The 84,158-nt window shown below is 70.7% G+C and carries 75 protein-coding genes (1 of these 75 cut by a window edge); 54 read left to right on the plus strand and 21 right to left on the minus strand.

Translation table 11 applies throughout. The features are described from left to right. Together KUF83_RS41350 and KUF83_RS41355 are read right to left on the minus strand one after the other, a co-directional pair. Positions 1-150, minus strand: the 5' portion of a protein-coding gene (locus KUF83_RS41350) for a hypothetical protein (protein ID WP_217460361.1). 6 nt of this gene lie to the left of the window's left edge; only the first 150 of its 156 coding nucleotides appear in the window; it begins with the start codon at positions 148-150; its stop codon lies off the left edge, out of view. Positions 151-358: 208 nt separating this feature from the next. Beyond that, positions 359-610 (minus strand): hypothetical protein, encoded by a 252-nt coding sequence (locus tag KUF83_RS41355; RefSeq protein WP_217460362.1) that lies wholly within the window; start codon positions 608-610, stop codon positions 359-361. 538 nt (positions 611-1,148) lie between these two features. Between KUF83_RS41355 and uvrC the strand changes: the two genes are divergently transcribed. The 13 genes from uvrC (at position 1,149) to KUF83_RS41420 (ending at position 17,976) form a co-directional block, all read left to right on the plus strand. Then, a complete protein-coding gene (uvrC, locus tag KUF83_RS41360; protein ID WP_217460273.1) occupies positions 1,149-3,200 on the plus strand; it encodes an excinuclease ABC subunit UvrC in 2,052 nt (683 codons plus the stop codon). Further along, positions 3,197-4,294, plus strand: a complete 1,098-nt coding sequence (gene rapZ / locus KUF83_RS41365; protein ID WP_217460274.1) for an RNase adapter RapZ — start codon at positions 3,197-3,199, stop codon at positions 4,292-4,294. Before uvrC ends, rapZ begins: the two co-directional genes overlap by 4 nt. Further along, entirely contained in the window at positions 4,291-5,358 is a 1,068-nt protein-coding gene (gene yvcK / locus KUF83_RS41370) for a uridine diphosphate-N-acetylglucosamine-binding protein YvcK (RefSeq protein WP_217460275.1), read from the plus strand. Before rapZ ends, yvcK begins: the two co-directional genes overlap by 4 nt. Next, the gene (gene whiA, locus KUF83_RS41375) at positions 5,349-6,338 is read left to right on the plus strand and encodes a DNA-binding protein WhiA (protein ID WP_217460276.1); all 990 of its coding nucleotides are present in this window, start codon (positions 5,349-5,351) and stop codon (positions 6,336-6,338) included. Before yvcK ends, whiA begins: the two co-directional genes overlap by 10 nt. 198 nt (positions 6,339-6,536) lie before the next feature. Then, entirely contained in the window at positions 6,537-9,488 is a 2,952-nt protein-coding gene (locus tag KUF83_RS41380) for a M14 family metallopeptidase (RefSeq protein ID WP_217460277.1), read from the plus strand. 190 nt (positions 9,489-9,678) lie between these two features. Continuing rightward, on the plus strand, positions 9,679-10,689 hold the full coding sequence (gene gap / locus KUF83_RS41385) for a type I glyceraldehyde-3-phosphate dehydrogenase (RefSeq protein ID WP_217460278.1): 1,011 nt from the start codon (positions 9,679-9,681) through the stop codon (positions 10,687-10,689). Positions 10,690-10,818: 129 nt separating this feature from the next. Beyond that, positions 10,819-12,030, plus strand: coding sequence for a phosphoglycerate kinase (pgk, locus tag KUF83_RS41390; RefSeq protein ID WP_217460279.1), 1,212 nt, complete (start codon positions 10,819-10,821; stop codon positions 12,028-12,030). A 6-nt stretch (positions 12,031-12,036) separates the two neighbouring features. Then, the gene (gene tpiA / locus KUF83_RS41395; RefSeq protein WP_217460280.1) at positions 12,037-12,813 is read left to right on the plus strand and encodes a triose-phosphate isomerase; all 777 of its coding nucleotides are present in this window, start codon (positions 12,037-12,039) and stop codon (positions 12,811-12,813) included. A 145-nt stretch (positions 12,814-12,958) separates the two neighbouring features. Then, positions 12,959-13,189 carry a preprotein translocase subunit SecG gene (gene secG, locus KUF83_RS41400; RefSeq protein WP_217460281.1) on the plus strand — a complete coding sequence of 77 codons (231 nt, stop codon included), beginning with the start codon at positions 12,959-12,961 and terminating at the stop codon, positions 13,187-13,189. Positions 13,190-13,424: 235 nt separating this feature from the next. Next, the gene (locus tag KUF83_RS41405; RefSeq protein WP_003957010.1) at positions 13,425-13,760 is read left to right on the plus strand and encodes an RNA polymerase-binding protein RbpA; all 336 of its coding nucleotides are present in this window, start codon (positions 13,425-13,427) and stop codon (positions 13,758-13,760) included. A 172-nt stretch (positions 13,761-13,932) separates the two neighbouring features. Continuing rightward, complete coding sequence (locus KUF83_RS41410) at positions 13,933-15,201, plus strand: MFS transporter (RefSeq protein ID WP_217460282.1); 1,269 nt, start codon at positions 13,933-13,935, stop codon at positions 15,199-15,201. 68 nt (positions 15,202-15,269) lie between these two features. After that, positions 15,270-16,925: a glucose-6-phosphate isomerase gene (gene pgi, locus KUF83_RS41415; protein WP_217460283.1), complete on the plus strand. Its 1,656-nt coding sequence runs from the start codon at positions 15,270-15,272 to the stop codon at positions 16,923-16,925. Positions 16,926-17,028: 103 nt separating this feature from the next. Next, a complete protein-coding gene (locus tag KUF83_RS41420) occupies positions 17,029-17,976 on the plus strand; it encodes a DUF3824 domain-containing protein (protein WP_217460284.1) in 948 nt (315 codons plus the stop codon). Between the two features lie 42 nt (positions 17,977-18,018). Here the strand turns inward: KUF83_RS41420 and KUF83_RS41425 are convergent, their stop codons facing one another. The 3 genes from KUF83_RS41425 to KUF83_RS41435 form a co-directional block, all read right to left on the minus strand. After that, positions 18,019-20,310, minus strand: coding sequence for an ABC transporter permease (locus tag KUF83_RS41425; RefSeq protein WP_217460285.1), 2,292 nt, complete (start codon positions 20,308-20,310; stop codon positions 18,019-18,021). A gap of 88 nt (positions 20,311-20,398) precedes the next feature. Continuing rightward, entirely contained in the window at positions 20,399-21,169 is a 771-nt protein-coding gene (locus tag KUF83_RS41430; RefSeq protein ID WP_217460286.1) for an ABC transporter ATP-binding protein, read from the minus strand. Continuing rightward, positions 21,166-21,681 carry a PadR family transcriptional regulator gene (locus tag KUF83_RS41435; protein WP_217460287.1) on the minus strand — a complete coding sequence of 172 codons (516 nt, stop codon included), beginning with the start codon at positions 21,679-21,681 and terminating at the stop codon, positions 21,166-21,168. The genes KUF83_RS41430 and KUF83_RS41435 overlap by 4 nt, the downstream gene beginning before the upstream one ends. 163 nt (positions 21,682-21,844) lie before the next feature. Here KUF83_RS41435 and KUF83_RS41440 point away from each other — a divergent pair, with 163 nt between their 5' ends. From KUF83_RS41440 to KUF83_RS41460, 5 genes are all read left to right on the plus strand, one after another. Further along, on the plus strand, positions 21,845-23,119 hold the full coding sequence (locus KUF83_RS41440; RefSeq protein ID WP_217460288.1) for an ABC transporter substrate-binding protein: 1,275 nt from the start codon (positions 21,845-21,847) through the stop codon (positions 23,117-23,119). 163 nt (positions 23,120-23,282) lie between these two features. Beyond that, entirely contained in the window at positions 23,283-24,956 is a 1,674-nt protein-coding gene (locus KUF83_RS41445; RefSeq protein WP_217460289.1) for a glycoside hydrolase family 13 protein, read from the plus strand. 87 nt (positions 24,957-25,043) lie between these two features. Next, the gene (locus tag KUF83_RS41450) at positions 25,044-26,369 is read left to right on the plus strand and encodes an ABC transporter substrate-binding protein (RefSeq protein ID WP_217460290.1); all 1,326 of its coding nucleotides are present in this window, start codon (positions 25,044-25,046) and stop codon (positions 26,367-26,369) included. 5 nt (positions 26,370-26,374) lie between these two features. Next, entirely contained in the window at positions 26,375-27,739 is a 1,365-nt protein-coding gene (locus tag KUF83_RS41455; protein ID WP_217460291.1) for an ABC transporter permease subunit, read from the plus strand. Beyond that, positions 27,736-28,575 carry a carbohydrate ABC transporter permease gene (locus KUF83_RS41460; protein WP_217460292.1) on the plus strand — a complete coding sequence of 280 codons (840 nt, stop codon included), beginning with the start codon at positions 27,736-27,738 and terminating at the stop codon, positions 28,573-28,575. Before KUF83_RS41455 ends, KUF83_RS41460 begins: the two co-directional genes overlap by 4 nt. Before the next feature lie 171 nt (positions 28,576-28,746). On the opposite strand, the gene pgl is transcribed toward KUF83_RS41460, so the two are convergent. From pgl to tkt, 5 genes are read right to left on the minus strand one after another with little or no spacing between them, the layout of a single operon-like run. Continuing rightward, on the minus strand, positions 28,747-29,529 hold the full coding sequence (pgl, locus tag KUF83_RS41465) for a 6-phosphogluconolactonase (protein ID WP_217460293.1): 783 nt from the start codon (positions 29,527-29,529) through the stop codon (positions 28,747-28,749). Next, positions 29,526-30,647 carry a glucose-6-phosphate dehydrogenase assembly protein OpcA gene (gene opcA, locus KUF83_RS41470; protein ID WP_217460294.1) on the minus strand — a complete coding sequence of 374 codons (1,122 nt, stop codon included), beginning with the start codon at positions 30,645-30,647 and terminating at the stop codon, positions 29,526-29,528. Before opcA ends, pgl begins: the two co-directional genes overlap by 4 nt. Continuing rightward, positions 30,644-32,170, minus strand: a complete 1,527-nt coding sequence (gene zwf, locus KUF83_RS41475; protein ID WP_308403407.1) for a glucose-6-phosphate dehydrogenase — start codon at positions 32,168-32,170, stop codon at positions 30,644-30,646. Before zwf ends, opcA begins: the two co-directional genes overlap by 4 nt. A gap of 1 nt (position 32,171) precedes the next feature. Next, the gene (gene tal / locus KUF83_RS41480) at positions 32,172-33,290 is read right to left on the minus strand and encodes a transaldolase (RefSeq protein WP_217460296.1); all 1,119 of its coding nucleotides are present in this window, start codon (positions 33,288-33,290) and stop codon (positions 32,172-32,174) included. A gap of 34 nt (positions 33,291-33,324) precedes the next feature. Next, on the minus strand, positions 33,325-35,412 hold the full coding sequence (gene tkt / locus KUF83_RS41485; RefSeq protein ID WP_217460297.1) for a transketolase: 2,088 nt from the start codon (positions 35,410-35,412) through the stop codon (positions 33,325-33,327). Between the two features lie 355 nt (positions 35,413-35,767). Between tkt and KUF83_RS41490 the strand changes: the two genes are divergently transcribed. The 4 genes from KUF83_RS41490 (at position 35,768) to KUF83_RS41505 (ending at position 39,213) form a co-directional block, all read left to right on the plus strand. Then, entirely contained in the window at positions 35,768-36,724 is a 957-nt protein-coding gene (locus tag KUF83_RS41490; RefSeq protein WP_217460355.1) for a heme o synthase, read from the plus strand. An 85-nt stretch (positions 36,725-36,809) separates the two neighbouring features. After that, positions 36,810-37,166, plus strand: coding sequence for a hypothetical protein (locus tag KUF83_RS41495; protein ID WP_217460298.1), 357 nt, complete (start codon positions 36,810-36,812; stop codon positions 37,164-37,166). A gap of 172 nt (positions 37,167-37,338) precedes the next feature. After that, positions 37,339-38,445 (plus strand): amidohydrolase family protein, encoded by a 1,107-nt coding sequence (locus tag KUF83_RS41500; protein WP_217460299.1) that lies wholly within the window; start codon positions 37,339-37,341, stop codon positions 38,443-38,445. A gap of 18 nt (positions 38,446-38,463) precedes the next feature. Continuing rightward, on the plus strand, positions 38,464-39,213 hold the full coding sequence (locus tag KUF83_RS41505) for a nucleotidyltransferase domain-containing protein (protein WP_217460300.1): 750 nt from the start codon (positions 38,464-38,466) through the stop codon (positions 39,211-39,213). A 47-nt stretch (positions 39,214-39,260) separates the two neighbouring features. Here the strand turns inward: KUF83_RS41505 and KUF83_RS41510 are convergent, their stop codons facing one another. The 4 genes from KUF83_RS41510 to KUF83_RS41525 form a co-directional block, all read right to left on the minus strand. Beyond that, the gene (locus KUF83_RS41510) at positions 39,261-40,268 is read right to left on the minus strand and encodes a heme A synthase (protein WP_217460301.1); all 1,008 of its coding nucleotides are present in this window, start codon (positions 40,266-40,268) and stop codon (positions 39,261-39,263) included. Positions 40,269-40,332: 64 nt separating this feature from the next. Beyond that, positions 40,333-41,127, minus strand: a complete 795-nt coding sequence (locus tag KUF83_RS41515) for an ABC transporter permease (RefSeq protein ID WP_217460302.1) — start codon at positions 41,125-41,127, stop codon at positions 40,333-40,335. After that, positions 41,124-42,047: an ABC transporter ATP-binding protein gene (locus tag KUF83_RS41520; RefSeq protein ID WP_217460303.1), complete on the minus strand. Its 924-nt coding sequence runs from the start codon at positions 42,045-42,047 to the stop codon at positions 41,124-41,126. Before KUF83_RS41520 ends, KUF83_RS41515 begins: the two co-directional genes overlap by 4 nt. A 68-nt stretch (positions 42,048-42,115) precedes the next feature. After that, positions 42,116-42,955, minus strand: coding sequence for an aminoglycoside N(3)-acetyltransferase (locus KUF83_RS41525; protein WP_217460304.1), 840 nt, complete (start codon positions 42,953-42,955; stop codon positions 42,116-42,118). Between the two features lie 160 nt (positions 42,956-43,115). Here KUF83_RS41525 and KUF83_RS41530 point away from each other — a divergent pair, with 160 nt between their 5' ends. Genes KUF83_RS41530 through KUF83_RS41565 form a run of 8 tightly spaced genes read left to right on the plus strand, consistent with a single transcriptional unit; the run spans position 43,116 to position 49,709 of the window. Further along, the gene (locus tag KUF83_RS41530; RefSeq protein ID WP_217460305.1) at positions 43,116-43,868 is read left to right on the plus strand and encodes a metalloregulator ArsR/SmtB family transcription factor; all 753 of its coding nucleotides are present in this window, start codon (positions 43,116-43,118) and stop codon (positions 43,866-43,868) included. Then, positions 43,865-45,289: a Fe-S cluster assembly protein SufB gene (sufB, locus tag KUF83_RS41535; protein ID WP_217460306.1), complete on the plus strand. Its 1,425-nt coding sequence runs from the start codon at positions 43,865-43,867 to the stop codon at positions 45,287-45,289. Before KUF83_RS41530 ends, sufB begins: the two co-directional genes overlap by 4 nt. Before the next feature lie 56 nt (positions 45,290-45,345). Continuing rightward, on the plus strand, positions 45,346-46,524 hold the full coding sequence (gene sufD, locus KUF83_RS41540) for a Fe-S cluster assembly protein SufD (protein WP_217460307.1): 1,179 nt from the start codon (positions 45,346-45,348) through the stop codon (positions 46,522-46,524). Beyond that, on the plus strand, positions 46,524-46,871 hold the full coding sequence (locus KUF83_RS41545; protein WP_217460308.1) for a non-heme iron oxygenase ferredoxin subunit: 348 nt from the start codon (positions 46,524-46,526) through the stop codon (positions 46,869-46,871). The genes sufD and KUF83_RS41545 overlap by 1 nt, the downstream gene beginning before the upstream one ends. A 7-nt stretch (positions 46,872-46,878) precedes the next feature. Next, entirely contained in the window at positions 46,879-47,643 is a 765-nt protein-coding gene (gene sufC / locus KUF83_RS41550) for a Fe-S cluster assembly ATPase SufC (protein WP_217460309.1), read from the plus strand. Beyond that, positions 47,640-48,896 carry a cysteine desulfurase gene (locus KUF83_RS41555; RefSeq protein ID WP_217460310.1) on the plus strand — a complete coding sequence of 419 codons (1,257 nt, stop codon included), beginning with the start codon at positions 47,640-47,642 and terminating at the stop codon, positions 48,894-48,896. Before sufC ends, KUF83_RS41555 begins: the two co-directional genes overlap by 4 nt. A gap of 16 nt (positions 48,897-48,912) precedes the next feature. Beyond that, a complete protein-coding gene (sufU, locus tag KUF83_RS41560; protein ID WP_217460311.1) occupies positions 48,913-49,380 on the plus strand; it encodes a Fe-S cluster assembly sulfur transfer protein SufU in 468 nt (155 codons plus the stop codon). After that, entirely contained in the window at positions 49,377-49,709 is a 333-nt protein-coding gene (locus KUF83_RS41565; RefSeq protein WP_217460312.1) for a metal-sulfur cluster assembly factor, read from the plus strand. Before sufU ends, KUF83_RS41565 begins: the two co-directional genes overlap by 4 nt. A gap of 117 nt (positions 49,710-49,826) precedes the next feature. Here KUF83_RS41565 and KUF83_RS41570 read toward each other — a convergent pair whose 3' ends face one another. Both KUF83_RS41570 and KUF83_RS41575 read right to left on the minus strand, forming a co-directional pair. Next, positions 49,827-50,672: an AbfB domain-containing protein gene (locus KUF83_RS41570; protein WP_217460313.1), complete on the minus strand. Its 846-nt coding sequence runs from the start codon at positions 50,670-50,672 to the stop codon at positions 49,827-49,829. Between the two features lie 374 nt (positions 50,673-51,046). Next, a complete protein-coding gene (locus KUF83_RS41575; protein WP_254645128.1) occupies positions 51,047-52,798 on the minus strand; it encodes a hypothetical protein in 1,752 nt (583 codons plus the stop codon). 236 nt (positions 52,799-53,034) lie between these two features. Between KUF83_RS41575 and KUF83_RS41580 the strand changes: the two genes are divergently transcribed. From KUF83_RS41580 to KUF83_RS41610, 7 genes are all read left to right on the plus strand, one after another. Then, a complete protein-coding gene (locus tag KUF83_RS41580) occupies positions 53,035-53,355 on the plus strand; it encodes a multidrug efflux SMR transporter (RefSeq protein ID WP_217460314.1) in 321 nt (106 codons plus the stop codon). 22 nt (positions 53,356-53,377) lie between these two features. Continuing rightward, a complete protein-coding gene (locus KUF83_RS41585) occupies positions 53,378-53,914 on the plus strand; it encodes a TetR/AcrR family transcriptional regulator (protein ID WP_217460357.1) in 537 nt (178 codons plus the stop codon). A 133-nt stretch (positions 53,915-54,047) separates the two neighbouring features. Continuing rightward, on the plus strand, positions 54,048-54,641 hold the full coding sequence (locus KUF83_RS41590) for an RNA polymerase sigma factor (protein WP_217460315.1): 594 nt from the start codon (positions 54,048-54,050) through the stop codon (positions 54,639-54,641). A gap of 1 nt (position 54,642) precedes the next feature. Next, positions 54,643-55,623, plus strand: a complete 981-nt coding sequence (locus tag KUF83_RS41595; protein WP_217460316.1) for a CU044_5270 family protein — start codon at positions 54,643-54,645, stop codon at positions 55,621-55,623. Positions 55,624-55,786: 163 nt separating this feature from the next. Continuing rightward, the gene (gene dapD, locus KUF83_RS41600; RefSeq protein WP_217460317.1) at positions 55,787-56,776 is read left to right on the plus strand and encodes a 2,3,4,5-tetrahydropyridine-2,6-dicarboxylate N-succinyltransferase; all 990 of its coding nucleotides are present in this window, start codon (positions 55,787-55,789) and stop codon (positions 56,774-56,776) included. Positions 56,777-56,983: 207 nt separating this feature from the next. Continuing rightward, complete coding sequence (locus KUF83_RS41605; RefSeq protein ID WP_217460358.1) at positions 56,984-57,541, plus strand: SigE family RNA polymerase sigma factor; 558 nt, start codon at positions 56,984-56,986, stop codon at positions 57,539-57,541. Further along, positions 57,538-58,776, plus strand: a complete 1,239-nt coding sequence (locus tag KUF83_RS41610; protein WP_217460318.1) for a WD40 repeat domain-containing protein — start codon at positions 57,538-57,540, stop codon at positions 58,774-58,776. The genes KUF83_RS41605 and KUF83_RS41610 overlap by 4 nt, the downstream gene beginning before the upstream one ends. 33 nt (positions 58,777-58,809) lie before the next feature. Here the strand turns inward: KUF83_RS41610 and dapA are convergent, their stop codons facing one another. Next, positions 58,810-59,715 (minus strand): 4-hydroxy-tetrahydrodipicolinate synthase, encoded by a 906-nt coding sequence (dapA, locus tag KUF83_RS41615; protein WP_217460319.1) that lies wholly within the window; start codon positions 59,713-59,715, stop codon positions 58,810-58,812. A gap of 264 nt (positions 59,716-59,979) precedes the next feature. Between dapA and KUF83_RS41620 the strand changes: the two genes are divergently transcribed. Together KUF83_RS41620 and KUF83_RS41625 are read left to right on the plus strand one after the other, a co-directional pair. Then, positions 59,980-60,393 (plus strand): phage holin family protein, encoded by a 414-nt coding sequence (locus KUF83_RS41620; protein ID WP_217460320.1) that lies wholly within the window; start codon positions 59,980-59,982, stop codon positions 60,391-60,393. After that, a complete protein-coding gene (locus KUF83_RS41625; RefSeq protein ID WP_217460321.1) occupies positions 60,390-60,818 on the plus strand; it encodes a DUF3618 domain-containing protein in 429 nt (142 codons plus the stop codon). Before KUF83_RS41620 ends, KUF83_RS41625 begins: the two co-directional genes overlap by 4 nt. A 156-nt stretch (positions 60,819-60,974) precedes the next feature. Here KUF83_RS41625 and KUF83_RS41630 read toward each other — a convergent pair whose 3' ends face one another. Further along, the gene (locus KUF83_RS41630; protein WP_217460322.1) at positions 60,975-61,973 is read right to left on the minus strand and encodes a YihY/virulence factor BrkB family protein; all 999 of its coding nucleotides are present in this window, start codon (positions 61,971-61,973) and stop codon (positions 60,975-60,977) included. 126 nt (positions 61,974-62,099) lie between these two features. Here KUF83_RS41630 and KUF83_RS41635 point away from each other — a divergent pair, with 126 nt between their 5' ends. From KUF83_RS41635 to KUF83_RS41655, 5 genes are all read left to right on the plus strand, one after another. After that, positions 62,100-62,801: an antibiotic biosynthesis monooxygenase gene (locus tag KUF83_RS41635; protein WP_217460323.1), complete on the plus strand. Its 702-nt coding sequence runs from the start codon at positions 62,100-62,102 to the stop codon at positions 62,799-62,801. 193 nt (positions 62,802-62,994) lie between these two features. Further along, the gene (locus tag KUF83_RS41640) at positions 62,995-64,659 is read left to right on the plus strand and encodes an MFS transporter (RefSeq protein WP_308403405.1); all 1,665 of its coding nucleotides are present in this window, start codon (positions 62,995-62,997) and stop codon (positions 64,657-64,659) included. Between the two features lie 311 nt (positions 64,660-64,970). After that, positions 64,971-65,945, plus strand: a complete 975-nt coding sequence (locus KUF83_RS41645) for an Lrp/AsnC family transcriptional regulator (RefSeq protein WP_308403406.1) — start codon at positions 64,971-64,973, stop codon at positions 65,943-65,945. 173 nt (positions 65,946-66,118) lie between these two features. Beyond that, positions 66,119-66,790, plus strand: coding sequence for a helix-turn-helix domain-containing protein (locus KUF83_RS41650; RefSeq protein ID WP_217460325.1), 672 nt, complete (start codon positions 66,119-66,121; stop codon positions 66,788-66,790). 20 nt (positions 66,791-66,810) lie between these two features. Continuing rightward, positions 66,811-67,548, plus strand: coding sequence for an SRPBCC domain-containing protein (locus KUF83_RS41655; RefSeq protein ID WP_217460326.1), 738 nt, complete (start codon positions 66,811-66,813; stop codon positions 67,546-67,548). A 139-nt stretch (positions 67,549-67,687) separates the two neighbouring features. On the opposite strand, the gene KUF83_RS41660 is transcribed toward KUF83_RS41655, so the two are convergent. Continuing rightward, positions 67,688-69,520 carry an endonuclease/exonuclease/phosphatase family protein gene (locus tag KUF83_RS41660; protein WP_217460327.1) on the minus strand — a complete coding sequence of 611 codons (1,833 nt, stop codon included), beginning with the start codon at positions 69,518-69,520 and terminating at the stop codon, positions 67,688-67,690. Positions 69,521-69,975: 455 nt separating this feature from the next. Here KUF83_RS41660 and KUF83_RS41665 point away from each other — a divergent pair, with 455 nt between their 5' ends. Next, positions 69,976-71,403 carry a hypothetical protein gene (locus KUF83_RS41665; RefSeq protein ID WP_217460328.1) on the plus strand — a complete coding sequence of 476 codons (1,428 nt, stop codon included), beginning with the start codon at positions 69,976-69,978 and terminating at the stop codon, positions 71,401-71,403. Between the two features lie 57 nt (positions 71,404-71,460). On the opposite strand, the gene KUF83_RS41670 is transcribed toward KUF83_RS41665, so the two are convergent. Further along, the gene (locus KUF83_RS41670; protein WP_217460329.1) at positions 71,461-71,655 is read right to left on the minus strand and encodes a hypothetical protein; all 195 of its coding nucleotides are present in this window, start codon (positions 71,653-71,655) and stop codon (positions 71,461-71,463) included. A 310-nt stretch (positions 71,656-71,965) separates the two neighbouring features. On the opposite strand from KUF83_RS41670, the gene KUF83_RS41675 reads away from it, so the two are divergent. From KUF83_RS41675 to KUF83_RS41715, 9 genes are all read left to right on the plus strand, one after another. Then, the gene (locus KUF83_RS41675) at positions 71,966-73,414 is read left to right on the plus strand and encodes an alkaline phosphatase PhoX (protein WP_217460330.1); all 1,449 of its coding nucleotides are present in this window, start codon (positions 71,966-71,968) and stop codon (positions 73,412-73,414) included. 501 nt (positions 73,415-73,915) lie between these two features. Continuing rightward, a complete protein-coding gene (locus tag KUF83_RS41680; RefSeq protein WP_217460331.1) occupies positions 73,916-75,499 on the plus strand; it encodes a TROVE domain-containing protein in 1,584 nt (527 codons plus the stop codon). A 52-nt stretch (positions 75,500-75,551) separates the two neighbouring features. Beyond that, positions 75,552-76,910 carry a hypothetical protein gene (locus KUF83_RS41685; RefSeq protein WP_217460332.1) on the plus strand — a complete coding sequence of 453 codons (1,359 nt, stop codon included), beginning with the start codon at positions 75,552-75,554 and terminating at the stop codon, positions 76,908-76,910. Positions 76,911-77,022: 112 nt separating this feature from the next. Further along, positions 77,023-77,667, plus strand: a complete 645-nt coding sequence (locus tag KUF83_RS41690; RefSeq protein ID WP_217460333.1) for a GntR family transcriptional regulator — start codon at positions 77,023-77,025, stop codon at positions 77,665-77,667. Between the two features lie 21 nt (positions 77,668-77,688). Then, positions 77,689-78,705, plus strand: a complete 1,017-nt coding sequence (locus KUF83_RS41695; RefSeq protein WP_217460334.1) for a 1-aminocyclopropane-1-carboxylate deaminase — start codon at positions 77,689-77,691, stop codon at positions 78,703-78,705. A 284-nt stretch (positions 78,706-78,989) separates the two neighbouring features. Continuing rightward, positions 78,990-80,030 carry a LacI family DNA-binding transcriptional regulator gene (locus KUF83_RS41700; RefSeq protein WP_217460335.1) on the plus strand — a complete coding sequence of 347 codons (1,041 nt, stop codon included), beginning with the start codon at positions 78,990-78,992 and terminating at the stop codon, positions 80,028-80,030. A gap of 258 nt (positions 80,031-80,288) precedes the next feature. Further along, positions 80,289-81,575, plus strand: a complete 1,287-nt coding sequence (locus KUF83_RS41705; RefSeq protein ID WP_217460336.1) for an ABC transporter substrate-binding protein — start codon at positions 80,289-80,291, stop codon at positions 81,573-81,575. Position 81,576: 1 nt separating this feature from the next. Further along, positions 81,577-82,599 (plus strand): carbohydrate ABC transporter permease, encoded by a 1,023-nt coding sequence (locus KUF83_RS41710; protein WP_217460337.1) that lies wholly within the window; start codon positions 81,577-81,579, stop codon positions 82,597-82,599. Beyond that, entirely contained in the window at positions 82,589-83,488 is a 900-nt protein-coding gene (locus tag KUF83_RS41715) for a carbohydrate ABC transporter permease (protein ID WP_217460338.1), read from the plus strand. Before KUF83_RS41710 ends, KUF83_RS41715 begins: the two co-directional genes overlap by 11 nt. Positions 83,489-83,562: 74 nt before the next feature. Here the strand turns inward: KUF83_RS41715 and KUF83_RS41720 are convergent. Further along, positions 83,563-84,158, minus strand: a 596-nt coding sequence (locus KUF83_RS41720; protein WP_217460339.1) for a TerD family protein, incomplete at its 5' end; no start/stop codon positions are given.

Consider the following 84,158-nt stretch of genomic DNA (forward strand, 5'->3'; position numbering starts at 1 on the left):
CGCCAGAAGGTCCCGGACCGCCCGCGCGGACAGCGCCGACCTGTGCAGGAAGCCGCGGGCCGGGCCGGCCGCCACCAGTTCCTGGAGATCCTTCAGGGAGCGGGTCGGGACGAGGCTCACCGCGGGCACGGACGCGGTGAGCGTTCCCATCACGCGTGCGGAGACGGCCGGGCAGGGGCGCGACGCTCGTCGTGAGGCTGCCTCTGCCGCAGGACGCCCAGGAGGCGGGCGGCGAGGTGTTCCCCGACCGAGGACGGCCCGGAGCGTGAGTGGCGAAGATCCAGCGAGGGGGAGTCCCGTCCTCGTGACACGCGTACGCTCCGGGCTGCCTGCACGGAAGGGGGAAGAACCGTCCGGTTCAGGGGCGGGGGTCCCCGCCGTGCCGTGCCGACCGCAGGCGCTTGGCACGGACGATGTCGGGGTCGCGGGGGTCGAGGCCGGACAGCAGACCGTCGCCGTACAGCTCCTCGTCCTCGTACGGGCGGACCCGGACCGACCGTCGTGGTTTCTCGATCCGTGTCTGTCGCATCTTCCGCAGCCCTTCGGTCATCGACCCGACGCCCTTTGTCCGGGGCGCCCGGTCCACCTGCATCTGCACTGGTACGAGCATTGCCCCGAACTGTTTCCGTGTCGTCACGGCCAGCCCCCGAAACGGGTTCCGGTCCACCTCCATTGCCCGCCACCGGCAGGCCGTAACCGTCCACGCCCGGCAGGCTGTTGCACGCGTACCGCGGACAAGTACCGCAGACGTGTGCGATACCGGTCGGCCGAGCGGACGGTAGGCACCATGGACGGAGCACAGCCTCCCGCGCGGGAGGGCCGTCCTGGCCGGTGACGACGTCACGCTCAGCGAGGGGCAGGCGAACCTCTGTGAGCGGCTCGGCCACGAGGCGGCGGGCAGGCGGGCGACGTCGGTGAGTGAGCCAGGCGTCCTCGGCGACCCCGAGTCGCACCGGGACGAGGGCACCGCGACAAGCACGTGCGGAGCGTCCTCGGGAAACTCGGCCTCCCCGAGGCCGCCGACGGCCACCGCCGGGTGCCGGCCGTCCTGACCCTGCTGGAGTCGCGGTCGTGCCTGGCCGGACCGGGTCCCGGCCGGGTGCCGACAGGCCGTCGCGCTGTCACACCCCGCCAGTAGGGTGTGAGACATGGCCGACCCCTCCAGCTACCGCCCCAAGCCGGGACAGATCCCCGACTCGCCGGGGGTCTACAAATTCCGCGACGAGCACCGCCGGGTGATCTACGTCGGGAAGGCGAAGAGCCTGCGCCAGCGCCTGGCGAGCTACTTCCAGGACCTCTCCGGCCTCCACCCGCGTACGCGCACGATGGTCACCACCGCGGCGTCGGTCGAGTGGACGGTGGTGTCCACGGAGGTCGAGGCGCTCCAGCTGGAGTACTCCTGGATCAAGGAGTTCGACCCCCGGTTCAACGTCAAGTACCGCGACGACAAGAGCTATCCGTACCTCGCGGTCACCCTGAACGAGCAGTTCCCGCGGGTGCAGGTGATGCGCGGTCACAAGAAGAAGGGCGTGCGCTACTTCGGCCCGTACGGGCACGCGTGGGCGATCCGCGACACCGTGGACCTCCTGCTGCGCGCCTTCCCGGTGCGGACCTGTTCCGCGGGCGTGTTCCGGAACGCCGAGCGGACGGGCCGCCCCTGTCTGCTCGGCTACATCGGAAAGTGCTCCGCCCCCTGCGTCGGACGCGTCTCGGCCGAGGAGCACCGCGAACTCTCCGAGGAGTTCTGCGACTTCATGGCCGGCCGCACGGGCACGTACATCCGCCGCCTGGAGCGGCGGATGGCGGACGCCGCCGAGGACATGGAGTACGAGCGCGCCGCCCGCCTGCGCGACGACATCGGGGCGCTCAAGAAGGCCATGGAGAAGAGCGCCGTCGTGCTCGCCGACGCGACGGACGCCGACCTGATCGCGCTCGCCGAGGACGAGCTGGAAGCCGCCGTGCAGATCTTCCACGTCCGCGGCGGCCGGGTGCGGGGCCAGCGCGGCTGGGTCACCGACAAGGTCGAGGCGGTCACCACCGGCGACCTGGTCGAGCACGCGCTCCAGCAGCTGTACGGGGAGGAGACCGGCGACTCCGTACCCAAGGAGGTGCTCGTCCCGGCGCTGCCCGACCCCGTGGAGCCCGTCCAGGAGTGGCTCACCGAGCGCCGCGGGTCGAACGTGTCACTGCGGATCCCGCAGCGCGGTGACAAGAAGGCCCTCATGGAGACGGTCCAGCGCAACGCGCTCCAGGCGCTCGGTCTGCACAAGACGAAGCGCGCCTCCGACCTGACGACCCGCTCCCGGGCCCTGGAGGAGATCGCCGAGGCACTCGGCCTGGACAGCGCGCCCCTGCGCGTCGAGTGCTACGACATCTCGCACCTCCAGGGCGACGACGTCGTGGCGTCGATGGTCGTCTTCGAGGACGGGCTGCAGCGCAAGAGTGAGTACCGGCGCTTCCAGATCAAGGGCTTCGAGGGCCAGGACGACGTCCGGTCCATGCACGAGGTGATCACCCGCCGTTTCAGGCGCTATCTCGGCGAGAAGGAGAAGACCGGCGAGTGGGCCGACGGCGAGTCCGGTCCCACCGAGGAGGACGGGCGGCCCAAGCGCTTCGCCTACCCGCCGCAGCTGGTCGTCGTCGACGGCGGCAAGCCGCAGGTCGCGGCCGCCCAGAGGGCCCTGGACGAGCTGGGTATCGACGACATCGCCGTCTGCGGCCTCGCCAAGCGCCTGGAAGAGGTGTGGCTGCCCGGCGAGGACGACCCGGTGGTGCTGCCACGTACCAGCGAAGGGCTCTATCTTCTTCAGCGTGTGCGCGACGAGGCGCACCGCTTCGCGATCACCTATCAGCGCGCCAAGCGGGCCCGGCGTTTCAGGGCGAGCCCGCTCGACGACGTGCCGGGACTCGGCGAGACGCGCAAGCAGGCGCTGATCAAGCATTTCGGTTCGGTGAAAAACCTGCGATCCGCGACAATCGACCAGATCTGCGAGGTTCCCGGCATAGGCCGCAAGACGGCCGAGGCCGTCGCCGTGGCCTTCGCCCGGGCGGCCCCGGCGGCCCCCGCCGTGAACACCGCGACCGGAGAGATCATGGAAGACGAGGACCACGTGGAAGAGGCGCCCGAAACGACGGCGGGTGCCGCAGGGGAGCCCGTGTCCGCGGGCGCCCCGGACGAACGACGGGGGCAGGAGAGATGACCGAGCACCAGCAGGAAGAACCCTCGGCAGGACGTACGGCGGAGACCGAGGAGCCGCGCACGGCCGCAGCCGGGGCACCGCACACAGCTGACACCGAGGCATCGCACAAGCAGGCACACGAGGATCACCCGCAGGAGCCGGCGGCGGACGACGCGGCCGGCGAAGCGGCGAAGGAAGACGGAGCGGAAGTGAACACGGGCACCATCATCGAGACGCCCGGCGTCCCCGAGGCGGCCATCCCGGAGCTGGTGATCATCTCCGGGATGTCGGGCGCGGGCCGGTCGACCGCCGCCAAGTGTCTGGAGGACCTCGGCTGGTTCGTCGTCGACAACCTGCCGCCGGCGCTGATCCCCACCATGGTGGAGCTCGGCGCCCGCTCGCAGGGGAACGTGGCGAGGATCGCGGTCGTCGTCGACGTCCGCGGCCGCCGCTTCTTCGACAACCTCCGGGAGTCCCTCGCGGACCTGGCGACCAAGCACGTCACCCGGCGGATCGTTTTCCTGGAGTCCTCCGACGAGGCCCTGGTGCGCCGCTTCGAGTCGGTGCGCCGGCCGCATCCCCTCCAGGGCGACGGCCGCATCGTCGACGGCATCGCCGCCGAGCGAGAGCTGCTGCGCGAGCTGCGCGGCGACGCCGACCTGGTGATCGACACCTCCAGCCTGAACGTGCACGAGCTGCGCGCCAAGATGGACGCCCAGTTCGCGGGCGAGGAGGAGCCCGAGCTGCGGGCCACCGTCATGTCCTTCGGCTTCAAGTACGGCCTCCCGGTCGACGCCGACCTCGTCGTGGACATGCGGTTCCTGCCCAACCCGCACTGGGTCCCGGAGCTGCGCCAGTACACCGGCCTCAACGAGGAGGTGGCCGCGTACGTCTTCAACCAGCCCGGCGCCAAGGAGTTCCTCGACCGGTACGCCGAGCTGCTGCGCCTGATCCAGACCGGCTACCGTCGTGAGGGCAAGCGCTATGTGACCATCGCGGTCGGCTGCACCGGCGGCAAGCACCGCTCCGTCGCCACGTCGGAGAAGCTCGCCGCCCGCCTGGTGGCCGAGGGAGTGGAGACGGTCGTCGTCCACCGGGACATGGGCCGCGAATGAATGGACGTTCTCTGCGGCTGAGCCGGCTGCGGCGGGTCGGCGCCGAGGGCCGCGGCGGCAAGCCCGCCGAGGCCCGCGGTGCCAAGCCGCGCCGCCGCGGCGCCCAGCCCAAGGTCGTCGCGCTCGGCGGGGGCATGGGGCTGTCCGCCTCACTCGCCGCCCTGCGCCGCATCACCGGCGACCTCACCGCGGTCGTCACGGTCGCCGACGACGGCGGCTCCAGCGGCCGCCTGCGCGACGAGCTGGGCGTGCTCCCGCCCGGTGACCTGCGCAAGGCCCTGGCCGCGCTGTGCGGTGACGACGACTGGGGCCAGACCTGGGCCCGCGTCATCCAGCACCGCTTCCAGTCCCAGGGCGAGCTGCACGAGCACGCGGTCGGCAATCTGCTGATCGTCGCCCTGTGGGAGCAGCTCGGCGACCACGTGCAGGCGCTCGACCTGGTCGGCAGGCTCCTGGGCGCGCACGGCAGGGTGCTGCCCATGTCCGCCGTACCGCTGGAGCTGCAGGCGCTGGTCAGGGGACACGACCCGGAGCGGCCCGAGGACGTCGACACCGTCCGGGGCCAGGCCACCGTGGCGCTCACCCCCGGCGAGGTGCAGTCCGTGCACCTGGTGCCGCACGACCCGCCGGCCGTGCCCGAGGCCGTCGCCGCGGTCCTCGACGCGGACTGGGTGGTCCTCGGCCCCGGCTCCTGGTTCTCCTCGGTGATCCCGCACCTGCTCGTGCCCGAGCTGCTCGACGCCCTCACCGAGACGAAGGCGCGCCGGGTCCTCCCGCTGAACCTCGCTCCGCAACCCGGAGAAACAGAAGGCTTCTCACCGCAGCGTCATTTGGAGGTTTTGGGACGACACGCCCCTAAACTCGCCCTGGACGTGGTGTTGGCCGACGAGGCCGCCGTGCCCGACCGCGAGTCACTCGCCGAAGCCGCCGAGCGGTTCGGCGCGGCGGTCGAGCTGGCGCCGGTGGCCAGGACCGACGGCACTCCGAGGCACGATCCGGAGCTGTTGGCCGCCGCGTACGACCGTATTTTTCGGATGCATGGAAGGATCGGCCCATGGCGATGACGGCAGCGGTGAAGGACGAGATCTCCCGGCTTCCCGTCACCCGGACCTGCTGCAGAAAGGCGGAGGTCTCCTCCATTCTGCGGTTCGCGGGCGGCCTTCACCTGGTGAGCGGCCGCATCGTGATCGAGGCGGAGCTGGACACCGCGATGGCGGCACGACGGCTGAAGCGGGACATCCTGGAGATCTTCGGCCACAGTTCCGAACTGATCGTGATGGCACCCGGCGGTCTGCGCCGCGGCTCCCGTTACGTCGTACGGGTCGTCGCCGGCGGTGACCAGCTGGCCCGCCAGACCGGCCTCGTGGACGGCCGTGGACGCCCGATCCGGGGTCTGCCGCCGCAGGTGGTCTCGGGGGCCACCTGCGACGCCGAGGCGGCCTGGCGCGGGGCGTTCCTGGCCCACGGCTCGCTCACGGAGCCCGGCCGCTCGTCCTCGCTGGAGGTGACCTGCCCGGGCCCGGAGGCCGCGCTCGCGCTGGTCGGCGCCGCCCGCCGCCTGTCGATCGCCGCGAAGGCCCGCGAGGTGCGCGGCGTGGACCGGGTCGTCGTACGCGACGGGGACGCCATCGGGGCGCTCCTCACCCGCCTCGGCGCCCACGAGTCCGTGCTGGCCTGGGAGGAGCGGCGGATGCGCCGCGAAGTCCGCGCCACCGCGAACCGCCTCGCCAACTTCGACGACGCCAACCTGCGCCGCTCGGCCCGTGCCGCGGTCGCCGCCGGAGCCCGCGTGCAGCGTGCCCTGGAGATCCTCGCGGACGAGGTCCCGGAGCACCTCGCGGCCGCCGGACGGCTGCGCATGGATCACAAGCAGGCCTCCCTGGAGGAGCTGGGCGCGCTCGCCGACCCGCCGCTGACCAAGGACGCCGTCGCGGGCCGTATCCGCCGCCTGCTCGCCATGGCCGACAAGCGGGCCCAGGACCTGGGCATCCCGGGCACGGAGTCCACGCTCACCGAGGAGATGGCCGACAACCTCGTGGGCTGATGCGAGGACCGGACCGCGCCGCTCCCCGCCTCGCGTGGCTGCGGCAGGCCCCGAAAACGCCAACCCGCCGGTGCGCGCGCCCATTTGAGGTAACCGCACCGGCGTTTCGCTGTCCTTGAGGCGCTCTTGACTTGACCATGAAGTGTCATGAGCCTGGCATCTGTTCGCCGCTGTGGCGGACTACTGCAAGGGGGGCTCATGAGACGAAGAGCGAGATCGATCCTCGCTGCCGGCGCACTCCTGCTCGGCGGAGTGGCCATCGCACCCATGGCACAGGCCGAACCCGGTGCCGCGGCCGACCCGGGCGCGGACGAGGTCAAGGTGTTCCGCGCGGACGTCACGAAGGAACAGGTACCCCTGCTCCTCGCGGCGGGCCAGGACAGTCACGAACTGGGTGAACGAGTACCCCGCAAGGGCACGGCCACGGTCGAGGTCTACCTCACCGACAAGGAGGCCGACCGCCTGGAGGACAAGGGCGTCGACCTCACCGAGCACAAACTTTCGGCCAAGGCACGCGCGCGCGTGGCGGCCGCGGGGGACGGCGTCTACCGGCCGTACAGCGGCAAGGGCAACCTGAAGGAGGAGATCCTCAGAACGGGGCAGCAGAACCCGTCCCTGACGAAGGTCGTCTCCATCGGCAAGACCCTCCAGGGGCAGGACATCCTGGCCGTCAAGCTCACCAAGAACGCCAAGAAGACCAAGGACGGCGCCAAGCCCTCCACGCTGTACATGTCCAACCAGCACGCCCGTGAGTGGATCACGCCCGAGATGACCCGGCGCCTGATGCACCACTACCTGGACAACTACGGCAAGGACCAGCGGATCACCAAGCTCGTGAACTCCACCGAGCTGTGGTTCGTCCTCTCCGCCAACCCCGACGGCTACGACTTCACGTTCGACGCCGACGGTGACCGCCAGTGGCGCAAGAACATGCGTGACGTCAACGGCGACGGCGCCTGGACGGTCGGCGACGGCGTCGACCTCAACCGCAACTTCGCCTACAAGTGGGGCTACGACGACGAGGGCTCGTCCCCGTACCCGACCAGTCAGACCTACCGCGGCGCCGGCCCCGGCTCCGAGCCCGAGACCAAGGCGATCGACGCCTTCCAGAAGCGCATCGGCTTCGAGTACGGCATCAACTACCACTCCGCCGCCGAACTGATCCTCTACGGGGTCGGCTGGCAGGTGGCGACCCCGAGCCCCGACGACGTGCTCTACAAGTCCCTGGCGGGCACGCCCGAGAACCCGGCGGTCCCCGGCTATCACCCGCAGGTCTCCTCCGAGCTCTACACGACCAACGGCGAGGCCGACGGACACGCGTCCAACGTCAACGGCACGGCGATGTTCACCCCCGAGATGTCGACCTGCCAGACCGTCTCGAACCAGGACCCGAACGACGCCTGGAACGCCGCGGACTGCGCCTCGGTCTTCACCTTCCCGGACGACGAGAAGCTGATCCAGCAGGAGTTCGCGAAGAACGTCCCGTTCGCGCTGTCCGTCGCCGAGTCGGCGGCCAAGCCCGACCAGCCGAAGTCCTCGGTCGGCGTCGACGCCCCCGACTTCACTCCGGCCCCCTTCGCGACGTCGTACTCCCGGGGCGCCGACCAGGAGATCTCGGTGGTCGCCCGCAAGTCCGTACGCGACAAGGAACTCAAGTACCGCGTCAACAACGGGCGTACGTGGGACCAGGCGCTCAAGCCCTGGAAGGGCGGCGAGACCTTCGGCGGCGAGGACAACCTCTACTTCGACGAGTACCGCGCCCCGGTCCAGGACGGTGAGCCCGGCGACAAGGTCGAGATCTGGTTCACCGGCGAGACCCGCAGCGGAAAGCCCACCTCCAGCGAGCGCTTCACGTACACGATCGCCGAACGGCCGCGCGCCGACACGCTGGTGGTCGCCGAGGAAGGTGTCGCGGCGACGAAGGCACAGCTGTACGTCGACGCCCTGAAGGCCAACGGCCGCAAGGCCCTCGTCTGGGACGTCACCACCCAGGGCACGCCCGACGCCCTCGGCGTCCTCGGCCACTTCAAGACGGTCGTCCACTACACGGGCGCCGACCGCCCCGGATACGCCACCCAGCTGCAGCTGCGCGCCTACCTCAACGAGGGCGGCAAGCTGATCGAGGCGGGCGAGCAGGCGGGCGGCCAGGTCGCACTGCCGGGCGCCCTGACCAACGACTTCAGCCAGTACTACCTGGGTGCCTACTCCCGCACGACCACTCCGGGCGTCACGGCCTTCACCGGTTCGGGGAAGCTCGGGGGGGCCGCGGGTCCGCTCGGCGACACGCCCGGGAACCCGCTGAACGCGGCAGGCGCCTACAGCGTCACCTCGGACACCCTGCCCGTCTCCACGTTCCCGCAGTTCGCGAGCGCGGGAGCCGGAGCGTACCCGGGCACCGTCAACCCGTACGGCCCGTACGCGGGCACGTCCATGGCGGCCGTCACCCACTCCGACTACGCCTGGAACCGTCTCACCCGCACCATCGACCTCACCTCGGTGAGCGCGGCCGACGCGCCCACCCTGCGCACCAGGCTCCTGTGGGACACCGAGGAGGGCTACGACCACGCGGCCCTGGAGGCGCACACGGCCGGGGCCGACGACTGGACCACGCTCCCGGAGAAGGGCGGCGCCACCGGCACCGCGGTGCCCGTCGAGTGCGAGGCCGGCTACTTCATCCAGGCGCACCCCGCCCTCAAGCGCTACCTGACCCTGGGCGAGGGCGGCTGCACCCCGACCGGCACGAGCGGCTCCTGGAACAGCTTCACCGGGGCCTCGGACGGCTGGCAGCAGGTCGAGTTCGATCTGTCCGCGTACGCCGGGAAGACGGTGGAGGTGTCGCTGAGCTACATCAGCGACCCGGGTTCCGGCGGACACGGAGTCCTCGCCGACAACGCCTCCGTCGTCCTCGGCGGCACGGCCGGCGAGACCGAGGGCTTCGAGACGTCGCTCGGCGCCTGGAAGGTCCCCGGACCGCCCGCGGGCAGCCCCGCGGTCGTCAACGACTGGGGCCTGTCCGGCGAGCTCTTCAAGACGTACGGAGCGGTCACCACGCGTGACACCGTGCTGTTCGGCTTCGGCCTGGAGCACGTCACCGCGGCGGCCGACCGCACGGCCCTGCTGGGCAAGGCACTGGCCGCCCTGCGCGGCTGACACGGTCGACACCGGGGCTTCGAGCCCGGGCGGTCCGTACCCCTACTGGCGGGTACGGACCGCCCTGCCGTGTATGGGGTATCTCGATGTCACCACGGGAGCCTCAGGGAGGTAGGGTCGTAGGCGGTCGGGGACATCCCATACAGCTCGCCGGTGTCGAACCCGGCGTACCAACGAGGAGATCGGTTTCGTGACGATCCGCGTAGGCATCAACGGCTTTGGCCGCATCGGTCGTAACTACTTCCGCGCGCTGCTGGAGCAGGGTGCTGACATCGAGATCGTGGCTGTCAACGACCTGGGTGACACCGCGACCACCGCACATCTGCTCAAGTACGACACCATTCTGGGCCGCCTCAAGGCCGAGGTGTCCCACACCGCCGACACGATCACCGTCGACGGCCGGACCATCAAGGTGCTGTCCGAGCGCAACCCCGCCGACATCCCGTGGGGCGACCTCGGCGTCGACATCGTGATCGAGTCGACCGGCATCTTCACCAAGAAGGCCGACGCCGAGAAGCACATCACCGGCGGCGCCAAGAAGGTCCTCATCTCGGCTCCGGCCAAGGACGAGGACATCACTATCGTGATGGGCGTCAACCAGGACAAGTACGACGCGGCCAACCACCACGTCATCTCGAACGCCTCGTGCACCACCAACTGTGTGGCGCCGATGGCCAAGGTTCTCGACGAGAACTTCGGCATCGTCAAGGGCCTGATGACCACGGTCCACGCGTACACGAACGACCAGCGGATCCTGGACTTCCCGCACTCGGACCTGCGCCGCGCCCGCGCCGCCGCCGAGAACATCATCCCGACCACCACGGGCGCGGCCAAGGCCACCGCCCTGGTCCTCCCGCAGCTCAAGGGCAAGCTCGACGGCATCGCGATGCGCGTCCCGGTCCCGACCGGCTCGGCCACCGACCTGGTCGTCACGCTGCAGCGCGAGGTCACCAAGGACGAGGTCAACGCCGCGTTCAAGAAGGCCGCCGACGACGGCGACCTCAAGGGCTTCCTTACCTACACCGAGGACCCGATCGTCTCCTCGGACATCGTCGGCGACCCGGCCTCCTGCACCTTCGACTCCTCCCTGACCATGGTCCAGGAGGGCAACTCGGTGAAGATCCTCGGCTGGTACGACAACGAGTGGGGCTACTCCAACCGCCTCGTCGACCTCACGGTCTTCGTCGGCGACCAGCTCTAGGTCCAAGAAGCAAGGCACCTCGATGTGAGCACAGGGCCCGGGCAGCGCACCGCCGCGCACCCCGGGCCCTGTGGCACGTGCTGAGCGATCAGCCCTCTCGGACACAAGAGCCACCCTAGGAGTCCACTTATGAAGACGATCGACGAACTTCTCGCCGAAGGGGTCGACGGCAAGCGGGTCTTCGTGCGCGCCGACCTGAACGTGCCGCTCGCCGAAGGCCGGATCACCGACGACGGCCGCATCCGTGCCGTCCTGCCGACCGTCAAGGCCCTCGCCGAGGCCGGCGCCAAGGTGGTCGTCGCCTCCCACCTGGGACGCCCCAAGGGCGCCCCGGACCCCGCCTTCTCGCTGCGGCCCGCCGCCGAACGGCTCGCCGAGCTCCTCGACGCGCCCGTGGCGTTCGCCCAGGACACCGTCGGCCCCGCCGCCCACGAAGCCGTGAACGGCCTGGAGCCCGGCCGGGTCGCGGTGGTCGAGAACCTGCGTTTCAACGCCGGTGAGACGTCCAAGGACGACGCCGAGCGCGGTGAGTTCGCCGATCAGCTGGCCGCCCTGGCCGACGTGTACGTGGGCGACGGCTTCGGCGCCGTGCACCGCAAGCACGCATCGGTCTTCGACCTCCCGGCGCGGCTGCCGCACGCCGCCGGTTTCCTCATCGCCACCGAGGTCGGTGTCCTGAAGAAGCTCACCGAGGACGTCAAGCGGCCCTACGTCGTCGCCCTCGGCGGCTCGAAGGTCTCCGACAAGCTCGCCGTCATCGACCAGCTGCTCGGCAAGGCGGACCGCCTCCTCATCGGCGGCGGCATGGTGTTCACCTTCCTCAAGGCCAAGGGGTACGAGGTCGGCGCCTCCCTCCTCCAGGAGGACCAGATCCCGGTCGTCCAGGAGTACATCGAGCGGGCGCAGAAGAACGGCGTCGAGCTGGTCCTCCCCGTCGACGTGCTGACCTCCACCGGGTTCCCGGACCTGAAGACCAAGGCGCCGTCCAACCCCGAGACCGTCGCCGCGGACGCCATCCCCGCCGACCAGCTGGGCCTGGACATCGGCCCTGAGACCCGCAAGCTGTACGCCTCGAAGCTCGCCGACGCCGCCACCGTCTTCTGGAACGGCCCCATGGGCGTCTTCGAGCACCCCGACTACGCCGAGGGCACCAAGGCGGTCGCCCAGGCCCTTCTCGACTCCCCGGCCTTCACGGTCGTCGGCGGCGGCGACTCCGCCGCGGCCGTCCGCATCCTGGGCTTCGACGAGACGGCATTCGGCCACATCTCGACCGGCGGTGGCGCCTCCCTCGAATACCTCGAGGGCAAGACGCTCCCCGGCCTCGCCGCACTGGAGGACTGACCCCGTATGACCACTCGTACGCCGCTGATGGCGGGCAACTGGAAGATGAACCTCAACCACCTCGAGGCCATCGCGCACGTCCAGAAGCTCGCCTTCGCCCTCGCCGACAAGGACTACGACGCCTGTGAGGTCGCGGTCCTGCCGCCCTTCACGGACCTGCGTTCGGTACAGACCCTGGTCGACGGCGACAAGCTCAAGATCAAGTACGGCGCCCAGGACCTCTCGGCGCACGACTCCGGTGCCTACACCGGCGAGATCTCCGGCTCGATGCTGGCCAAGCTCAAGTGCACGTACGTGGCGATCGGCCACTCCGAGCGACGCCAGTACCACGCCGAGACCGACGAGATCGTCAACGCCAAGGTGAAGGCCGCCCACAAGCACGGCCTCACCCCGATCCTGTGCGTGGGCGAGGAGCTGGAGGTCCGCGAGGCGGGCAACCACGTCGCGCACACGCTCACCCAGGTCGAGGGCGGTCTCAAGGACGTCCCCGCCGAGCAGGCCGAGTCGATCGTGATCGCGTACGAGCCGGTCTGGGCCATCGGTACCGGCAAGGTCTGCGGCGCCGACGACGCCCAGGAGGTCTGCGCGGCGATCCGCGGCAAGCTCGCCGAGCTGTACTCGCAGGAAGTGGCCGACGCCGTCCGCATCCAGTACGGCGGTTCGGTGAAGTCCGGGAACGTCGCCGAGATCATGGCGAAGCCCGACATCGACGGCGCCCTGGTCGGTGGCGCGTCGCTGGACACCGACGAGTTCGTCAAGATCGTCCGGTTCCGCGACCAGTAAGTCGTACTCCGGACGTGAACCGCCAGGCTGCGAGTATGCGGTAGCGGTGTTACGTCGTACCCTTGCGGGGGCCGGGAGGCTTCGACCCTGAAGCACCGGCCCCCGTCGTCCGTCTAAGTCCGAGGAAGTTGGTCCAGCCGTGGTTATGGGGTTCTCGATCGCCCTGATCGTCTTCAGCCTGTTGCTGATGCTGCTGGTGCTGATGCACAAGGGAAAGGGCGGCGGCCTCTCCGACATGTTCGGTGGCGGCATGCAGTCGTCCGTCGGTGGATCCTCGGTCGCCGAGCGCAACCTCGACCGCATCACCGTGGTGGTCGGTTTGATGTGGTTCGCGTGCATTGTGGTGCTGGGCATTCTGATGAAGGTCAACAACTGATCAACGGCCGACATCGGCACAGCAGCACAAACGCACATTACGCAAGCACATTCCGCACGTAAGGCCCCATGTCCGGTACGCGCCCGCAGGCGCGGCCTATCATGGGGCTTGCGTCTGTGTGCAGGGTGTAACTCGAATCACTGGACGCGCGTTGGGCCTTACGTAGACTGAGGCGCTCGCAGCGAAGCGTCACGCCGACTCGTTTCGCGGCACCATCACGCAGGGAGTTACGACCGTGGCAAGTGGCAACGCGATCCGAGGAAGCCGGGTCGGGGCGGGGCCGATGGGCGAGGCCGAGCGTGGCGAGTCCGCGCCCCGGCTGCGCATCTCCTTCTGGTGCTCCAACGGGCACGAGACGCAGCCCAGCTTCGCCAGCGACGCGCAGGTCCCCGACACCTGGGACTGCCCGCGCTGCGGCTTTCCCGCCGGACAGGACCGGGACAACCCGCCGGACCCGCCGCGCACCGAGCCGTACAAGACGCACCTCGCGTACGTACGGGAACGGCGCAGCGACGCGGACGGCGAGGCGATCCTCGCCGAGGCGCTCGCCAAACTGCGGGGCGAAATCTAGGAATTGAGATCCGGCCGGACACCGAGAGGTGCCCGGCCGGAGGTGTCTTTCGACAAACCCATTGTCCGACCGGACGTATTTCTCCTACGCCCTTGGCCGCACAGCTCCGCGGCCCATTGTCAGTGGTGCCCTCTACGGTTTCTGGATCAACGGAATCCGGGGGAGGAGCACGGTGACGACGGTCGGTACGAAAGACATCGGCGCGCCCGCGTGGCGCGGGGGATTCGGACGGCTGTGGAGCGCCGCCGTGCTCTCCAGCTTCGGCGACGCACTGCGCACGGCCGCGCTGCCGCTGCTGGCCGTCACGCTCACCGACGAGCCGTTGCTCGTCGCGTCCGTCACCGCCTGCGGCTATCTGCCCTGGATCGTCTTCGGGCTGCTGGGCGGGGCCGTCGCCGACCGGGTGGACCAGCGGCGTGCCATGTGGGCCGTGGACCTGGCCCGAGGTCTGCTGATGGGGGCCTTCGCGGTGGCCGTCTGGTTCGGGCACGCCTCCATCGCCCTGCTCATCGGGCTGGCCGTCACCCTGACCACCCTGCAGACACTCTTCGACAACGCCTCCACGGCCCTGCTGCCCGCGCTGGTGGGCAAGGAGACGCTGGGCAGCGCCAATTCCCGGCTGATGACCGGACAACAGATGGCGGGCGGCCTCCTGGCCGGGCCCCTCGTACCGCTGCTGCTCGTCGCGGGAGCGGCCGTCCCCTTCGCGGCCGACGCGGTGACCTTCCTGATGGCGGCCGCGCTGGTGGCCTCCCTCCGGATCGCCGCGCCCGGGCAGGCGCCGAGACCCGCGGGCGGCACCCTGCGCCGGGAGATCGCCGAGGGGTTGCGCGCGCTGTGGGGCGACAGGGCGCTGCGCGGACTCTGCGCGGCCACCGCACTGTGCAACGTGGGCATGGGCGCTCTCATCGCCACGATGGTGCTGCTCGTGACCGGCTGGCTGGACGCGGGAGAGCCGGGGTACGCGGCGGCGATGACCGCGTACACGGTCGGCAGCCTGGCCGGGGGAGTGCTGAACCGGCGGCTCGTGGACCGCGTCGGGCGGATCCGCGGTGTGCTGCTGGCCGGCGCGGTACAGATCGGCGCCCTCGTCGTGATGGGATCCGTGCGCAACCTAACCGCGCTCGTCGCGAGCCTCGCCGTCTTCGGGTTCATGGGGATGGTGTGGAACGTCAACACGCGGACGCTGATGCAGCAGCGCAGTCCCGCCGGCATGCTCGGCCGCGTCAGTTCGGCCTTCCGCACCCTGGCCGTCGCGGGAGCACCGCTGGGCGCACTGCTGGGCGGGCTCGTGGCCACCGCCTGGGGGCTGAACACCCCGGCACTGCTCGCGGCCGCCTTCTTCGTTCTGTCCGTCGTCGCGCTGATACCCGCGCTCCAGCCGGACGTATCTGTTGTTGAGCCGGACGACGACGGGACGACAGCTCACGTCACACCCTGATCAATTAGGTTGGGACCGGCAGCGGGGCAAGGTACGCAGCACAGGCAGGAAAGAGGCGGAAGTCCGAGATGAACGCAGAAAGCCGTACCAGGCTCAACCAGACGCCCGAGTGGACCGCTCTGGCCAGGCACCGGGAGGAACTCGCCGAGACGCACCTGCGCGAGCTGTTCGAGGAGAACCCGGGACGCGGCGCCGCATACACGCTTCAGGTCGGCGATCTGCACGTCGACTACTCCAAGCACCTGGTCACCGACCGGACGCTGCGGCTGCTGCGCGAGCTGGCCGCGGCGACGGACGTGGCCGGCCTGCGGGACGCGCTGTTCCGCGGCGAGAAGATCAACACGACCGAGAACCGGGCCGTCCTGCACACCGCGCTGCGCACCCCGCGTGACGCGGTCGTCGAGGTCGACGGCGAGAACGTCGTACCGGCGGTGCACGCGGTCCTCGACAAGATGGCCGGCTTCGCCGAGCGCGTCCGCTCGGGCGAGTGGACCGGGCACACCGGCAAGCGCATCAAGAACGTGGTGAACATCGGCATCGGCGGCTCCGACCTGGGCCCGGCGATGGCCTACGAGGTGCTGCGGTCCTTCACCGACCGCGACCTGACGGTCCGCTTCGTGTCGAACGTCGACGGGGCCGACCTGCACGAGGCGGTCCGGGACCTGGATCCCGCCGAGACGCTGTTCGTCATCGCCTCGAAGACCTTCACCACCATCGAGACGATCACCAACGCGACCTCGGCGCGCGACTGGCTGCTGACCGAGCTGAAGGCCGGTCAGGAAGCCGTCGCCAAGCACTTCGTGGCACTGTCGACGAACGCCGGGAAGGTCGCGGACTTCGGCATCGACACGGCCAACATGTTCGAGTTCTGGGACTGGGTCGGCGGCCGCTACTCGTACGACTCCGCGATCGGCCTGTCCCTGATGATCGCGATCGGCCCGGACCGCTTCCGGGAGATGCTCGACGGTTTCCATCTGGTCGACGAGCACTTCAGGACCGCGCCCGCCGAGTCCAACGTGCCTCTGCTGCTCGGCCTGCTGGGTGTCTGGTACGGCAACTTCCACGACGCGCAGGCGCACGCGGTGCTGCCGTACTCGCACTACCTGTCGAAGTTCACCGCGTACCTCCAGCAGCTCGACATGGAGTCCAACGGCAAGTCCGTGGACCGCGACGGGAATCCGGTGGAGTGGGAGACGGGCCCCGTCGTGTGGGGCACGCCGGGCACCAACGGGCAGCACGCCTACTACCAGCTCATCCACCAGGGCACGAAGCTGATCCCCGCGGACTTCATCGGCTTCGCCGAGCCGGTGGCGGAGCTCAGCGACGGGCTGAAGGCGCAGCACGACCTGCTGATGGCCAACTTCTTCGCCCAGACGCAGGCGCTGGCGTTCGGCAAGACCCCGGACGAGGTGCGGGCGGAGGGCGTGCCCGAGGAGCTGGTGCCGCACAAGACGTTCCGGGGCAACCACCCGACGACGACGATCCTCGCGCGCGAGCTCACCCCGTCGGTCCTCGGCCAGCTCGTCGCCCTCTACGAGCACAAGGTGTTCGTGCAGGGCGCGATCTGGAACATCGACTCCTTCGACCAGTGGGGCGTCGAGCTCGGCAAGGTCCTCGCCAAGCGCGTCGAGCCCGCGCTGACGGAGAGGGCTCAGGTGCCTGGCCTCGACGGGTCCACCACCGCGCTCGTGGCCAAGTACCGGGAACTGCGGGGCCGGAAGTAGTCGTGGAGTAGTCGTGTGGGTCGGGAGGCGGACGGCATGTCAGGTGTCCGCCTCCCGTAGAATTCCGGGCGATCATGGCGTCGAGGGCTCGGGGGAGCTGAACATGGCTGGTTCGCGCGGAAGATGGCTCAGCCGCAACCTGTCGGTGGCGTCGGTTCTGCAGCCCAAGGCCGTGGCCCAGGCGGTGTTCCACCCGGCGTGGATCCCGCCGGCGGTCGATCCGTCGGTGGAGCGCCTCAAGCGGGTGCGCGTCGTCGCCGGGGGCGTCGCGGCGTTCGGCGTGTACACGTTCGTGGAGGGCAGGTTCGACTTCAGGGAGATCCTGGAGAACATCGTCGTCGCGGCCCTCGTCCTGTTGTTCATCACCCCTCTGACGGTGGGCGTGATGCTCTTCGTCTGGCGGCGCACCGGCAGGATCCGCGAGCTGCGGGGGTCCCTGTTCAACTCGCTCAAGCTGCTGCTGCTCTTCATCGGCATGGTCGTCGGGACGGTGCTGCTGTGGCAGCTGTCGATCCAGCTCGGCGCCATCTGGACGGTGGTGCTCGGCCTGCCGGCGATGTGGATCACCGGCTTCCTGATGTACGGGGCCGTGCAGCTGTCCGGGAACTTCTTCGGCTCAGCCGCCGTGCACCGCGCCCTGCCGGCGCTGCTCGCCACGGTGACGACATGGCTGATGGCCCTGCCGGACCTGGTCACCGGTGATCTGCACGGGCTCAGCTTCAAGCTGGGGGTCGTCTTCATCCTGGGCGCCCCGCTGACGGTCACGGCCATCGCCGCCCTGGAGACGCACCGGCTCCGACGCCACCACGGCATCCGGCTGTCCGCCCATCCGGCGACGCTCCCGCCGACGCGGCCATACGCACCGAGCAACGGTTTCGTGCCGCCCCAGGGGAACATGTACCCGCCGCCGGGCCAGCCGTACGCGCCTCCCGGTCAGCCGTACGTGCCGCCGGGGCAGCCGTACGCACCTCCGGGCCAGCCGTATCCGCCGGGAAACGGCGTGCCGTACCCGCCGTATGTCCAGGGCAACCCGTACGGACCGCCCCAGTAGCCGCAGCCGCCGTACCGGTCCTGATCCGGCCGGTCCGGCGGCTCAGGCCACCGCGCTCAGCGTGTCCGCGAGTCTGCGGCGGGCCGCCCGGGCCGCGGGCAGGACGGCGAGCGCGGCGGCGCCGAACACGGCGGCCGCGCCGAGGAGCAGCAGCAGGACGGGGGAGGGCCCCCGGGCGATCCCGGCGCCGATGCCGCTCGACCTGCCCTGGGCGTCGATCAGCCAGTGCGCGAGGGGCACCCCCAGCGCCGCTGCGACGACGACCGCGGCCAGTGCCGTGCACGCCGTGGCCGTCACCGTGACCCCGGTGATCTGCCGCGGGGTCAGCCCGATCGCCTTCAGGGCCAGCAAATCCCGTTCGCCCTCGCGCACGGTGCCGCCGATCGCGGTCAGCAGTTCGATCAGACCGATCAGCGCGAGCACCGCGATCAGCCCCAGGACGACGGCGCGCAGCGGCGAGAGTCCGTCGGCCGGGTTCGGCGCGGGGTACGCGCTGACGTCTCCGTGCGCGGTGGCGGTCAGCGCGGCGGCCACCCGGTGCGGGTCGGCGCCGGGGCGCAGCTGGAGCTGGTACAGGGTCGCCCGGAGCCCCGGGTCGTTCTCCCGGAGGGTGTCGAGCGAGGTGGAGATGACCCGGCCGCCGTTCTCCGGCTCGATGCTCCGCCCCACGATGTGCAGGACCTGCGGCCGGGCGCCCACCGACATCCGTACCCAGTCACCGACGCGCACGTCCAGCAGGTCGAGCAGTCCCTGACCGGCCACCGCCTCGTCGGGGCCGCGCGCGGGGCGGCCCTCGGCCAGCGAGAACGGATACGGGTCCTGGCGGGTGCCGAGCCCGCGCAGCGCGATCGTGCCCGTCTGGCCCGGGACCAGGGCGGCCACCTCGACGCCCGGATGGACGGCGGCGACCTGCGGATTGCCGGCCAGCAGGGCGCGTACGTCCGGATCGCTCAGGTTCTCGTCCGCCCGTACGGTCAGCGCCGCCGCGAGACCGATCTGGTCGGGCCTGCTCTGGAAGCGGTCGATGGTCGTCCACGCGCTCATGGCCACGACGATGAGCAGCAGCGGCAGGGCCAGCCGGGCCACCGTGGCCGGCGAGCGCGAGCGGCGGGAGAACGCCTTGTGCCAGCCCAGGACCAGTGCCGACGGCAGCCGCAGCCCGAGCGCCGAGCGCGCCGGGCCGGAGAGCCGGCCGCCGAGCGGTGCCGCGGCCCGCAGCCCCGGCACCGGAGGCACCTGCCCGGCCCGCCAGGCCGCGAGAGCGGTCGTCGCGGCGATGAACAGCACCACCATCACGGGTACGGCGAACAGCGCGGCCGTGTGTCCCGGCAGGCCCTGCCACACCCCGACCGCGTCCCCCGGACGCCCCGGCGCCCGGCTGCCCAGCGCCTGGGTGAGGGCGGCGCCGAGCACGGCCCCGAGGAGTGCGAACGCCACGTGCTGGAGGAGGAAGATCCGCACCACCTGGCCCGGGGTGAATCCGATCGCCTTCAGGACGGCGATGTCCCGCAGATGGCCGCGGATGCGGGTACCGATCGCGCCGTGCACCGCGAGCGCGGCGGCGAGCAGGGCACCCAGGCCGAACAGTCCGAGGATCTGGCCGAGCAGCCGGTTGCCGCCCTGGGCCTCGGCCCGGGCCTGCTGCCAGCTGGAGACGTCGGTGACCGCCTTGGCGCCGAGAAGGGTGACGGCCCGCTGGACGGCGTAGTCCGTGTCGTCGGGGTCGGCCAGCCGCAGTCCGGCCACCTGGCCGCCGCGTCCGTCGGTGCGCTGCACCGCGGAGGGGAGCGCCCACACGAGGCCCGACCGCTCGCCCGGGCTGTAGCGGGGCTCGGCGCCGTCCGCGACACCCAGGACGGTCAGGGTCCGCCCGGTGCCGGGCACGGTGAGGGTGTCCCCGGGCTCGGCCCACAGGGCCCGGGCGAGGCTGCTCTCCAGCACCACACCGTCGGGCGTGGCCGAGTCGAGCCAGCGGCCGGAGGTGATCAGCGGACGACCGGTCGAGGGCCGGTCGGTGGTCCCCCGCAGCTCGACGGAAGCCCGGGTGCCGCGCGCCTCGACGGTCGCGGCGGCCGTGGGGTACGGGCCCGCGACGGACTCCACGCCGTCCAGTCCGGCGAGTCTGCCGGCGTCGGCCGAGGGGCCGGTGTGGATCCATACGTGCGCGCCCTGCGACTGGGTGAAGACCCGCTGCCAGGGGTTCGTCGCGTAGCCGAAGAGGGCCGTGGCCAGAAGCAGCGAGGCGACGATCCCGGCGGTGGCGAGCACGATGAACAGCGCCTCGCCGCGATGCGAGCGCAGATCGGCGTGCGCCCAGCGCAGGGTGGCCCGCACGCCCGCTCAGCCTCTCGGCTCGTGGAAGGGGGAACCGACGGGGGACAGGGCCCGGGAGGGGATCCGGGGCGAAGGCTCGGGCACGCGCTCAGTCCCTCAGTTCCAGCACGCCGGATATCCCCTTGCCGCGGGCGGGCGGGCTGTCGAGCACCGCGTCGTCGGCGATGCGGCCGTCGAAGAAGCTGATCACCCGGTCCGCGGCGCTCGCGAGCCGTGCGTCGTGCGTGACCAGCACGATGGTCTGGCCGCGCTGGTGGAACCGCGACAACAGCCGGGTCACCTCCCGGGTGCCCTTGCTGTCGAGGCTGCCCGCGGGCTCGTCGGCCAGCAGCAGCCGAGGGTGGTTGACCAGGGCCCGGGCCAGCGCCACGCGCTGCTGCTCGCCGCCGGAGAGCTCGCCCGGCATGCTGCGCTCCTTGCCCTCCAGGCCCAGCTCGGCGAAGAGCCCCGCACGCTCGGCGCGCGCCTGTCGGGGGGAGAGTCCGGCGAGGAGGGCGGGCAGCTCGACGTTGTCGGCGACCGACAGGTTCGACACCAGGTTGAAGAACTGGAAGACGATGCCGATCCGGCGTCGGCGCTCGACGGCCCAGCGGGCCTCGCTGTACGCGTCCGTGCACTCGCCGTCCAGCCGGATACTGCCGGAGTCCGGTCGCTGGAGCCCGCCGAGCAGATGCAGCAGGGTCGACTTGCCGGCGCCGGACGGGCCGGTGACGGCCACGAACTCGCCCTGACGTACGGACAGGTCCACGCCGCGCACGGCGTGCGCCGGGGCGCCTTCGCCGCGGTGGGTCTTGACCAGGCCCTCGGCACGCAACAGGGGCGCGCCCTCGGCACGCGGCGAAGGAGCGGTGCGGCTCATTCCAGCTCCTCCAGTTCCTCCTGGCACCGTTCCAGCCAGTCGAGGTCGGCCTGCAGATGCAGCATGGCGCCCTCTATGAGCAGCTGGGAGATGCGGTTGTCCCGGCTCTCGGCCGCGGCGAGCTTCGACAGGTCGCGCATGGTGTTCAGGTACTCGCGTCGTTGTTTGTTGATCAGGGCGATCTGGTCGGCGAGTCCGGTCCGCGGCGCGAGGGCGAGCTTCATGAAGAACTCGTCCCGCACGCGCGGCTCGTCCGCCGTCTCCTCGTACCAGGCGCGCAAGGCCTCGTGCCCGGCGTCGGTGAGGTGGTAGATCTTCTTGTTGGGCCGGCTCGACTGCTCGACTTCCTCGCCCTCGATCAGTCCCGACTTCTCGAGGCGGCCGAGCGTCACGTAGATCTGGCCGACGTTCGGCTGAGGGTACGCGGCACCCAGCAGTTGCTCAAGGTCCTGCTTGAGCTCGTAGCCGTGGGCCGGGCCGCGTGCCAGCAGGGCCAGGAGGGGCAGCCGCACTCGTGCTCTCCTCCCCCTTCTCCGGTCCTCGTAGGGTGCCGCAGGCCCGGGTGCCCGGGGCCGATGTGCCGCAGGCCCTAGTATCGCCCATACCTAACGGGTATACATGGCCTCTGACTCCGGGTGAAGGCGCCCGGCAGCCGGGTGTACCAGGGAGGAACCTATGCGGTGGCTGCATGCCGCGGGTAGGGGGCTCCTGGTCGCGGCCGTGGTTCTGACCGGATACGTCGCCTCGGGCGTGCAGGCCGACGGGGCGCGCGGCGGCGGGCGGGGCCCGCTCACGCTGGCCACCGCCGGGGACCTCACCGGTTATCTGGGACCGCTGCTCGACGGCTGGAACCGTACCCACCCCGGCGAGAAGGTCACCCTCGTCGAACTGCCGGACTCCGCCGACGAGACCCGGGCGCAGATGACCACCGACCTGCGCGGCGGTGGCCGGGGCCGCTTCGACGTCCTGAACATCGACGTCGCCTGGACCTCGGAGTTCGCCGCCGCGGGCTGGATCTCGCCGCTGTCCCGGGACCGCTTCCCGCTCGACGGGTTCCTCAAGCCGGTCGTGGACACGGCGACGTACGACGACCGGCTGTACGCGGTTCCCTACGTCACCAACGCGGGACTGCTCCTCTACCGCAAGGACGTCCTCGACAAGGAGGGCGTCCCGCCGCCGCGAACCTGGGCCGAGCTGGAGGAACAGGCACGCACCATCGCGCCGAAGTACGGGCTCGACGGCTACGCGGGCCAGTTCCTGCCCTACGAGGGGCTCACGGTGAACGCCGCCGAGGCGGTCTACTCGGCGGGCGGCAGCATCCTCGGCGACGAGGGCGAGCGGGTCACCGTCGACTCGGCGGCGGCCCGCGAGGGAATCGGCTTCCTGGCCCGCGGGGTACGCGACGGCTGGATCCCCAAGAAGGCGCTGGCCTACAAGGAGGAGGAGTCCAAGCAGGCCTTCCAGGACGGGCGTCTCCTCTTCCTGCGCAACTGGCCGTACGCCTATGTCGGTGCCTCCGCCAAGGGCTCGCCGGTCGCCGGCAAGGTGGGCGCGGTGCCGCTGCCCGGACCCGACGGGCCGGGTACGAGCGTGCTCGGCGGTTCGAATCTCGCGGTCAGCGCGCATGCACGGCACCCCGACTCCGCGGCCCGCCTCATCGCGTATCTCACGAGCGAGCGCATGCAGCGGCAGGTGCTCACCAAGGGTGCCCTGCCGCCCGTGCGGACCGCGCTCTACGAGGACCCGGAGCTGATCCGGCGGTTCCCCTATCTTCCGACGCTCCGTGCGAGCGTCCGCGCGGCGGCGCCGCGCCCCAAGAGTCCGCGCTACGACCAGGTCAGCCTGGCCGTGCAGGCCGTGGTGCACGACGCGATGACCGGGCATCAGACGCCCGAGGCCGCGGTGCGACGCCTGGCGCGGGAGCTTGCGGACATTTCACGCCGAGGCTGAGCCTCCCCTTCGCCGCACTCCGGCCGGATCATAGTTACATGTTAAGTAACACGACCGTCTCGTTCTTCGCTTTCGCGGTGGAAAAGTACGGATATAGAGCCCCAGCCCTCAGAAGGACTCGATCGACTCGTTGACACCTGTGCGACACGCCTACTTAACATGCATGCATAACCGGAGGCACGCACAGACAGGTCAACGGGTGACGCTCAACATGCACCGCTGGTGGCGCGACGCAGTGATCTACCAGGTCTACGTCCGGAGCTTCCTGGACAGCACCGGGGACGGCATCGGCGATCTCGCCGGGGTACGGGCCGGACTGCCGTACCTCAAGAAGCTGGGGGTCGACGGGGTCTGGCTGAGCCCCTTCTACCCCTCGCCGCAGCACGACCACGGCTACGACGTGTCCGACTACTGCGACGTCGACCCGCTCTTCGGCGACCTCGGCGAGTTCGACCTGCTGATGACGGACGCCCGGCGGCTCGGCATCAAGGTGCTCCTCGACATCGTCCCCAACCACTGCTCGGGCGAGCACCCCTGGTTCCAGGAGGCCCTCGCCGCGGCGCCGGGCAGCGCGGCCCGCGCCCGCTTCCACTTCGCCGACGGCCGGGGCCCGGGCGGCGCGGAGCCGCCCAACAACTGGCACGCCATGTTCGGCGGCCCCGCCTGGAGCCGGGTCACCGAACAGGACGGCACCCCCGGCCAGTGGTATCTGCACATGTTCACGCCCGAGCAGCCCGACCTGAACTGGCGCAACCCCGAGGTCGGCGCCCACTTCGACCACGTCCTGCGCTTCTGGCTCGACCGGGGCGTCGACGGCTTCCGCATCGACGTGGCCGCGGGCCTCTACAAGCACCCCGGGCTGCCGGACTCGCCCGACCCCGAGGCCGACGCCCGCACCCGGGACTCCGTCAACCCGCTCGCCTGGAACCAGCCCGAGGTGCACGACGTCTGGCGGCACTGGCGGTCGGTGTGCGAGGAGTACACCGACCGGGACGGCCGGGAGCGGCTGCTCGTCGGCGAGGTGTCCGTGCCGACCGCCCGCGAACACGCCCTGTACGTACGGCACGACGAACTGCACCAGGCCTTCTTCTTCGACCTGCTCAGCGCGCCCTGGAGCGCCGACGCCTTCCGCAAGGTCATCTCCCACGCCATGCAGGACATCGCGGGCACCGGCTCGACGGTCACCTGGGTCCTCAACAACCACGACCAGGTCCGCACGGTCACCCGCTACGGCGAACTGGGCACCGAGGGCAGCGGGCTGGGCGCCGCACGAGCCCGCGCCGCCGCCCTGCTGATGCTGGCACTGCCCGGCGCCGCGTACATCTACCAGGGGGAGGAGCTCGGGCTGCCCGAGGTCGTCGATCTGCCCGACGACGTGCTCACCGACCCGATCTACCGCCGCACCGGCAGCCGCGCCCGGATCCGGGACGGCTGCCGGGTGCCGCTGCCGTGGTCCGGGCACGCCTCGCCGTTCGGCTTCACCTCCGGCGCCGAGAGCGCCAAACCGTGGCTGCCGCAGCCCGCCTACTTCGCCGAGTACGCCACGGAGCGCGCCCTCGCCGACACCCGGTCCTTCTGGCACCTCTACCGCGACGGGCTCCAACTGCGAGCGGGCATGCCCCAGTTGGGTGAGGGGACGCTGCGCTGGCTGGACACCCAGCCCGGCGTCCTCGCCTTCGTCCGCGGCGACGGCCTGGTCTGCGCCGTCAACTTCGGCACGGCGCCGACACCCGCGCCGGTCGCCGGCACCCCTCTGCTGGCCAGCGGCCCCTGTGCCCCGGGCGTCCTGCCCGGCTCGACGGCCGCCTGGTGGATCAGCGACCGCACCACCCCCTGACCACCCCCCACCCCGACCGCCGACTCCCGCACCGACCACACCGCCTGACGTCCCGTCACATCCCCTGCTCCCGAAGGAACATCAACGATGATGCGACCACGTACGACCCTGCTCGCGAGCTGCACCGCCCTCGCACTGGCCCTCGGCGCGACCGCCTGCGGCGGCGGGCCCGTCTCCGCGGGAGGCGGCGACAAGCCGCTCAGCGGCGAGACCATCGACGTGGCCGGTGTCTGGTCCGGCAGCGAACAGAAGAACTTCCAGAAGGTCCTGGACGCGTTCACCGAGAAGACCGGCGCCAAGACCCGGTTCACCTCCACCGGCGACAACGTCTCCACCGTCGTCGGCAGCAAGATCGAGGGCGGCAACGCCCCCGACGTGGTGATGGTCCCGCAGGTCGGCGTGCTCCAGCAGTTCGCGAAGGAGGGCTGGCTCAAGCCGCTCTCCAAGACGGCCGGGCAGTCCGTGAGCGGCAACTACGCGAACGTGTGGAAGGACTACGGCAGCGTCGACGGCACCCTGTACGGCCTGTACTTCAAGGCCGCCCACAAGTCGACCGTCTGGTACAGCCCCGACGCCCTCGACGAGGCCGGCGTCGAGCCGCCGGCCTCGTACGACGCGATGCTGAAGGCCGGCCGGACCGTCTCGGAGTCGGGCCTCGCGGCCTTCTCCGTCGCCGGACAGGACGGCTGGACACTCACCGACTGGTTCGAGAACGTCTACCTCTCGCAGGCAGGCCCCGAGAAGTACGACGCCCTGGCCGCTCACAAGATCAAGTGGACCGACCCCACCGTGGTCGAGGCCCTCACCACCCTCGGCAGGCTCTTCCAGGACAAGGAGCTGATAGCCGGCGGCCAGAAGGGGGCCCTGAACACCGACTTCCCGGGCTCCGTCGAGAAGGTCTTCGGACCCGAACCCGTGGCGGGCATGGTCTACGAGGGCGACTTCGTGGCGGGCGTCGCCAAGGACCAGTACGGCCGGAAGATCGGTGAGGACGCCGACTTCTTCCCCTTCCCCGCGGTCGGCGACGGCAAGGCGCCCGTCGTCAGTGGCGGCGACGCGGCCGTCGTCCTCAAGGACGGCAAGAACCAGAAGGCCGCCATGGAGTTCCTGGAGTACCTCGCGACCCCCGAGGCCTCCGCGGTCTGGGCCGAGGCCGGTGGCTTCCTCTCCCCGAACAAGAAGCTCGACCTCGCCTCGTACGGCGACGACACCACCCGTGAGACCGCCAAGTCCCTTGTGGAAGCCGGGGATTCGGTCCGCTTCGACATGTCGGACCAGGCCCCGGCCGCGTTCGGCGGCACCAAGGGTGCCGGCGAGTGGAAGCTCCTCCAGGACTTCCTGCGCGACCCGTCCGACCCGAAGGGGACCGCGGCCGCGCTGGAGAAGGCGGCGGCCAAGGCGTACAAGGGCTGATCGCCGTGACCGCCACCCTGCTGAAAGAGGCGGGCCACCCGCCCCTCGCGCCGGCCGGCCACGACCCGAGGCGCCGCGCCCGCCGCCGCGCCCGGGTCGTCGCCCTCGCGTTCGTCTTCCCCACCCTGCTGCTGCTCGGCGCGCTCGTCGTCTACCCCGTGCTGTTCTCGGTGGGCCGCAGCTTCTTCGACGCGTCCGGCGACCGGTTCGTCGGCGGCGACAACTACACCGAGATGTTCCGCGACCCCGCCACGCTGACGGCCGTCCGCAACACGGCCGTCTGGGTCGTCGTCGCGCCCACCCTGCTCACCGGGCTCGGTCTCGTCCTCGCCGTACTGGTCGAGAAGGTGCGCTGGGCAACGGCGTTCAAGCTCCTGCTGTTCATGCCCATGGCCGTCTCCTTCCTCGCCGCGGGCATCATCTTCCGGCTCGCGTACGACGAGGATCCCGAGAAGGGCGTCCTGAACGCCGCCGTCGTCTCCGTGCACGACGCTTTCCAGGACGCGTCGTCGTACCCGAACGCCCGGGCCCGTGAAGGCCAGGGCCTGACCAGGGGCGCCGACGGCTCGTACCGCACGACGGCCGCGGCGTCCCCCGGCGACACCGTCGGGCTCGGCCTGGTCGGCGTACGTGCCGAGGACCTGCCGGCGGGCGCGCGCCCCGCGCAGTCGGCGGCGGCCCGCAAGGCGTCGGCCGACGAGCTGCGCGGCGTCGTCTACCTGGACTTCACCCGCGGCGGGGGAGGGGAGCAGGGCAGGGTCGACAGGACCGAGAGCGGCCTGCCGCAGATGAAGGTCGAGGCGGTACGGGACGGGAGGACCGTCGCGAGCGCCGCCACGGCGGCCGACGGTTCCTTCCGCTTCCAGGACCTCGGACCGGGCTCGTACACCGTGCGGCTGCCCGCCTCGAACTTCGCCCCGCCCTACGAGGGCATCTCGTGGCTTGGACCCGCGCTCGTCACACCCGCCATCATCGGCGCCTACCTGTGGATCTGGACCGGCTTCGCCATGGTGCTGATCGGGGCCGGGCTCGCCGCGCTGCCGCGTGACGCGCTGGAGGCGGCCAGGATGGACGGCGCGAACGAGTGGCAGATCTTCCGCCGCATCACCGTGCCGTTGCTCGCGCCCGTGCTCACCGTGGTCTTCGTGACCCTCGTGATCAACGTGATGAAGGTCTTCGACCTCGTCTACATCATCGCGCCGGGACCGGTCCAGGAGGACGCCACCGTGCTCGCCACCCAGATGTGGCTGGTGTCCTTCGGCGGCGGCAACAACCAGGGCCTCGGCAGCGCGCTCGGGGTACTGCTCCTGCTCCTCGTGGTCCCCGCCATGGTCTTCAACGTCCGCCGCTTCCGAGGGAGTCAACGATGAACGCGCTCAGGCGGGGGCTCGGCAGCAGCCTGGTGCAGGCGTTCCTGGTGCTGGTCGGCCTCATCTGGCTCACCCCGCTCGCCGGGCTCTTCCTGTCGTCGCTGCGGTCCGCCGAGGACACCGCGACGGGCGGCTGGTGGACGTCGCTCACCAGCCCCAGCCAGTTGTCCTTCGACAACTACTCGGCGCTGCTGGGCAACGCGGGAATGACACAGGCATTCTGGAACACCGTGCTGATCTCGGTGCCGACCACGGTTCTCGTCGTCGTCCTCGCCGCGCTCGCCGGATACGCCTTCGCCTGGCTGGACTTCCCCGGGCGGGACCCCCTCTTCCTGCTGGTGGTCGCCCTGTTGGTGGTACCCGTACAGATCGGCCTGCTGCCGGTGGCCAAACTCTTCGGGCAACTGGGGCTGTTCGGCACGATCCCCGGGGTCGTCCTGTTCCACGTGTCGTACGGGCTGCCGTTCGCGATCTTCCTGCTGCGCAACTACTTCGCGGAGATGCCGAAGGAGATGCTGGAGGCCGCGCGGATGGACGGTGGCGGGGAGTGGCGGATCTTCACCCGGCTCGTGCTGCCGGTCGGCCGCCCGGCCATCGCCAGCCTCGCCATCTTCCAGTTCCTGTGGGTCTGGAACGACATGCTGGTCGCGCTGCTGTTCGCCGACAGTTCGGCGCAGCCGCTGACGGTCCAACTCCAGTCGCAGATACGGCAGTTCGGGAGCAACATCGATGTGCTGGCGCCCGGGGCGTTCCTGTCGCTCGTGGTGCCGGTGGTGGTCTTCTTCGCCTTCCAGCGCCACTTCGTGCAGGGGGTCATGGCGGGGTCGGTGAAATAGCCGTCGGTGGGATGCGGGTCCGGTGAGGGCTGGTCGCGCAGTTCCCCGCGCCCCTTTTCAGAGGCGCGGGGAACTGCGCACCGGGGGTTCGGGGGCGGAGCACCCTGAGTCAGTGACGGAATCGGGCAGGGGTGGCGGGGGCGAAAGAGCCTCCGCCACCCCACCGGACCGTCAGGGGGACGACGGCGGATACAGCGCCCGTGGGAGTCGGGACGCCGCCGCCGCGTCCAGGAGCCAGAGCGTGCGGGCGCGGCCGTGCGCGCCGGCCGCCGGTGCCTGGATCTCCCCCGCACCGGACAACGCGATGGCCGCGGCCTGCGCCTTGTCCTCGCCCGCCGCGAGCAGCCACACCTCACGCGCCGCCCGGATCGCGGGCAGCGTGAGGGTGATCCGGGTCGGCGGCGGCTTCGGAGCACCGTGCACACCCACGACGGTCCGCTCCGTCTCGCGGACCGCGGGCAGCTCCGGGAAGAGCGACGCCACATGCGTGTCCGGGCCGACGCCCAGCATCAGCACGTCGAAGGACGGGACAGGGCCGTGGTTGTCCGGCCCGGCGGCCTTCGCGAGCTCGGCCGCGTAGGCCTCCGCCGCGGCGTCCGCGTCCTTGCCGTACGGGCCGTCCGACGCGGGCATGGCATGCACGCGCTCGGGATCCAGCGGCACCGAGTCGAGGAGCGCCTCACGGGCCTGGGTGACATTGCGCTCGGGATCGCCCTCGGGCAGGAACCGCTCGTCACCCCACCACAGGTCGAGACGGCCCCAGTCGACGGCGTCCCGGGCGGGCGCGGCCGCGAGCGCGGCCAGCAGGCCGTTGCCGTTGCGGCCACCGGTCAGCACGACCGAGGCCTGCCCCCGCGAGGCCTGCGCGTCCACGATCTTCGTGATCAGCCGGGCCGCGGCCGCCTGGGCCATCAGCTCCTTGTCACGGTGGACGACCAGCTGAGGAGTGCTCACTGCGGGTCCGCCTTCTTGACCGGGGGCATCTGGGCCGGTGTCGGACGCGTGGAGTCGCCGTCGCCCGCCGGGGAGGCGGGCGGCAGCGCCGGAGCCGGCGACCGGTCCGGGGCCGGGGGGTCCTGGACCGGCCGGACCGGAAGGGACCCCGGCGTCCACGTGGACGCCTCGGGCCGCTGCGAGACCGACTGGATCCCGCCGAGCCGGTCCACCCCGAACCGCAGCGCGGACGCGTACGTGTCGTCCGGGTCGAGCCTGCGCAGCTCCTCCGCGAGCAGCTCGGACGTCTCGCGGCGCTTGAGCGCCACGGCACGGTCCGGCTGGCCCGGCAGGGCCAGCGTGGCCATCGCCCCGTCCGACCGGTGCAGCGTGATGGGCCCGCCGGTCGTCTCCAGCCGCACCTGGGTCAGGCCGGGACCGGCGGAGACGGCGCGCCGGACATGCACGTGAAGGCGGTCGGCGAGCCACATGGCGAGCAGTTCGACGCTCGGGTTGGCCTCCTCGCCCGCCACCTCGACGGAGACGACCTCGCAGTCGACCTGGTCGAGGGCGGCGGCCAGCATCGAGCGCCACGGGGTGATCCGGGCCCACGCCAGGTCGGTGTCACCCGGCGCGTAGCTCTCGGCGCGGGCCCGCAGCTCCTCGACGGGCTTCTCCGCCGCGTAGCTGTCGGTGACCCTGCGCTGGCCCAGGGCGCCCAGCGGGTCGCCCGCCGCGTCGCGGGGGGCGTCCACCGACCACCAGACCACCACCGGCGCGTCCGGCAGCAGCAGCGGCAGGACGACGGACTGGGCGTGGTCGGACACCTCGCCGTACAGCCTCAGGACGACGGTCTCGCCGGTGCCCGCGTCCGCGCCGACCCGCACCTCGGCGTCCAGACGGGACTTCGTGCGGTCGCGGGGTGAGCGCGAGACGCGCTTGATGACGACGAGGGTGCGCGAGGGGTGCTCGCGCGAGGCGTCGTTGGCGGCCTTCAGGGCGTCGTAGGCGTTCTCCTCGTCGGTGACGATGACGAGGGTGAGGACCATGCCGACGGCGGGGGTGCCGATGGCCCGGCGGCCCTTCACGAGCGCCTTGTTGATCTTGCTGGCCGTGGTGTCCGTGAGATCTATCTTCATGGCCGACGCCAGCTCCGTCCGTCTCGCTCGAGCATTTCGTCGGCCTCGACGGGCCCCCACGTGCCCGACGGGTACTGCGCGGGCTTGCCGTGCTTGTCCCAGTACTCCTCGATCGGGTCGAGGATCTTCCAGGACAGCTCGACCTCCTCGGTGCGTGGGAAGAGGTTCGAGTCGCCCAGCAGCACGTCGAGGATCAGCCGCTCGTACGCCTCGGGGCTGGACTCCGTGAAGGACTCGCCGTACGCGAAGTCCATCGAGACGTCCCGGATCTCCATGGAGGTGCCGGGCACCTTGGAGCCGAAGCGGACGGTGATGCCCTCGTCGGGCTGGACGCGGATGACGATCGCGTTCTGGCCCAGCTCCTCCGTCGCCGTGTGGTCGAAGGGGGAGTGCGGGGCACGCTGGAAGACGACGGCGATCTCCGTGACGCGGCGGCCGAGGCGCTTGCCGGTACGGAGGTAGAAGGGGACGCCCGCCCAGCGGCGGTTGTCGACCTCCACCTTGATCGCCGCGTACGTGTCGGTCTTCGACTTCGCGTCGATGCCGTCTTCCTGGAGGTAGCCGACGGCCTTCTCGCCGCCCTGCCAGCCCTCGGCGTACTGCCCGCGGACCGTGCTCTCGCCCAGGTCCCGGGGCAGCTTCACCGCGCCGAGCACCTTGGTCTTCTCGGCGGCGAGCGCGTCCGCGTCGAAGGAGGCCGGCTCCTCCATGGCCGTGAGGGCCATAAGCTGGAGCAGGTGGTTCTGGATGACGTCACGGGCGGCGCCGATGCCGTCGTAGTATCCGGCCCGGCCGCCGATGCCGATGTCCTCGGCCATCGTGATCTGTACGTGGTCGACGTACGACCGGTTCCAGATCGGCTCGAACATCTGGTTCGCGAAGCGCAGCGCCAGGATGTTCTGGACCGTCTCCTTGCCCAGGTAGTGGTCGATACGGAAGACCTGGTCCGGGGCGAAGACGTCCTCGACGGTCGTGTTGAGGTCCTCCGCCGACCTGAGGTCGTGGCCGAAGGGCTTCTCGATGACGGCGCGCCGCCAGGAACCGCCCGTCTGGTCGGCCAGACCGTGCTTCTTCAGCTGCTGGATGACCACCGGGAACGCGGACGGCGGCACCGAGAGGTAGAAGGCGAAGTTGCCGCCCGTGCCCTGTGCCTTGTCCAGCTCCCCGATCGTCTCGCGCAGCCGCTCGAAGGCGTCGTCGTCGTCGAAGGTGCCCTGGACGAAGCGCATCCCCTGGATGAGCTGCTGCCAGACCTCCTCACGGAAGGGGGTGCGGGCGTGCTCCTTGACGGCGTCGTGGACCTCCTGGGCGAAGTCCTCGTGCGCCCACTCGCGGCGGGCGAAGCCCACGAGGGAGAAGCCCGGCGGCAGCAGGCCGCGGTTGGCAAGGTCATAAACAGCAGGCATGAGCTTTTTACGGGACAAATCGCCCGTGACCCCGAAGATGACGAGGCCCGACGGCCCCGCGATACGCGGGAGCCGTCGGTCCGCCGGGTCACGCAGCGGATTGCTGCTTGACAAGATTTCAGCCCTCCGAGGGGGCGAGGCGCTGGAGCTCCGCCTCGGTCGACTTGAGCAGGTCGTTCCAGGCGCCCTCGAACTTCTCGACGCCCTCGTCCTCCAGGAGCTGGACCACTTCGTCGTACGAGATGCCGAGCTTCTCGACGGCGTCGATCTCGGCGCGCGCCTGCTCGTACGTACCGGCGACGGTGTTGCCGGTGATCTTGCCGTGGTCCTCGGCGGCGAACAGGGTCGCCTCCGGCATGGTGTTCACCGTGTTCGGCGCGACCAGGTCGTCGACGTACAGGGTGTCCTTGTAGGCCGGGTCCTTGACGCCGGTCGAGGCCCACAGCGGACGCTGCTTGTTGGCCTGCGCCTTGTCCAGGGCGGCCCAGCGGTCCGAGGAGAAGACCTCCTCGTACGCCTCGTAGGCGAGCCGCGCGTTGGCGAGACCGACCTTGCCGCGGGCGGCCTTGGCCTCGGCCGTGCCGAGGGCGTCGAGCCGCTTGTCGATCTCCGTGTCCACGCGGGACACGAAGAAGGACGCCACCGAGTGGATGCCGGACAGGTCGATGCCCGCGGCCTTGGCCTTCTCCAGGCCCGCGAGGTACGCGTCCATGACCAGGCGGTAGCGCTCCAGGGAGAAGATCAGCGTGACGTTCACGCTGATGCCCCGGGCGATCGTCTCGGTGATCGCGGGCAGACCCGCCATGGTCGCCGGGATCTTGATGAGCGTGTTCGGCCGGTCGACGAGCCAGGCGAGCTGCTTGGCCTCGGCGACGGTCGACTTGGTGTTGTGCGCCAGGCGCGGGTCGACCTCGATCGAGACCCGGCCGTCCTGGCCCTGCGTCGCGTCGAAGACCGGGCGCAGGATGTCGGCGGCGTCACGGACGTCCGCCGTCGTGATCATGCGGATGGCCTCTTCGACGGTGACCTTGCGGGCGGCGAGGTCCGACAGCTGCTGGTCGTAGCCGTCGCCCTGCGAGATCGCCTTCTGGAAGATCGACGGGTTGGTGGTGACGCCCACGACGTGCTGCTGGTCGATCAGTTCGGCGAGGTTGCCGGACGTGATCCGCTTGCGCGACAGGTCGTCCAGCCAGATCGCGACGCCTTCCTCGGAGAGGCGCTTCAGTGCGTCTGTCATGGAAAATGCATCTCCTACGTGTCGTATGTCGGCGTCAGCGCTGGGCTGCGGCGATCGATTCCCGGGCGGCGTTCGCGACGTTCTCGGCAGTGAAACCGAACTCCTCGAAGAGGACCTTGCCGTCGGCCGAAGCACCGAAGTGCTCCAGGGAAACGATGCGGCCCGCATCCCCGACGAAGCGGTGCCAGGTCAGACCGATACCGGCCTCGACCGCGACACGCGCCTTCACGGACGGGGGAATCACCGAGTCCCGGTACCCCTGGTCCTGCTCGTCGAACCACTCCACGGACGGCATGGAGACCACCCGTGTCGGCGTGCCCGCGGCCTCCAGCTGCTCGCGCGCCTCGACGGCCACGTGCACCTCGGAGCCGGTCGCGATGAGCACGACCTCCGGCGTCCCGGTGGACGCCTCGAAGAGCACGTAACCGCCCTTCGCCGCATCCTCGTTGGCCTCGTACGTGGGTACGCCCTGACGGGTCAGCGCGAGACCGTGCGGAGCGCCCTTGCCGAAGACCTTGGTGTAGCGCCTGAGGATCTCGCGCCAGGCGATCGCGGTCTCGTTGGCGTCCGCCGGACGGACGACGTTGAGGCCCGGGATGGCGCGCAGGGAGGCGAGGTGTTCGACCGGCTGGTGCGTCGGGCCGTCCTCGCCGAGTCCGACCGAGTCGTGCGTCCACACGTACGTCACCGGCAGGTGCATCAGCGCGGACAGACGTACGGCGTTGCGCATGTAGTCGGAGAACACCAGGAAGGTGCCGCCGTAGATGCGGGTGTTGCCGTGCAGCGCGATGCCGTTCATCTCCGCGGCCATGGAGTGCTCGCGGATACCGAAGTGGATCGTGCGGCCGTACGGGTCCGCCTCCGGCAGCGGGTTGTCCGCCGGCAGGAACGACGACGTCTTGTCGATCGTCGTGTTGTTCGAGCCCGCGAGGTCGGCCGAACCGCCCCATAGCTCGGGGATGACCGCGCCGAGAGCCTGGAGGACCTTGCCGGACGCGGCACGCGTGGCGACGCCCTTGCCCGTCTCGAAGACCGGGAGCTTCTCCTCCCAGCCGGCGGGCAGCTCGGTCGCGGCGATGCGGTCGAACTCCGCTGCGCGCTCCGCGTTGGCGGTCCGCCAGGCGGCGAAGCTCTTCTCCCACTCGGCCCTGGCCTCGCGGCCGCGGTCGAGCGCCCGGCGCGCGTGCGCCAGCACCTCGTCGGCGACCTCGAAGGTCTGCTCCGGGTCGAAGCCGAGGACACGCTTGGTGGCCGCGACCTCGTCGTCGCCGAGCGCCGAGCCGTGCGCGGCCTCGGTGTTCTGGGCGTTCGGGGCGGGCCAGGCGATGATCGAGCGCATCGCGATGAACGACGGCCTGTCCGTGACCGCCTTCGCGGCCTCGATCGCCGCGTACAGGGCTGCCGGGTCGAGGTCGCCGTTCTCCTGCGGCTCCACGCGCTGGACGTGCCAGCCGTAGGCCTCGTACCGCTTCTCCGTGTCCTCGGAGACGGCGGTCTCGGTGTCGCCCTCGATCGAGATGTGGTTGTCGTCCCACAGCAGGACCAGGTTGCCGAGCTTCTGGTGGCCCGCCATCGAGGACGCCTCGCCGGAGATGCCCTCCTGGAGGCAGCCGTCACCGGCGATCGCGAAGACGAAGTGGTCGAACGGGGAGGTGCCGGGGGCCGCCTCCGGGTCGAACAGGCCGCGCTCGTAGCGGGCGGCCATCGCCATGCCCACCGCGTTGGCGACACCCTGGCCCAGCGGCCCGGTCGTCGTCTCCACGCCGGGGGTGTGCCCGTACTCGGGGTGCCCGGGGGTGCGCGACCCCCACGTCCTGAAGGACTTCAGGTCGTCCAGCTCCAGGCCGAAGCCGGCCAGGTACAGCTGGGTGTAGAGGGTCAGGGACGAATGGCCCGCGGACAGCACGAAGCGGTCGCGGCCGGTCCAGTCGGGGTCCGCCGGGTCGTGCCGCATCACCTTCTGGAAGAGGGTGTACGCGGCGGGTGCCAGACTCATCGCCGTACCCGGATGGCCGTTGCCGACCTTCTGTACGGCGTCGGCGGCCAGGATGCGGGCGGTGTCGACGGCCCGCTGGTCCAATTCGGTCCACTCGAGGTCTGTTGTGGTCGGCTTGGTGCTCACCCTGGGTCAGGGCTCCTCTCCACATGTTCCACATGTCGAATGCCGGTGCACGTGGCGCCCACCGGCTCGCTGTCGAGCCTACCCCCGTAGGAACGCGCATTTTTTCGAGTCATTCCAGACTGCCGGGACTCTCCCTCTTCCGCCTCCCGACCGGCGCGTTCCGTATTCGGCAAGTGAATACGGAACCATGGAACCGACTGCTCAATCAGAAGCCGATCAGTCCTTCGCGGGACCCTTCCAACACGAGGCGACCCCCGCGAGAGCCGGGGTCTGGGCAACGTCTACAGTGGCGTGGTACGCGCGAGCCTTTACCGGGAGTTCACACCCGGGGCTCGCTGGGATGTCTCTGTCAGGGGTGTGCGTGACGGCCGTTGAATCCCGTCCAGCGGGAGTGCTCGGTGGGACGAGCCAGGGTACGAACCACCGGCCGTTCGGGGCTCGGGTCAAGGCGTTCGTCGCTCTCACCAAGCCGCGGATCATCGAACTGCTGCTGATCACCACCGTTCCGGTGATGTTCCTGGCGCAGCAGGGAGTGCCCGATCTGAAGCTGGTGCTCCTCACCTGCCTCGGCGGCTACCTCTCCGCCGGGGGCGCCAACGCCCTGAACATGTACATCGACCGTGACATCGACGCGCTCATGGAGCGCACGTCGCAGCGGCCGCTGGTCACCGGGATGGTCAGCCCGCGCGAGTGCCTCGCCTTCGGCGTCACGCTCGCCGTGGTCTCCACCCTTCTGTTCGGTCTGACCGTCAACTGGCTGTCCGCCTGGCTGTCGCTCGGGGCCCTGCTCTTCTACGTCGTCGTCTACACGATGATCCTCAAGCGGCGTACGTCGCAGAACATCGTGTGGGGCGGCATCGCGGGCTGTCTGCCCGTCCTCATCGGCTGGTCCGCCGTCACGAACTCCATGTCGTGGGCCCCGGTCATCCTCTTCCTCGTCATGTTCTTCTGGACGCCGCCGCACTACTGGCCGCTCTCCATGAAGGTGCGGGAGGACTACGCGCGCGTGGGCGTGCCGATGCTCCCGGTCATCGCCTCCAACCGGGTCGTCGCACGGCAGATCGTCCTCTACAGCTGGGCCATGGTCGCCGTCTCCCTGCTGCTGCAGCCGCTCGGCTACACGGGCTGGTTCTACACCGCCGTCGCCCTGGTGACCGGAGGCTTCTGGCTCTGGGAGGCGCACGGCCTGCAGTCCCGGGCCAGGAACGGCGCCGTCGGCGCCAAGCTGAAGGAGATGCGGCTCTTCCACTGGTCCATCACCTACGTGTCGCTGCTGTTCGTGGCGGTGGCCGTGGACCCCTTCCTGCGCTGACCTCCCACCGCACGGCCCGGGCGCGTGGGGAAGACCACTGAGCCCGGCCGTCGCCAGCCGATCTACCCGTCGGTAGCATCCTGGTATGGCAGACATCCAGCAGGTTGACGAGGGCGCGGGCCCCGAGCGGGACGCCAGGGCCGAGCGCCGCACGGCGAAGCTCGCCAAGCAGATCTCCTCCTTCGCGCAGGCCCACGGCGGCGCCGAGGGCCAGATCGCGTACCTCGGGCAGAAGGGCGCCCGGATCGTCCTCGTGGGTGAGGACGGCGACTGGGGCGATCTCGTGGCCCCCAGCTACGCCGTCGCCGAACAGGCCGTGAAGGAATCCGGCATCACCGTCCACGACGACTTCGACGGTGAGTTCGCGAACAAGGTCAGGACCGGACCGTACGAGTGGACCCGCATGGCGGGCATCCAGGTGGGCGGCCCCGGCAACGCCTGAACCAGGTCCCGGCCGCCGCGGCCCCGCTCGAAGCCCAGGGCCGCGATGTCCGCGGCTCCGCCGCACGGGCACGGCCGGCCACGACCGACCCGCGGTCCCCAGGCCAACACCTGACCCCCGTCTCGCCCGTTAGGCCCCGTAATGGCAGGGCCCATACGCGGGGGGAGTCCGGATGATCGAAACACCGTCGCTGGTGGACCAGTACTGCCACGGCGTGCTGCGGACGGAGCTGGGCCTCGGCACCTTCGAGGCCCACCTGGCCAGGGGCGAGGGGCCGCCCGCGGCCGGCACCACCTTCTTCGACACGCAGACCGGGTTCGCCGTACGCCGCTGGTGCCCCCCGCTGCTGGGGCTGGAGCCGCACTGCCCGCCCGCCCGCTACCTGGCGCGACGCCGGGAGCTCGGCGTCCTGGAGGCGGGGCGCAAGCTGCTGCGGGGGAGCGGCATCACGACCTACCTGGTCGACACGGGGCTGCCGGGCGACCTCACCGGCCCCGGCGAGATGGCCTCCACCGGGGCGGCCGACGCCCACGAGATCGTCCGTCTCGAACTCCTCGCCGAACAGGTCGCCGACACCTCCGGCACCGTCGAGTCCTTTCTCGCGAACCTCGCCGAGTCGGTGCACGGCGCGGCCGTGCACGCCGTGGCCTTCACGTCGGTGGCGGGCGTACGGCACGGACTGGCACTCGCGCCCGAACCGCCCGGTCCCGGAGAGGTGCGGGGCGCGGCGGGGCGGTGGCTGGCGGGCCGCCGGGTGGGCGGCGCACTGAGCGATCCGGTCCTGCTCCGGCACCTGCTGTGGATCGCGGTCGCCTCGGGCCTGCCCCTCCAGCTGCACGCCGGTCTCGGCGAACCGGGTATGCGGATCGACCGCACCGATCCCGTCCTGCTCACCGACTTCGCCCGCGCCACGGCCGGCCTCGGCACCGACCTGGTGCTGCTGCACGGCTACCCGTACCACCGGCACGCGGCGCACCTCGCCGGGGTCTTCCCGCACGTGTACGCCGACCTGGGCGCGGCGCTCGTGCGGACCGGGGCGCGGGCGGCGGCCGTCCTCTCGGAGATCCTGGAGCTCGCCCCCTTCGGCAAGCTCCTCTTCTCCAGCGGAGCCCACGGGCTGCCCGAGCTCCATGTGGTCGGAGCCCGGCTCTTCCGGGAGGCGCTCGCACGGGTGCTCGGCACCTGGGTGGCGGAGGGCGCCTGGTCGCTGGCCGACGCGCAGCGGGTGGCGGGACTGATCGCGGCGGGAAACGCACGGCGGGTGTACGGGGTGGAGTGAACTGCACAGACTGGGTGCATGACTCGCAGCGACGCGACCGACCGGCTCCTCGACCGCTTCCTCACGGAACTGCGCGGACTCACCCCCGTCGCCGCGTGGGCGCACGGCTCGCTCGGCGGGGGCGACTACCAGGAGGGCCGCAGCGACCTGGACCTGATCGTGGTCCTCGACGGGACGATCACGGCGAGGACGGTCTGGCGGGTGGCCCTGCTGCACGCCCGCCTGCGCGGCGAACCGCTCGTCGCCAAACTGCACTGCACCTATCTGACGCCCGCGACGACGGCGGGCGCGGAGCGGCGGCACCTCACGTGGGCGCACCAGCAGCTCTTCAAACGGACGGTCACGCCGGTGACCCGGCGCGAACTGCACACCTTCGGGCTGGTCCTGTCCGGGGAGCCGCCCGAGCAGCTGCTGCCGCCCGTGACGGACGACGAACTCGCCGAGTTCGTCGCGCGGGACCAGCGGGACTTCTGGCGACCGCAGCTCGACCGGCCCGCCGACTGGACGCAGGACGTCTGGGTGGACGCGGGCCTGGTCACCCACGCCCGTGCCGCGGTCACGCTGAGGGAGGGGCGGCTGATCACCAAGCGGGAGGCCCTCGGCCTGCTGCCCGGCCTCGGCGCACCCGTCGAGGTGGTCGAGGACGTCAGGAGACGGCGGTACGAGGAGCCTGGAGCCACGGGCCGGGAGTGGGCCGCCCGCAGGGGGCAGCTCACCCGTGACTACCTGGGACCGGCGATCGACCGTCTGGTGGCCGCGTACACGTGACGCGTGGGCGGGTCGGTCAGGCGCGCGCGGGCGCGCCGGACGTCCGCTCAGGTGCGGCTGAGCGCCGACCGCGTCGACTGGCCCGGCAGCTCCGCCACGACCTCGGGCCGCTCCCGCAGCGCCAGGAGCACTCGGAGCGTGGCGATCCACACCAGGCAGGAGCCGAACATGTGAAGGCCGACCAGGACCTCCGGCAGGTCGGTGAAGTACTGGACGTAGCCGATCGCCCCCTGCGCGAGGAGCACCAGGAAGAGATCACGGGTGCGGTGCAGGGGAGCCGGGGGCGCGTCGACGGCCTTCAGCACGAACCACAGGGCGAAGACCAGCGTCACCACGATCCAGGCCAGGACGGCGTGCAGTTTGGTGACGTTCTCCCAGTTCAGCGGGATGCGCTCGACCTCGCTGGAGTCACCGGCGTGCGGGCCGGCGCCGGTCACGACCGTGCCCACCGCGATCAGCAGCACGGTGGTGGCGACCAGGATCCACGCCATCTGCAGCACCGGCCTGCCCACCAGCGGACGCGGCGCGTCGTCACCCTCCCGGGTGCGCTGCCACATCACCGTGGCGACGGCGATCAGGGCGGTGGAGAGGAGGAAGTGGGCGGCGACCGTGTACGGGTTGAGGCCGACGAGGACGACGACACCACCGAGGACGGCGTTGCCCATGACGACCCAGAACTGCGTCCAGCCGAGCCGGGTGAGGCTGCGCCGGTACGGCTTCTGCGAGCGGGCGGCGATGATCGCCCAGCCGACCGCGGCACACAGGACGTACGTCAGCATGCGGTTGCCGAACTCGATGACGCCGTGCACGCCCATCTCGCTCGTGGTGGTCAGCGAGTCGTCGGTGCACTTCGGCCAGGTCGGGCAGCCGAGGCCCGAGCCGGTCAGCCGGACGGCACCACCGGTGACCACGATCAGCACCGCCATGACGAGCGCGGCGAGCGCGGCGCGCCGGACCGTCCGTGGTGAGGGGGTCCAGCGCCCGGCGATGAAGGCGAGCGGGTTGCGCACGGCTTGAGCGGCGTCCGCTCGGGTCACGTTTGGCACGGGATCCATCGTAGGGGGCTGCTTGTGCACGCGTTCACGAGCCCCCACCCTGCCACCCTCCGCCACCGTGCCGTCACTCCCAGCGGAAGAACCTGCCGGCGGCCGCGAGGCCCACCACGGCCCACACGGAGAGGATCCCGAGGTCCGCCCAGGGCATTCCGGCCCCGTGCTGCAGCACGTCCCGCAGACCGTCCGAGAGCGCCGTGATCGGCAGCAGGCCGAGGACGTCCTGCGCCGCCGCCGGGAACTTGTCCAGCGGGACGATCACCCCGCCGCCCACGAGCAGCAGCAGGAAGACCAGGTTCGCGGCGGCCAGCGTGGCCTCCGCCTTCAGCGTGCCCGCCATGAGGAGACCGAGACCGGAGAAGGCGGCGGTGCCGACGACGAGGAGCAGCAGTACGGCGAAGGGGTTGCCCTCCGGCGACCAGCCGAGCGTCAGGGCGATGACCGTCACGAGGATCACCTGGAGCACCTCCGTGACCAGCACGGACAGCGTCTTGGCCGTCATCAGGCCCCAGCGGGGCAGGGGCGAGACGGCGAGCCGCTTCAGCACGCCGTACCGCCGCTCGAAGCCCGTCGCGATCGCCTGGCCGGTGAACGCGGTCGACATCACGGCGAGCGCGAGAATGCCCGGCGCCAGGAAGTCGACGGCCTCGCCCTCGCCCGTGTCGACGACGTCCACCGCGCTGAACAGCACGAGCAGCAGCGTCGGGATGATCACGGTCAGGAGCAGCTGCTCGCCGTTGCGCAGCAGCATCCTCGTCTCGAGCGCCGCCTGCGCCGCGATCATCCGGGGCAGCGGGGCCGCTCCCGGCCTCGGCGCGTACGTGCCGCCGCCCGTGGCCCGGGCGTCCGTTTCCGCGCTCATCCGCGCAGCTCCTTACCGGTGAGCTCCAAGAAGACGTCCTCCAGGGTGTGCCGCTCCACGGAGATCTTCTCCGGCATCACCCCGTGCTGGGCGCACCAGGTCGTGACGGTCGCGAGGAGCTGCGGGTCGATCTTGCCGCCCACCAGGTACGTGCCCGGGGCCGGCTCGGCCGCCGTGCAGTCCGCCGGGAGGGCCTTGAGGAGGGAGGTCACGTCGAGGCCGGGGCGACCGCTGAAGCGGAGGGTGTTCTCGGCGCCGCCGCGGCACAGCTCCTCGGGGGAGCCCTGGGCGATGACCCGGCCCGCGTCGACGATCGCCACGTCGTCGGCGAGCTGCTCGGCCTCGTCCATGTGGTGCGTGGTCAGGATCACCGAGACACCGTCGGCGCGCAGATCGCGTACGAGTTCCCAGGTGGCCCGGCGTGCCTGCGGGTCGAGGCCCGCGGTCGGCTCGTCCAGGAAGACCAGCTCGGGGCGGCCGACGACGGCCATGGCGAGCGCGAGGCGCTGCTGCTGGCCCCCCGAGAGCCGGCGGTACGTCGTCCGGCCGCAGCTGCCGAGGCCCAGGCGCTCGATCAGCGCGTCCACGTCCAGCGGATGCGCGTGCAGTTCGGCCACGTGCCGGAGCATCTCGTCGGCGCGGGCGCCGGAGTAGACGCCGCCGGACTGGAGCATCACGCCGACGCGGGGCCGCAGGGCGGAGGCCTCGCGCACCGGGTCGAGGCCGAGCACACGGACGGTTCCGGAGTCCGGCCTGCGGTATCCCTCACAGCTTTCCACGGTGGTCGTCTTGCCCGCGCCGTTGGGGCCGAGCACGGCGGTGACGCCCGCCCGGGCCACCAGGTCCAGGCCGTCCACCGCGGTCTTCCTGCCGTACCGCTTCACCAGACCGTTGACCTGGACGACTGGCTCACTTCGCATGGGCGGCCTCGCTTCGCATGAGCGCCAAGTCTAGGGACGGGCGGGCGGGTGCCGGAGGGCGGGTCGGGTCACGAGCGGCGCGGGACGGGCGCGTCGTCCGTGATCCATTCCTCCCGCGAGCGGTGCAGCGCGAGCCACCGCTGCGCGTAGGCCACCGCGTCGGCCAGGGGGAACAGCCGCACGTCGGCGGCGCCCACCCGGCCGCGCACGACCGGCCGGTCCCGCTCGAAGTCGGCGCCCAGGGTGTCGAACTCCTCCGAGCTGACCGCGACCTCCGTCACGACCTCCCAGCGCGGCCCCTGCGGAGTGAGCACGGACCGCCCCACCTCCGTCCGGGGCGAGGGGATCCGGTACTCGGCGAGGTGGAAACCGGTGCAGGAGTCGTAGCCCGCGCCGAGCAGCAGGACCCGGGCGCCCCTCTCCTCCAGGCGGGCCAGCGGGCTGCGCTCGCCCAGCCGGCAGTCCGGGGCGTGGTCCCGGACGACCGCCGCCGCGCCCGGGCCGACGGCCGCGAACGAGGTCTGCGGGTGCGCGCTGCGCAGGGCGCCGGGCCAGGTGCGCACGGTCTCCGGGACGACGCCCACTCCGCGTGAGGGCGTCACGAGCGGGTCGTACGCGGGCATCGTGGCGCGGATCGTCGGCCACCACTGTTCGGGCACGGCCGGGTTGCTCCACAGGGCCGGGTCGGAGAGGTCCCCCGACTGGGTGGGAACCACGAGCGTGCCGTCGGGGCCGAGTGCGTCGAGCAGTCCCTGGACGACGGCGACCGCACCTCCGTTGACCCAGCCGAGGGAACGGAGCGACGAGTGCGCGAGGAGCGTCTCACCGGGGCGCACACCGAGTGCGCGCAGGTCCGCGGCGAGGCCGGCGCGCGTGACGAGAGGGCCGGTCGGAGGGGGTGTCGGCATGGTTCGGCAGTCTCGCCGACACCCCCGCACGCCGCCACCGAATTGATCGATCAAAGATCATTGCCGCAGGTCAGATTAGGTTTACCTAAGTGATGCACCGCACCCCGCCCGGCGCGGACGCGGCTTGTCAGTCTCTGAGGAATTACGCAACAATGGCGTTGTGAAATACGTCGGCGAGGTTCGGGAGACCCCCGCGGGGGCCCCTCAGGAGGAACTCGCGACCGGTGAGCGCTCCACGCGCAACCGCGTCGCGCGCTCCATCCTGGACCACGGCCCGTCGACCGTGGCCGACCTGGCCGGACGGCTGGGCCTGACCCAGGCCGCCGTCCGCCGCCACCTTGACGCCCTCGTCTCCGACGACGTCGTGGAGGCCCGCGAGCAGCGGGTCTACGGCGCCCGTACGCGCGGACGGCCCGCAAAGGTGTTCGCCCTGACCGACTGCGGCCGGGACGCCTTCGACCAGTCCTACGACAAGCTCGCCGCCGACGCCCTGCGTTGGATCGCCGAGCGTGAGGGCGGGGAGGGGGCGCTCGTCGCCTTCGCCCGCGCCAGGATGGCCGCCCAGGCCGAGGCGTACCGCAAGGCCGTCGAGTCCGTCGCCCCCGAGAAGCGCGCCGAAGCACTGGCCAAGGCCCTGAGCGCGGACGGGTACGCTGCTACGGCGCGCAGCGCACCGGTCGGCGAGCAGCTCTGCCAGCACCACTGCCCGGTCGCTCATGTCGCCGAGCAGTTCCCGCAGCTGTGCGAGGCGGAGACCGAGATCTTCTCCCAGTTGCTGGGGACACACGTCCAGCGGCTGGCCACCATCGCCCACGGCGACGGGGTCTGCACGACGTTCATCCCCAAGATTTCCACGCTTCCCAAGACCACTGATCACGCATCCGCACGTACCGCCGGGAGGAACCCCGCATGACACTCCCCATCGAGGAGACCGCCCACCCCGAGCTCGAGGGCCTGGGCAACTACGAATACGGCTGGGCCGACTCCGACGTGGCTGGTGCCTCTGCCAAGCGCGGTATCAACGAGGACGTCGTCCGGGACATCTCCGCCAAGAAGAGCGAGCCGGAGTGGATGACCAAGCTCCGTCTCAAGGGCCTGCGCCTGTTCGACAAGAAGCCCATGCCGAACTGGGGCTCCGACCTCTCCGGCATCGACTTCGACAACATCAAGTACTTCGTGCGGTCCACGGAGAAGCAGGCGCAGTCCTGGGAGGACCTGCCCGAGGACATCAAGAGCACGTACGACAAGCTCGGCATCCCCGAGGCGGAGAAGCAGCGCCTCGTCGCCGGTGTCGCGGCCCAGTACGAGTCCGAGGTCGTCTACCACCAGATCAACGAGGAGCTCGAGGCGCAGGGTGTCATCTTCATGGACACCGACACGGCGCTGAAGGAGCACCCGGAGCTCTTCAAGGAGTACTTCGGCACGGTCATCCCGGTCGGCGACAACAAGTTCGCGTCGCTGAACTCCGCGGTGTGGTCCGGCGGCTCCTTCATCTACGTGCCGAAGGGCGTGCACGTCGAGATCCCGCTCCAGGCCTACTTCCGTATCAACACGGAGAACATGGGCCAGTTCGAGCGGACGCTGATCATCGTCGACGAGGACGCCTACGTCCACTACGTCGAGGGCTGCACGGCGCCGATCTACAAGTCGGACTCCCTGCACTCCGCGGTGGTCGAGATCATCGTGAAGAAGGGCGCCCGCTGCCGCTACACGACCATCCAGAACTGGTCGAACAACGTCTACAACCTGGTCACCAAGCGTGCCGTGGCCTACGAGGGCGCGACCATGGAGTGGGTCGACGGCAACATCGGCTCCAAGGTCACCATGAAGTACCCGGCCGTCTACCTGATGGGCGAGCACGCCAAGGGCGAGACCCTGTCCATCGCCTTCGCCGGTGAGGGCCAGCACCAGGACGCCGGCTCCAAGATGGTCCACATGGCGCCGAACACCTCCTCCAACATCGTCTCGAAGTCCGTGGCGCGCGGTGGCGGGCGTACGTCCTACCGCGGTCTCGTCGAGATCGGCGAGGGCGCCCACGGCTCCAAGTCCAACGTGCTGTGCGACGCGCTGCTCGTCGACACCATCTCCCGTTCCGACACGTACCCGTACGTGGACGTCCGCGAGGACGACGTGTCCATGGGCCACGAGGCCACCGTCTCCAAGGTCAGCGACGACCAGCTCTTCTACCTGATGAGCCGGGGCATGACCGAGTTCGAGGCGATGGCCATGATCGTGCGCGGCTTCGTCGAGCCCATCGCGAAGGAGCTGCCCATGGAGTACGCCCTGGAGCTCAACCGGCTGATCGAGCTGCAGATGGAAGGCGCGGTCGGCTAGACCCGCCCCCAGCAGTCGTTAGATTTCCGACGTAGGAAGAGAGCAGACCGACAGCCATGGCTGAGGCGCAAAACATCCCTGTGGGCTCCACCACCGCGGGCCAGATCGCGGTGGCCGCCGAGTCGACCGTCGCCACGCGCATGAGTGCGCCCCCGTCCTTCGACGTGGGGGACTTCCCGGTCCCCCACGGCCGCGAGGAGGAGTGGCGGTTCACCCCGCTGGAGCGGCTGCGCGGCCTGCACGACGGCACCGCGGCCGCCAGCGACGGCCTGAAGGTCGACGTCCAGGCGCCCGAGGGCGTCATCGTCGAGGCCGTCGGCCGTGACGACGCCCGCCTCGGCAGGGCCGGCACCCCGGTGGACCGCATCGCCGCCCAGGCGTACTCGGCGTTCGAGAAGGCCGGCGTGATCACCGTCCCCAAGGAGACCGTGCTCACCGAGCCGATCCGCATCGCCGTGCACGGCGAGGGCGGCGTCGCCTACGCCCACCAGGTCGTCGAGCTCGGAGCCTTCGCCGAGGCCGTCGTCGTCATCGACCACACCGGTGACGCCGTACTCGCCGCCAACGTCGACTACCTCCTCGGGGACGGTGCCAAGCTGACCGTCGTCTCCGTCCAGGACTGGGACGACAAGGCCGTGCACGTGGCCCAGCACAACGCGCTGATCGGCCGCGACGCCACCTTCAAGTCGTTCGTGGTCACCTTCGGCGGCGACCTCGTACGCCTGCACCCGCGGATCTCCTACGCCGGCACCGGCGGCGAGGCCGAGCTCTTCGGCCTGTACTTCACGGACGCCGGCCAGCACCAGGAGCACCGCCTCCTCGTCGACCACAACACCCCGCACTGCAAGTCGAACGTCGTCTACAAGGGCGCGCTCCAGGGCGAGGGCGCCCACGCGGTGTGGATCGGCGACGTCCTCATCGAGGCCAAGGCCGAGGGCACGGACACGTACGAGATGAACCGGAACCTGGTTCTGACCGACGGCGCCCGGGTCGACTCCGTGCCGAACCTCGAGATCGAGACCGGCGAGATCGTCGGCGCGGGCCACGCCTCGGCGACCGGCCGCTTCGACGACGAGCAGCTCTTCTACCTGATGGCCCGCGGCATCCCGGCCGACGAGGCCCGTCGCCTGGTGGTCCGCGGCTTCTTCGCCGAGCTGGTCCAGCAGATCGGCGTCGACGACATCCAGGAGCGCCTTCTCGTGAAGATCGACGAGGAGCTGGAGGCGTCGGTCTGATGACTGCCTCCGACCGTGCCCAATTCCTGCGGGCCTGCGACCTGAGCGAGCTGGAGAAGGACACCCCGAAGCGGGTGGAGCTCGACGGCACGCCGGTCTCGCTCGTGCAGACCGAGGGGGAGGTGTTCGCGATCCACGACATCTGCTCGCACGCGAACGTCTCGCTCTCCGAGGGCGAGGTGGAGGACTGTCAGATCGAGTGCTGGCTGCACGGCTCCGCGTTCGACCTCAGAACCGGTAAGCCGTCCGGCCTCCCCGCGACGCGCCCCGTCCCCGTATATCCCGTAAAGATCGAAGGAGGCAGCGTCCTCGTCGACGTCCACGCCTCCCTCACCCAGGAGTCCTGAGGTACCCATGGCAACGCTTGAAATCCGAGACCTGCACGTCACCGTCGAGGCCGACAACGCCACGAAGGAGATCCTCAAGGGCGTCGACCTCACCGTGAAGCAGGGCGAGACACACGCCATCATGGGCCCGAACGGCTCCGGCAAGTCGACGCTCGCCTACTCCCTCGCGGGTCACCCGAAGTACACGATCACCAGCGGCAGCGTCACCCTCGACGGTGAGGACGTCCTGGAGATGTCCGTCGACGAGCGTGCCCGCGCGGGCCTGTTCCTGGCGATGCAGTACCCGGTCGAGGTCCCCGGTGTCTCGGTCTCCAACTTCCTGCGCACCTCCGCCACCGCGATCCGCGGCGAGGCCCCCAAGCTGCGGCTGTGGGTCAAGGAGGTCAAGGAGGCCATGGAGCGTCTCAACATGGACACCTCCTTCGCCGAGCGCAACGTGAACGAGGGCTTCTCCGGCGGTGAGAAGAAGCGCCACGAGATCCTCCAGCTGGAGCTGCTCAAGCCGAAGATCGCGATCCTCGACGAGACGGACTCCGGCCTGGACGTCGATGCCCTGCGCGTCGTCTCCGAGGGCGTCAACCGCGTCCGTGAGACCGGTGAGGTCGGCACCCTGCTGATCACGCACTACACGCGCATCCTGCGCTACATCAAGCCCGACCACGTGCACGTCTTCTCCGGCGGCCGGATCGTCGAGTCCGGCGGCGCCGAACTCGCCGACAAGCTGGAGAACGAGGGCTACGAGGTATACACGAAGGGTGGCGCATCAGCGTGACGCAGTTGCCGGGCCTCCTCGACACCGAGGCGATCCGTAAGGACTTCCCCATCCTGGACCGCCGGGTCCACGACGGTAAGAAGCTCGTGTACCTGGACAACGCGGCGACCTCGCAGAAGCCGCGCCAGGTGCTGGACGCACTCAGCGGCTACTACGAGAACTACAACGCCAACGTCCACCGCGGCGTGCATGTGCTCGCGGAGGAGGCCACGGCGCTGTACGAGGGCGCGCGCGACAAGGTCGCCGCGTTCATCAACGCGCCGAGCCGCGACGAGGTGATCTTCACGAAGAACGCCTCCGAGTCGCTCAACCTCGTGGCCAACATGCTCGGCTGGGCCGACGAGCCCTACCGGGTGGACCACGAGACCGAGATCGTCATCACGGAGATGGAGCACCACTCCAACATCGTGCCGTGGCAGCTGCTGGCGCAGCGCACGGGCGCGAAACTGAAGTGGTTCGGCCTCACCGACGACGGCCGTCTCGACCTGTCCAACATCGACGAGATCATCAACGAGAAGACGAAGATCGTCTCCTTCGTGCTGGTGTCGAACATCCTGGGCACGGTCAACCCCGTCGAGGCGATAGTGCGCCGCGCGCAGGAGGTCGGCGCGCTGGTCTGCATCGACGCCTCGCAGGCCGCCCCGCACATGCCGATGGACGTCCAGGCCCTCCAGGCCGACTTCGTGGCCTTCACCGGCCACAAGATGTGCGGCCCGACCGGCATCGGCGTCCTCTGGGGCCGCCAGGAGCTGCTGGAGGACCTGCCTCCGTTCCTCGGCGGCGGCGAGATGATCGAGACGGTGTCGATGCACTCGTCGACGTACGCTCCCGCCCCGCACAAGTTCGAGGCGGGCACCCCGCCGATCGCGCAGGCGGTCGGTCTCGGTGCGGCGATCGACTACCTGAGCGCGATCGGCATGGACAAGATCCTCGCCCACGAGCACGCGCTCACCGAGTACGCGGTGAAGCGGTTCGCGGAGGTCCCGGACCTGCGGATCATCGGCCCGACGACGGCCGAGGACCGCGGCGCGGCGATCTCGTTCACACTGGGTGACATCCACCCGCACGACGTGGGCCAGGTCCTCGACGAGCAGGGCATCGCGGTCCGGGTGGGACACCACTGCGCCCGCCCCGTCTGCCTGCGCTACGGAATTCCTGCGACCACGCGAGCGTCGTTCTATCTGTACTCCACGCCGGCCGAGATCGACGCACTGGTCGACGGTCTGGAGCACGTACGGAACTTCTTCGGCTGAGGGGCGTGCTGAAACCGTGAAGCTGGATTCGATGTACCAGGAAGTCATCCTGGACCACTACAAGCACCCGCACGGGCGGGGCTTGCGGGATGGCGACGCCGAGGTGCACCACGTCAACCCGACGTGCGGCGACGAGATCACCCTGCGCGTGAAGTACGACGGCACGACGATCAGCGACGTCTCGTACGAGGGCCAGGGCTGCTCCATCAGTCAGGCCTCGGCCTCCGTGCTGAACGAGCTCCTCGTCGGCAAGCAGCTCACCGACGCGCAGAAGATCCAGGAGACCTTCCTGGAGCTGATGCAGTCCAAGGGCCGCATCACACCGGACGACGCGATGGAGGAGGTCCTGGAGGACGCGGTCGCGTTCGCCGGGGTCTCCAAGTACCCGGCCCGCGTCAAGTGCGCGCTGCTGAGCTGGATGGCCTGGAAGGACGCGACGGCCCAGGCCCTGGGCGAGGCCGGCGCCGAAAGGAAGACGGCATGAGCGAGACCATCGAGATGAAACCGGCCTCGGAGGAAGAAGTCCGAGAGGCCCTGTACGACGTGGTCGACCCCGAGTTGGGTATCGACGTCGTCAACCTCGGGCTGATCTACGGCATCCATGTCGACGACGCGAACATCGCGACGATCGACATGACCCTGACGTCGGCGGCCTGTCCGCTGACCGACGTCATCGAGGACCAGGCCAAGTCCGCCACGGACGGCATCGTCAACGAACTGCGCATCAACTGGGTGTGGATGCCGCCGTGGGGCCCGGACAAGATCACGGACGACGGCCGTGACCAGCTCCGGGCGCTGGGCTTCAACGTCTGACACCCGGCTGTACGAGCGAGGCCCCCGGCATGTCCGCCGGGGGCCTCGCTCGTGTCGGGGGGCCGGTGCCGCGCGTCGGCGGACACCGTGAGCGGCTCGCTCAGCCCGGTCTCCTGCTCAGCTCAGTCCCTTGACCAGCCGGAACGCCGAGTCCGCCAGGTAGAGCTGGTTGTACTCGGCCGGGTCCAGACGGAGCTCGAAGTTGCGGTGGCGCAGGAAACGGCCGCGGAAGTTGTACGACTCCAGCGCGACTGCTCCGGAGTGGACCGACGGGCGGGGGCAGAACGTGGCGTCCTGCTTGAAGTACTCGGAGCCGTCGTGCCGGTCCGCCCGCAGGCGGAAGTTCTGGTGGCGCAGGTAGCGCTTGTCGCCCAGCGAGAAGGAGACACAGCTGGAGTCGGCGATGCCGGGGACGACCTTGAAGGAGGCCTCCTGCCTGGTCCGGGACGAGCTGTGGGAGCTCACCTGGTCGAGGCGTACCGAGTCGTACGAGAGGTGCCAGTAGCGGTCCGGGTAGTTGACCGCCCGGACGGACTTCAGCGGGTTGGACGGCTTGGGGGAGGCGGACTTCGAGGGCCGCGGGACGGGATCGGGCTTCGCGCCGCCCTGCTGCTTGTCCTCGGGTGCGGAGGACTTGCCGTCCGTCTTCTCCTCGGAGGCCTCCGGGGCGGCCAGGCCGCTCTTCCCGCTCGGTGCGGTCGCGGCGGGCGCGCGGGGCGTGACCGGTTCGTCCGCGGCGGACGTGGTGTTCTGCTTCTGGTCCTTCGCCGACGTGTCCTTGCCGTCCTCCAGCACGGTCACCGCCGTCACGGTGGAGGCGAGGACCGCCACGAGGAGTGCTCCGGCCAGCCAGAGCCGGCGTGTTCCGGGTATTCGGGACTCGTCCAGGGATTCGCCGGTCTCCCACACCTTCGGGGGGTGGGCCGACGGGTCGGGAGCCGACCCGGTCTTTCTTTCTGGCATGCGCGGTTCCCCCAGCGTCGCCGAGGGCGGACGCGGATCGGTCATGTGTCGTGGCACAAGGTCGTGGCACAAGAAGGAGGCGGAGGTCACGGGCACGCGGTACGGCTGTGGCCGGGGGATCCGCGTGCGCGACGAGGGGAACATTAGTGGAACCTGTGCGCTTCGAGTAAGCGTTTCTGAGAGCGGTTTCTTCCAGAAGCCGCAACGATTGTGCGTCAGTTGCAACCGATCGTCGAATGGGTCGGCCGGGAAAGATAGTTCAAGGCTTAAGGATTAGAGATCAGGGCCCTGAGGAGGCGGTTTCGGCGCCCGAAGGGGGAGTTCGGGCGCCGAAGCGGATTCTCCCGTGCGGCCGGGAGATTTCCTCTCAGGGCCTAACGCGCTCCGAAGGCCGACAGGAGCGTGGCGATCCGTTCGCGGCCTCCGCCGTTCTGGACCGGGGCCGCCGTCAGGACGTCCAGGTGCTGGTAACCGGGAAGGACAATGGGGTTCTTGTCCGCCGGGACGTGGTCGGCGAGGATGCCGTCACCCGCGACGAAGGTGATCGCCGGATTGGCGGTCGGGCCTGTGGAGTGCACCATGTGCCGGGCGATCCGCGGGTCTTCCACGAGGGAGATGTCCGTGATGAGCTTCGTCGGGAAGTAGTCCTCGGTGAAGTCCAGCGGCTGCTCGGAGAGACTGCGGGCCAACTCCCCGATGTCCGACACCTCCTTGGCGGCCGTCGTGAACGGCGTGCCGTCGGCCGAGCGGTGCACCGGGTCGTCCGCCGCGCCCACCCGGTCGAAGTCGCGCCAGGTGTAGAGAGGGCCGCCCGGTTCGTCCGGGATCGCCTTCAACTCCGTACCGAAGAGGGCGGGCGAGCCCTGGACGTCGTTCGAGACCGGGAAGTTCTTGTCGGCGATCCGGCCGCCGTCGAAGAGGCCCACGCTGGTCTGGATGAAGGACAACGGGGCCGAGTTGTCGTCCATGAAGGCGCCCAGGACCGCCTCGTTGGTGAGGCGGAAGTCGCGGATCGTCGGATGTCCGCTCAGGAACACGGCCGCGTTCTTCGAGAACATCGTGCGGGACGTCGTCTCGATGTTGGTGTTCTCCGGCAGCGCGTCCTGGAGCGTGGACCGCGTGTCGGGCGCGGTGCGCGCGGCCAGTCCGCTGATCGCGAGCACGTTCATGATCTCCGGGTTGAGCACCGCGGGCAGCGCGAGGAAGCGGGGCAGGACGCCGGTGCGCAGGCCGGCCTGTACGGCGGTGAAGCCGAGGCCCGTCTCCGGGACCATGCCCCTCGGCAGCAGGCCGCCGTCGAGGGTGCCCGAACCGCCGTTCAGGTCGTCGAGGTTGACGGCGATCGTCGTGTCCAGGGCGAAGTAGCCCGCGCACTGGTTGAAGCCCGCGTCCGCCTTCGTCGCGCTGTTCCCGTCGAAGTCCCAGGTGGAGAAGACGCCGGTGAGCACCCCGCCGAGCGAGTGCCCGCCGCACAGCACCTTCTCCTTGCGCAGCTTCTGGTCGGGCAGTTCGGCGGTCAGCAGGTCGTACTGGTCGCGGACGGTCTGCTCCAGACCGACCTCGCCGAGCCACCCCACCTGATCGCTCGTCAGGAACCCGTCGAAGGCGCGGCCGTCCACCTTCTGGCCCTCGTAGTAGTAGCCGACCGCCTTCCCCACGCTGCCCGTCGCGACCCCGGCGTTGTCCTCCAGGCAGTTGGAGCGCCGGTCCAGCGCCCAGAACTCGATGTGGTCGCCCTTGTCCGCCGCCGCCCGCACCGTGTTGCGGGCCACGCTGTCGAAGGCGCCCGCGCCCTCCAGGATGCCGGGCTGGGCGACCAGGATCCGGTCGGCGTCGGCCGACCTCGACGGTCCGTCGGAGGAGCGGTAGCGCAGGTACGACAGCCGGTCGCAGCGCGCCGGGTGAGCCCCGACGGAGGCCGGCAGCGGGATCCGCAGCGAGACCTGGGTCTCCGTGATGCCCTTGACCGGGGACGCGGAAGACACCGGTGTCTCGGTGCGGGCCGTGTCGGCGGCGGCCGGTGCCCCGTCGGCCGAGGGTGTCGCGGTCAGCGCGGCCACGGCGAGCGCTCCCGCCGCCAGTGGGCGCAGCCACCGGGCGCGGCGAGGGGGGACTCCAGTGCTCATGTTTGTCTCCATGGGTGCGACAGCGGTCCGGAGTGCCGCACAGTAACCAGCGGTAACTTCCCTGTTCCATAAGGAAAACGAGCGAACGAGGGAAGCTCGGTGCGCACATTCGCACAGCCGGTCGCCGCCGGGTCCGCGGGGCGCCGACAGGGACCGCGGTCACGGCAGGCGCACGTCCGGGACGGACTTTCCGGTTCTGCGTACGGGCGTACATATCGATGCGTACACTCGTACGCATGGGATACGCGCTGCTCACCGGAGCCATCGCCGCGGAAGTGGCCGCCACGACCGCCATGAAGTACAGCGACGGCTTCAGCAAGCTCTGGCCGTCCGTGCTGACCGCCCTCGGCTACATCATCGCCTTCGTACTGCTCGCGCAGACGCTCAAGACCGTGTCCGTCGGCACGGCGTACGCGATCTGGTCCGGCCTCGGCACGGCGGCCATCGTGGTGATCGGGATCGTGTTCCTCGGGGAGGGGCTGAGCTTCACCAAGTTCGCCGGAATTGCGCTGATCATCGGCGGGGTCATCGTGCTGAACGTGGGCGGGGCGCACTGATGACTTCGTGCGGCGACCGCTGATGGCCCGGCGTTACGACCCCGCGCGACGGCAGAGGATCATCGACGCGGCGATCCGTGTCGTGGCCGCCAAGGGCATCGCCGGACTGAGCCACCGCTCGGTGGCGGCCGAGGCGGACGTGCCGCTCGGCTCGACGACGTACCACTTCAGGACCCTCGACGAGCTGATGGTCGCCGCGCTGCGGCAGGCGAACGAGGGCTTCGCACAGGTGCTCGCCGAGAGGAGCTCCTTCGAGGACACCGACGCCGACCTGGCCGGCGAACTCGCCGCGGTGACGGGCGAGTGGCTGGCGGGCGACCGCCCCGGGGCGGAGCTCGAGTACGAGCTGTACCTCGCCGCCCTGCGCCGCCCCGCCCTGCGCCCCGTCGCCGCCGAATGGTGCCATGACCTCGCCGACCGCATCGGCCGCCGCACGGACCCGGCCACCGCGCGGGCGCTCGTCGCGCTGCTGGACGGCATCTGTCTGCAGGTGCTCCTGACGGGCGCGGAGTACGACGAGGCGTACGCCCGCGAGATGCTGGCGCGGATGCTCCCCTGAACCCACCCCCTCCGCGTCCCCCTCCCGCCGTCTTCTCTCTCCCTCCGTCCGCCGCGCGGGAACCGTGAACCTTCTGCCGTCCTGCGGGGAACAGGCGGTGAAAGGCTCGGCACGACCAACAGGGGGAGGACTTGTGACCGGACCACCGGCACCGGAGGCCGAGGTGCACGACGACGCCGAGGTCGTCGCCCAGTCTCTGGAACAACCGGAGCTGTTCGCCCGGCTCTACGACCGGTACGCGCCGGACATCCACCGGTACGTGACCCGGCGGCTCGGGGACGGGGCGGCCGACGACATCACGGCGGACACGTTCCTCACGGCGTTCCGGATCCGCACCCGCTACGACCTGACCCGGGCCAACGCGCGCCCCTGGCTCTACGGCATCGCGGGCAACCTCATCGGCAAGCAGCGCCGCACCGAGGTACGGGCCCTCAGGGCACTGGCCCGGACCGGGACCGACCCGGTCGCCGCCTCATGGGTGGAGGAGACCGAGAACCGCGTCGCCGCGCAGGCACCGCTCGCCGGCGCCCTGGCCGCACTGCCGGCGGGGGACCGGCACGTGCTGCTGCTCGTCGCCTGGGCCGACCTCACCTACCAGGAGGTCGCGGAAGCCCTGGACATACCCGTCGGGACGGTCCGCTCCCGGCTCAACAGGGCCCGGCGCAGGGTGCGTACGGCCCTGGGCGCCGATCCCGCATTCGTACCGGACACCCCGGAGGTGATCTGACATGGACGAGATGACCGAGGTACGGAACCTCCGAGCGGATGCGCCCGCCCCGGACCGGGCGCGGCTCGCCCCCGGGCGCGCGCGACTGGCCGAGGCGGTGACGGCGGGATGGCGGTCCCGCGCGGTGTGGGGGCGCCGGAAGTTCGTCATCGCCGCCGTCGTGGTGTCGGTGACCGCCGTCGCCGTCACGGCGTCCGTGCTGGCGGACGGCGGCGACTCCGGCCGGACGGTCCGGCCCGCGGCCTCCCCGAGCATCAACCTGAAAGGGATGAGCGCGGCCGAGCTGCTGGAACGGGCGGCCCGGACGGTGGAGCGGCAGGGACCGGTCACGGTGCCGCGCGCCAAGCAGTGGATCTACACCGAGACCGTCCAGGAGGACGGACGGAAGCCCCCCGAGGAAGGGCGGACGAACCACTTCACCTCCCGGCAGTGGATCCGCTACGACGGCAGCGCCATCGGTTCCGTCCTGCCCATGCCGGGGGCGGAGCTCGAGATCCGGAGCATGCGGCTGGAGAACGGGGGAGAGGGCGACGACCGCTCGCCGCGCGAGATGTACCGGTTCATGACCACCGTGCCGGCCGACGGTGACAAGGCGCTCAAGGCGATCCGTGACGAGCACGCGATCGGGGACATCGAGGGCGAGACCGAGGCGCAGCGGGACTACCGGGAGATCGGCGTCCTCCTCGACACCCCGGTGATGCCGTCCGAAGGGCTGGCCGGGCTCTATCGCGCGCTCGCGACCCTGCCGGGCGGCGAGGTCACCGACCACGTCGTACGGAACGCCGCCGGACGCCCGGTGATCGCACTGCGGTACGAGGGGAAGGACATCGGGCCGACGGGCCTGAAGATGGGGGACGAGTGGCTGCTCGACCCGCAGACCTACCGGGTCGTCGGCAGGCGGCTCACCGAGGGCGGCAAGGTCGTCGGCGGCAACTCGACCGTGACCATGGCGGTGGTCGACAAGGCCGGCCGTCGCAGCTGACCTCATGAGCACGGGCGGTCCGCGCCACGGGGGTGCGAGGACCGCCCGGACACCTGGCCGGACGCGCTCGGGGAACGGGCGCCACGCCTGTTCGGCGCCCGTTCCCTGAGACGGCCCGTCCCCGAGTTCGCCCGGACGGCTCCGCGCCCGTTAGGTTTCCCTCATGACCGACACGACTGCTACACGCACCACCGGCGCCGTCGCCGCCGGGCTCGCCACGCTCGCCGCCGACGGCACTGTCCTCGACACCTGGTACCCGGCTCCCGAACTGGTCGCCGAGCCCGGTCCCTCCGGCTCCGAGCGCCTGTCCGCCGAACGCGCGGTGGAGCTGCTCGGCGACGGCGCCGTGAAGGCGGTCGGCCCGGACGCCCGCCGTGGCGTCGACGTGGTCGCGGTCCGTACGGTCATCGCCTCGCTCGACGAGAAGCCGGTCGACGCGCACGACGCCTACCTGCGCCTGCACCTGCTCTCGCACCGGTTGGTGAAGCCCCACGGGCAGAGCCTCGACGGCCTGTTCGCCCACCTCGCCAACGTCGCCTGGACCTCGCTCGGCCCGGTCGCGGTGGACGACGTGGAGAAGGTCCGGCTGAACGCCCGCGCCGAGGGCCTCCACCTGGCCGTGACGTCCATCGACAAGTTCCCGCGCATGACCGACTACGTGGCGCCGAAGGGCGTCCGCATCGCCGACGCCGACCGGGTCCGTCTCGGCGCGCACCTCGCCGAGGGCACGACGGTCATGCACGAGGGCTTCGTGAACTTCAACGCCGGCACGCTCGGCACGTCGATGGTCGAGGGCCGCATCTCCGCCGGTGTCGTGGTCGGTGACGGCTCGGACATCGGCGGCGGCGCCTCCACCATGGGCACGCTGTCGGGCGGCGGCAACGTCCGCATCACCATCGGAGAGCGCTGCCTGATCGGGGCGGAGGCGGGCGTAGGCATCGCCCTCGGCGACGAGTGCGTCGTCGAGGCCGGGCTGTACGTCACCGCCGGGACCCGCGTCACGATGCCCGACGGCCAGATCGTCAAGGCCCGTGAGCTGTCCGGTGCCTCCCACATCCTGTTCCGCCGCAACTCCGTCACCGGGAAGGTGGAGGCGCGGCCGAACAACGCGGTGTGGGGCGGCCTCAACGAGGTGCTCCACAGCCACAACTGAGCCGCCACGACCTGCTCGAACCGAGCGCCCTCCCACAGCTGTGGGAGGGCGCTCGGCGTTGTGCGGGCACCAGCCTGCCCGCGCGCCGCGACCGCGGCCGACCGGACCGTGAGAATTTCTCATCGCATGCGGCATAGCGGCAGGCACCCCCGCGCGTCAGTACGAGTGGGAGCGGGGGGACGAACCCGCGGGGAAGAGAAGGTGACGATGGATGCCCAGGGGCACGAGCGGTTCCATGAGTTCGTGGAGAACCGGTCGTCGGCGCTGCTGAAGACAGCTGTGCTGCTCAGCGGCGGGGACCGGCACGCGGCCGAGGACCTGTTGCAGAACGCGTTGATCAAGGCCGCCGGGCGGTGGCATCGGATCGACGAGCCGGAGGCGTACGTACGGCAGATCCTGTACCGGCAGCAGGTGAGCCGGTGGCGGCTGAAGTGGCGGCGGCGGGAACTGACCGTCGCCGAGCCGCCCGAGGCGACGGGCGGCGCCGACGCCTCCTCCGCCACCGAGCTGCGGATCGTGATGCGGGGAGCGTTGGCGCGGCTCACCGCCCGGCAGCGGACCGTGCTCGTGCTGCGGTACTTCGAGGACCTGCCGGAGGCCGACGTGGCCCGGATCCTCGGCTGCTCGGTCGGGACCGTGCGGTCCACCACGCACCGCTCGCTCGCCCGGCTGCGCGCCCTCGCGCCGGAGCTGGCCGCCCTCGGCCTGTCCGACGCCGAACAGAACCCGTCCCGCGACTTCTCGCCAGTGGAGGTACGTCCGTGAACATGGATCAGCTCGTCCGCGACGCCCTGCACGAGCAGGCCTCGGAAACCATGACCCCGCCGCCCGGCTTCGCGGGCCGGGTCTTCGCCGTCCGGCGCCGCCGCCGGACCCGTACGATCGCCGGCGCCGCGGTCGCCACGGTGGTCGCGGTCGCCGTCGGAGTGGCCGTCCCGGTCCTGTACGACGGCAAGGACGAGCCGCGGCTCGCCACCCAGATGAACCAGAGCGACATCATCGCCCACCCGGACCAGACACCGCCGCGCGACTTCATCGCGGTCGGCGACACCGCGATGGCCGCCTACTACACGACCGGCACCGTCCAGGAGGGCGACAACCAGGGCGTCTTCCGGCGCACCTACCACCTCCTCGACCAGAAGACCGGCAAGTACGTGAAGAGCGCGAAGTGGTCCGTCCTCGACGTCGCTCCCGGCATGCGCACCGCCGCCGTACTGGAGGAGAAGCTGCCCACCAAGCGGATCGGGCTGCTCGACCTGCTCACCGGCGAGGTCGAGCGCTGGATCACCGTGGACCGCGCCGTCGCGGGCGTCAGCTTCTCGGCCGACGGCAGCAAGCTCGTCGCGACGACGTACAGCAAGAACCCCGACATGCAGGAGCTGGCTCCCAACGACGCCGACGGGGACGGCAAGAAGAACGACTGGGGACCGCCGTGGGGCAAGTCGTACCGGACCGGCTTCTACGTCCTCGACGCCGACTCCGGCAAGGGATCCTGGAGCAAGGTCACGGTGCGCAAGAACGACGACGACATGCCCGGGGGGTTCCTCAACGCCCGCCAGGACTTCGCCTTCAGCGCCGACGCCAAGCTGGTGTACTCGGGGCTCATCATGGAACCCAACGTGCAGTACTACGACTTCGAGGGCAACGAGGTCGCCACGCCGGCCAAGGAGAAGTACCTGCACTGGTCCGTCGACGCCCGCCTCTCCCCGGACGGCAAGCTCGCCGCCGGCGACTTCGCGGGCGGCATCAAGACCACCGCGTCCGAGATCAACGACCCCTACACCGGCAAGCGGCTCCACAAGATCCCCGGCCAGCAGCTGCTCGCCTGGGCCGACAACAGGCGGCTCATCGCCTGGGACATCACACCCGGCTCGAACGAGTTCCACAACCGGCTCGTGCTCGTCACGATCGGCAGTGACAAGACCATCCCGCTGAGCGGCTTCCGCAAGGGGAACGACGGCGCGGCCGGGCGCTGGAACCCGGTCTTCGCCGCACGCTGAGCGGCCGCCGAGCCGTCGGCGGGGACCGCCCGGTCAGGAGGCCACCAGCCGCTCGTACTCGGCCAGCAGCCCGTCGACCACCTCCCGGCCGGCGGGCCGCAGCGGTGCCCGCACCGGACCGGCGGGCAGACCCAGGGAGTTGAGCAGGGCCTTCGCGGTGACCGAGCCCGGCAGGCCCGAGGCCATCATCGCCTCGATGAGCGCGACGGCCCGTCGCTGGCGGTGCGCGGCGCCCCCGGTGTCTCCCGCGTCGAACGCGTCCAGGACGCCCCGGAGCAGGCCCGGCACGACGTTGGCCACCGTACTGACGTACCCGGCGGCGCCCACCGCGTACAGGGCCAGCGCGTACTCGTCACAGCCCGCGTAGTACGCGAGATCCGTGCGGGCCAGCACCTTCTGGGTGCCGAGCAGGTCGTACGCGCAGTCCTTCACCGCCACGATCCGCGGATGCTCCGCGAGCCGCAGCATGGTCTCCGGCTCGATCCGGGTGCCGGTGCGGCCCGGGATGTCGTACAGGGCGAGCGGTAGCCCGGAGGCGTCCGCGAGGGTCAGGAAGTGCGCCTCGACGGCGTCCTGCGGGGGCTTGCTGTAGTACGGCGTGACCGCCAACAGGCCGTGCGCGCCCGCCTTCTCGGCGTCGAGCGCGAGCTCGACGGAGTGACGGGTGTCGGCGGTCCCGACGCCGGCGACGATCGCGGCACGGTCGCCGACGGCCTCGGCCACCGCCCGTACGAGCGCGGACTTCTCGGCGTCCGTGGTGGTCGGCGACTCCCCGGTCGTCCCGGACAGCACCAGTCCGTCGCAGCCCTCGGAGACCAGCCGCTCGGCGAGCCGCTGCGCGCCGTCCAGGTCGAGCAGCCCTTCGGCGGTGAAGGGCGTGACCATCGCGCAGAGCGCGCGGCCGAAGGGACGAGGACGGGGAGGTGTGGTCGTGGTCATGCAAGCAGTCTCGGCCCGCCGACCTGGAAGCTCCACTTAATTCTCCTACGCGCTATCCGTAAGGAAGGCTACGGAGTGTGTCTCCTGGGGCGCTCTGGGCACCCGGTCCGGTTCGGGCCACCACGCCGGGTGCGGCGGCCGGTGACCGGTTTCCGGGACGGCCGGCCCGGTGCTGTCCCGCCTCGGTGATCCCGGCTCGGGGAAGGGGTAGCGGCGGCCCGGCAGGGTACCCGGGCGGCCCCGGACGAAAGGAGGCAGGACGCCATGACCGGGACCACGGACCGGCGGCCGGAGGAGCAGCACTCGGTGGGTGAACTCGTCGGGCAGGCCACGGAACAGCTTTCCGAGCTCGTACGGCAGGAAATACAGCTCGCGAAGGAGGAACTGACGGAGAAGGGGCGGCGCGCGGGGCGCGGCGGCGGGCTGCTCGGCGCGGCCGGCGCCGTCGCCTACGTGGGGCTGATGGCCCTGTCGGCGACCGGCGCCGCCGCACTCTCCCTGGTGCTGCCCGTGTGGGCGGCGGCACTGATCGTCACAGTCCTGCTCTTCGTGGTCGCGGGGGTGCTGGCGAAGACCGGCCGCGCGCAATTCAGCCGCGCCACCCCGCCGTTGCCCGAGCAGGCGATGGACAGCGTGCGGGCCGACGTCGACGAGATCAAGGAAAGGGCGCACCGATGAACGACAGGAACGATGCCGTGCAGGCCGGCGGCGCCACGGACAGCCCCACCGACGCGGCCGAGGGGCCGGAGGAGCTGCGCCGCCGGATCGAGACGACCCGAGAGCAACTCGGCGTCACGGTCGAGGAGTTGGCGGCGAAGGTCGACGTACGGGCTCGTGCGAAGGCCCGGAGCGCCGAGCTGAAGGGGAAGGCCGCCGAGGCCGGCCACGTCGTGCAGGGCAAGGCGGCGCAGGCGGGTCACGTCGTACAGGGGAAGGCCGTCGAGGCCGGGCAGGTCGTGCAGGAACGCATGCCGCAGCCGGTGCGCGACGCCGCGACCGCGGTCGTCCAGGCCGGGCTGAGGTACCGCAAGCCCGTACTGATCGCCGGGGGAGCGGTCGTGGCGGCCTGGCTGCTGCGTCGGCGGCGCACCGGCCGTCGCTGACCGGACGGGTGCGCGCACCACCGGTCGGGCACGGGTGTCATCGACCGGGCGGAGCACGGCGAGCGGCGACCGGGTGGTTCCGGGGCAGCGGCGGGGCAGAGGGATTCGGCCCCGCCGCTCGCCGTGGTCCTGCCCGGTTCGCCGCTCCTCGCCGTCCTACCCAATCTCGCCGTCCCCACGGTGACTCCGCAGCCACGAGGCGCGAAGTCGCGCGGGCCACTTCCTGATGTCCCTCGGCTCCACGTACGGCTCCTCGGTCGCCGGCATCCCGTCCGTGATCGCCCGCTCCCGGGCGAGCTCCGCGTCGAACTCCAGGCCGAGCAGGATCGCCAGGTTGGTGAGCCAGAGCCACACCAGGAAGACGATGACGCCCGCGAGCGTCCCGTACGTCTTGTTGTAGAGACTGACGTTGGCGGCGTAGACCGCGAACGCCGCCGAGGCCAGCAGCCACAGGACGGCGGCGAGGAGGCTGCCCGGGCTGATCCGGCCGAAGCCGCGGCCGCGGACGTTGGGGGCGGCCCAGAACAGCAGCGTGATCATGAGGACGACCAGCAGCACCAGGACGGGCCACTTGACGACCGACCACGTGGCGATCGCCGCGTCGCCCAGCCCGAAGGCCGCGCCCGCGCGCTCGGCGAGCGGGCCGGTGAACACCACGATCAGCGCGCTCGCGGCGAGCATCAGCATCAGAACGACCGTCAGGGCCAGCCGCAGCGGGGTCAGCTTCCAGACCGGACGGCCCTCCGGGAGGTCGAAGACCGCGTTCGAGGAACGGATGAACGCGGCCACGTAGCCGGACGCGGACCAGACGGCCACGAGGATGCCGACGACCGCGAGAAGGCCACCGGTGCCGCCGCTGTCGCCGAGCTGGACCACCGCGTCGCGCAGGATGTCCCGGGCCGGACCCGGGGCGAGCCGCTGGACGTTGTCGAGCAGCCTGTCGGTGACGCGGTCGCCGACCACGCCAAGCAAGGACACCAGGAGCAGCAGCGCCGGGAACAGCGACAGGACCCCGTAGTACGTCAACGCGGCGGCGCGGTCGGGGAGTTCGTCGTCCTGGAACTCCCTCACCGTGCGCCGCACCACGGCCCACCACGAGCGTCCGGGCAGCTTGCCGGGGCTGTCCTTCGCCGTCAGGGACCGGTTCGCTTCCATGACCGGGCGGGTTGCCGCTCCGGCCGGGGTGAACCCTCCGGCGCGACGGCCGGGCTTGACCTCAAGTCCGATCGAGGTCGGAGGGTGGGTGCCGCAGACGTTGAGCAGCGATCACCGGAGGTTGTGATGACCCGTCGTACCGATGTGCACCCCGAACTCACCCGTCCCGAGGTCGGCGCCCCGTTCTTCAGCACCTGGCGGGTGGGGACCCCCGACCGGCAGCGGGCGACGCTGGAGGCGATCGCCGCCACCTGGGAGAGCCGCCCATGGCCGGCCGAGGGGCTGCTCGGGTACTACGTCCACGCCGGGGAGGACGGCACGACCCTGCTGCACCAGTCGCAGTGGAGGAGCGAGCAGGACTACGAGGCGTTCGTGAAGGTCCACCGGCAGGAGCGGGTGGACGAGATCGACGTGGCCGTGCCCGGCATCGAGAGGGTGGCACTCGACCGGTACCGCAGGTACCGCAGTGGTGTCCGGCCGGGGGAGAAGCGGGTGCCCGGCTGCGTCGTGATCGTCGAGATCGAGTTCGAAGGGGCGGATCCCGAGCGGCAACGGGCCTGGGTGGACGCGGTGTTCGAGGCCCTGGAGAGCGAGCCCGACCCGCACCCCGGCGGCATCTCCGCCCACTTCCATCTGAGCACCGACGGCACGAAGGTCCTCAACTACGCCGAGTGGGAGAGCGCCGAGGCACACCTCGACGCGTTGGGCGCGCCGGGCGAGGGCGTGGGATCGCATACGCCGCTGTGGGAGCGCGTGCAGACGTATCCCGGGCTGAAGCGGTCCACGGTCAGCCGCTACACCTACGCCCTCGGTCTCGTCCCCGGGTGATCCCCGGCCGGCCGCCTCCGCACTGCCCTCGACGCCGATGCGCCGGCGAGGGTCTCGGAAATCCGGCGTGAGGGGGGTCTCCATGTCGGATTCCCGGGATTCCGCGGCCGTGGCTGTCCCTCCTTCGGCGGCGCGACCGAAAGTGGGCGCGGAAACAGCCGACCGCGGCGGGGACGCCGCAAGGGAGAGTTCCGTGAACGTCACAACCGCGGCGAGCGTCTCGCAGGAACGACGGGCAGCCACGCTCGTCATGGCCTGCGTAGGCGTGTTCGTCGCCTATCTGCCGGTGACCACCGTCTCGGTGAGCCTGCCGGCCATCCAGCGGGCGATGCACGCGTCGACCGCCCAACTGTCCTGGGTGTCCGACGCGTTCGTCCTGCCCATGGCCGCCCTCATCCTCACCGCCGGGGTCGTCGGAGACGTCCACGGCCGCAAGAAGGTCTTCCAGGCGGGCCTGGCCTTCTGCGCCGTCGGCGCCGCGGTCGCCCTGTCCGCCCAGTCGATCGGGGTCCTGTGGCTCGGCCAGGCACTGGCCGGTCTGGGCGCGGCCGCGCTGCTGCCCACGACCCTGGCCCTGATCAGCCACGCCGTACCCGACCCGCGGGAACGCGGAAAGTTCATCGGCCTGTGGGCGACGTCCCTGCTGTCGGCCCTCGCCCTCGGCCCGATCATCGCCGGCCTCGTCCTCGAACACTTCGCCTGGCGCTGGATCTACCTGCCGGCCGTCCCCGTCGCACTCGTCGCCATGGCCTTCTCGGCCCGGTCGCTGACCGACTCCCGCGCCGCGGGCTCGCGCAGGCTGGACTGGCCCGGCCAGCTCACCGCCGCGCTGGCGATCACCGCCCTGGTCTACGGGGTCATCGAGGGTGGAGCCGGCTCCTTCTCGGACGAGAAGGTGATGACGGCCCTGTTCACGGCCGTCGTCAGCGGCGTCGCCTTCGTGCTCGTGGAACGGCGCAGTGACAGCCCGATGCTGGACCTGAAGCTGTTCCGCAGCGCGGCCTTCAGCGCCACGACCCTGATCGCCATGATCAGCTTCCTGGGGCTGATCGGGTTCTTCTTCGCGCTCAGCCTCTACTTCGGCATGGTGCAGCAGCTCAGCACCCTGGAGGCCGGTGCCCGGCTCGTGGTCGTCAGCCTCATGGCCATCCTCGTCGGGGCGCCGGTCGGCCGCCTCATGCACCGGGTGTCGGCACGCGCCCTGATCACCGGCGGTCTGCTCGTCAGCGCGGGCGCGCTGTTGTCCCTCACCACGATCGACGCCGGCACCTCGTACGTCTCGCTGGTCTGGCGGCTGGCTCTGCTGGGCCTCGGCATGGGCCTGGTCATCACTCCCATGACCGCCACCGCGGTGGGGTCCGTGCCGCACCACCTGGCCGGCATGGCGGCTGCCGGGAACAACGCCTTCCGGCAGGTCGGCGGCGCGCTGGGCCCGGCCGTCCTGGGCGCCCTGCTCACCGGCCGGGCCACCGGCTCCCTGCCCGGTCACCTCGCCGACGCGGGCCTGACGGACTCCCAGCGGCAGAGCGTCGTCTCGGCGGTGGACGGGGGCGGACTGGGCGCGGTCGCCCGTATGGACCTGGGCCCGGCTCAGGGGCGTGCCCTGGGCGCGCTGTCCGAGGCCTTCCTCGACGGCCTCCACCTGTGCCTGATCGTGTCCGCGATCCTGACACTGCTCGCCGCGGCGGTCGCCGCCGTCCTGCTGCGCGGCCCGCGGCAGGCGACGACGCAGGTGGCCGGCTCCGGCGCCACGGGCGGACGCCCCGCGCTCACGAACCCGCCCACGGCCGTGCACGGGGCGCCCCGGCGCCAGGGAGCCGGGGAACACCACCCGGAACTCGACCGCCGGGACGGATGAACCAACGGCGGCGATCCGGCGTCTTACCGGGCGCCCTCCGTGGGGACGGGAAGGGCGCCGGTGCGAGGCCCGGGCCCAGGAACACACTCCTGGGCCCGGGCCTCCCTGCTCGTTCCGGCTCCGCACGGGGCGACCTCGCTCCCCGTGCGCAGGCACCCCCACTCGGTACGATGATCTTCCGCAGTCCGCAGTCCGCAGTCCGCAGTCCGTGCCGCGGGTCCCCGGTGCCCGGCCCCCGGTCCCCGGTGCGCCGCTCCGGTGGGCATCCGCTGCATTCCGCTACGAATCCTTCCGAGAGCAGAGGCGGTCCGGTGGAGTCCCGCGCACTCGACCCGCTCGACCTGAAGCTGCTGCAGGCGCTCCAGGTCGACGGCCGTGCGCCGTTCAGCCGGATCGCGGAGGTCCTCGGGGTCTCGGACCAGACCGTCGCGCGGCGCTTCCGGCGGCTGCGCACCACGGCGGGCCTGCGCGTGCTCGGCATGACCGACGAGAGCCGGCTCGGCAGACAGAACTGGATCGTCCGGCTGCGCTGCACCCCGGACGTGGCGGAACACCTGGCGACCGCGCTGGCCCGGCGTCCCGACACGTCGTACGTCGACCTGGTCTCGGGCGGTACCGAGGTGCTGTGCGCGATGCGGCCGCGCTCACGGCAGGAACGCGACGAACTGCTCCTCGACCGGTTGCCGCGCACCCCGCACGTCGTCTCGGTCACCGCGCACTGCCTGCTGCACTTCTTCTACGGCGGCCCGCTCGGCTGGCTCAACAAGGTCCACGCCCTCGACGCCGCCGAGGAGGCCGCCCTGAGACCGCCGCCCGTCGAGGCGGCCACCACGCCCGTCGTCCTGGACGCGGACGACGAGGCGCTGCTCGCCGTCCTGAGGCGCGACGGTCGGACCCCGCTCACCGAACTCCAGGCGGCCACCGGGCAGAAGGAGTCCGGGGTCAAGCGGCGCCTGGACCGGCTGCGCTCCTGCGGAGTGCTCTACTTCGACGTACAGCACGACAGTGAACCCCTGGGACACGGCACCGGGGCCATGCTCTGGCTGACCGTGGCCCCTTCGGCCCTCGCCGAGGTCGGGAACGCTCTCGCGGGGCACCCCGAGATCGGCTTCGCCGCGGCCACCACCGGTCAGGCCAACATCGTCGCCTCGGTCGTCTGCCGCGACAGCGGCGCGTTGTACACGTACCTGAGCGAGAAGATCGCGGGTCTCGACGGCGTCGGGGCCGTCGAGACCGCCCTCATCCTGCGCCAGGTCAAACAGCTCACGTACGAACCCGGCCGCTGACCGCTTGCCACCGACCCCTGACTGCCGACCGTTGACCGCCGACCGTCCGGTGGCAGTACGTACCTGCCCTGCTCGAAAGCCCCAGCCCCGCACCGGCCACGGTCACGGCCATCCCCTCCACCGACAATCAAAATTTCCTGGACAAGAAAAGTTTTCGGTGAGACGGTGGAGTCATGTTGGACGTGACGGTGATCGAGGACCCGGCGGCAGCTGTCGTCTCGCTGGACCCCATAAGGGCCAGGCTCCTTGCCGAGCTGACGGGCGGCCCCGCGTCGGCCGCCATGCTCGCCGGCAAGGTCGGTCTGCCCAGACAGAAGGTGAACTACCACCTGAAGGAGCTGGAGCGGCACGGACTGGTCGAGCTGGCGGGCGAGCGCCGCAAGGGCAATGTCACCGAGCGGCTGATGCGGGCCACCGCCGCGTCGTACGTCATCTCACCGCTCGCGCTCGCCGCCGTGCAGCCCGACCCGGACCGTTTCCGCGACCAGCTCTCCGCCCGCTGGCTGCTCGCGCTCGGCGCCCGGCTCGTACGGGACGTCGGCTCGCTGATCACCGGGGCGGCCAAGGCCCACAAGCGGCTCGCCACCTACGCGCTGGACGGCGAGGTGCGCTTCGCGTCGGCCGCCGACCGTGCCGCGTTCATCCAGGAACTCACGGCCGGCGTCGGCGCCCTGATCCGCAAGTACGACGCCGGCGACGCCGAGGGCGGCCGGGACCACCGCATCGTCGTCGCCGTCCACCCCACGGTCAAAGCGGGGGAGCGCCCGGTCGGGCCGCCCTCGCCCGGGACACGCCCACCCGAGACGCCCTCGGCCGTGTCCGAACTCACCGATCCACACGCCTAGTTCACGCGCAGGAGCCCACCATGTCCAAGGAATTCGAGATCGCCCGCGAGTTCGAGGTCGATGCCACGCCCGACCAGGTGTGGGACGCCTTCACCAGCGGTACCGGCGGCTGGCTGTGGCCGCTCGATCCGCCGGAGCCGCGCGTGGGTGGCAAGGGGCCCTTCGGGTCCGAGGTCGTCACCTGGGACCCGCCGCACCGCTACACCAACCGTGTCGAGGACGTCGAGGGAATCTCCGAGCAGACCGTCAACCAGCTCGACTACACCGTCGAGTCCCGTGACGGCGGCCGGCGCGCCTGGGTGCGGTACGTGCACAGCGGCATCTTCGTCGACGACTGGGACAACCAGTACGACGGCGCCGCCAAGCACACGGACTTCTACTTGCACACCCTTCGCGAGTACCTGACGGGCTTCGCGGCCCGGCCGGCCGCCTTCGCCACGTTCGACGGACCCGACGCGTCCAAGGCGTCCGGCGCCTTCACCGTCGTCGGCCGGGCGCTCGGCCTCGCGGACGACACCGCCGCGGGAGCACGCGTACGGGTCCAGGGCCCCGACGGGCAGCAGTTCGACGCCGTGCTCGACTACCGCGACCCGTACTTCATCGGGCTGCGGACCGACGACGCCCTCATCCGCTTCTTCGGGCGCAACCACTGGGGTGCGCCGGTCGGCATCAGCGTCCACGACTTCGCACCGGACGCCGACGCCGAGCGGAACGAGACCGCCTGGCAGGGCTGGCTCGACCACGCCTTCAAAGCCTGAGCCCTTCCCCTTCCCGAAGGGCGCAACGACCGAGCCCGGCCCCCCTGACATCGGGGCCGGGCTCGGTGGCGTACGGCCGGAGAACCTCCGGCGGGACCGCAGCGGCTACGGGACCGCAGCGGCTACGGGACCGCAGCGGCTACGGGCGGAAGCGCAGCACCTGCGGGTCGTGGTCGCTGATCTGGTCGGAGAACTCCGAGTTGATGTGCACGCTGTCGTAACTGAAGTCGCAGTCCTTGCGGATCGACGGGCTGATCAGGATCTGGTCCAGGACCTGGCTGTTGCCCTGGTAGTCGTAGCTGTAACGCTCGCTCTTCGGCAGGGACTTGACGGCCGACCACAGGACGCCGTCGTCCTCCAGGAGCTTCGTCGTCTGCGAGAACTCGAAGTCGTTGATGTCGCCGAGCGTGACGACGTCCGCGTTCTTCTGCTTCGCCAGGATGTCCTTGACGAACGCGTTCACCGCGGTCGCCTGGAGGTGGCGCTGGGTCTCCGAGCTGCGCGCCGGCGGCTGGAACTGCGAGTGCAGGGCCTGGTCGCCGCCCTTCGACGCGAAGTGGTTCGCGATCACGAAGACCGGCTCGCCGCGGAAGGAGAACTCGCCCGCGAGCGGCTTGCGGCTGTTCGTCCACGCGGCGTTCGCCGGGTCGATACGCCCCGGGGAGACCGTCAGCCGCGCCTTGCCCTGCACCTTCGTGACGCCCACGGCGGTCGAGGCGTCGCCGCCCGCGCGGTCCACGAAGGAGACACGTGCCGGGTTGTAGAGGAACGCCTGACGGATGTTGCCGCCCGGCTCACCGCCGTCCGCGAGGTTCACCGGGTCGATGGAACGCCACTCGTACGCAGGACCGCCCGCGGCGACGATCGCGTCGACCAGCTTCTGCATCGTCTGGTCGGCGGCGACCGTACCGTCGTTCTTCGCGCCGTTGTTGTCCTGGATCTCCTCCAGGGACACGATGTCGGGGGCCTGGAGGTGGTCCACGATCGCGGCCGCGTGCTCGGCGAACGTGCCGTCCGTCGGGTCGAGGTTCTCGACGTTGTACGTCGCCACCGCGAGCTCCGAACGCGACTGCTTGCGCGTCGTCTCACGCTCCAGGCCGCCGGACTTCACCGTGCCCAGGGTGCGGGCGGTCAGCGTATAGCCGCCGAACTGGGTGTAGTCGAGCGGGCCCTCGGTGGTGCCCTTCAGCGTGTCACCGACGTTCGCCGTCGGGAACGGCTCGGTGGCGCTCGGGATCAGCGACTGGATCTGCAGCCGGCCGGTGTTCTGCTCGGAGTAGGCGCCGTAGACGGTGCCGCCGCGGCGGTTCGGGTTCTCGTGCGGCTTGACCGTCACCCACAGCTCGGAGAAGGGGTCGGTCGCGGTGACCACGCGCGAGGAGCCGATCGCGACGTTCATGCCCTCCAGGGACTCGTAGCGGTCGAGGGCGTACTTCTTGGGCCGCAGTGTCAGGTTGCCCACCGAACCGCTCGCCGCGGCGTCGCCCTCGGGCGCGTACACGGAGGGGACGGAACGGCTGTCGATGACCGTGGCCTTCGGCAGCGCGTTGCCGCTCGACACCACCGTCACCGTCGGCCGGACGATCTCGGTGACCGACTGGTTGCCGGAGGCTGCGCCGCCCGGCACGAACTCCGTGACCGTGCCCGAGACGGTCACCGAGTCGCCGACCGCGACCTTCGGCGTGGAGCTCGTGAAGACGAAGACGCCCTCACTGGTGGCCGGGTCGGCGTCCGCGGACGGACCCTGGATCCAGAAGCCGCGGGACGAACCGTAGGTCCGTACCCCCGTGACGATGCCGGCCACGTCCGTGACCTGCTGGCCCGCGAGCGGGGACGTCCGGGTGGAGCCCTGGATGTCGTGGACGGCGACGGCATCCGCGTGAGCGGGCGAGATGAGAACCACCGAGGAAACCGTGGAACAGACGGCTGCGACGGTGAGCGCGGCTATGCGCGCGGAAGACTTGCTCGGCAACGAAATCCCTCCGGGGACGTGCGTGGGCGCCGGGACGAGGGCGGAACATTCGACGGATGAGGGTGGAGCGGTGCGACAGGACGAACGCGAAGCCGTGGGGAGCCGCGACCGGTGGGGCGGTCGGTGACGCGCGTAGAAGCAGGGCACGGAGTTGCTACCCGTGAGTTTCTACGCGCGTCAATCTCGTGTCTGGCCACGGCACTTGTCAAGGTTTCCGGGGTTAACACTTCTGACAGGTTCATGAACCGGGCGGCATGGGTCCAAATCCGTCTAGGCTGAGGGCTGCATTTCCGGGGCGGCTCATGAGCGTTCTCCGGACGGCCCGCGGACCTCGCGCGTTTCGTGGCTCGCGGACCCCGTGGACGTCAGGTTCGTCCGTGACGGCCGTCGGAAATGTGCGTCCGAGACGGACGCCGAGATGCACGTCCGACTGTTCGTCCTAGGAGAACCAGCCGATGTCAGACAGCTCCCCCCTGCCGCCGGTGCGTCTGCACTCCGAAGCGGAGCTCGCACGGGACGCGCTTGCCACACCGCTTCTCTCCCGTGCCGTGCGGCTCGCCCGCTGGGCCGGCCCGGACACCCGGGTCGGTGCCGGTGGCGAACTCGTCGAGGAACTGCTGCCGGCCGCCGCCGCGGAACTGGCGCTCGACGGCGAGGACGCCGCGGCCTGTGCGAGCGAGGCCTGGCGGGTGGCCGTGGACACCGGGCTCGTCGCGGTCGTGGACGAGGAGGAGGGCACGGTCACCGCCGGCGCCGACCTGGGTGCCGTCCTGTCGGGTGCGCCGCAGGACGTGCTGGGCCTGTGGCTCGGCGCCCTGGAGACGGTGCTGGCCGACGCGAGCGTGCCCGACCTCGACGACCTCATGGAGGCCGTGGACGAGGGCGGCGAGATCGACTTCTCCGCACTGGACTGGGATCCCGAGGCGGAGGCCGAGTTCCTCGACGGGGTGCTCGGCAACCTCTATCTGCTGACCGCCGGCGAGGACGCGCCCGGTGACGGCCAGGTACCGCTGCCCGCCCTCGCCGCGTCGATGATCGTGCCGGACGACATGGGGGAACCCACCAACGACGTCCTGGAGCAGGTGTCGGACGCGATGATGCGCCTCGACGACCAGTTCCGGCTCCTGGAGCCGGTCGGCCTCGTCGACTTCCAGCCCGTCGACGAGGCACTCATGGCCGACATCGACGAGGAGCCCGCCGAGCCCGTGGACGACACGGACGTCTCCCGGTACGGGATGGTGCGGCTCACCCCGCTCGGGATGTACGGCATCAGGGCGCGGCTCCTGGAGGCCGGGTTCGCGGCGCCCGCGGTGGGCGACCTCGCGGACAAGGGGGCCGACGTGCTCCTCGACAGCACCTCCACGTTCCCTCCGACGGCCGCACAGGCGGAGACCGAGCAGTGGCTCGCACGGCGTGAACCCCTCGCGGCCGCACGGGAGTTGCTCACCGCGGCCCGGGGCGCCGACGCGGGGGCGCCGCTGCGCCGGCTGCGCTGCCAGCAGGCCCTGTCCCTGGTCGGCACGGAGGCCTCGCCCGCGCTGCGCGAGGTGCTCGACGATGCCGAGCTGGGTGGGCTCGCCCGGGTCTGGCTCGCCGAGCGGGGCGTACCGGACGTGCCCGCGCCGTCCGAGGAGATGGTCTTCTGGCTGACGGTCGACACGATCGCGGCGCAGCTGGCCGCGGAGGGCAACTCGGAGGAGCTGCAGGCGCTCGTCGAGGGGCTCGCGGCCCAGCACGGCAGCTTCTTCGCGGCGGCCTGGCGGGTGGACCACCCCGCCACACCGGACGTGCTGGAGGCCATGGGACGGCTGCACCCCGACAAGAAGGTCGCCAAGGAGGCCCGCAAGGCCGCGTTCAAGGCGCGGTCGCAGCAAGGGGGGTAGAAGGGGGAGCGGGGCGACCGCGAGCAGCATCCCCGGGAACACACCGGACGACAGGGGTCAGGGCTCGTCCGAGGGCTCCGGGTCGCCCATGGCGAGGACCCGTACCGGGACTCCTTCGAGCTCGTCCGGGACCACGTCCTGCGGGCTGAGGTGGTCGCGGGCCACCTTGCGGGTGACGAACACGACGATGACGTCCTCGCCGGAGTCCTCGTCGCGGCCGGTACCGACCCCGCTCACGTTGGCCAGTGCCATCAGCCGCTCCTCATGGAGCCGGCGTGCCTGACGTGCGTCCACTTCGGCTCGCCTCCCATGGGTCGTGCGGGTCGTTGGTACCGAGATTATTCCGCCCAACAGTTCGGATGCGAGGAGTGTTGGGCCGTATGGGGTGTCGTCGGCCCGGACGGGCGGATCGAGCCGCGTTCACGCAAGGGGGGCCCGGGCCGTCGGACGGCGTTCAACCGGTGTTCAGCCACGGGCGGGACCGTGTGGCCGACAGCCGGGTCCGCCACCCTGCGCGCGTCACCCCTCGCCACGGTCACACTCCACCGTCACAGGAGACAGCATGTCGCTCACCCGCAGGGACTTCGCCAGACGATCCGCGATCACCGGTGCCGGTGTCGCCCTGGTCGGCAGCGTCGGCACCCTCGCCACCGCGCCCGGCGCCCTCGCGTCCACGGACACCGAGACCGCGGGCGACGACGCCGACCGGCACGGCGGAGCCGTCGGCTACGGACCGCTCCTGCCCGACCCGAAGGGCATCCTCGCGCTGCCCGCCGGATTCTCGTACCGCGTCATCACCCACAGCGGCACGACCAGGCTGGAGTCGGGCGAGTTCACCCCCTCCAACCACGACGGCACGGCCGCGTTCGACGGCCCGCGCGGCACGACCCTCCTCGTCAACAACCACGAGCTGAAGGGCCCGCGCGCCAACTGGAAGTACCCGGTCCCGCTGACCGAGGGCCTCGTCTACGACCCGGCCGCGTCCGGCGGCTGCACCGTCGTCGAGGTGCGTCCCGGCGGCGCGGTCGCCGAGTGGGTCGGCATCGCCGGCACCTCCACCAACTGCGCGGGCGGCAGCACCCCGTGGGGCACCTGGCTCACCTGCGAGGAGAACTCCGACCGGGCCGGCGAGAACGGCATGACCAAGGACCACGGTTACGTCTTCGAGGTCGACCCCTGCGACCGCCGGGCCAACCGGAACCCCAAGCCCCTGAAGTTCTTCGGCCGGTACGACCACGAGGCCGTCGTCATCGACCCCAAGCGCGGCCACGCCTACCTCACCGAGGACGACTCCGAGCCCAACGGCCTGTTCTTCCGCTGGGTCCCGCCGAAGGGCTTCACCCACGGCCGCGGCAGGTTCCGTACCCTCGCCGACAACGCGGGCGTGCTCCAGGCACCCAAGTGCTACGACTCCGGCGGCCGTTACGTCGACGACCTGTCCCGCGCCACGAGGATCGGCACGGTGTACGGGGTCGACTGGGTCGACGTACCCGACCGCGACGGCCAAAAGACCGCCGTGCGCGAGCAGTTCGGCCCCGGCGAGGTCACCCGCGCCCGCAAGCTCGAAGGCATGTGGTGGGGCGACGGCGGCGCCTACCTCGTCTCCTCCTACGCCCGCGAGGAGAGCCCCGTCCAGCACGACGGCCAGGTCTGGTTCTACGACCCCAAGCGCCGCACGCTGACCCTGAAGGTGCTGCTGGGGGTCAACCCCGACCCGTCCAAGGACGGTGCCTTCGACGGTCCCGACAACATCACCGTCTCCCCGTACGGCGGCCTCGTCATCGCGGAGGACGGCGAGGGCGTCTCCCACCTCTTCGGCGCGACCGACAGCGGCCGCACCTATCCCATCGCCCGCAACGACCTGAACATCGGCACCGAGGCCGAGCCCGAGTTCAGCGAGTTCACCGGAGTCACCTTCTCGCCCGACGGACGCACCCTGTACGCCAACATTCAGGAGCCGGGCATCATGGTGGCCGTCAAGGGGCCGTGGAAGCGTCAGAAGCGCGGCTGAAATACGTGTCCCACAGCGGGAATTAAATCGCTCGCCCGAACCGCGGTACGCCTCCTAGAGTGAACAACGTCCAGGTGCGAAGGCAGGACCTACTTCCACTGCTAATGGGGCGGCCGCGGGTTCGAGTCCCGTCACCGGTACCACGCGCCGGTGTAGCTCAGGGGTCAGAGCACCTACGTCGGTTCCGCCGGCCTTGAACTCTGGACACCACAACTTCATGCACCTCCCGGTGCGAAGGCCGCGGCTACTTCTCTCTCAAAGAATCCCCGCCGCGGCCGACTTGATCTCGGGAGGCGCAGCACATGGTGTGTGCCCGGTGCGCAGGCAGCGGTTACTTCAGGGATCAGAGGGTTGCGGGTTCGAATCCCGTCATCGGCTTTGGGCCGGTGTAGCTCAATCCGGTAGAGCATCCGATTAGGTCCGTCGCCGAATCCTGATCTCGGGCACGCTCCATTTGCTGCGCCTCCCTCCGAAACACCAATGAATTCGGGGGAATTCACCATGGCGCGATTCAACACCAAGGCGGCGAAGGCCCAGGGCACTTCGCGTGTCACCTCGACCGGCCGCGTCCTGCGCACCTACGAGGGCGGCCGGGGCCAGGAGCGGGACACACGCTCCGAGCTCTTCCTGCTGTCGATCGCCAACTTCGTCGCGCAGAAGACCTTCTACGAGGACGGCGACGCGCGCGACGACCGGTTCGCCGCGCTCGTACGGCAGCTCGCCGTCGCGGACCCGTCCTGGACGGCCGCCCTGCTCGACTGGCTGCGCGGCGAGGGCAACATGCGGACCGCGTCGATCGTGGGCGCCGCCGAGTACGTCAAGGCGCGCCTCGACGCGGGCGCCACCGACGGCCCGGCGAACCGGCAGGTCGTCGCCTCCGTGCTGCGGCGCCCCGACGAGCCCGGCGAGCTGCTCGCGTACTGGACCGCGCGGTACGGCCGCGCGGTGCCCAAGCCCGTGAAGCGCGGTGTCGCCGACGCCGTCCGCCGGCTCTACGGCGGCAAGTCGCTGCTGAAGTACGACACCGCGTCCAAGGGCTACCGCTTCGGCGACATCCTCAACCTCGTGCACGCGGCGCCGGACCCGGACAAGCCGTGGCAGGGCGACCTGTTCCGGTACGCCCTCGACCGCCGGCACAACCCGGACACCGCCGTGCCGCCCGCGTCCGACCGGGTGCTCACCGCACACCGCGAGCTGATGGCGGTGCCGGTGGCGGAGCGGCGAGCGGTGGTGACGTCCGAGGGCGGCGCCGCGCGCCTCGCCGAGGCCGGGATGACGTGGGAGTCGCTGGCAGGCTGGCTCCAGGGGCCGATGGACGCCGCGGCCTGGGAGGCCGTGATCCCGTCCATGGGCGCCATGGCGCTCGTCCGGAACCTGCGCAACTTCGACGAGGCGGGAGTCTCGGACGAGGTCGCGGCCGAGGTCGCCGCGAAGATCAGCGACCCGGCGGAGGTGGCGCGCTCGCGGCAGTTCCCGTTCCGCTACCTCGCCGCGTACCAGCACGCGCCGTCGCTGCGCTGGTCGTACCCGCTGGAGCAGGCGCTCGGCCACTCGCTGGCCAACGTGCCGGCCCTCGGCGGGCGGACGCTGGTCCTCGTCGACCGGTCCGGGTCGATGTTCTACTCGCGGCTGTCCGACCGCTCCGAGCTCAACCGGGCCGACGCGGCGGCGATCTTCGGGACGGCGCTCGCGCTGCGGGCGGCGGACGCCGACCTCGTGGAGTTCGGCACCGGCAGCAAGGCCGTGAAGATCCGCAAGGGCGACTCGGTGCTGAAGACGCTGGGGCGCTTCGGCGACCTCGGCGGCACCAACACGAGTGAGGCGGTGCGCAAGCACTACCGCAAGCACGACCGCGTACTGATCGTCACGGACGAGCAGGCCACGTACAGCCACTACGGTGACCCGACCGAGCAGGTTCCGGCGCACGTGCCGGTCTACACCTGGAACCTCGCCGGGTACCGGGCGGGCCACGCCCCCTCGGGCTCGGGGAACCGGCACACGTTCGGGGGCCTCTCGGACGCGGCCTTCCGGATGGTGCCGCTGCTGGAGGCGGCTCGGGACGCCGACTGGCCCTGGGCCGCCTGAGCGACCGCGCGCACGGTAGGGAAGGACCGGGACCTTTGGAGAGGGCTGGAACGTGCAGGAACGGCGCGACCCGTACTTCGAGATGTACGACGGAGATCTCGGACTCAGCGGTCTGACCGAGAGCTTCGCCGACGGGGCGGCGCCCGGCAGCGAGGAGGCGGCACTCGCCCTCGTCACGGCGAAGATCGTCGCGTACGAGGAGGAGACGGCCCTCGACATGTCGGGGATCCTGCGGCTCGGCGAGGACGAGCGCCGCGCACTCGGGTTCGACATGTTCCACGACGACTGGGGATACGCCGAGGAACTCCGCGCGGACCTGCGAAGGCTCCTGGAGTCGCCGTTGCCGGACGAGGCGCTCCGCGTGGTGTGGCTGGCTGCCACGGGGAGCGCCTGGGACCCGGAGGCCCACGGGATCGGCGTGCGGGACTGGCTGGGGCGGATCGACGCGACCTGCGCGGCGCATCCGCCCCGGTCGATGGTCGGCCGGAAACCGGCCGCCTCCTGGCCGTTCTGGCGCCTTCCCGTCGCGGACGACGCCGTACGGGACGCGATCCTGACGGAAATCCGGTCCTCCGCCGGAGAACTCACCGCGCCCGGACTGGTGCCGGCACTCGAAGAGGTCGTCATCCGCGCCGACCTCGATCTCGGGTTCCGGCTCTTCCTGCGGGCGCTGAAGACCGCCTCCGTGCCGGTCCCGGAGGAGCGCTTCCACCGGTTCTTCGACCTCGGCGAGCCCTTCGGCTACCACATGGGTGTCGTCCACGACGGGCTCACCATCGTGTGGCGGCCCCTGCGCGTCGCCCGCTGCCACTTCGAGGCCGACTTCGGGTTCTCCGAACTCGCCAGGCAGTTCGACCCGGTGTGGGAGCGGAGCACTCCGCAGGCCGAACTCCTCCGGGCGACCATCGAGGCCGACGACTATCGCACCCCGGGAGTCCAGGCGCTCGTCCTGTGGGAGGACACCGTCCGGCTGCTGCGGTCCCCGCTGTCCACCGACACCGTCACCGCGCTCTGGGCGGCCACGGCGAACGTGAACCCCGACCGCTTCGGGACCGGCGGAAGGGACTGGCTCCGGCAGGTCTCCGACGCGTGCGCCGCCCGGCTCCGGGAGGTCGCTCCCGCCCACACCGCCGTCCTGCCGCCCGTACGGGACGACTTGGCCGACGCGGTCCTGCGTGAACTGCGGGACGCCGAGCACCTGTTGCCGGACGGGCACGCCGGAGTGCTGGAGCAGGTCGTCGTCCAGGTCGACCCCGGTCTCGGGTACCGGCTGCTGCTGCGGGTCCTGCACTCGGTTTCGGAGTGGCTCGGCGTCGAGCAGTACGACCGGTGTGTGGCGCTCGGCGAGCGGTTCGGGTACGGGTCTGACCTTGTTTCCGAAGCGGTGGGGCATCTCGTTCCTCAGGAGTGAGCTTGGGGCCCGGGGGCTCTCGGGTGGTGGGTGGTGGGTGGTGGGCTGCGGGGGTCTGTGGGTTTGAGGGACTGGTCTTGTGCGGCTGGGGACTGACATCTAACATTTCAATATGGCCATTCGACCGGTACCGCGCACCCTGCTCAGGGACCAGGCCTACGCCGCGATCCGCGACGCCATCGTGGCCGGGGAGATCGAGCCGGGCGCGGTCGTGCGGGACGCCGAGTTCGCCGAGCGGCTCGGGCTGTCCCGGGCGCCGGTACGGGAGGCCTTCTCGCGTCTCGTCGACGAAGGCCTGCTGGAGAGCAAGCCGCAGAGCTACACACGGGTGACTCCGGTGGTCGCCGCCGACGTGCGGGACGCCGCAGCCGTGGTCGGGGCCATGCACGAACTGGCCGCGCGGGTCGCCGTGCCCCGGCTGCGCGGGCCCGACGTGAACGCGATGCGCTCGGCCAACGCGCGGTTCGCGCACGCCGTACGCGCCGGGGACGTGGACGCCGCCCTGCGTGCCGATGACGAACTGCACGACGTCCTGGTGCGGGCGAGCGGCAACCACGCGGTCGCGGCCACCGTCACGCGGTACACGCCGCTGATCCGCCGGCTGGAACGGCGGCGCTTCGGCGAGGGCGGCAACTGCCGCTCGGCCGGGCTGCACGAGCGGCTCATCGAGGCGTGTGCCGAAGGTGACGTGGACGAGGCGGTCCGGGTCACCGCGGAGATCTGGCGAGGGCTCGAAGGCCTCGCCGACGGCGACTGATTCCGAACCCCGGGAGGACCCATGTCCCTATCCTCGTACGCGCGTTACCCCCTCCTGTTCGGGCCCTCGCCCGTCCACCCGCTGGAGCGGCTGACCGCGCACCTCGGCGGGGCCTCGCTGTGGGCCAAGCGGGAGGACTGCAACTCCGGTGTCGCCTACGGCGGGAACAAGACCCGCAAACTCGAGTACCTCGTCGCGGACGCGCTCGCCCAGGGGTGCGACACGCTCGTCTCGATCGGCGGAGTGCAGTCCAACCACACCCGGCAGGTCGCCGCCTGTGCCGCTCGGGCCGGGCTCAAGTGCGTTCTGGTGCAGGAGAGTTGGGTCGACTGGCCCGACTCCGTCTACGACAAGGTCGGCAATATCCTGATCAGCCGGCTCGCGGGTGCGGACGTGCGGCTCGTGCGGGCCGGGTTCGGGATCGGCTTCAAGGAAAGCTGGGAGCAGGCGCTGCGGGAGGTCGAAGGCGCGGGCGGGAAGCCGTACGCCATTCCCGCCGGAGCCTCCGATCACCCGCTCGGCGGGCTCGGGTTCGCCGGGTGGGCCTACGAAGTGGCCGAGCAGGAGCGGGAGTCGGGCGTCTTCTTCGACACCGTCGTGGTCTGTTCCGTGACCGGGTCGACGCAGGCGGGGATGGTGGCCGGGTTCCGTGCGCTGGAGGAGGCGGGCGGCCGTTCGCGGCGCGTCATCGGCATCGACGCGTCGGCGGATCCCGGCCGTACCCGGGCGCAGGTCGCGCGGATCGCGCAGAACACCGGGCAACTCATCGGTGTGGAGGCGGAGTTGACCGAGGACGATGTCGAGCTGGACGGGCGGTATCACGCGGGCACGTACGGCGTTCCCGACGAGGTGACGCTGGAGGCCATGCGGCTTGCCGCGCGGACCGAGGGCATGGTCACCGATCCCGTCTACGAGGGGAAGTCGATGGCCGGGATGGTCGATATGGTGGGTCGGGGGGAGATCGGGGCGGACTCGACCGTGCTGTATGCCCATCTTGGTGGGCAGCCTGCGTTGAATGCCTACAGCGCCCTGTTCTGACTGGCTCGTTGCCGCTTGCCGCTTGCCGCTTGCCGCTCGTGGGTGGTGGGGCGGGGCCGTGCCGGTATGTCCGTTCGCAGCCTTCCGGGCCTACTGCCCTGAGTTGTCGAGTACGGGTCTTTTGCGGGAGCCCTATGCTGCGAACGTGACATACCGGCACGGCCCCGCCCCGCGTGCGTTGCCGGGTGCACGGCGGGTGCGTGGTGTGGGGCCGGGCGTGCGTCGTCGGGTGCGCCGTGGGGTGTGGGGGGCTTGTGTTCGTGTGGCCGGATACAGTGCTCCGCGTGTGGGGTGACGATCAGCGGGAGCCGCTTACCGGACGGCCTGACGGCTCTCGCCGGCGGGCCACTATTCATGACGTGGCCCAGTTGGCCGGAGTGTCGCGCCAGACCGTGTCACGAGCCGTCAATGACAAGGGTGAGATCGACCCGGGTACCAAGGAGCGGGTGCTGGAGGCGGCGCGGCTGCTGGACTACCGGCCGAGCCGGTTCGCTCGCGGGCTGGTGCGGAAGGGGACGGTGACGGTGGGGCTGGTCATCCCGGACCTGATGAACCCGTTCTTCCCCGAGGTGGCCGCCGGTGTACTGGAGGCCGCCGAGCAGCGCGGCTGGCAGGTGGTCGTGTGGGACTCCCGTACCGATGACGCCAGGGAGCGCGAGGCACTCGACGTGCTGTCCCATCAGGCGGACGCGGTCGTCGGGTACTTCAAGAACGAGGACGACGTCCTGGCCCGGTGGCTGGGAGGGGTGCCTCTGGTGCTGCTGGAGCGTGGGCCGCAGCAGACCCGGTTCGCGGCCGTGGGGATCGACGCCGCCGTCGGAGTGGAGCAGGGCATCGCCCATCTGGTCCGTGCGGGACACCGCAGGATCGGCATGCTGGACGGGGACCGGCTCGAGATTCCCGGCCCCCGGCGGGAGGCCTTCCTGGCCCAGGCGCGGCAGCACGGGCTGCCCGTCGACGAGAGCTGGGTCGTGCTGTGCCCCGAGCACAGCGTCGCGGGCGGCGAGGCGGGCATGGAGATGCTGTTGCGCGACCGGCCCGACGTCACCGCGGTCCTCGGGTTCAACGACCTGATCGCCGTCGGCGCGATGCGGGCCGCCCGGCGCGGCGGGCGGCGGGTGCCCGACGACCTGGCCGTCATGGGCTTCGACGGGCTGTCGCTGGGGGAACTGGTGGAGCCCGCCCTGACCACCCTGCACATCGACAAGAGACGGCTGGGCCGGCTTGCCGTCGAGCAGGTGGCCCGGCTGCGTGCCGGTGAGGAACCGCTGCGAGGCGCGGACGCCTGGGTGGTTCCGGAGCTCGTGGTACGCGCCTCCGCCTGATCCCGCGCGAACGGCCGGTCCGCCTCGGCACATTGACCTCGTACGTCCCTTGACACTGGTTTTCGGCCGCCCCGATACTCGACGGCAACGTTCACGTGAACGCTCACGGACCCTGCGACGCTGTCGGCCCGAGCCCGGGAAACACCCGCCGACATCGTTGTCCTGGTCTTCCCCCCACCCGTAGACGGGCCCGAGGCGGCGTCATGCCCGGCCGGACCGTGCCCGGAAAGTGAGTGCGCGCCGATGGAACACCGAACGATGTCCCGCAGGGGTCTGCTGGGGGCCTCGCTGGGCAGTGCGGGCGCCGCCGTGCTCGGCCTGTCGGGATGCGGGGCGGGCAACGGCTCGGCCTCCGCGGGCACCGACCATCTCAGCATCTGGTACTGGCAGGGAGCCCTGAGCGACAAGCTGCTCGCCACCGCGAAGCGCTCCGTGCCCGGAGTGCCCGGGCTGAAGGTGAAGGGGTCGCCCATCGCCGGCGACTACAAGGCGAAACTGCGCACCAGCATGGCGGCCCGCGCCCACGTGCCGGACCTGGCGTGTGTGAACTCCGGTGTCTCGGAGTTCTTCCCGGACGAGCAGGAGTTCCTGGACCTGCGGGACCTCGGCGTGGGCGCGATCGAGGACCAGTACCTGGAGTGGAAGTGGAAGGCCGCCACCACTCCGTCCGGCCGGGTGATCGGGTTCCCTCTCGACGCCGGACCCACCGCGCTCTTCTACCGCCGGGACCTCTTCGACAAGGCAGGGCTGCCGACCGAGCCGGACGAGGTCGCACAGGCCACCTCGACCTGGGAGAAGTACCTGCGGGTCGGGCGGACCCTGAAGGAGCGGGCGCCTGGTAAGCCGTACCTCGTCTCCCAGATCAGCTACGTCTTCCGGATGGTGCTGTACCAGAGCCCGAAGCAGTTCGTCGACGCCGACGACCGCTTCATCGGCGACCAGGAACACGTCAAGCACGCCTGGGACGTGGCCGTGGAGACCTACCGTCAGGGGCTCAGCGCCCGGGTTCTGGACTCGACGCCCGACTACAACGCGGCCATGAGCCGCGGCCGGGTCGCCACGTTGATCAACGCGGTGTGGGCGATCAACGGTCTCAAGCAGGTGGCACCGAAGACCTCCGGGAACTGGCGGCTGACCGGGATGCCCGCCGGGCCGACCAACTACGGCGGCTCGTACGTGGGCATCACCCGCTACTGCCGTGACCCGGAAGGGGCGTTCGCCTTCCTGAAGTGGATGCTCGGGCCCGAGAACCAGCTGAAGAGCTATCAGGAGATGGCCCTGTTCCCCACCACCCCGGCCGCCTACAGCCGACCGGCGATGCGCAGGCCCGACCGCTTCTTCGGCGGTCAGATCCCCGTCGACGTCTTCGGCCCGGCGGCCGAGAAGGCCCCGGTCACGTTCTCCAGCCCTTACGAGGCGACCGCCAACACCCCCGTCTTCCAGGAGCTGACCAACGTGGAAACGCTCGGCAAGAACCCCGACAGAGCGTGGCGGGACGCCATGAACGCCGCCGAATCCGCCCTGTCCCAGCGGGGGGTGAGCTGACATGGCGACCGTCGCGGACGCTGCGCGGGTTCCCGACGCCGAACAGAGTGAGGCGACCAGCGGCCGGGGGGCGGGCGCCGGCACACCGGCCGGCCGGTGGCGGCGGCACCTTCCGCCGTACCTCGCCATCTCCCCGTACTACCTGCTGTTCGCCGTCTTCGGCGCCTTCCCCGTGGTCTTCTCCCTGTACCTGTCCTTCCAGGACTGGGACGGCATCGGGGACATGCGCTTCGTCGGCCTGCAGCAGTACGAGTGGCTGCTCAGGGACTCGGTGTTCTGGCACTCCATCCTCAACACCTTCCAGATCTGGTTCCTCTCCACGGTGCCGATGCTGTTCCTGGCCCTGGTCCTCGCCTTCCTGCTGCACTCGCAGGTGCGCTACGCGTCCGCCTGGCGGGTCGCGTACTTCATCCCCAACGTCACCTCGATGGTCGCCATGACCATCGTCTTCGGCTCGGTCTTCGCCCAGGCGGGCCTGGCCAACTCGATGCTCAAGGCCGTCGGGGTGGAGGACGGCGTCGGCTGGCTGAGCTCCTCCCTCGGCATCAAGTCGGCGATCTCGATCATGATCATCTGGCGGTGGGTCGGCTACAACGCCCTGATCTTCCTGGCCGGGCTGCAGGCCATACCCACCGAACTCTTCGAGGCCGCCCGGGTCGACGGGGCGAACAGCCGGCAGACCCTCTTCCGGGTCGTGGTGCCGCAACTGCGGCCGGTGATCCTCTTCGCCGTCATCACGTCGACGATCAACGGCCTGCAGATCTTCACCGAATCGCAGGTGCTCTTCTACTCGGACGACCCCGGGACCACCGGCGGGCCGGGCCAGGAAGGTATGACCATCGTGCTCTACCTGTGGCAGAAGTCCTTCAACGACCTGCAGTTCGGCTACGGGGCGGCGATGGGCTGGCTGCTCTTCGCGATCATCGGGCTCTTCGCGGTCATCAACTGGCGGCTGGTGTCCGGCTCCGACCGTGACGGCCGCCGCGGCATCTCGCTGCGCAAGGGGGCCCGCAATGGCCGCTGAACGTCGACGGGGGTCCGCGGCGACCGCCGACCGCGCGCCCTCCAACGCGGGGCTCGCCATCGGGTCCGGCAGCAGGGCGACCCGGATCTGGGTCCGTGTGGCCCTGCTTCTCGGGGTGCTGGTGTCGATGTTCCCCTTCTACTGGCTGGTGGTGATGGCCTCCGTCACCACCCAGGACATCCTCAGCTCACCGCCCAGGCTGGTGCCGGGCACCCAACTGCTGCACAACATGGGGGAGGTGCTCGACCGGATCGACTTCTTCACCTCGCTGTTCAACACCGTGGTGGTCGCCACGACCGGCACCGTGCTGGTGCTGTTCTTCGACTCCCTGGCCGCCTTCGCCTTCGCCAAGTACGAGTTCCCGGCGAAGAAGTTCCTCTTCGGCGCCCTGATGGCCACCTACATGATTCCCGCGCAGCTGTCGCTGGTGCCGCAGTTCGTCACCATGGCGCAGTTCGGCTGGGCCGGCACGCTGAAGGCCCTGGTCATCCCCGGCGCGGCCAACGCCTTCGGGATCTTCTGGATGCGCCAGTACGCGCAGAACTCGCTGCCCGACGAGCTGCTCGACGCGGGACGGATCGACGGCGCCGGCTTCTTCCGGCTGTACTGGCAGGTCGCGATGCCGCTGTTCCGGCCCGCGCTGGCCTTCCTCGGCATCTTCACGTTCATCGGCATCTGGAACGACTACATCTGGCCGCTGGTCGTCCTGGTCAACCCCGACCGGCTCACCCTCCAGGTCGCCCTGGCCAACCTCAACGTCGCCTACAACACCGACTACGCCGTGGTGATGGCCGGCGCGCTGATGAGCGTCATCCCGCTGATCGTGGTGTTCCTGATCGGGGCCCGGCACTTCCTGCGGGACCTGGCGGCGGGCGCGACGAAGATGTGACCGGGTCGGCCGAGGCCGGCCGGACGTCCCCGGTCCGGCCGGCCCGGTAGGACCTCGATGGGTCCGGGCGCTGCCTACAGCGCCTGGGCGGAGGGCTTCACCATGCCGCGGACCGTGCGGGACTTGACGAAGTTGCCCAGCGCCGTCATCTCCCACTCGCCGGAGAACTGCTTGATGAGCTTGGCCATCATCACGCCGGTCTGGGCCTCCGCGCTGGTGAGGTCGAAGCGGACCAGCTCCTCGCCCGTGGCGGCGTCGATGAGCCGGCAGTAGGCCTTGGCGACCTCCGTGAACTTCTGGCCGGAGAAGGAGTTCACCGTGAAGACCAGGCCGGTGACGTCCTGGGGGAGCCGGCCGAGGTCCACGACGATCACCTCGTCGTCACCGCCGCCCTCGCCCGTGAGGTTGTCACCGGAGTGCTTGATCGCGCCGTTCACGATCGAGAGCTTGCCGAAGTAGCAGCTGTCGATGTGGTTGCGCTGCGGGCCGTAGGCGATCACGGAGGCGTCGAGGTCGATGTCCTTGCCTCGGTACGCCGGCTCCCAGCCCAGGCCCATCTTCACCTGGGCGAGGAAGGGGCGGCCGCCCTTGACCAGGGACACGGTCTGGTTCTTCTGGAGGCTTACGCGGCCCTTGTCGAGGTTGATCTTCCCGGCGCCCGGGGCGGGGG

This window comes from Streptomyces sp. BV286, assembly GCF_019090165.1.
In the GTDB taxonomy this organism is placed as follows: Bacteria; Actinomycetota; Actinomycetes; order Streptomycetales; family Streptomycetaceae; genus Streptomyces.

Excerpts from the sequence above, each read along its gene's own strand:
- KUF83_RS41575 (WP_254645128.1), bottom strand. The coding sequence starts at position 52,798 with ATGAGCACTGGAGTCCCCCCTCGCCGCGCCCGGTGGCTGCGCCCACTG.
- KUF83_RS41680 (WP_217460331.1), top strand. The coding sequence starts at position 73,916 with ATGGCGCGATTCAACACCAAGGCGGCGAAGGCCCAGGGCACTTCGCGT.
- tpiA (WP_217460280.1), top strand. The coding sequence starts at position 12,037 with ATGACCACTCGTACGCCGCTGATGGCGGGCAACTGGAAGATGAACCTC.
- tal (WP_217460296.1), bottom strand. The coding sequence starts at position 33,290 with ATGACAGACGCACTGAAGCGCCTCTCCGAGGAAGGCGTCGCGATCTGG.
- KUF83_RS41450 (WP_217460290.1), top strand. The coding sequence starts at position 25,044 with ATGATGCGACCACGTACGACCCTGCTCGCGAGCTGCACCGCCCTCGCA.
- KUF83_RS41655 (WP_217460326.1), top strand. The coding sequence starts at position 66,811 with ATGTCCAAGGAATTCGAGATCGCCCGCGAGTTCGAGGTCGATGCCACG.
- KUF83_RS41690 (WP_217460333.1), top strand. The coding sequence starts at position 77,023 with ATGGCCATTCGACCGGTACCGCGCACCCTGCTCAGGGACCAGGCCTAC.
- KUF83_RS41515 (WP_217460302.1), bottom strand. The coding sequence starts at position 41,127 with ATGAGCGCGGAAACGGACGCCCGGGCCACGGGCGGCGGCACGTACGCG.
- dapA (WP_217460319.1), bottom strand. The coding sequence starts at position 59,715 with ATGACCACGACCACACCTCCCCGTCCTCGTCCCTTCGGCCGCGCGCTC.
- uvrC (WP_217460273.1), top strand. The coding sequence starts at position 1,149 with ATGGCCGACCCCTCCAGCTACCGCCCCAAGCCGGGACAGATCCCCGAC.
- KUF83_RS41505 (WP_217460300.1), top strand. The coding sequence starts at position 38,464 with ATGACTCGCAGCGACGCGACCGACCGGCTCCTCGACCGCTTCCTCACG.
- KUF83_RS41525 (WP_217460304.1), bottom strand. The coding sequence starts at position 42,955 with ATGCCGACACCCCCTCCGACCGGCCCTCTCGTCACGCGCGCCGGCCTC.
- KUF83_RS41495 (WP_217460298.1), top strand. The coding sequence starts at position 36,810 with ATGGCAGACATCCAGCAGGTTGACGAGGGCGCGGGCCCCGAGCGGGAC.
- KUF83_RS41430 (WP_217460286.1), bottom strand. The coding sequence starts at position 21,169 with ATGAGCCGCACCGCTCCTTCGCCGCGTGCCGAGGGCGCGCCCCTGTTG.
- dapD (WP_217460317.1), top strand. The coding sequence starts at position 55,787 with ATGACCGACACGACTGCTACACGCACCACCGGCGCCGTCGCCGCCGGG.
- KUF83_RS41500 (WP_217460299.1), top strand. The coding sequence starts at position 37,339 with ATGATCGAAACACCGTCGCTGGTGGACCAGTACTGCCACGGCGTGCTG.
- opcA (WP_217460294.1), bottom strand. The coding sequence starts at position 30,647 with ATGAAGATAGATCTCACGGACACCACGGCCAGCAAGATCAACAAGGCG.
- whiA (WP_217460276.1), top strand. The coding sequence starts at position 5,349 with ATGGCGATGACGGCAGCGGTGAAGGACGAGATCTCCCGGCTTCCCGTC.
- KUF83_RS41625 (WP_217460321.1), top strand. The coding sequence starts at position 60,390 with ATGAACGACAGGAACGATGCCGTGCAGGCCGGCGGCGCCACGGACAGC.
- KUF83_RS41510 (WP_217460301.1), bottom strand. The coding sequence starts at position 40,268 with ATGGATCCCGTGCCAAACGTGACCCGAGCGGACGCCGCTCAAGCCGTG.
- KUF83_RS41715 (WP_217460338.1), top strand. The coding sequence starts at position 82,589 with ATGGCCGCTGAACGTCGACGGGGGTCCGCGGCGACCGCCGACCGCGCG.
- KUF83_RS41445 (WP_217460289.1), top strand. The coding sequence starts at position 23,283 with ATGCATAACCGGAGGCACGCACAGACAGGTCAACGGGTGACGCTCAAC.
- KUF83_RS41420 (WP_217460284.1), top strand. The coding sequence starts at position 17,029 with ATGGCTGGTTCGCGCGGAAGATGGCTCAGCCGCAACCTGTCGGTGGCG.
- KUF83_RS41580 (WP_217460314.1), top strand. The coding sequence starts at position 53,035 with ATGGGATACGCGCTGCTCACCGGAGCCATCGCCGCGGAAGTGGCCGCC.
- KUF83_RS41380 (WP_217460277.1), top strand. The coding sequence starts at position 6,537 with ATGAGACGAAGAGCGAGATCGATCCTCGCTGCCGGCGCACTCCTGCTC.
- KUF83_RS41650 (WP_217460325.1), top strand. The coding sequence starts at position 66,119 with ATGTTGGACGTGACGGTGATCGAGGACCCGGCGGCAGCTGTCGTCTCG.
- KUF83_RS41585 (WP_217460357.1), top strand. The coding sequence starts at position 53,378 with ATGGCCCGGCGTTACGACCCCGCGCGACGGCAGAGGATCATCGACGCG.
- sufC (WP_217460309.1), top strand. The coding sequence starts at position 46,879 with ATGGCAACGCTTGAAATCCGAGACCTGCACGTCACCGTCGAGGCCGAC.
- KUF83_RS41440 (WP_217460288.1), top strand. The coding sequence starts at position 21,845 with ATGCGGTGGCTGCATGCCGCGGGTAGGGGGCTCCTGGTCGCGGCCGTG.
- KUF83_RS41670 (WP_217460329.1), bottom strand. The coding sequence starts at position 71,655 with ATGGCACTGGCCAACGTGAGCGGGGTCGGTACCGGCCGCGACGAGGAC.
- KUF83_RS41635 (WP_217460323.1), top strand. The coding sequence starts at position 62,100 with ATGACCCGTCGTACCGATGTGCACCCCGAACTCACCCGTCCCGAGGTC.
- KUF83_RS41665 (WP_217460328.1), top strand. The coding sequence starts at position 69,976 with ATGTCAGACAGCTCCCCCCTGCCGCCGGTGCGTCTGCACTCCGAAGCG.
- KUF83_RS41620 (WP_217460320.1), top strand. The coding sequence starts at position 59,980 with ATGACCGGGACCACGGACCGGCGGCCGGAGGAGCAGCACTCGGTGGGT.
- KUF83_RS41545 (WP_217460308.1), top strand. The coding sequence starts at position 46,524 with ATGACTGCCTCCGACCGTGCCCAATTCCTGCGGGCCTGCGACCTGAGC.
- sufB (WP_217460306.1), top strand. The coding sequence starts at position 43,865 with ATGACACTCCCCATCGAGGAGACCGCCCACCCCGAGCTCGAGGGCCTG.
- rapZ (WP_217460274.1), top strand. The coding sequence starts at position 3,197 with ATGACCGAGCACCAGCAGGAAGAACCCTCGGCAGGACGTACGGCGGAG.
- pgi (WP_217460283.1), top strand. The coding sequence starts at position 15,270 with ATGAACGCAGAAAGCCGTACCAGGCTCAACCAGACGCCCGAGTGGACC.
- KUF83_RS41695 (WP_217460334.1), top strand. The coding sequence starts at position 77,689 with ATGTCCCTATCCTCGTACGCGCGTTACCCCCTCCTGTTCGGGCCCTCG.
- sufD (WP_217460307.1), top strand. The coding sequence starts at position 45,346 with ATGGCTGAGGCGCAAAACATCCCTGTGGGCTCCACCACCGCGGGCCAG.
- KUF83_RS41565 (WP_217460312.1), top strand. The coding sequence starts at position 49,377 with ATGAGCGAGACCATCGAGATGAAACCGGCCTCGGAGGAAGAAGTCCGA.
- KUF83_RS41630 (WP_217460322.1), bottom strand. The coding sequence starts at position 61,973 with ATGGAAGCGAACCGGTCCCTGACGGCGAAGGACAGCCCCGGCAAGCTG.
- KUF83_RS41570 (WP_217460313.1), bottom strand. The coding sequence starts at position 50,672 with ATGCCAGAAAGAAAGACCGGGTCGGCTCCCGACCCGTCGGCCCACCCC.
- KUF83_RS41675 (WP_217460330.1), top strand. The coding sequence starts at position 71,966 with ATGTCGCTCACCCGCAGGGACTTCGCCAGACGATCCGCGATCACCGGT.
- pgk (WP_217460279.1), top strand. The coding sequence starts at position 10,819 with ATGAAGACGATCGACGAACTTCTCGCCGAAGGGGTCGACGGCAAGCGG.
- KUF83_RS41520 (WP_217460303.1), bottom strand. The coding sequence starts at position 42,047 with ATGCGAAGTGAGCCAGTCGTCCAGGTCAACGGTCTGGTGAAGCGGTAC.
- secG (WP_217460281.1), top strand. The coding sequence starts at position 12,959 with ATGGGGTTCTCGATCGCCCTGATCGTCTTCAGCCTGTTGCTGATGCTG.
- KUF83_RS41710 (WP_217460337.1), top strand. The coding sequence starts at position 81,577 with ATGGCGACCGTCGCGGACGCTGCGCGGGTTCCCGACGCCGAACAGAGT.
- KUF83_RS41460 (WP_217460292.1), top strand. The coding sequence starts at position 27,736 with ATGAACGCGCTCAGGCGGGGGCTCGGCAGCAGCCTGGTGCAGGCGTTC.
- KUF83_RS41355 (WP_217460362.1), bottom strand. The coding sequence starts at position 610 with ATGCTCGTACCAGTGCAGATGCAGGTGGACCGGGCGCCCCGGACAAAG.
- yvcK (WP_217460275.1), top strand. The coding sequence starts at position 4,291 with ATGAATGGACGTTCTCTGCGGCTGAGCCGGCTGCGGCGGGTCGGCGCC.
- KUF83_RS41705 (WP_217460336.1), top strand. The coding sequence starts at position 80,289 with ATGTCCCGCAGGGGTCTGCTGGGGGCCTCGCTGGGCAGTGCGGGCGCC.
- KUF83_RS41595 (WP_217460316.1), top strand. The coding sequence starts at position 54,643 with ATGGACGAGATGACCGAGGTACGGAACCTCCGAGCGGATGCGCCCGCC.
- KUF83_RS41605 (WP_217460358.1), top strand. The coding sequence starts at position 56,984 with ATGGATGCCCAGGGGCACGAGCGGTTCCATGAGTTCGTGGAGAACCGG.